Source organism: Deefgea piscis (assembly GCF_019665785.1).
Classification (GTDB): domain Bacteria; phylum Pseudomonadota; class Gammaproteobacteria; order Burkholderiales; family Chitinibacteraceae; genus Deefgea.
The window spans coordinates 1,035,499-1,150,841 of record NZ_CP081149.1 but is presented as its reverse complement, the minus strand read 5'-3'; the positions used below and the strand labels follow the sequence as shown (position 1 = coordinate 1,150,841).

Genomic DNA, 115,343 nt, shown 5'->3' with positions numbered 1-115,343 from the left:
CGGCAACGCCGGAACAGCGTTCCGCCCATTGACTGCGGCGCTGGCCTTTGCTGGTGGCGATTACCGTCTGTCTGGCGTGCCGCGCATGCACGAGCGCCCAATTGGCGACTTGGTAACGGGCTTACAGCAAGCGGGCTGCAATATTGAATACTTGGGCAATGCAGGCTTCCCGCCGCTACAAATTCGCCCAGGCAGCGTGACGAGCGATCGCATTGCAGTCAAGGGTAATGTCTCCAGCCAGTTTCTGACTGGGCTGTTGATGGCGATACCCCTCACCCAGCGCGATATGACGATTGATGTGATCGGCGAATTAATCTCTAAACCGTATATCGAAATCACGCTGAATTTAATGGCCAAATTTGGTCTGAAAGTCGAGCGTAAAAGCTGGAACGAGTTTTTCATCCCCGGCGGCCAAAGCTATACCAGCCCCGGCGAAATCCACGTTGAAGGCGATGCGTCCAGCGCGTCTTATTTCCTCGCTGCCGGTGCCATCGGTGGCGGCGTGGTACGCGTTGAAGGTGTGGGATCTGACAGCATTCAAGGCGACAAACGTTTTGCCGATACATTGGCCGAAATGGGCGCGCTGATTACTTGGGGCCCCAACTGGATTGAAGCGGCACCACCTGCGAGCGGCCAGCTCACCGCGATTGACGTTGATCTCAACCACATCCCCGACGCCGCGATGACCATCGCCATTGCCGCGCTCTACGCCAAAGGCACAACGACCATCCGCAATATCGAAAGCTGGCGCGTCAAAGAAACCGATCGCCTTTCAGCCATGGCGACCGAGCTGCGCAAAGTCGGCGCCACCGTGGTTGAAGGCCAAGATTGGATTTCAGTCACGCCACCTGAAGCGCTTACCGCCAACGCCGAAATCGACACCTACGACGATCACCGCATGGCGATGTGCTTCTCACTCGTTGCGATCAAAGGCGTACCGGTCCGGATTAACGACCCAAAATGCACCGCTAAAACCTTCCCAACGTATTTTGAAGAATTGGCACGGATCGCGGATTAAACACTGAAAGTAAAAATGCAAAAGCCGCACTATTGGTGCGGCTTTTTTGATGACTACATTTAGGTATTGCCATGTAGGCTATAAATTTAAAAGGCCACAATCAAATACATAAGCCCTACTTCGGCTCAAAATCCAGCGCCACCGAATTGATACAATACCGCTCGCCGGTAGGGGCCGGGCCGTCGGGGAAAACGTGGCCTAAGTGCGCATCGCATTGTGTACAGCGCACCTCAACACGCTCCATGCCGTGGCTGCGATCGACAATGCGCGTGACGCCCGATTCGTCGGCCGCCAGCGAAAAACTCGGCCAACCACAACCAGCGTCAAATTGGCTGGCTGAATCAAATAACAGCGCGCCACAGCAGATGCAATGGTATTGCCCTGCGACACGATTTTTTTCGTATTGACCGCTAAATGGGCGCTCGGTGCCACTTTGCCGCGTAACGTAATACGCGGCGGGGCTGAGCTGAGCCTGCCATTCTTCATCAGTTTTGCTGACTTTTTCCATTGATTGCTCCTTAGATTATCTACAGCCTACGGTGAAACTGCTAACATCAAACTTAAATGTTACTTATGAGCCTACCATTATGTTTTATGCCCGTCGAAATGCCCAAGGCGAAATCATTACCCTTTCGGTTGAAGCTTCGGCTGAAAACCAAGAAAGGCTCGATAGCAATCACCCCGATGTGGTCAATTTTTTAGTGAAATCAGACGAGGTTTTTTATTCGCTCGATACCGATTTAATTCGCGTGATTGAAGACTTGGTCGATGTATTAATTGATAAAAACGTCCTTCGGCTCACTGATTTACCATTACCGGCACAATCAAAATTATTGTCGCGCAAAAAGGTGCGTAACACCTTAAAAAATTCGCTGAATATTTTAGTCGACAATGATGAAGGCTTGATTTAATTCTCGATCGGCACAAAACAAAACACGCATCGAGCAGCGATAAAAAATGGGCGCGAATCTCTCGCGCCCAGATTACATCAAAAGCTCAATCGGGTAATTTACGATTTTTTTAACTGCAATGTCGCGCAAGGATCTGAGCGCTGGGCAGGACGAATTACGTGCACTTCATCAAAATAATTTTCTTGTTCTGATTCAACAAAGCCGACCGAATACGCTTGCGGCAGCCATTGGCCTACGCCGATATCGCGGCGGGTATGTCCGTTACCCGCAATCAATACAACGCCTTGCGACAAATACGGCGCCATAACCTGCGCCATTAAGCGATCTCGCGCAATTTGCGCGCGTGCCATGGGTTCTTCCATCGCCTGCGGTAATTGCCCGCAATGCCCCGCTTGCACCGCTTGGCGCTGCCCAGCTAAAACAGCGGGTGCAATATCTGCGTTTAAATCCATTGCCGCCAAACTGGCTAAACTCGCTTGCGGATTTTTCATTAAAGCGGCGGCGTCTTGGCGCGATAAATTGGCCGCCAGCAAGGGCAAATCATATTGCAGTGCCAGCTGAATCACCGGCCGGTATAAAGGCCAATCCCAGCGCGCACCACCGGCTTTTTTAATTAGAAAATCGACGTCTTTTGGGCGCTTGGCGCGCGCTTGATCTATGTCGGCTTGTCGCTCAACGTCAAATTGCTCCATCGCAATCGCTGGCCGCCAGCCAGCTTTAATCTTGGCTTTGAGCCATGCATAGCGCTGCTGATGGCCCAGCGCATTGTCATGCACTTCGCCCAACAGCACTACCGGCTGAGCCGTCGGCGCTGCTGAGGTCAAAGTCGTAGGCGACTGACAGGCAGCCAGTAAGCTCAGTAATAACAAGGGATAGATTCGTTTCATTCGTGAGTTGCGGCCATTGGTGAGAGGCGTCAATTCTAGGGGTAAAGATTACAACTTGCAAATGAGAATAAATATCATTAACATGCACCACACAAATTGATAACGATTCTTATTTACGTTTGGTTTGGTCTCTGCTGATTTGCACACGCTTGATTCGCGCAGCACGGCGGGCCGCTAAAGGACAAAAAATGAAAGCCACGGTTTTGACTTTGACGCTTATTTCTGCCGCGATGCAACACGCGTTTGCCGCCGCAGAGCCGGTATTTCCGGCGCTTGACCCGATCGTGGTGATTGGCACCCGTACCGAAAAAGAGCTCAGCGAGCTGCCACCATCGATTACCACCACCACCAGAACCGTGCTCGATGACGATATGATTGACGATTTTCGTGATTTCTCGCGCGCCGAACCCGGCGTGAATATTCGTCAAAATGGCCGTTATGGTTTATCCAGCGTAAGCATCCGAGGTTTGGATAGTAACCGCGTCTTGATGATGGTCGATGGCATTCGCTTACCGGACGCGTTCTCTTTTGGCTCTTACCTTAATAGCGGCCGCGACCAAGTCGATTTTTCGCAACTGGCGGCGATTGAAGTCTTACGCGGCCCAGCGTCCACCTTGTATGGCTCGGATGCACTCGGCGGCGTGGTCGGTATGCGCACCACCAATCCAGCCGATTTATTACAAGGCCAAGGCGATGTGGGCGGCCAAGTCAAAGCCGATTATGCCAGCGCCGACAAAAGCTTTGGCGCACAAGCGGCAGTCGCATTTTCTGCTGGTGAAAACACCTTGGGTTTAGTGCAAGTGGCGGGCCGCCGTGGTCATGAATTCGAAACCATGGGTACAGTTGATACGCAAAAATATGGCCGCACCACCGCCAATCCACAAGACACCGAGCAACGCAGCGCCTTAGTCAAATTGCAGCATTTTCTCGATGGCGGCCACCAGCTAGGCTTGACCGCCGAGATGAATCAAAAAAGCGTCGACACCACGATGTATACCGATATTGGCGCGCCAATGATGAGCTCGGTGAAATCAAGCCGTGCTGAGGACGAACAAACGCGCCGCCGTATTTCACTGGATTATCAATACACCGCACCCGATCAGAATGGCTGGATCGATGGCGCGCAAGCGATGGTTTACCGCCAAGATATGGCCACCACGCAAAAATCATTTCAGGTTCGCCAACAAGGCAAAGCGCTCACGCCCAATTGGAGCCGAACTTCAACGTATGATCAAGACACCATCGGCATCAATGGCCTGATTGAAAAGCGCATCGCCGGGGATATTGGGCAACATTGGACACTGGGCGCGGAATGGTTTCAAACTGATTTAACTGAATTACGCGACGGCACGCCAAGTTCGAGCACGCTCAATGTGCGCGATGTACCCAAAACCAAAACCACGCAATGGGGCATTTATGCGCAAAACGAGCTGAGCTTTGCTGGCGGCCAATTCACCCTCACGCCGGGTTTGCGTTTTGATCACTACCAACTCAAGCCCGATGTTGATACGCAATTTAGCAATGGTGGTGGGCAAGCGGTAGCGCTGAATGATTCAGCGCTGTCCCCCAAGCTAGCTGCGGCGTGGCAAGTCAGTGACATGAGCACTTTATTTGCCCAATACAGCGCGGGGTTTCGCGCGCCCAATGCAATGGAGCTGAACGGTAGTTATATCTCGCCAATGGGCTATGCCGCCATTGCCAATCCGAATCTCAAACCTGAAACCAGCCATGGCATTGAGCTCGGTGGCCGCTTTGGCAATTCAGCACTCGGCGGCAGCATCGCTGCGTTTAATAATCAGTATGACAATTTTATTGAGCAAGTGAGTTTCACTTGCCCTGGCAGCACGCAATGTGTGCCGGGCACCGACACCACCTATCAAAACCAAAACATCAGCCAAGCGCGGATTTATGGCGCGGAAGTCAGAATGAACTGGCAAATCGGCCAAGGTTGGCATAGCTGGGCCAATGCCGCTTGGGCAGTAGGTTTAAATCAAACCAATGATAGACCGCTTGGCAGTGTCGCCCCGCTGAAAGCCGTTACCGGCTTGGGCTATCAACAAGCGCAATGGGGCGGCCAGCTGTTATTCACCGCAGTAAAAGGGCAAGACAAAGTGGCAGGCGAAAATGATTTTAAAGCGCCCGGTTATGGCTTAGTCGATTTAATCGCGTGGTGGACGCCGCGCAAAGATCTCAAAATCACCGGCGGAATCTTTAACTTAGGCGATCGCAAATATTGGATTGATAGCGATGTGCGTGGCCTCGCTAGCTCAAGCGCCAATATGGATAGGCTCACTCAGCCCGGTCGCAATCTACGCCTGAGCGCCGATTGGAAATTCTAAACCACAATATGCCTCGCTCGCTCAAAAGCCACCGAGCGCCAAGGCTAGGCGGCAAGCTTGCCGCCGACCCTCACCATTTCACAGCCGTAAAATCACAAGGACACCCCATGAACGCGATGACTTATTCCGAACGCACCGCCACATTGCAAACCGCCGATCAAGCTTTACGCCAAGCCGAGCCCAAACTACGCATCCGCGATCGGGCGCTGCGCCTTCAGGTCAGTGAGGCAGAACTCATCGCCGCTGAATGCGGCGTGACAGCGACGCCACTCAAAGGCTCTGCCCAAGCGATCTTTCGTGAGCTAGCGAGCTTGGGTGAAGTGATGGTGCTCAGCCGCAATGAATGGTGCGTGCATGAACGTCATGGCGAATACGAACAAATCGAAGCCGAAAAAGCCATCGGCATGGTGCTGGGCGCGGATTTAGATTTGCGGATGTTTTTTAATGCTTGGCAAAGCCATTTTGCGGTGCAAGAAGGCGAGCGCCTCAGCCTGCAATTTTTTGATGGCGCCGGGGTCGCCGTGCATAAAATCTTTATGACCGCCAACAGCAATATCGCAGCTTACCAAGCTTTGGTCGCAAAATTCACCGATGCCGAGCCAGCTTGGCCCAATATTGCGCCCTATCCTGCTGACGAAATGCCAAGAGATACCGCCGATCCTGCGGCGCTGCGTGCTGCGTGGTTGGCGCTGACCGATACGCATGGATTTTTTCCGATGCTGCGTAAAAACCAAGTCAGCCGTCTAGGCGCTTTGCGCGCTGCGGGCGCGGATTTGGCGCAATCGGTGGCGATTAATGCGGTGGAAACCATGCTGCAGCAAGCGGCTGATTCTGGCTTGGCGATTATGTGTTTTGTGGGCAATCGCGGCATGGTGCAGATTCATTCTGGGCCAGTCAAAAAACTACTACGCACTGGGCCTTGGTTCAATATTTTGGATGAAAAATTTAATCTGCATCTCAATACCGACGCCATTGCTTCGTGCTGGGTCGTCAATAAACCCACTGTCGATGGCTGGGTTACATCGCTTGAAGTGTATAGCCAGAGCGAAGAATTAATCGTGCAGTTCTTTGGCGTGCGCAAACCCGGCGTGCCTGAGCTGGCGGCTTGGCGCACTTTGCTAGAAAACTTATGCAGCACGCCGTTGGCGCAATAAACCGGTCAGCCCGCCAGCGTTTGCATCATCACGCCAAGGCGGGCTAAGCCCATACCTTGTTTTACTGCTGGATACATCATGCGTATTTATTACTCTTTGACGACGATTTTACTGCTGTTTTTTATTACTGTTTTCAGCACGCTCGCGCTGGCAAGTGCGCCGCGCGTGGTCAGCCTTGGCGGCCCGCTGACTGAAATTATTTACGCGCTCAACGCCGAGCAGCATTTGGTCGCCGTCGATCAATCCAGTGTGTATCCAGCGGCGGCCAATCAGCTGCCTAAAGTCGGTTATTACCGGCAGTTTTCGCTCGAAGGCGTATTAGCCAGCAAGGCCGATATCGTGTTGGCAACCGATCAAGCCGGTCCACCACAAGCCTTAGCGCAGCTAAGAAAAATGGGCATCAAAGTCATTATTTTGCCCGGCCAAGCCAATCTGTCGGCCTTATCACAACGCATTCGCGGGGTCGCTGCGGCGCTTAATCTGCCGCAACAAGGCGAGCAAATGGTCAAACAAATCAGTCAAGACGTCAAAGCATTGCAGCCTGCTACCAGCACCAGCGCCGCATTAATGCTGATGAGCCGCAGTGGCGAACCAGAAGGCGCCGGCAAAAACACCAGTGCCGATGCGATGATGCAATTGGCTGGTTTACGCAATGTGTTGGCGCAGCAACAAGGATATAAACCGCTATCGCGCGAAGGCATGGCGGCCTTGCGCCCTGACGTGATTATCACCACCACCAGCACCTTAAGCAGCATGGGCGGGATGGCGGCACTTTTGGCGCGGCCCGGTTTGGCGCAATCGCCAGCGGCCAAAAATAAGCGGGTGATTGTGATGGATGATTTATTACTGCTTGGCTTTGGTCCGCGCCTACCGGAAGCCTTGCGTCAACTGATGAGCGCGGCCAAATAATCATGTGCTGTCGATTGCTGATTCCCAATTGGCTGGCTGGCTTACTTGCCACTGGCGTCTTGCTGATCCTGCTGGTGTTCACCGCCAGCCATGGCGCAGTACAAATTCCCCTGTCGGCCATTCCCGACTTATTGCTAATGAACGCGCCGTTATTGAGCGATGAGCAACAATTTTGGCGTGATGTCTTACTCGAAATCCGCCTGCCCCGCGTGCTGTTCGCCGCTTTAGCCGGTGGCGTATTGGCACTGGCTGGCGCGACGATGCAAGCTTTGTTTCGCAATCCATTAGCCGAGCCGGGCCTGATAGGTATATCGTCCGGCGCGTCTCTGGGTGCGGTATCTGCGATTGTACTGGGAGGGGGTAGTTTTGCGATTTTAGCGCCTGCGGCTTTTTTAGGCAGTATTTTAGCCACCGCTTTGGCGTATCACCTTGGGCGACGTTATGCCGGAATGGCCGGTTTATTACTCGCGGGCATTGCAATTAACGCCATTTGCGGCAGTTTAATGGGCCTCTTTACTTATTTGGCCGATGACAATCAACTGCGCAGCCTGACTTTTTGGAATATGGGTAGTTTAGCGGGCGCCACGTGGCAGCGTTTAGCGCTGCTTGGACCGTTTTTATTGCTGATTTCAATCTGGATTATGCGCTACTGGCGCGCCATGAATGCGCTGCTGCTCGGTGAGCGTGAAGCTTTGCATCTGGGTTTTGCGATTAAAGGCCTGCGCCGCAAACTGATTGTTTTAGTGGCGCTATTAATTGGTCCTTTAGTCGCCGCCACCGGTGGGATTGGCTTTGTCGGTTTGGTGGTGCCGCATTGCGCACGCATGTTGTTGGGCGCCGATCATCGGCGCTTATTGCCGGCCTCATTTTTACTCGGCGCCATCGCTTTAGTGCTGGCCGATTATATTGCGCGCATCGCCGTAGTCCCTGCCGAGCTGCCGATTGGCGTTGTTACCAGCTTAATTGGCGGGCCGTTTTTCCTCTGGCTGTTACTTAGCCGCAAGTCTTAAGTTGATTTATGTTAACTCTCGATCAAGTCTCTTTTTCGCGCTGCCATCGGCCGATTTTAAATCAAGTGTCACTGGCGATTCCTGCTGGAGAATTTACCGCCATTCTGGGGGCCAATGGCGCAGGTAAATCCACGCTATTGTCTTTACTCGCTGGCGAGCTAACGCCCCAGCATGGCCATGTGCGCTGGGCTGGGCAAGATTTGCGTGAATTAGCCAATTCGCAATTGGCGCGCGTTCGCGCCGTGTTGCCGCAAAATCCCGGGCTAGGGTTTAATTTATCGGTCGATGAAGTGATTGCTATGGGTGCGTATCCATTTGCCGAATTGTCGCCCTCGGCCGTTGCCGAGGTGATTCAGGCGGCGCAGCAATGGGCCGATGTTAGCCACCTCACAGGGCGGCGCTACCCGACTTTATCGGGCGGCGAGCAGCAGCGCGTGCAATTTGCCCGCGTTTTAGTACAAGCCTTGGCAGCGCAACAAGCAGGGGAATATCGCTGTGTGTTGCTAGATGAACCCACGTCGAGTTTGGATCCGCTGCATCAACATGGCTTATTGGCTGCGGCGCAAGAACTGGCGCAAGAAGCCGGTATTGCGGTGGTTGCTGTCTTGCATGATGTAAATTTGGCTGCGCGCTATTGCAGCCGTATTGCCATGCTCGCCAAGGGCAGCATTATCGCCAGCGGTATACCCAGCGATGTTTTAACTCCGGATCATTTACAGCAAACGTATCAACTGGCCGCCACCGTGATTGCCCATCCACAAGATCAACGTCGACCATTGGTATTGTTTGACTGCTAATCAAAACAGCAGCAGTACCCACCGACCCCAGTTACACAGCAACCCAGAGCAATTGAGCCAACTTGATGCGCTTTGAATTGATTTACATCAGAAATTTTAACGCAATTCAAATGATAATGAATATCATTAATATTTAGAAAATAACCATGACTCTCGCCCTACACCACCCAAACGACGTACTCCCCGATGCATTTAAAGAGCGCAAAGCACTGATGCCGATGTGGGGTGCTAATCCGATTGCCAGCGAGCAATGGCAGCAAATGCAAGCCACGCTGACACAAGCGACTATTCGCGACGGCGCTTTGGCTTATTTTCATATTCCGTTTTGTGCCAATCACTGCGTTTTTTGCGGTTTTTATCGCAATGCATGGCAAGAAAAACACGGCGCACCCTATGTCGATCGACTCATTGCCGAGCTCGCCCAAGACGCCAGCAGCCGTCCTGCTGGCGGCAGTATTCAAGCTGTGTATTTTGGCGGTGGCACGCCAACGGCATTGGCTGCGACTGATTTAGCCCGCCTATTGGCTGCTGCTCGGCAGTATTTACCGCTAACTGACGATTGCGAAATCACCATTGAAGGGCGAATTTCGCATTTTGACCGCGATAAAGTCAACGCTTGCCTCGCGGCAGGTGCCAATCGGATTTCAATTGGCGTGCAAAGTTTTGATAGCCAACTGCGCCGCCGCCTAGGCCGCCATCATAGCGGTGACGCCGCTGCTGATTATTTGCGTGCTTTATGCCAAGACTGCGATGCCGTCATCGTGGCCGATTTAATGCTCGGCCTACCCGGGCAAGACGATGAAAAATGGGCACACGATCTGGATGTGGCTTTGTCGTTAGGGCTATCAGGGCTAGATATTTATGCGTTTAACGCTTTTCCTTCTTTGCCAATCAATCGAATGATAGAAAAAGGCGCGCTCAAACCCTTGCCTGATTTGGCGACACAAGCGCGTCAATACGCCTACGCCGTGCATAAAATGCAGGCCGCCGGTTGGGTACAAGTGAGTAATAGTCATTTTGCCAATCCGCAAAAAAACGAGCGCAATCGCTATAACAGCGCGATTAAAACCGGCCACGATTGCCTCGCCTTTGGTTCAGGCGCGGGCGGCTGCCACTCTGGCTTGAGCTATCAAGTACAGGGCGAATTAGCGGCTTATTTAGCCAGCACCAATAAGCCCTTGAGCTATATCGCCAGCGTGAGCGATAAAAAGCGTCTTTTTGGCCAAATTCAGGGTGAACTTGATCGTGGCAGCTTGTCACTCGAACGACTCGCCGCCTACCCCGCTGCGCTGGAAAAAATCAATGAGTGGCAAGCCACAGGTTTACTGAGCATCGATGGTCAACACGCGGCACTGAGCATTGCTGGCCGATTCTGGTCACCCACCCTCACCCGCGAACTTGCTGTATTACTTTAATGCTGTCTGGAGCCACCATGAACCCCACTTTAACTGCCGAACAAATTACCGCCCTACAAAGCCGCCTAGCCAAAAATCCAGGCGTAGTGCTCGAGCAATTGGCAACGAGCTTAGATTGCCCATTACAAACCGTGATCGAATGCCTACCCAACACCCTGTGGCAAAAAATCGCTGGCAGCCAGTTTGTCCCGCTTTTAGACCTGATGCATGCTTGGCAAAGCAGCGTTACGGTGATTAGCAATAGCAATGACGCCATTTTAGAATTTACCGGCCCCCTGCCCTACGGTGAAGTCAGCCACGGTTTTTACAATTGGCAAGGCAGTACCGGTCTACACGGCCATTTGCGCTTTAGCCAATGCAGTGCCATTTATTGGATTGAGCGCCCGTTTATGAATAAGCCAACGGCTTGCTTGATTTTTTGCAATTTAAGGGGTGATCCGATGTTTAAAATCTTTGTTGGCCGCGATGAAGCAGGCGAGTTGCGCCAAGATCAACTCGATGCATTACGCCAATTTGCCGCGCAGCAGAGCGAGGCACAATGACGCAACACGATTTATTGATTTTTGGCGGCGCAGCCAATACCGGCTTGCATTTAGTGCACCACGCCCGCAGTCAAGGATTGCGCGTCGCGTGCATGGTACGAGCGGGTCGCGATACCTCGGCACTGACGGCTGCCGGCGTGACCATTTTGCAAGGCGATGCGTTTAATGTGAACGATTGCCAAAACGCCATTGCAGCGGCCGCCGCGCCCCTGTTAATCAGCCTACTTGGCGGCAAAAACGCCGAAGGTCGCCGAGTGGACGACATTGGCAATATCAATGCCATTGATGCCGCTCAGCAAGTCAGTCATCCATGTCGGTTTGTTTTGCTTACGTCTTTGGGCTGCGATGAACAATGGTCTCGTTTATCGCCAGCAGCGCACGCGGCATTAGGCCAAGCGCTGCAAGCAAAAACCCGCGCCGAACAACATTTACGTCACACTCAGTTAGATTGGCTGATTGTTCGCCCAGGCGGGCTCACACATCAAGCGGCCACAGGCCAGTATGTGATTGAGGACGACACCACAGCAGCGCAAGACAGTTGCGATTATTTACCCCGCGCCGATGCCGCGCAGGCCTTGCTAGCGCTGGCTTTATGCTCAGATAACAGCCGAAAAACAATTACCGTTTTAGGCAAAAAATAAACCATCTAACGGATGGCAGATAACAGTAGATTAAGCTCGCAGCTTTGATCTTAGGAATTAAAAAAGGGTGCAGTTCATCAAGAACTGCACCCTTTTTTTCGAGAACTACTGCAGGCACTAAACTTACTGCGCTCGCGTGCTGTATTGATAACGATCATGCACCAAGGGCTCATTCAAATGCGTATCAGTGAGCATAATGCCTTGCTTAGCGGCTCTGGCTTTCACATCGTTGCGACAGGTCTCATCGGTCGGCACTGAAGCGGCATAGAGCACTTTGCCACATTCACCGAGCACCGCGCTAAATTGCGCTGGATCGATGTTTAATAATGGATTTTGATATTTTGGATCAACCGAATTGGCGTCAACTTGCGTCGCAGCAGGCTGATCACCACAAGCGATCAAACCCAAACACAGCAAACTCGCTAGCACTAGATTATTCTTTTTCACTGTCTCATCCTTATTCTTGATTTAATCTCGCGTAATGTACCTGATTTAAACCCAGCTGACAGCGTAGCTAGATTGAATTAGCACGTAGCGTCGCAAAAAATCATCAAATTGTAAGATAGGCTTTGCGAGTACACGGTTTGAGTTGATTGGATCGTATTGATTTGATAGGCAAGGCAGGCAAAAGACATCGATTAACGATGTCTGACAGCAAAATCCTCGCGTGGCCAAAGTGACAGGCAATAAAAAACGACTTAGCTCGCGCTTAAGTCGTTATTCATTCGAATTTTGGCGTCCCCACGGGGAATCGAACCCCGGCCGCCGCCGTGAAAGGGCAGTGTTCTAACCGCTAAACTATAGGGACTGTGTTGCAATTTAAGTTCAATTTAAAAAATTTGATCAAAAATGCATTTAATGCAATAGTAAGAAATTGGTGCGCCCGGAGCGATTCGAACGCCCGACCCTCTGGTTCGTAGCCAGATACTCTATCCAACTGAGCTACGGGCGCACTGTATTTCAAACTTTAAAACTCACCAACTCGACAGTTGGCGTCTCCACGGGGATTCGAACCCCGGTCGCCGCCGTGAAAGGGCAGTGTCCTAGGCCTCTAGACGATGGAGACTCGGTAAAACGCTTTAAGTGTTGGTGCGCCCGGAGCGATTCGAACGCCCGACCCTCTGGTTCGTAGCCAGATACTCTATCCAACTGAGCTACGGGCGCACTGTACAACTTAAAGATCCTGGCGGAGACGGAGGGATTCGAACCCTCGATACAGGTTACCCCGTATGTCGCCTTAGCAGGGCGGTGATTTCAGCCACTCATCCACATCTCCGTTCAGGGAGACCGAATAATATACACACTATCGGCCTCCGTCAACACTTCTAATTGAAAATTTCTGATGAAATGTCGATTAACTACGTAAGCTACTGATTTTACAACAAGTGTATTTTTTAGCCTGAAACGACATTTTTAAATGGCGCAGCGCAAAGCAACACTTTATCAGCGCTTAAATTACACCGTACGGTCTAAACCAAACGCTTTATGCAATACACGAACGGCCAATTCCAAGTATTTCTCGTCTAAAACGACAGAAATTTTGATTTCAGACGTCGAAATCATTTGAATATTGATGCCTTCTTCAGCCAAGGTGCGGAACATGGTTGATGCAACACCAACGTGTGAGCGCATTCCCACGCCAACGATAGACACTTTACAGATTTTGTCGTCGCCCGATACCGATTTACCACCGATATGGCTTTGCACGCCTTCCAGAACCTTAATCGTACGCGCTAGCTCACCTTTAGGAACAGTAAACGAGAAATCCGTTGTGCCGTCTTGACCGACATTTTGGATAATCATGTCGACATCAATATTGGCATCGGCCACTGGGCCCAAGATTTGGTAAGCGATACCGGGCTTATCAGGAACACCAATAACGTTGACACGGGCTTCGTCACGATTAAAGGCGATGCCGGAGATGACTGGTTTTTCCACGGTAGAGTCTTCCTCGAAGGTAATCAGCGTGCCCTCACCTTCTTCTTGGAAGGAAGACAACACGCGCAATTTCACATTATATTTACCAGCAAATTCAACAGAGCGAATTTGCAATACTTTTGAACCTAAGCTGGCCATTTCCAGCATTTCTTCAAAAGTAATCGTTGTTAGCTTTTTGGCTTCTGGCACCACGCGTGGGTCGGTGGTGTAAACCCCATCCACGTCAGTATAGATTTGGCACTCATCAGCTTTTAATGCTGCCGCTAAAGCCACACCGGTGGTGTCTGAACCGCCACGACCCAAAGTCGTGATATTGCCGTCAGGATCAACACCTTGAAAGCCTGCAACCACAACCACTTTACCGGCGCTTAAATCAGCACGCATATTGGCATCATCAATATGCTGAATACGTGCTTTGGTATGCGCGCTATCGGTCAAGATTTTCACTTGGGCGCCAGTATATGAAATCGCATCGATGCCGATGTCTTTCAAAGCCATGACCAACAAGCCAATTGTAACCTGCTCACCGGTCGAGACGATAACATCGAGCTCGCGTGGATCAGGATTGACTTGCATTTCTTTAGCGAGGCCAATCAAACGATTGGTTTCACCAGACATAGCTGACAGCACGACAACAATATCGTGTCCTTGTGCTTTATGTTTGGCGACGCGGCGAGCCACATTTTTAATTCGGTCGGTCGTACCCACCGATGTGCCACCGTATTTCTGGACGATCAATGCCATGATTCAACCTGCAGGGCGGGATTAAAAGAAACAGACTAATTGTAAAGGAAGCCCCCCTGCTTGGGGAGTGGCAATTGAATTGATTTATGAAGAATTTATTTAAATCGAGAAACTACGACAGAAATAAAATAATTTAATAGCTATAATTACAACACTCGCCAAAAATAGAATGCAAAAACATTAAATTCGCGGTAATAGCATATTGGCTTTATAACTTTTTGGAATGAGTTAATACTTTTGAACACAAAACGATAAGCACTCTGTTTTTTCATGCCGATTTATTGCATATCGCAATTCAAAAAACATTTTTTAGCCGTAAAGCCATACGTCATTCAGCGCTGTGTATACACCGGCACCCGCGCAGTAATCGCGCACATTAATTCATAACTTAATGTACCCGCAGCGCTCGCGACCTCATCAATCGGCAAATGCGCTCCCCACAACTCAACGGGGCTACCCACATCGAGCTCGGGCCATGGTGTTAAATCAATACACAGCATATCCATAGAAACGCGTCCGAGTAGACGCGTTTTTTGCCCAGCAACCCATACTGGCGTCCCCGTCGGCGCATGCCGTGGGTAACCATCGGCATAACCGCAGGCCACAATACCGATTTTCATTGGCGCAGGGGCAATAAAACTCGCCCCATAACCCACCGATTCGCCTTCAGCCACTATTTGCGTGCCAATCACTTCCGAGCACAGCGACATCACCGTTTGTAAACCTAAGCTCGCCGCTGTTTGATCACTAAACGGCGATGAACCATACAGAGCCAGACCAGGCCGCACCCACGTGCCATGCGTTTGCGGGTAAGCAAATATCGCCGCCGAATTAGCCGACGATGTCGGCAATGCCAACGATTGTGTTGCGGCAATAAATCGTTGCCATTGGCGATCAATCCCTTTACTTGGCTCATCAGCACACGCAAAGTGCGTCATCACCGTCACGCTGGCGACATTGGGGCAGCGCGCCAAGCGTTCAGCCCAAGCTGGCGCCGATTCGGCAGCAAATCCCAAACGATTCATGCCGGTATTGAGCTTAAGAAAAACCGCAATCGGCCGCGCTAATTGGGCCTGCTCTAACCATTCAATATGCAAAGGCAAATGCAATGCAATGGCTAAATCAAATTCGGCACATGCCGTTAATTCAGCCGCACTAAACACCCCTTCTAACAGCAAAATAGGTTGCTCTACGCCAATGCGTCGCAAATCCATCGCGGCATTGATTTCTAAAATCGCAAAACCGTCGGCATCGGGTAATGCCTCGACCACTCGCTGCACGCCATGCCCGTAGGCATTGGCCTTAATCACCGCAAAAACGCGCGCAGTCGGCGCGCTTTGCTGAATTATTTGATAATTGTGCGCTAAGGCGAGTGAATTAAAGCGAGCTTGGATCGGGCGCGACATATTGGCTTCAAGATTAGAAATTCAGAAATAAGTACTCGTACAAAAGTTTGATGACAAGACAAGGCGGCAAAAAGCTTTTGTTGAACGACTTCGAATTACTTAGGTTTACGACAATGGCGGAAATACCACACAGCAACAATCACCGCAATAATTGCCACAAAAACCATAATCGCCGATTGGCCTCGACCGAGCCATTTAATTAACCATTCATGATTGGACGCACCGTAATACCCCAAGTACACCCAGATCGGTACGCTAATTAAGGCGGCAAAACCATCCAGTAGTAAAAAGCGGAAATAAGAAACACGCCCCGACATCCCCGCAGTGAGATAAATCGGCGTACGTAATCCCGGTAAAAAGCGGGCAACAAACAACACGCGATTGCCATAACGTTCAAATTTATCTTGTACCGCAGCATATCGCTCGGGGGTCATCATGCGCGCAAAATAGCGGTGTTGTAATAAGCGCGCGCCAAAATGACGGCCCGCTAAAAACATACAACTATCACCGATCAATACGCCCAGCATACCCACGGCAAACATCGTGTGCACATTCGCATAACCCAACCCAGAAATCACGCCGCCGGCGACCAAAGACACGTCTTCTGGAATTGGTACGCCAAAACCACAGATTAATAACACTGTAAATACAGCGAGATAGCCGTAATCGGTAAATATCGTAACTAAAAACTGCAGAATATCCATTGCAGCGCCCAAGCTTTTAAATTGTGACGCCTGCGATCATACCACGCAAAACAGCGGACTTTAATCTTACACCGCAGTCAGAGGCGGTAGTTTTGTCATATTTGGCTGATATAAATTCACAATCTCAGCACGGTGCAAGGCGCAAATGATGCAAAGCGGATTTTATAAAATATTGGCAGCACAGTTTTTCTCGGCTTTAGCCGATAACGCGCTGTTTTTTGCCGCCTTGGCCTTACTCAAATCCCAACACGCACCCGAGTGGCATTTATCAATGTTGCTGTGGGGTTTTACGGTTTCTTATGTACTGATTGCGCCTTATGCCGGCGCACTGGCCGACGCCAGACCCAAGAATCAAGTGATGATGCTTTGCAATGGCATCAAACTACTCGGCTGCATACTTATGGGCTTGGGTGCCTCGCCTTTATTGGCCTATGCCTTGGTCGGCTTGGGCGCTGCGGCCTACTCGCCCGCCAAATACGGCTTAATCACTGAGAGCTTAGCGCCAAAGCAGCTGGTTGCCGCCAATGGCTGGCTCGAAAGTTCAACCGTCTTTGCGATTATCTTAGGCACCCTTATTGGTGGGTATTTATCTGGATCAAATATTAACCAATGGTTGTCAGGCAATACCCTTGGTCAATATTTGAACAACAGCCAGTTTACAATTGTCATCATCGGCGGCTTATATAGTATTGCCGCGCTGATTAATGCGACCATTGCCCGCCCAAATATCGCCCTCAAACCACTCCACCTCAGCCCACGGCATCAAATCGCAGAATTTTACGATTGCCTCAAACGACTATGGCGTGATCCGCAAGGCCAAGTTTCGCTAGCCATCACCACTTTATTTTGGGGCGCAGGCGCCACGATGCGCTTGGTGGTTCTGAACTGGGCACTGCTGTGGTTAGGGATCGATTTAGAGTCTGCCACCCATTTAATTGCCATTGTTGCCGTGGGTATTGCCATCGGCGCCTTATTAGCTGGAAGATTCGTGTCATTACCCCATGCTTTTCGCGTTATGCCTGCAGGCCTTTTGATGGGGGCTTTACTTATTTGCATGTTGTGGGTCAACCAAATTGCCCTTGCCGCGTTATTGATGCTGCTGATTGGCATTTTATCGGGATTTTTTGTCGTGCCGTTAAATGCAGTTTTGCAACATCGTGGCCAACTACTGATGGGGGCTGGGCATTCCATTGCGGTACAAAACTTCAATGAAAATCTGGGTATCTTAATCATGGTTGGCTTGCACGCTTTAATGATTAAATACCTCAGCTTGCCACTTGCTCCTAACAGTAGCGCGCTACTGCAAGTACAATACGCCACGCATGGCGTGCCACCGATGCAAATGATACTGATCAGTTTTGGTCTCATGGTCATGCTGGCCATGGCCACGATTATGCTGCATCACCATCGGCAAACATTGATCCATCGTCGTTCACCAACGGCGCTTTAAACTAATTGAATTGAGCGAGTTAAATGAATAGATTCAACCTCGCAGCATTGAGTTGCTGTTGTTTATTAGCATTGAGTGCTTGCGAGAAAGCGCCAGAGAATAAAAATGGCGCAAAACGCCCAGTGAATATTATTAGTACGCAAGTCAAACACGGCGCGCTGCCGCATCTGATTAGCGCCATTGGCCATGCCGAAGCGGTACAAACCGTTGAAGTACGCCCGCAAGTGAATGCACAAATTGCGAAAATTCATTTTAAAGAAGGCGATATTGTCAAAGCCGGTCAATTGCTATTTACGCTCGATTCGCGCAGCGTACAAAGTCAAATAGGCCGCAGCAAAGCCCTCACCGAAAAAAGCAAAGCCGAGTTTGCCGAGGCCGAACGCAATTTAAAACGTAGCGAAGAGCTCGCCCAAGCTGGATTTTTATCACCATCGGCAGTCGACACCGCGCGCGCAAAAATGGGTAGTTTGCAAGCCCAAGTGGCTGCAGCCCAAGCCGACGAGCGCGCCAACGCCGTGGATCTGTCTTACACCCAAATTCATGCGCCAATTACTGGCCGAACTGGCGCCATCGCCTTAAAACAAGGTAGCTTAGCGCAATCAAATGCCGCGCAAGCCTTGGTGACGATTTCGCAAACTGACCCGATTCAAATCAGCTTTAATATTAATCAAAGCGATTTACCCGCCCTACTTGCCGCGCAAAGCCAAGGCAAAGTCCCAGTACAAACACAGCTACCGAACGGCCAAACTCGCCTTGGCGAATTGGTGTTTCTCGACAATACCGTCGACAAAGCCAGTGGCACGCTATTGGCCAAAGCACAATTTGCTAACGCTGATTTGCAATTGTGGCCAGGGCTGAGCAGCAGTGTGACCATCGAATTGCCCGAGCAAAAAGGTTTAATTGTGCCGATTCAAGCGATTCAAACCGGTCCTGAACAGCGCTTTGTGTATGTAATCGACCAAAATAAACAAGCACAAGTCAAACCGATTCAAGTCATCCGCAGTGTTGGCAATCAAGCGCTCATTGAAGGAGTCGCCGCCGAAACCAAAATCATTAAAGAAGGCGGCCAAAATGTGCGCCCTGGCGCTCAAGTGATTGAAGCGAGTCGTCCGCCCTTGGCTGCCAGCAGCGCCTCTTCAGTGCAAGGGTCAAAATAATGAGTCACGGAATTTCTTGGTGGGCGATCCATCGCCCAGTGGCTACGCTGTTGCTGTGGATTGCCGTGATGGTCGCCGGCACGATTGCTTGGTTTCATTTACCCATTGCCGCACTGCCGACTTACGATACGCCTACGATTAGCGTGTCAGCCAGCTTAACAGGCGCTTCGCCCGAAACCATGGCCAATGCAGTGGCTACGCCGCTAGAAAAGCAATTTTCAACCATTCCGGGCTTGGCGATGATGACATCGACCAGCAAGCTGGGCAGCACCAATATTACCTTGGAATTTGCCCCTTCTCGGGACATTGAATCAGCGGCGGTCGACGTACAAGCCGCGCTGTATCGCGCCAATCGCAGCTTGCCTAGCGATATGAAAAGCCCGCCGAGCTATCGCAAAGTCAATCCATCGGACGCACCGATTTTGATGCTGAGTATTAATTCGCCATCACTATCGCTAGCACAATTAAATGATTATTCAGACAACCTGATTGGTCCGGCTTTATCCACCATTGATGGCGTGGCGCAAGTGACCATTTATGGGCAAAAACGCTTTGCGGTACGCGTGGCGGTTGATCCTGATTTATTGGCTGCGCGTGATTTATCTTTGCCTGAATTAGCCAGCGCGCTTAAAACAGCCAATGCCAACTCACCGGTCGGTCAGCTCGAAGGCGAGCGCCAAACCTTAATGCTGGAAGCCAATGCGCAGCTCAAAAATGCCGCCGAATTTAGCCGCCTCGTTGTCGCCACTAAAAATGGCCTACCAATTCGACTCTCTGATGTAGCGACCGTAGAAGACAGCGTTGAAAACATCAAATCAGGTAGCTGGATTGATGGTCAGCGCTCGATTATTCTGGCTATTTTACGCCAGCCTGGTGCCAATACCGTCGCCACCGTGGATGCCATTAACGCCATGTTGCCGCGACTCACGTCGCAAATGCCCGCCTCAGTCGAAGTTAAAAAGCTCAATGATCGCTCAACCTCGATTCGTGAGTCGATTCATGACGTGAGTTTGACCTTGCTACTCACCATGGGCTTGGTGGTGTTGTCGGTGCTGCTATTTTTACGCCGCGCTGCCGCCACGTTAATTCCATCGGTATCGCTCCCGATCTCAATGCTGGCAACGTTTGCATTGATGTACTGGCTGGGGTATAGCCTAGATAATATTTCATTAATGGGCCTGACTGTAGCGCTGGGCTTAGTGGTTGACGACGCGATTGTGGTGCTCGAAAACATCGTCCGACATATTGAAGAAGGCATGGCACCACTTGAGGCGGCCATCACCGGCGCAGGAGAAGTTGGCTTTACCGTGGTCTCGATTTCGATTTCGCTGATTGCGGTGTTTATTCCAATCTTTTTTATGCCCGGCACCATCGGCTTGTTATTTCATGAATTTGCCGTCGTCGTGTCGTTAGCGGTGTTGGTTTCAATGGCCGTATCGCTCACTTTAATTCCACTGTTTGCTGCGCGCTTTTTAACAGCACACGAAGAAGAAAAAGTCGAGCCAGCGTGGAGCCGCTATTTTGAAGCGGCATTTAATCGCTTACTCGCGGCATATCAACGCAGTTTAGCTGTCGCTTTGCGCCATCAACGCTGGATGCTGCTACTGACCTTTGCCACTTTTGCCGCCACCGCCGCGCTGTATATCCAAGCGCCAAAAGGATTTTTCCCGCAAGAAGATATCGGGCAAGTGCAAGCGAGCATGGATGCGTCGCCAGATATTAGTTATCCAGCGCTGTTAGCTTTACAGCAAAAAGCCGCACAAGCTTTACTCGATAATCCCAATGTCGCCACCGTCGCCTCAAGCCTTGGTAGCAGCGGCAGTGGTGGGCGTTTCTTTATCACGCTCAAGCCACGTCAAGAACGACAAAACATGGTTAAAACGCTGGATAGCTTACGCAAATCAACAGGTAAAATTGCGGGTATTAGTATGTTTTATCGCCCGACCCAAAACTTGCAAATTGGTGGGCGTAGCGGCAAAAGTAGTTACCAATACACTTTGCAAGCCGTGAGCTCTGATCAGCTGGAATCGTGGGCCGATCAGCTTAAAAACACGCTGGCCGCCAACCCGACGTTTCGCGATGTGACCTCTGACTCGGAGCAAAAAACGCTGCAAGCCAAAATCAATATCAATCGTGATCGCGCCAGCGAATTAGGCATTGATATGCAAAGCTTGCGCGATACCTTGTATGGCGCATATGGCGAGCGCGAAGTGGCGACGATTTATGCGCCGCAAGACAGCTATTCGGTGCTGATGCAACTGAAAGACAGCGCACGCCAAGATGAAAACGCACTTAATTTACTTAAAGTGCGCAGCAAGTCGGGCGCTTTAGTGCCATTAAGCAGCTTTGCTACCATCGAAAGAACGGCGGTAACAACGGCCATCAATCACCAAGGCCAGCTGCCGGCGATTACGATTTCATTTAACTTAGCCGAAGGCGCGTCGCTCTCAGACGCTGCACGCGAAATTAAAGCCAGCGAAAGCCAAATCGGCCTACCGAGCGCTATTTTTGGGGCATTTGCTGGCGATGCCGCGCTGTATCAACAAACGCAATCGAGCCAGCTGTGGCTGATTTTGATCGCCGTTGCCGTCATTTATGTGGTGCTGGGGGTGTTATACGAAAGCTGGATTCATCCGCTCACCATTTTGGCGGGGATTCCATCGGCGGCCATTGGCGCGCTACTCGCGCTGCAAATCACCGGGCTAGAGCTTACTTTTATTGCGATGATTGGGATTTTACTATTGGTCGGGATTGTCAAAAAGAACGCCATTATGATGATCGACTTTGCGCTTGAAGCGCAACGCAAAAACGCCCTACGCCCGATTGATGCCATTACTGAGGCCAGCGCCAAACGCTTTCGGCCGATTATGATGACCACGCTTGCAGCGCTGATGGGGGCACTACCCCTTGCACTTGGCTTAGGTGCTGGCGCTGAACTACGTCAACCACTCGGAGTGAGTATTGTCGGTGGACTGATTTTCTCGCAACTCATCACGCTCTACATCACGCCAGTTTTATATCTCACCTTGGAAAAACTGGAGAAACCAAGAGGTATATTGCTAGAGAACAAATAAAACATGGCATACAAATCAATACCCAGTCCAGAGTTTGTACGCTGCGCGCCAATACGCCACTACTTTAAATGATCAGATTGCCGATCACGCTTGGCTGTGGCACTCAACGAAATTGAACACTTTAAAGAAAATGCACACTCGCATGACGGACTTGATTGCGGCCCTGATCTTTGGCCGCATACAAGGCCTTATCCGCATTCATCAACAATTGAGCATGTTGAATGCGGCTAGCAGTGCTCGAAGTTGCAATCCCAATACTGACCGTCACACACGTTGTGACGGCACTATTTAAGTGTGGAATTTGCAAAGCCTCAATACTACTGCGAATTCGCTCAGCGATTTGCAGTGCTAATTCCTGATCCGCATTTTCCAGCACACAACAAAATTCTTCGCCACCATACCGAGCCGCGACATCGGTCACTGAACGTAATGAAGATTGAATCACCCCAGCAACTCGCTGCAAACAAACATCGCCTGAAATATGGCCATATAAATCGTTATATTGTTTAAAAGAATCCACATCTATTAATAAAATCGACAATGGCTGAGTCAGCCGCAATGATCGATCTTGCACTTGATCTAGCAATTCAAACAAACGACGGCGATTGGCCATTCCCGTTAATACATCGGTTTGTGATAACACCCGAAGTAAATCTTTAGTCCGCTTTAGCTCTAAATGATTGTGCACCCGAGCACGAACAATTGAAGCATTAAATGGCTTAATAATATAATCAACAGCCCCCGCCTCTAAACCTCGAGTTTCTTGCTCTGGAGATGATAGAGAACTAATAAAAATAATTGGGATATCCCTAGTTTCTAACTTGGATTTGATAATCTCACAAAATTTAAACCCATCGACCTCTGGCATCATGATGTCGAGCAAAATCAGCTCAGGTAGCTTACGCTCGATATGACTTAAAGCTTGCTCAGCACTCAAAGCAAAATGTACATCGTACTCATCGCCCAAGACTTCACCCAGCGTCTCTATCGTATTCATTTGATCATCTACTACTAAAATAAAAGCCTCATCCATTAATAATCACCTCGTCCACTGGCATGGGGATTCTTTGATTTAATGCTGCTAATGCAGCGGGATAATCCAATTTTTCTAAGGCGCTAGTCACATCGACCAACAAATTAAATTTTGATTCGGGCAATTCTGCCAACAAAGCCAATAGTAATTTCCTAGCACGTAAACTGTTATTCTTCAATGCTGTTTGCAATCCTAAAGCTGTGGTTAAACAGCTTTTTGGTAACAGACCCTCAGCTTGAATCAAAGTGCTGGACATTGACTCAAGCTCAATTAGCGGCAATATTTTATTCTTCGCACGGAACCATGCTTGTTCTAGCTCATAAAATTCCGGGAGAGTCTTTATTGTTTGCTTCTGCTGCTGAAATAATGCTTGTTCTAAGTCACTGGCGGTACGATAAAAATCCATTAAACCTAATGTGCCAGAGACACCACGCATTGCATGAATTTTTTCAATATAATCATCCAAATGATCGATATGCTTCAGCTGACTGATTTCATCAAAAAATTGCTGATTTTCAGTAAAAAAATGCAACAACCATCTCTGATAACGCGATAAATTGCCATTCAAGCGATCTAGAGCCTCGTCAACCGCAACACCCAAATCTGTGAGATGCTCTATCCATTGCAAGGCTGGCGCTGATAATGATTTTTTTAAATTAGCAAGATTTTGATCCGCAGTTATTTGCATTAATGGTAATGAAACACCGCGTTGTAATTGATAATGAATAGCTTGGTTTAAAGCCTGATGTAAACCTCGAGAAGAAACAGGTTTGGTTAAGTAATCATTCATACCAATAGCCATGCCTTCATTTTGCTCTTTAGCTGTGGCATTGGCCGTTAAGGCGACGATATAAACATCAGGGTCTTTAACTCGATATTGTAGATTCCCCCCTTCACGAATTAAACGTGTCGCAGTCATCCCATCCATAATTGGCATACGCCAGTCCATCAAAACAACATCAAAATTCATTTCAGACAATGCCCGTAATGCCTCTTCACCATTATCAACTACGGTCAGTGAAAGATTCATTTCTTCAAGCAATGCACGCACAATGAGTTGATTGGTTTCAATGTCTTCAGCATACAATACTTTTATTTTATAATTTAACGGCAGCAATGGGGTTTCATATTTTGATAATTCCATAGGTACATCTGCAATCGGCAATGGAATTTCAATTCTAAAATGACTACCCTCATTCGGTGCACTAGTCACCCCCAGTGAGCCATCCATCAAATCAATTAAACCACGACAAATTGATAACCCTAAGCCTGTACCACCATATTTACGAGTTGTTGACGTATCAGCCTGCTCAAACTTTTGAAATAAACGACCAATCGTCATTTCATCCATGCCAATGCCAGTATCACTAATTAGTATCTTAACTTGCTCGTGATCCCGATATGCCGTAATGGTCACTGAGCCCTGTTCGGTAAATTTAATTGAATTACCAATTAAATTAAATAATATTTGCCGAATCCGAGTCGGATCGCCCAAGCAGCCAGCCGGACTAAATCTAGAAATATTTAAAATAAAAGTAATACCCTTTTCTTCGGCACGCGCAGTAAAAAAATCAACGACTTGATGTAATAATTTAATTAAATCAAATGGGATTGACTCAATCGATAGTTTCCCTGATTCAATTTTTGATGCATCAAGAATATCATTAATTATTTCCAATAATAATTCTGCATTTTCTAAACCCATCCGCACTTGAGTACGAGTCGCAGGACGCAATTCTTTTTGTCCCCCTGCCAAACGTAACATGCCAATCACCCCCGACAATGGCGTTCTAATTTCATGACTAATTAACGCTAGAAAATCACTTTTTGCCTGGTTAATCGCAATTAAAGTATTTTTTTCTGCGAGATGTTCTGCTTGCTGTCGAATACTTTCATTTAAAATATTTTGCTTTTGCTGCTCAGACTTTAATAATTTCAATCGCATTTCCATGCGTGAGATTTTACGCATAGTGCTACTTTCTATTTGGGTAAAGGTTCTCTCTTTGGCTAATTTAATCGCTAACTCGGTATGGCGCTCATACAAAGTCAGAGCCAATTCAAACTGCCCCATATGCTCATAAACCGCAGACTGAATTCGACTCGCTTTCATTTCTTGATGCTGTGAGCCCCCTTGATAAGCTGCATCAAGTGCATGTTGCGATTCAACTAAAGCAACCTGCATATCACCTTGCAATAAGGCCACTTCAGCTATTCCCAGCTGTCCCATTACAGTAGACCAAGCATAATGATGGCGTTGAGACAAAGTAATCGTCTGTAAAAAGCTTTGCTTTGCTTCGTTGTATCGCCCCAAGCCCAATTGTGCAAAACCTGAATGCAGGATTGCTTCACTCATCATCCCTGCATCATTAGTTTGTGGATAAAGTGCTCGGCATGATGCTAAATGCTGCAAGGCTAATTCATGCTGTGCTAATCGTTGATAATCATGACCTAACCATAAATGCAGCATCATTAGTAATTGGTCATCATTTAATTCTTGAACATAGTCATACGCAATTTTATGATGCCGCAAAGATTCTTCAGCCATGTCAAAATACAAATAAACACCACCAATTCCTACATAGGCCTTTATATAATGCACAATAGAATGTTGATCGAGTGCGAGCTCAAGGCACTGCCCCCAAGTACTTAATGCATTATTTAAATCACCCAAAATGTAATAAACTTTACCTAGACATTCATAAATATCTAACAGTAATGAATCTAAATTTAATTTCACTACAATTTTTAAAGCTGATTCTAATGTTTGTCTAGCAGAAATATAATTTCCGGTTTTTTCAAATGCCTCGCCACGTAAAAACAATGCTTGGGCCAATATTGTTTCATTATCTACTTCTTGGGCTTGCTCGATCAATTTCTCTGACAACGCCAAGGCTTGCTGAAAATTATGTTTTCTAAACTGTTTTTGCTGTGATAATAAATTTGCAAGTTGCTCAGACATACTCCAGCTCCTTTTTCAATAAAACATCAACCTGTCTAAGCATGGTTTCATTTGCAAGCTGTAGTTTAAATTTAACTTTAATCTTATCCTTACCATATCGCTCCCAAGGTAAATTTTCTATCGCCATAGCTAAAGACTGAGCAAATTCCATTAAAATATAACTCGATTCTTTTGGGTAAATAATATAACGATAAGGTGGTACAAAAATCCATAAATCACTCAGCGCACAATAATCATTAAGTAATATTGAAATACGCTGTTCAATAACAGAGTCAATCAGCAAATCAAATACAAGTTCAATAACTCGATCACTAAAATCAGCCGACTCACATCGCAATCGAAATTGTCGCAAGTGCTGTAATGACACACCAGGTACAACCCAACCGGCTAATTTTTCAAATTTAATATGGGTTCTAACCAGTAAAGCCCTGGCTTTATCCAAACGATTTAAATTTAATCTAAAACCTTTTTCACCAATTTCATTCGTAATATGACGTATAGCTTGTCTTTCATAAGCACGTAACACACTTAAAGCTGATAAATAATCACCATTTTCACGATAGGCTTGATAAAGTAAATAATTCAACCTAGCATCTAAGTCATTGTGATTAATATCTTTTAATATTTTTTTTGCATTCAATAAAACAGGGGAAATATCAGTTAATTTATTCATACCCCGCAAACACTCGCCATAATTAATGACGGAGATGCAATATCCCCACGTCATTTTGTAATGATTTGCTATAGCCACAGCGCTTTCAAAGTAAAAAATAGCCAACTCATGACTGCAATTATTCCAATATGAAATTGCATATCCATTACAAATTTGCACTAACCATGTCATATCACCATGTGCTAATGCATAAGGTTCTATTCTAGCAAGCAAAACTAAAGCCGCATCATAACGCCCAGCAAGTAACAAACCTTCCATCAAAAAAATACCACTTTTTGCGATTAATTTATTACTATGAATTGATTCAGCCAACTTCAAACCATTACGCATTAAAACGTCTGCGTTTTCATTTTGGCCTAAATGATAATAAACCATTGATGCATTTAAATACGCCTCGACACCATACTCGAGCTGAGTCAATTCCAATGCTAAGTCAATTGTTTTAACCCAAACTTCAATAGCATACGTGTATTTATAATTTCTTTCTAAAGCGACCCCAAGCCACAACATACAAAAAGGTAGGTGCTCGATATCTTTATTTTTTTCAATTAATTTTTTTGCTTTTTGTAGTATCGACAATGCTTTAAAATTCTCATCAAATGCTAATAAAATTCGACCATAAATAGCATATGCATAACCAAGCCAAGGATGCTCTTCATACTTACATCGTTGTATTAAATTCTCACATAAATCACGACTGTCGGATCCAGCACTCCAGTAAGCTTTCTCGACATCAAAAAAATGAGCTTCAATAGACTGAGAGAAGGCTAATTCATCTGTTTTATTAGATAAATAATTCATTTTTTTGACCCCCATCTTCCAAAGGCAAAAGAAATTCAATTGCAGACTGAAGTGGAATCAATTGTATTTTAACTTCAGGTGGATTTAATCCATGCCAGCGCCATGGGAATCCATTGATTATTTTTTCTAATTGATGCAATGCCAGCGATGAATTAATATAGGCTTGATCTGGAATAATTAAATATGCAAAGTTGGGTAGCTTGGTCCAAGTTGATTCAGCAAGGCAAAATTCTCTTAATAAAGCATTCATTTTTTGCAAATACAAACCAGTTACATACAATAAACCGAGTAACTGAACATGAATAACTTCAACTGAATTTGATGCACTTGAACATTTCAGCTTAAACTGCTGATAACGAACTCTTGATTCTCCAGGTGAAATCAAATCAAGCATATGCTCAAAATTTTTTCTGGTTGTAATTATTTTTTTTCTTGACCGATCTAATCTTGATAAATTTAAAGCACTTCCCTTCAAGCCATGCAACAAATGATCAGATAACAATGACTCAGAAAATTGTTTATATTTTTTTATTTCAAACAAAGCCGACTCAAAATCACCAATATGTTTATATGCACAAAGCAATAACTTTGCACTTTTCTGCCTTACATTACCATAATCAAATTGACTAATACCCTCAACAGACACCTCTAAACAATCAATGGCCTCTTCATATCGATTTTGTTGAATAAGAAACTCTCCATATTTCAACAAGGTTAATGATTTCGCCCACAATGCATGATTAAATTTTGAAATGGCCAACATTGATTCGAAATAAACTTCAGCCAATTCATTTTCATTTATCCCCGCATATGCAGTAGCAATATTAACTCCCGCTTCAACAACCCATGTCATATCACCATATTGGAGTGAGCTTGATTCTATTTGATTAAGTATATAAAGTGCACTAGCATGATCGCCAGATTCGATTAAATAATTAGATAAAAAAATACCACTTTTTGTTATTTGTTTATGGTCATTCAACAAAACAGCGAGGCGATAACCAATAATTAAAATTTCTTTTGATGCATCATATTGCTCTGCAAAATAGTATATTTGACTTATATTGACATAAGATTCAATCGCAATACTAATCTGTGAATACTCTAATGCTAATTCTACGGCATAGGTAAAATCTTCAACGGCAATAACATGGCGCTTCAAATTAAGATTGCATTGACCACGCCATAGATAGGCCTCTGCTTTTAATTCAAACAATGAATGACTTTGAATTATTTTTAATGTTTGTGTTATGGCATAAAGAGCTGCATGATATTGCCCTTTGCCCCATAGCATTTTGCTATGCAGTAAGTGCATTTTTGTTAAGTGAAGGGCTGATGGTTCTATTTGCTTACAACGTGCCAATAAGGCACAACTTGCCACATAAGCTTGCTCAAGATCGAATAAAAATAACTCCTCAAGCTGCTGAAAAAAAAATGGCAGCTGGTCATTACTTGCCGATGAAAAATCCTGCAAAGCTCACTCCTTAGCACGCAACCTACATCAATATGTCTACAATCAGATTAGTTGCTTAATTTTAAAATTGCGAGAATTGTCACAATTCAAAGCAAAAAATTAATTGCTTAGAAATATTTAAGAAAGGATTTGATTTGAGCTGATGATTTAATACACCGGCAGCAATGCTTTTGAATGCACTAAATCGCTTGAATAAAAGCTGTCGCTAAATTTAGTTTGATCCTCACCACGACGAGGCCTTATGCCCGTTTTAGTGAGGAAAAAATTAAGGAGGAAGAGGGAAATTACAGATGGACTAAACCGTGTTTAGTCATGAATCAGTGCGCTAGCAATCTACAAGCGACTCGAAAACATAAGAAAATCATCGCCGATAGGCATCAGCAAAACACGATATACAAACTAAGGATTGCTCGGCAAAATGGCAACCTCATCTTTGTTATCCGCTAAAATATTTAAAGTTACACGCCGATTTTTAGCTCGCCCTTGCACTGCATCGTTGGTATCCATTGGCCGAAATTCACCAAAACCAATTGCCGCCATTCTTTGCGGCGCAACGCCTGCTTGCTCAAATAAACGCACTACACTCGAAGCACGGGCAGCCGAAAGTTCCCAATTGCTTGGAAATTGCCCCGCTCGAATCGGTTGGTTATCAGTATGACCTTCCACTTGAATTAAGTTATCGCTGCCCTTTACTAAATCAGCGATCGCCCTTAAAGCGCCTTCCGAACTAGCTTGTAAGTCTGCGCGTCCAGTGTCAAACAAAATAGAGTCACTGATTTCAACGGCAATTCCACGTTTTGACTGAGTCACTTTCACTTTGCCCTGATCGATCAAACTCCCCAATGATTCACGCAAGTCATTGGCCATACCTTTCATTTTTTGAGTTTGTTGCTCAAGCTTAGGATTGCTTGGACTAGTTTGAGGCGCCAACTTAATTTGTTGCGGACTACCCTTGATGGCTTGATTGTCTAGCTGCACGGCGGGGGGATTTTGCTGCGGCTTGAAGGCATCGACCAAGGAATTGGAAAGTACTTTGTACTTGCCTTCGTTCACCGATGAAATCGCATACATCACCACAAAAAAAGCAAACAACAGCGTTATAAAGTCAGCATAAGAAACCAGCCATCTTTCATGATTTTCGTGCTCTTCATGCCGTTGTTTGCGTGCCATAACGCCTACTTATTTAATTTGTAAACCAAGATGACTGCTAAATGTCGTTGCTGCAGCAACCCCGAGTTGACGCGCCAAGCGATCGGCATAGGTCGGCTGTGGCGTAAAATCAACGATGTTATCGACTTTTACAATGTCACGCGCCACACTTTCAACTGAGCCTAAACCATCGACTAAACCAAGTTTTACGCCAGTTTCACCCGACCAAACCAGACCCGAGAATAAATCTGGGTTGTCGGCCAATTTTTTACCGCGCCCAGCTTTAACAACACCTATGAATTGCTGATGGATTTCATCGAGCATGCCAAGGGCGCGCTCTTTTTGCTCAACGCTTTGCGGTGAAAACGGATCTAAAAAGCCTTTATTGGCCCCAGCTGTGAGTAAGCGACGCTCAATCCCGACTTTTTCCATCGCGCCAGTAAAACCAAAACCATCCATCAATACGCCAATCGAACCGACAATCGATGCCTTGTCCGCATAAATTTGTTGCCCTGTTACTGCTGCGTAATAACAACCCGAAGCGCATATATCTTCAATCACCACATAAAAAGGCGTTTGTGGGTGCAGTTTTTTAAGTCGCTGAATTTCATCGTGCATCATGCCCGCTTGAACTGGACTACCACCAGGGCTATTGGCACGCAAAATAACTGCTTTGGTATTTTTGTCTTCAAACGCGGCGCGTAAACCCTCGGTAATCAATGCACTGGTCACCTCGCCACCGGCGGCAATGGTTCCTTGCAAATCAACCACAGCAGTATGGGCTTTCATGGTGGCTTTATCAGCATCTTTGCCTAGCCAGCCCATCAACAAAGCCAAGATGAGGAATAAATAGCTAAAGGTCAGTAACTTAAAGAAAATCCCCCACCGACGCGCACGGCGCTGCTCTTTAATTGAGGCACCGAGCACCTCTTGCAAAACACTACGCTCTTGCGCTTCATTCATTGCTATTTCCTTCCTCTATCAGCCAGATGGCCTCATCTTGTTCATATACCGCAATAGATCGCAATTGCTGACCGACACATGGGCCACCTAAACATAGACCATTGCGGGGGTTGTAATAAGCACCATGCATAGAGCAAATCAAATACTGTCGGCTCAAGTCAAACACATCGCCTAGATTGTAATCGAGTTCAATTGGAATATGCGCACACTCATTCAAATAGCCGTACACCGCCCCCTGAAAACGAATCAATATGGCTTTACGTTCTCGCCCTTGCTGCATCAAAACAAAGCGAAACGCCAAGCCACATTCAAGCACATCCGTCGAAACGCAAATTTTGCGTTTAACCATGCGCCAAAATCCAATCAGTCAATCGACCAAAATCATCAAAATGGGCTAAAGGTTGTAACGGTAATAAATCATGTAATGGATGCGCACCATAACTTAATGCCACACTGGCCGTGCCGGCATTGATTGCCAACTGCAGATCATGCGTTGTATCGCCAATCATTAAAGTACGGTGGCCTTCGATATCGCATGCTTCAAGAATGTATTCCAACATCGCAGGGTGTGGCTTAGAAAAAGCCTCATCTGCAGTGCGGCTCACCTCAAAAAATGGCGCCAAACCCGTTGCGGCTAACACGCGATCTAAACCAGCGCGTGACTTTCCGGTAGCAACAGCCATTCGAAACCCAGCGGCTTGTAAACGTAGCAAGCCTTCTTCAACACCAGAGTAAAGTTGTAACTCATGGTCTTGAGATAAAAAATGACCACGATAGGCATCGACAATACGCTGAATTTGCTCAGCATTTAATTCTGGCCCCAAGTATTGCATCGCTTCATGTAAACCATAACCAATGACAAAGCGTGCATCTTTATCACTCGGTTCTGCCAAACCCACATCGCGAAATGCACGTTGAATCGAGCGTGCAATCATCCCAGTACTATCCATCAAGGTGCCGTCCCAGTCGAACACCAATAAATCAAATTGTCGGCTCATTATTTTCCTTGAGAATTCAATATATCTAAATAAGATTGCAACTCTACGGGCAAAGGCGCTTCAAGCACCATTCGCTCTCCCGTTAATGGGTGATCCAAACTTAAACGCCAAGCATGTAAAAACATCCGTTTTAAGCCATGTCGAGCGACTGTTTTATTGACGGTGGCATCGCCGTATTTATCGTCACCTAAAATCGCATGGCCACTAGCAGACAAATGCACCCGAATTTGATGGGTGCGACCCGTTTTAAGTTCACATTCAAGCAAACTGGCTTGATCTGGCCACACTTGCTTGCGGTTTACTGTTGTCTGAGACGTTAAACCATCGCTATGCACTTTAACTCGGCGCTCACCTTCTGGGGTTTCATACTTGAGTAGCTTAAATTTCACATGACTACGCTCATTCGGCCAAACACCTTCAACCAAGGCGAGGTAACGCTTATCAATCCGGTGGTTTTCACGCAACACTTCATGCATTTTAACTAAAGCACTGCGCTTTTTAGCCACCAACAATAAACCAGAGGTATCTCGATCCAAGCGATGCACCAATTCTAAGAATTTGGCTTGCGGCCTTTGCGCACGCAAAAGTTCAATCACACCAAAGCTAATTCCAGAACCGCCATGCACAGCCATCCCTGACGGTTTATTTAAAACAATCAAGGCATCATCTTCAAAAACAACAGGGATTTGTACTGCCTGTGCAGCACCAGAAACAGTCGCTGGCACCGCTGCTTTCTCGGCAACGCGTACCGGTGGAATGCGAATCACATCATTCGCAGCAATGCGATAAGTCACATCTACCCGCCCCTTATTCACTCGAATTTCACCCGAGCGAACAATGCGGTAAATATGGCTTTTAGGTACTCCTTTCAACATTTTTAATAAAAAATTATCGAGCCGTTGACCGGCATCTTCTGCTTCGATCGTCACGAAAGTGACAGACGCTTTGCTAGTCTCGGACATATTGACATATACTCTGTGACGCGCTGCAATTTGCAGCAAGTTGTGGCCGCTTTAAGTTAAATACTTAAAGACTGGGGTGGCAACGCAATTTAGGTATTAATGAAAAAATACTGCTAAATTGCCCGTGGTGAGGCTTTACCAAAGCGCACCACCGATCTAATTACAAGTTCCGCTCTTTGACCGCAAGCTCAGCCTTATCAGCTGACGAATTCTTTCCCGCCGTAGATAAAAATACTTTATCTGCCAACTCCATATTTGGAGCTGATGCGCGGGGCTCGTCATGCCAGAGAGGTGACGCCGGTTTTCAGAGTCGGAGAACGGTTATAACGCTCACCGTAGCATCAAGCAGCGATGGTAATTGATTTATTACATTAGTGCACTGACCGGATTGATTCACACTAAGTTGTCTAAAACAAAGAAACTTAGGGTATAGCTAGACAGACCTCATAATGATTATTGTGGAGAACGATACCCAGTTCCTAAGCCGCAACATCTAGCCATTTTGTTAGCTCCCGCAGATTTAATTTAAGCTGCGCCAGATAGCATGGCTGCTATTGCGCCGAATTGACGTCTTCATCACCCTGTTGATTTGCACTCAATCTGAGCAGTGTGCGCCGGAGCCTTACATGAAGCGCATGCTATTTAACGCAACACAAGCTGAAGAGCTACGTGTTGCGATTGTCGACGGTCAAAAACTGATCGACCTCGACATCGAAACCGTTGGTAAAGAACAACGTAAATCCAATATCTACAAAGGCGTCATCACTCGCATCGAGCCATCGCTTGAAGCGTGTTTCGTTGACTACGGTTGCGACCGTCACGGCTTTTTGCCATTTAAAGAAATTGCTCGCTCATATATGGGTGATGGCGAAGGTGGCCGTGGCCGCGTCGCCGGCAATCTTTCTGAAGGCCAAGAAGTCATCGTTCAAGTCGAAAAAGACGAACGCGGCAATAAAGGCGCAGCTCTCACTACCTACATAAGCTTGGCAGGTCGTTATTTAGTTTTGATGCCAAATAACCCGCGTGGCGGCGGTGTTTCTCGCCGTATCGAAGGCGAAGAGCGCAATGAATTGCGCGCAGCGATGGATCAACTCGATACACCAGTGGGCACCAGCCTCATTGCGCGTACTGCTGCCATTGGCCGCAATGCCGAAGAATTGCAGTGGGATCTCTCTTACCTATTGCAACTGTGGCGCGCCATCGAAGACGCAGCAACTAAACAAACTGGCGCATTCTTGATCTATCAAGAATCTAGCTTGGTGATTCGCGCCATCCGCGATTACTTCCAACCGGATATTGGTGAATTACTCATCGACAAACGTGACATCTACGAGCAAGCCCAGCAGTTTATGGCGCACGTAATGCCAGGCAGCGCGCACAAAGTAAAATTCTATCAAGATGATGTGCCACTGTTTTCACGCTTTCAAATCGAGCATCAAATTGAAACCGCTTATTCGCGTGAAGTGAGCCTGCCATCAGGCGGCGCCATCGTACTCGATCGCACTGAAGCTTTATGGTCGATCGACGTCAACTCGGCCAAAGCGACTCGCGGTGGCGACATTGAAGAAACTGCGGTGCGCACCAATCTTGAAGCGGCCGATGAAATCGCTCGCCAAATGCGTTTGCGTGACGTAGGTGGTTTGATCGTGATCGACTTTATCGACATGGAAAACCCGAAAAACCAACGCGAAGTAGAAAACCGTGTTCGTGAAGCGCTGCATCACGACCGTGCTCGCGTACAAACTGGCAAAATTAGCCGCTTTGGCTTGCTGGAGTTGTCGCGTCAACGTTTGCAACCATCGCTTGAAGAAACCAGCCACATGGCCTGCCCACGCTGCCACGGCACAGGTTTCATTCGCGGTATTGAATCATCGGCATTGCACATCTTGCGCATCATTCAAGAAGAAGCAATGAAAGAAAACACCGGCGCAATCCACGCGCAAGTGCCAGTTGATGTCGCCACATTCTTGCTCAATGAAAAACGTGCTGAATTGTTCGCGGTCGAAGATCGCCTCAAAGTCGGCGTGATTTTGATTCCAAATACGCACCTAGAAACGCCAAACTACAGCATCACGCGTTTACGCCATGATGATGTCAGTCAACTTGAAGACATCCTGCCTTCTTATCGCATGGTTGAACAACCGACTGATGAAGGCTATCAGCCAGCCAAAGCCAAAGAAGAGCAAGCCAAACGTCAAGAGGCAGCAGTAAAAGGCATCACACCGTCACAACCAGCTCCTGCGACTTCGGAGCGTCCAACTCGCCAACCCGCACCGACAGTGCAAGTCTCGTTATGGCAAAAAATTGTTTCATGGTTTAGTGCTACGCCAGAAGTGGCTAAAGCTGAAGAGGTTAAGCCAGCACCACGTCCACAACGCGGCCGCAATGAGCAACGCCGCAATCGTAACGAAGCACGTCCGGATAATCAGCGCGGTGAAACGCGTGATGCAAATCGTGATCGCACCGATCGTAATGCACGTCCAAGCAACAAGCCGCGCATTGAAGAAGATTTGCAAAAACGTGACAATCAAAACCGCACCGAAAAAGCGGAACGACCTGAGCGCGCCGAGCGCCCAGAACGCCAGCCACGTCCGGAGCGCCAACCTCGTGCAGAACGTACGCCGCGCAATGAGCAACGCAGTGAAACACTTAAAGCCGATTTGGCTGCAGTTACCACGGCACCAGAAAACGCGGCGATAGCGGCCACCGATAGCAACGCAGAAACGCGTAGCCGTCGTCGCCGTGGTCGTCGTGATCGTCGCGACCGCACTGATGTTGAAACTACAGTTGTTGAAAACACTGCAATTGCGACTGAAACACCAGCAACTGAAGTTGAAGTGATTAAGACAAGCACAGCGGAACAAGCTGTTCCGGCACCAATCGCCACCGCACCAGTAGTGGCTGAGGCTGTCACGCCAGCGCCTGTAGCTCCGACTCCTGCTGTTGCTCCAGCTCCAGCTCCTGCTGCTGCTGCTGCTGCTCCAGCACCTGTCGTTACTCCAGCACCTGTTGTGGCTCCGGCTCCTGTCGTTACTCCTGCACCTGTTGTGGCTCCGGCTCCTGTAGCGGCCGCTGCTTCGGTTACAGTAACCTCAACACCAGAAGTCGCTGAAGAACGAGTTGTCGCTAAACCAGCGATGCAACAAGCTGCTGCAAGTGAATCCGTTGCTGCAACGCCAGCTATGCACAAAGAAGTCGTAGCTAGTGTGACGACAAGCAATGCAGCTCCTGCTGTTGAAGCCAACACCGCCCTTCTAGAGACAAGTAATTTAACGCAAGTCGCAACGCGTCAAACTACAGCACCTCAAGCCGAGGCCGTGATCAATACGACTGCGACGCGTCGACGCAATGCCGTAGCTAAACCAGTCATCATCAATGAAGCTATTGAGTTAAAAATGGTTGAAACCGTCACAACAGTGGCCATAACAAGCGCTGTTGATGTTCAACCAGCAAAAACAGTACGTCGCCGCCGCGATGTTGCTGCAGAAACTCAGGCCAAAAACATTAGCGCTGATGGTTTATCTCAAATCGAGACTCATCAAGACTAATCATTCACAGCCACAATCGCCAAAAGCCGTACTCAATCAATGAGTACGGCTTTTTTACGTTTGAAACTGGCATAGTGATTTCTGGTGTTCTAGTATGACTAGGCGTTACCGACAAAAATACACTGGGAGTAAGACCAATGAAATTAGAAGAAGTCTTTGAGCAAACTCACAAGTTACCCACCATCCCTAAAGTCGTTCAGGAACTGATCGACAGCTTTAGTAAAGATGATATCGACATTGACAGTATTGCGAAAAAAATCTCGCAAGATCAGGTTATTACCGCCAAAGTCCTGCGCCTTGCTAACTCAGCACACTTTGGCGCTAGCCGCCAAATTGGCTCGGTTCAAGAAGCGGTCGTCGTTTTAGGTTTTAATACGGTTCGTACTCTGGTGGTGGCCTCTGGTATTACCGGTGCATTTGTCGCAACACCAGGCTTTGATCGTAAATTATTCTGGAAAAACAGCCTCTCAGTCGCCACGATTTGCAAATGGTTAGCCAAGCAAGCCAAAATTAATGCTGAGGTCGCCTTTACGTGCGGCATGATTCACAATATTGGTGAAATGCTCATCCATATTATTGCGCCAGAAATCGCCGTTAAAATCGATAAATTTGTTGAAAGCGGTGGTGATCGTGTCTCACTGGAGGCCAATAATATTGGATTTGACTATGTCATGGTCGGAGAAGAGCTGGCTAGACGCTGGAACTTCCCTGTCGAAATCCAATTAGCAATTCGCGGTCAAAATTCACCACTCAGCCAAGAACCAATCAGTAAACTCACTGCAGTACTGTTTTTAGCCAAATTAATTACCGTTTTAACCACAGAAAAAACCAGCATCGAAGAGCTCGCCGAACAAATTCCAGATTCAGTTTTAGTTGAGACTGGCATCAATAAAGACGAGCTATTCTTTAAGCTTTCTGAATTGTCTGAACTATCAAGTGGCATGGATGAGATCATTGGTTAAAACCGTGCGATCGTCATAAACCTAGGGATAATCCTGATTATATTGAACTTTAAAGCTTACTAGCATCTGGGCAGCGTGAGAATTTTGTGTATTTCATATACAATTCTCGTCCTGCCCTTTTTCTTGTTGTACCTGGAGATAATAATGAATACAAAAAAACTAGGTTTTCTTGCTAGTGTTCTGTTTGCCAGTCTGATGTTCAGTACACATGCCAATGCAGCAAAAGTATATCAAGTTGCCACTGATGCAGCTTATGCACCCTTTGAGTCACTCAACAGCAAAAAAGAAGTGGTTGGATTTAGTGTTGACATTCTTGAGGCCATTGCCCAAAAAACAGGAATGAAAATCAAATTCATTAATACACCATGGGAAGGTATTTTTGCCACACTGCCCAATGGTGATCGTGACATGGTCATTTCATCAGTCACCATTACGCCTGAACGCAAACAATCAATGGACTTCTCAGAGCCTTACTTTGAAGCCAAACAATTGATTGCAGTAAATAAAAAAAGCAAAGTAAGTAAATTTACTGATTTAAAAACCATCAAAGTCGGTGTACAAACGGGTACAACAGGCGATGAAGTGATTCAAAAATTGCAGGGCAAAACCAGCCCAAATATCAAGCGATTTGAATCAACGCCCCTGGCCATCAAAGAATTGGAAAACGGCGGTGTAGATGCCGTTGTTGCAGATAATGGTGTCGTTGTAAACTTTGTTTCAAACAATCCAAAATCGAATTTAAAAATCATCGATGATGCCACTTTTGCCAAAGAGTATTATGGTATTGCGGTGAAAAAGGGTAACAAAGCCTTGATCGAACAAATCAATAAAGGCTTGGCCGCGATCAAGGCCGACGGCACCTACGACAAAATCTACGCCAAGTACTTTGGTAAATAAGCGAATCAGCAGCAGTCACTTAGCATTCGTTTAAGTTTGATCCGTTGAACTCGCATTAAGCATCAACCCTAGAAGCGCACCGCTGAACGGTCGCGCTTCTTTTTCTTCTGTATCAAATAGGTATGACCATGGATTTCATCACGATTTGGCAACAAATCCAACAAACAGCACCGCTCCTTGAGAATTTCCAACTACAAATTGTTTGGGAATATCGAGATCTATTTATTGACGGCGCCAAAATGACGCTCGGTATCACCTTAGTTGCGGTGACCGTGGGCACCTTAATTGGTCTATTTGCCGGCATGGCTCGATTGGCTGAAGTGAAGCATGGTGTCTGGAAATATCCAGTCAAACTCTTATTACGCTGGCCAGCGACTGCTTACGTGACTTTTTTTCGTGGCACGCCGCTATTCGTACAAATTTTATTGACTCACTTTGCCGTGATGCCGTTATTGGTTCATCCCGATACTGGTATTTTGCTCAGCGGTGATATGGCGGCCACATTACGCCAAGAATATGGTGCATTTTTATCCGGCCTCGTCGCACTCACATTAAATGCTGGCGCTTATATTACCGAGATTTTCCGTGCGGGGATTCAATCGATTGCCAAGGGGCAGTTTGAAGCTTCTCGCTCACTGGGTATGTCCTACGGGCAGACCATGCGCTTTGTCATTATTCCACAAGCCTTCCGCCGCATGTTGCCACCACTAGGCAATGAAGCCATTATGCTCGTAAAAGACAGCTCCTTAGTTTCTGCGATTGGTTTGGCGGAATTGGCCTATGCCGCACGTACCGTTGCGGGCGCTTATTCTCGCTACTGGGAGCCGTATCTCACCATCTCATTTATCTACTTAATCATGACCTTGGTGCTCGCCGCCGGTGTTAGCCACTTAGAAAAACGCTACCAGCAAAGCGGTGGTATGTAAGAGCTCAACTGCGGTTGATCGTTGCCTGCGCCACGATCAACCGCGATTGAATCAAGCCATATTCAATGCGTCATATTCAGATGGCTGCGCCATCAATGCGCGGGCAATCGATGCCGGATAAATTTGTTCCCGTCCAATCGGATAATACTCAAACCCTTGCTTTGCCAAATACTGTGGCTCGTACAGATTTCGCCCATCAAAAATAATCGCCTGCGACAATAGCGCCTTCATTTCAGCAAAATCTGGACTACGAAACGCTTTCCACTCGGTCATCACCACTAAAGCGTCGGCTTGCTTGAGCACGGCCAGAGGGCCTTCACCATAATGCAGCCCAATTGCATTAGGCATTACTCGCTGCGCCTCGCTCATCGCTACGGGATCATACGCAGCAATCGTCGCGCCTTGCGCCAATAGATACTCAATCAATACACGGCTGGGTGCATCGCGCATATCATCGGTATTGGGCTTAAAGGCCAACCCCCATAATGCAAAATGCATCCCGGTTAAATTGCCGGCAAAACGCTGATTGATTTTATGAATAATGACTGATTTTTGCGCTAAATTGGCATGCTCAACCGCGGCCAACACGCGCAACTGAATGCCGTTTTCATTGGCGGTACGCTGCAAAGCTTGTACGTCTTTGGGAAAGCACGAGCCGCCATAACCCACGCCGGCGTATAAAAAATGGTAGCCAATGCGAGGATCAGCACCGATCCCTTTACGCACCAACTCAATATCGGCACCTAAAATTTCAGCTAAATTGGCCAATTCATTCATCAATGAGATGCGCGTCGCCAACATGGCATTGGCCGCATATTTGGTCATTTCAGCCGAACGAAGATCCATCAATAAAATTCGATCATGATTGCGCACAAACGGCGCGTATAAAGCATGCAATAAATCGCTCGCGGTCTCATCATTACAGCCAATCACAATCCGATCTGGCCGCATAAAATCATCAATCGCCGCCCCTTCTTTTAAAAATTCGGGGTTGGCAACGACCGCAAAACTTGAATTTAAACCACGGAGCGCCAACTGAGCCGCAATCACTGCTCGAACTTCATCGCCAGTCCCGACGGGCACCGTTGATTTATTCACAATCACTTTATAGGTATTCATATGGCGGCCAATATGGTTGGCGGCCGCAATGACGTATTGCATATCGGCCGAACCATCTTCATTGGGTGGCGTGCCCACCGCAATAAATTGAATCGTGCCATGCGCGACGGATTCAGCAATATTAGTTGTAAAGCGTAATCGAGAGGCGGCACGATTGCGCTTAATCATTTCCTCTAAGCCCGGCTCGTAAATAGGTACACCGCCTTGATTGAGCAACTCAATTTTGCTCGTATCCACGTCCAAACACAGCACATCATTGCCGTACTCAGCCAAACACGTTGCCGTCACCAAGCCAACATAACCCGAGCCAATAACCGTCACTTTCATTTTATTTCCCCAATCAGGGTGAAAATCGGATGACTTACAAGAAATATTTTGTGGGTATGAAGACCTAAGGCATACACATATTGAACTACAAACAGATACCTAATCAAAAACCAAACAACAATCCGCGATAGCAATCACCCCACGCAATGAAAGTAACAGATAGATCTTACCAATTAATGACAATTGAATTAGCTATGCAAAACCAAGGCCAGGACACGGCGATCTTCTGCTGTCAGCACATTAAAAGTGCGGCACAGTGCGCCGGTATCCATCATATCAATCCCAATCCGTCGACTAGAGAGCGCGGCATACAGCTGTGGATGAGGAAATTGAATCTTGCTCCCCGTGCCTAGCAGCACCAGCTCAGGCTCGTATCCCAGCAACTCAGCAAAATCTTCTGCAGTTAAATCGGCAAACGACGTCGGACGCCATGTATGAATCTCATTGGGCAGCACCAATACGCTGCCTTCAAAACGCTCATCGTTCACCTTGACACCCGTGGTGTCATACGCAGTAAATTGATTCACATTTTTTACTTTGGATTGATGCAGCTTCATGCGCAAATGCCTATTTAAGTGATTTTGCTCGATTCTACCAAAGCCGCCTGCGTCTAAAGCGCAAAAATACGTGCGAACTGTGCATTTAATACACGTAGATGACCATTTCCCTCATTCTTTCGTTAGAATACGGGGTTTCCCTGAAAAACCTTTGCGCAGGCCATACGATGGAAGCCATCCTCAAGTCCAACAAATTATTGAACATCTGCTACGAAATCCGTGGACCGATTCCAGAGCGAGCGCGGCAGATGGAAGAAGAAGGCCATCGCATTATCAAACTCAATATTGGCAACTTGGCCAACTTTGGTTTTGATGCGCCCGAAGAAGTCGTGCAAGATGTGATTCGCAATTTGGCCAATGCCGCCGGCTATGTGGATTCCAAAGGTTTATTCCAAGCCCGCAAAGCCATCATGCATTACACCCAACAAAAAAATATCGCCGACGTGACCGTTGACGATATTTATATTGGTAATGGCGCGTCTGAACTCATCGTGATGAGTATGCAAGGCTTACTCAATACCGGTGATGAAGTATTGGTGCCGATGCCAGACTATCCGCTGTGGACCGCAGCAGTCAGCCTCGCAGGCGGTACGCCACGGCATTACCTCTGCGACGAGGCCGATGGTTGGATGCCATCGATCAGCGATATGCGCGCCAAAATTACGCCAAAAACGCGGGCGATTGTGGTGATCAACCCGAATAATCCAACCGGCGCGCTGTATCCAAACTCGGTACTGCTCGACATCATTGCGCTGGCGCGTGAGTTTGGCCTGATTATTTATGCCGATGAAATTTACGATAAAGTGCTTTACGACGGTGTCAGCCACACCTCAATCGCTTCGCTGGCCGATGATGTGCTGTTTGTCACGTTTAATGGTTTGTCGAAAAACTACCGCGCTTGTGGCTATCGCTCCGGTTGGATGATTGTTTCTGGCGAAAAACATCGTGCCAAAGACTATATCGAAGGCCTGAATATGCTGGCAACGATGCGTTTGTGTGCCAATGTGCCATCGCAATACGCCATCCAAACCGCGCTCGGCGGCTATCAAAGCATTGATGATTTAGTGTGCGAAGGCGGCCGTTTAGCCAAACAACGCGATTTGGCTTATAACATGCTCAGTGCCATGCCCGGCGTTTCGGTCGTTAAGCCGCAAGCCGCGCTGTATATGTTCCCCAAGCTCGATCCGGTAATTTACCCGGTGAGCGACGATCAGCAATTTATGCTCGAATTGCTACAAGATGAAAAAGTACTCCTAGTCCAAGGCACAGGCTTTAACTGGCCACAACACGATCACTTTCGCGTAGTTTTTCTGCCTAATTTGGACGACCTCACCGATGCTCTCAATCGCGTCGCCCGCTTTTTAACGCAATGGCGTAAACGCCATGGCACGGGTGAGTTTGCTGCAAAATAATCGTAGGGTGGGTCTGCCACCCGCTAATAAACCGTCGGGTTTCGCTAACCCGAGCGACAAGGGAAGTAAAATGAAAGCAATCAACGTTGGCCTGTGTGGCGTAGGAACAGTCGGTGGCGGTACCGCCACCGTTTTAAAACGTAACGGTAATGAAATTGCCCGCCGCGCTGGCCGCCCTATCGTCATTACGATGGCCGCCAATCGCGACTTAGATCGCGCACGCGAATTAGTGGGTGACGATGTACTACTCACCGACAATGCGATGGATGTAGTAAACAATCCCGATATCGACATTGTCGTAGAACTCATCGGCGGCACCACCGTTGCCAAAGATCTAGTTCTAGCTGCGATTGCCAATGGCAAACACGTGGTGACAGCCAATAAAAAACTCATCGCCGAATACGGCAATGAAATTTTTGCCCTCGCCCAAGAAAAAGGCGTCATGGTCGCCTTTGAAGCCGCCGTCGCCGGTGGTATTCCAGTGATTAAAGCACTGCGCGAAGGCTTAACCGCCAACCAAATCGAATGGGTGGCCGGCATTATCAACGGTACATCCAACTTTATCCTGACTGAAATGCGCGATAAAGGCTCGGCCTTTGCTGATGTCTTAGCCGAAGCGCAGCGCCTCGGTTACGCCGAAGCCGACCCGACCTTCGACATCGAAGGCCACGACGCCGCGCACAAGCTCACCATCATGAGCGCGATTGCTTTTGGCATTCCAGTTCAGTTCGACAAAGCGTATTTAGAAGGCATCAGCAAACTCGACGCCGCTGATATTAAATACGCCGCAGAACTCGGCTATCGCATCAAATTACTTGGCATGACTCGCCGTCGCCCGAACGGCATTGAATTGCGCGTGTCACCAACGTTAATTCCGGCTGGCCGCTTGATCGCCAATGTCGACGGCGTAATGAATGCCGTATTGGTCAAAGGCGACGCAGTGGGCGCAACCATGTATTACGGCCCAGGCGCTGGCGCAGAACCAACCGCCTCATCGGTGATTGCCGACTTGGTCGACATCACTCGCCTGCATACAGCCGATCCAGAACATCGTGTACCCCATCTGGCGTTCCAACCGTCGCAAATCGCCAATCTGCCGATTTTGCCGATCGACGAAGTAGAAACTTGCTATTACCTGCGCTTAACCGCCAAAGACTTACCCGGCGTGTTGGCCGATGTCACTGGTATTTTGGCTGAAGGGCAAATCTCGGTCGATGCCATGCTGCAAAAACCCGCAGCGGCTGCTGGCGGAACTGCTGAGATCATTATCGTGACGCACGTCGCGATCGAAAAAAATATCAACATCGCCATCGCCAAAATCGAAAGCCTCGCCAGTACGCATGGCAAGGTAGTGAAATTGCGTTTGGAGCATTTGAACGGTTAATTGCATCGTAGGGCGTATTCGACGCGAAGCGGCAATACGCCGAATGAAGTGGATTTTTAATGCATGGTGGCGTAATGCCTTCAGCGATTACGCCCTACGAACTGTATCAAATTCGGGGTTCATGAAATGCAAGCTGAAACGGGCACGATGAATATCGCAGAAGCATTAAGCGCAATCCAAATTGGCAAAGCCAACATCGCCTACACCGAAGCGATAGCGACGCTCAGTGAGCCGGCAAAAAAGCCAAGACAGCACCTTTTGCTCGCCACCCTAGGATTTGCACTCAGTATGACCGTCCTAACTGGACTAAGCGATTGGATAATTAGCGGCATATTTACAATTAAACCCACGGTCTATTTCTTAGGATTTTTCTGCGCTATTTTTGCTGCATTCTTAATCATCAATCTCTATGACGAGATACGCCAAATGCGCAAACGACTTGATGCTGCGATTGTACTGTTGAATTTAACAAGCCAAAAAGAAATAGATTTAAGCAAAAACAATCTTTGAAATACGAGCACGTATATTAACCTAAGCCTTAAGAATACTAACCTACAAGCAGATACCCATGAAATACATCTCGACTCGTGGCGGTATGAACGCCCAAGCATTCAGCGATATTCTTCTTGGTGGCCTCGCGCCCGATGGTGGCCTGTCGATTCCAGAGCAATATCCGCAACTGTCTCAAGCCGATTTAGAAAGCATGGCAACGCTCAATTACCGCGATTTAGCCTTTGCGGTCATTAGCCGTTTTGTCGACGATATTCCTAGCGACGATCTAAAAGCCTTGATCGACAAAACCTACACCGCCGAAGTGTATTGCAATGGCCGCTCAAAAAATCAAGCCGATCACATCACGCCGCTGATTAAGCTCGATGCTTCGCTGTATATCCAAGAACTCTCCAACGGCCCAACGCTGGCGTTCAAAGATATGGCGATGCAATTGCTCGGCAATCTGTTTGAATACGTGCTCGACAAAAAAGGCCAGCAAATCAATATTGTCGGCGCTACGTCAGGCGACACGGGCTCGGCTGCCGAATACGCGATGCGCGGCAAACGCGGTGTGAATGTATTTATGCTGTCGCCGTTTGGCAAAATGAGTCCGTTCCAACGCGCCCAAATGTTTAGTCTACAAGACGCAAACATTTTCAATTTATCAGTGCATGGTTTTTTCGACGCTTGCCAAGACATCGTTAAAAACATCAATAAAGACGCTGAATTTAAAGCTCAATACAAAATTGGCGCGGTCAATTCAATCAACTGGGGCCGTATTGTTGCCCAAGTGGTGTATTACTTCAAAGGCTACTTTGCCACCATCTTAGCCACCGGCAAAAAAGTCGGCGACAAAGTTGATTTCTGCGTACCGTCAGGTAATTTTGGCAATATCTGCGCCGGCCATATTGCACGTCAAATGGGCTTGCCAATTGGCCAATTGGTCGTCGCGACCAATGAAAACGACGTGCTTGACGAGTTTTTCAAAACTGGCGGCTACCATCCACGCGATGTAGCCAACACCTTTGAAACCACCAGCCCATCGATGGACATTAGCAAAGCCTCTAATTTAGAGCGCTTTGTGTTTGATTTAATCGGCCGTGATAGCACGCGTTTAGCGGCATTATGGGCCGAAGTTGAATCTGGTGGTGGCTTTGATCTATCCCCCGCTGAATTGGCACTGATGCAAGACAGCTATGGCTTTAAATCATCAGCCAGCAATCACAGCGATCGGATTGCGCATATTCGCGAAGTGTTTGAAAAATACGGCGTACAAATTGACCCGCATACGGCTGACGGCTTTAAAGCGGCCAAAGCCCATCGCAATCTTGCCGTACCGATGGTGATTATGGAAACCGCCTTGCCTGCCAAGTTTGAAGACACCATGCTAGAAGCCCTCAAACAAGCACCGTTCCGCCCCAAAGGTTTGGCTGGCCTAGAAGCCTTGCCACAGCGCTTTGATGCGATTGATGCTGATGCAAATTTGGTCAAACAATACATCGTTGACCACCTCGCTTAAATGCTGAAATGCGAATACAAAAAGCCCGCTGCGAATGGAGCGGGCTTTTTGTTTACTAGGGTCTGTTGACGTATGGTTTTCGGTCACGCTGGAGCGATTTTCGCGGCAGATCAAGGCATTTTATGCGACCAATAACCCGTTATTCGAGCATGAAATAACGCAGAGATGCCGCGAAAAGCGCCCAGCCCTTAGGGTTTGGCTGCTTTTGGCCTGACACTGCGTTGAAAAACGCTTGCATAGAATAACTATGCCACGCGTCTTTCGCCTTGTTTCAGGCCAAAATCAGCACAAACGCGATCCGCAAACCAAACGTCAACAGACCCTAAGGTATATTCATCTAGACTAGGTTTTACGTAGTACTCGTACTAATACCTCGTTACCTTTGCCCTGATATTCCAAACTATCAAACGACATCATTCTGGCCATGGAAATCCCACGACCATGCGGATCAAACGCACGCTCAGGCGAAAACTCTAAAAAAGGCTGCCAATCAAAGCCCTGCCCTTCATCCATAATATAAATCTGAATTTCATCTTCATTGGCGCTGTATTTTACTGCGACTTTTCTTTGCGCGTATTCGGGACTCGCCAAACGAGACTCCACTTCATCTTGCCAACGACCCGCTTGCAGTAGCCGTGATTTATCGGCGTAGCTAATGCCCAAATTGCCATGCTCGATAGCATTAACCAGCAACTCAGACAAACCCATCGCCACCCGCTGAGGTTCTGGGCAAGCGCGTGACAGCATTAAGGTCAATTGCCTGGCTGAATCGCACCGGGTTTCGCGGAGGCTGTTTGGTTTGAGTCAGACCAACATGGCCTGCTCGCTTTGATTACGATAATAATTTGCTTCTGCTTCCGCAGGTGGAATGTGGCCAATCGACCCAAGCAAACGATGCTGATTGAACCACGAAACCCATTCTAATGTCGCTATCTCCACAGATTCTAAACTTTTCCAAGGACCCAAACGATGAATCACTTCAGTTTTGTAGAGTCCGTTAATCGTCTCGGCCAGCGCATTGTCGTAGCTATCACCAGTCGTGCCCACTGATGGCTCGATACCCGCTTCGGTTAATCGCTCGGTATAGCGAATCGAAACGTATTGCGAGCCACGGTCGCTGTGATGAATCAATGCTTCGCGCTCTGGCTGGCGCGCCCAAAGGGCTTGCTCCAATGCATCCAGCACAAACTCGGTTTGCATGTTGCGACTAACTCGCCAGCCCACGATATAACGAGCGAAGACATCAATCACAAACGCCACATACACAAAGCCCTGCCAAGTCGACACATAGGTAAAATCCGACACCCAGAGCTGGTTTGGTCGTTCAGCCACGAATTGTCGGTTTACATGGTCAAGCGGGCACGCAACAGCAGGGTCTGGACGTGTGGTGCGCACCGTTTTACCACGCGATATGCCGCGCAAACCGAGGCTGCGCATCAAACGCTCAACGGTACACCGCGCGACAAGATGCCCATCGCGCTTGAGTTGCCGCCAGGCTTTGACGGCACCATACACCTGGTGATTCTCTTGCCAGACGCGCGTAACTTCACCGCTCAGTTGCTCGTCACGAATGGCGCGCTGGCAACGCAATGCGGGATTACGCAACCGAGCGGCATACCGTCGATAAGCAGACGGAGCGACCTGTAATAGCTTGCAGATCGGCTCGACCCCGTGCTGCTCACGGTGGGTATCGATGAATCCTCTTACGATTTCAAGCGGCGGTCGAGCTCCGCCTGTGCGAAATACGCGCTGGCCAGGCGCAGAATTTCATTGGCCTTTTTAAGCTCGCGCACTTCGCGCTCTAAGGCTTTGATGCGTTCGCTCTCTGCGGAGTTTTTGTTGGCTTGAACGCTATCGCCACCTTGTCGACGACACCAGGTGCGCAGCGTTTCGGGTGTGCAGCCTATTTTGCTGGCGATGGAAACGAGGGTTGCCCATTCAGATGGATATTCGGCAAGGTGCTCAATGACCATGCGAACGGCCCGCTCGCGGACTTCAGGGGAAAATGGGGTAGATTTTTTCATGGCACTATTCTCTCAAGAGTTAGTGCCTCCGCGAAACCCGGTGCGATTCAGGCCTCTTCTAAAGTTCGAAAATGAAATTCACCATTCACCAGTAAACGATAGGATTCGGCGTGTTCGGTGATCTGATCTTCTAGCTGCTTGCGCTCTTTGTGAAAGCCTACTGCCGCCGCCACAATCGCCAACAACATTTCACGCTGAAACGGTTTAATCAAATAATAGTAAGCACCTGCAGCCAAACCTTCACGCACATTTTCTGCCGCGCCGACTGCGGTTTGCATAATGACCGGAATATGCAAGAAATCAGGATGCTGCTTGAGCTTGGCCAAAACCTGCATGCCATCCATGCGTGGCATCATTCGATCGAGCAAGATGGTCGAAAAACCGTCCTTATCGTGCTGCAGGATTTCCCAAGCCGCCTCGCCATCTTCAGCGGTCACCGTTTCATAGCCTGCATCGGCTAAATGCTCGGAGAGAATTTCTAAATTAAATGGTTCATCGTCAACAATCAGAATTCGATTGAGCGGTTTCGTTGCCATATTTACCCCAACTATTTAACTTGTGCTGACAAGCACATCACCGGACAGCTCGGCGTATAAATGACAAAATTCTTGTGATAGCTTATGTTTGGCATCCAATGCAATCAAAGGCATAGCCTGATCATGTGACTCACGCACCTTCACCGAACTCGATAGCCGTGCTTGCAATACTGGCAAGCCCTGCGCCTCTAAATCTTGGACCAAGCGCTGTGGCAAACTAGCGCGAGATTGATATTGATTGACAATAATGCCTTCAATTTTCAGCTCACTATTATGATCTTGCCGAATTTCTTCAACGCGGGCGATTAAACCCAGTAAGGCATCGCGCGAGAATGTATCACAATCAAAAGGAATCAAGCAGCCAGAGGCGGCAATCAAGGCCGAAAGTGTGAAAAAGTTAAGCGCTGGCGGGGTATCAATATATACCTCATCAAATTGCCCGGTGAGCTCGGCCAATGTTTCGCGTAATTTATAAATTTTGTAGCGCGACTCTAATTTAACTTGCTGTTCGGCAATACTGGGATGCGAAGGCATGATAAATAGATTTTTAAACGGCGTGGGATGGATAAACTCAGCCGCACCTTTGGCATATAAAGAGAAATTAAGCACTTGGTCAAAAAAATCGGCCAATGTGGGCTTACACTCGTAAGCTGCAGCGCCTAAAACATAATGACTACTATTGCCCTGTGGGTCTAAATCAACAATCAGAACACGTTTGCCTTGTGCCGCAGCCACGGCGGCCAAATTCACCGTAATCGTTGATTTACCAACACCGCCTTTTTGATTAAACACCACCCGTCGTAACATGCTCACGCCTCGCCAAGTTTGCCTCATCACACTATAACACTGTGCGCCATGCGGCTAGGGGAATGCCTTATTGCACGAGATAAGCTGCGTCATTTATGACAAACAACAAAAGAAATAAACAATACCAGCGTCAACTATTATCGAACATTAAGCAAGCTATTGATAATAAACCCGCCGCATCACTTGAAGCCCTCACCTCTGCCCCCATTTGCTAAGCATGTTGTTATGTTCAACCCACAGGAAGCAATAAAGACTATGTCTAAAGAAACATTAGGCTTTCAAGCCGAAGTCAAACAACTCTTGCAACTGATGATTCATTCTTTGTATTCCAACAAAGAAATTTTCTTGCGCGAACTGGTGTCTAATGCCTCTGATGCATGCGACAAATTGCGTTTTGAAGCCATCAATAATGACAGCCTGTTTGGCAATGATCCCGAACTCAAAATTCACGTTAGCTTTGATGCCGATGCCAAAACCATCACCATCAGCGACAGTGGTATCGGTATGAGCCGCGATGAAGTGATCCAAAATATTGGCACCATCGCTCGCTCTGGCACCAAAGAATTCTTTAGCCAACTCTCTGGCGACGCACAAAAAGATGCGCATTTAATCGGTCAATTTGGCGTGGGTTTTTACTCGGCCTTTATCATTGCCGATAAAGTTACCCTAACGACCCGCCGTGCAGGCGAAGAAACCGCTACGCAGTGGGAATCCAAAGGCGATGGCGAATTCACGCTAGAAACCGTTGAAAAAGCCAGCCGTGGTACGACGATCGTTCTACACCTCAAAGAAGGCGAAGAAGAGTTTCTCAACGATTGGCGTTTACGCAGCATCATCCGCAAATACTCAGACCACATCACTTTGCCGATCATGATGCCAGCGCAAGCAGGCTACAACGAAGACGGTTCAATTAAACCCGCTGAAGGCGAGGAAACCGTCAACCAAGCCAATGCTTTGTGGACGCGTAGCAAATCAGACATCACGCCTGAGCAATACACCGAATTCTATAAACACGTTGCGCACGACTACGAAGAGCCGCTCGCTTGGAGTCACGCCAAAGTCGAAGGCCGCCAAGAATACACCGAGCTACTGTATGTGCCAAAACGGGCGCCATTTGATCTCTACGACCGCGAACGTCGCCATGGGGTGAAGCTGTATGTACGCCGTGTATTTATCATGGAAGACAGCGAAAAATTGCTACCGCAATACCTGCGCTTTATCCGTGGTGTGATTGACTCGGCCGATTTGCCGCTTAACGTGTCGCGCGAAATTTTGCAACACAGCAAAGACATCGAACAAATCAAATCTGGTTGCGTTAAAAAAGTACTGGGGCTATTAGAAAGCATGGCCAACTCGGACGATGGCGCAGAACAAGCTAAATACGCTGCGTTTTGGACTGAGTTTGGCAAAGTACTTAAAGAAGGCGTTGGTGAAGATATGGGCAACAAAGAGCGCATCGCCGCGCTCTGCCGTTTTGCCTCAACGCACAATGACAATGCCGAACAAACAGTATCACTGAAAGACTATCTAGGCCGCATGAAAGAAGGTCAAGACCAGATCTACTTCATCACCGCCGACTCGTATGCCGCAGCAAAAAACAGCCCGCATCTGGAAGTTTTCCGCAAAAAAGGCATCGAAGTCTTGCTCTTGTCGGATCGCGTGGATGAATGGGCATTTAGCGGCTTAACCGAATTTGAAGGTAAAAAACTCCAATCGGTCGCCAAAGGCGAGCTCGATTTAGAGCAATTTACCGATGAAGCCGAAAAGCAAGAGCAAGAAGCCGCTGCGACCGAGCTTAAAGACGTCATTGAACAAATGAAAACGGTACTCGGCGACTCAGTCAAAGATATCCGCGTGACGCATCGCTTGACCGACAGCCCTGCTTGCTTAGTGGTTGAAAATCAAGATATGAGCGCGAACTTGGAACGTTTACTCAAATCAGCTGGGCAAGATGTGAAAGGCAGCAAGCCTATTTTGGAAGTTAACCCAACGCATCCATTGGTAAATAAGCTCAAAGCCGAAACGGGTAGCAATCAATTTGGTGATTGGACACAGCTGATTTTTGATCAAGCTTTATTGGCCGAAGGCGGTCAGCTCGAAGACCCAGCTTCATTCGTCAAACGCTTAAATGGCTTGATGCTGACGATGCAAAACTAAACGCGATAACTTGCTACACCCCTAAAACCGGCGAAATTCGCCGGTTTTTTTTTGACTAATCAGCCGAAAACCAACTTCGCGCTCTCTCTTCTTCTCAAAAAATTACAATTAAATTACAAATTCATTTCGTTACTAAAAAAATATCTTACCCATTCCTTTGACTTTATGGGATTATGCGACTAGCATTGCATTTCAAATAAATACTGTTAATAATCAATTGGTTAGAATATTAACATGTACTAACTTTAAAACCCTGAATGAGACTTGAATATGAAATTAATCCATATTGCAGCCGCCATCGCCTTAAGCTCGCTCGTTAGCTTAAGCCAAGCCGCCACACTGAATTTAACGCCAGAGGAAAAAACCGTTAGCTCGCAACTGGTGACGCTATTTAGCGCCACTCAAGATGCAAGCAACGTCACCAGCTATGGCTTTTTTAATATTGCAAATACTGGGGACTATAAGCTGACGTTTAAAATTGACGCCGCGCCAAACTCAGGCAACCTAATCAGTGCGCTTTCATTTATCACCCAAGTTAATTGGACCGGCACAAATCCAAACTACACTTCTGCACCACATATCCTTTCAACATTTCAAGATGCAGTGGTTGGCACTTCCTCTTGGGCTCGCACCTATACCTTTAGTGCGATTAAAGACGCCAAATTTGCTTACAACACACAATTTACATTCGCTAATCCTGGCTTTAAGGGCGGTACGTTTACTGCAACAGTAACACCTGTAACACCCGTGCCTGAACCAGAAACTTATGCCTTAATGGGTTTAGGTTTGATGGGCTTACTAGCGGCACGCCGTCGTAAACAAGCCAAATAATTAGCACCACGCCAAAACAGCGCTAGCAATATGCTAGCGCTGTTTTTTATGGCAAAACTATGCCCCCAAATAAATCAGTGTGTAATCAATCTATTGTGACTACAAAAGATAAAAACCACACTGAGTTGAAATCAATTCATTAATACACCGCTGATCATTCAATTGTGAAAAGTAATAAAAATGAAATCAATTGTGCCGAAAATACAGGTATAAAAATAAATCACACAATAATGAACTAAATGCTTTGAGCTAAAGGCAGTAGCAGTTAGAATGCCAACTATTAACATACTTTCAATTTAAGTAATCTATTATATAGGTATATCTATGAAAAAGATTAACCACTTTATAGGTGCTGCAATCATTGGCCTGGCTGCTGTATCTAGCCAAGCAGCGGTAACTAAAGTGACATTAAGTCATGGCAGTGAGTTTAGTGCTGAGCAAAAAATCAACAAGAATTCTGGCAATGAATGGATCTATAACTCAGTTACTTTTAAAGTCACTGATAAATCGCCGATTTTGTTTAGCTTTTTTACTGAACAAAAAACTAACAATATTGGCAGAGGCACATTTGACGTGTTGTCGGTAAAATTGCTAGAAGGCAGCAAAGTAATCAGCACTCAAGTCTTTGGTAGCACAGGGCAGTTTTTATTTAGTAATACATTTGCTGCCAATAAAAACTATAAATTCCAATTTAATGGCTTTAGCACCAACTACGTCGGTAACTTAAACTACACCGTTGCTGCCGTACCAGAGCCAGAAACCTATGCCTTAATGGGTTTAGGTTTGATTGGTTTACTCGCGGCTCGCCGCCGTAGAATCAAAACTGCATAACTTAAATTGTAAAAGCCCTGTTCAAATTGAGCAGGGCTTTTTTTTATCACTCAGCAACAGCATCAATCGAAAATCACCAAGTTGATTTTACCTGCTTGCGTGCGCTCTAGCTTTTCCTTTACGACAATTTCAACATCAAACCACTCACCCCAAATTGCTTTCTGCCTGTTCGTAATAAATTCGATTGCGTCATCAATATGTACATCAATTTTTAATACAACATACAGTATAATGCAGCCCGATTTGGGTTGCTTAATCTGAATTTGGCTAATATATTGCCAAGGAACATCGTCAACAATAAGACTTGGTATTTTTGATCCATCTTTAGCAATTAAATAATGCTGCTGTCTACCATCTATACGTATTTTATTGTCTGAAGTTATTTTTACATAATCCTGAGTTTGATAACGAATTAAGGGCATAACCTCATTCCACAATGACGTACCAATAATTTGAGTACCTAACTCATCATCAATAAATTCATTCACGCTATACAACTCATCAAATATATAACTCATACCCTCATTTTCTTTATACGTTGAAAATGCCAAATTAGTTCTTTCTGACAAACCATAGTTTGCAGATATTTCACCGATAAAAACATCTTTCATCATCTTCAATTGAGAATTGAACACGGGCTCTGATGCCAACAAAACAGCTTTGACTTTAATCTTTACGTTAATTGAGTCGAGTAAACAAGCAAGTTGATATATACAACTTGGATAACCATGAATAAAGTCAGGTTTAAACTTTAAAATACTCATGGCAATCTCATCTATATTATTTTCAGAAATATGCGTTGGTGATAGCATTAACCGACTGCCTTGCCTGAACGTTGGTCTTTGACTGCTTGCTCTTAAAGCATCTTGACCAATACGAATGGTCCTAGACGACTCGACATTAAACCCAAACTTACCCCAGTGGTGCGAAAAGAAAGCTTTTTCAATGTCCGCCGATTTTTTATTGCGATAAACTTCAACACCAAAACCAGACGAACCACTTGACGATGATTTAGATAAAAATGATTTCCTATATTGTCTATTCAAAAAATCATTTTTATGCGTAATCAAATCACTTTTTGAAATGATTGGAAATGATTTTAGCATCACAAAAGGATCGTTGTGTTCAATATCCGCCAACGAAATAGCGACATTGTTTTTGTAGAAATTGACATCTCTTAAACAAACTAACAAAACATGCTTCAACTGAGCCTCTACCAAGGCGCTTATCTGAATTTTATTATGACTGGCCAAAATAGACTTAATCGAAAAATATTCTTTTGCATAAAGTAGGCGTTCTGGAATATAGCACCGAGCTTCGTTATAAATACTTTTAAACACTTTGACCGACATGTCATGTCTCGCAAATTTGTCTCGTTATGTATTTATTTACTATAGAGCAATCCAACTGAAAATCAGCTGGATTGCTTGTATCAATTATTTATTCGACCAAAATCCACGGGTATCAATCACGACGCAACGTTGTAATTTCTCGGCACGAATGCGGCCAAAATGCTTATGATCAACCAACAGAATAATAATATCGGCTTGATCAATTGCAGTTTGTGTATCGACCAATTCAACCTTGCCTTGTAATTTTTTCGGCAAGGTATCAACGTGTGGCTCAACCGCCAAAATACGACCTACGCCTTTTGCTGCCAATTCAGCCACAATGCCTACCGAAGGGCTTTCACGTAAATCGTCAATATTAGCTTTAAATGCCAAGCCCAAGCACGCAATCACGGGCGCTTTAAACTTGCTCGCCGCCTCTACTACCTGTGCCACCACATAATGCGGTTTAAAATCATTCACTTCGCGTGCCGTGCGAATAATACGTGCTTCTTCTGGTGCTGAATCCACAATAAACCAAGGATCAACGGCGATGCAATGTCCACCAACGCCTGGTCCCGGTTGCAAGATGTTCACACGTGGATGACGGTTAGCTAGCTTAATCAATTCCCAAGGATTAATCGCCAATTTATCGCAAATAATTGACAGCTCATTCGCAAATGCAATATTGACATCGCGGAATGCGTTTTCAGTTAGCTTCGCCATTTCTGCGGTACGGCAATCGGTCAGTAAGCATTCGCCTTTCACAAAAATATGGTACAAATCAGCCGCCATTTCTGCGGCACGCTGGGTCATACCACCCACAATACGATCATTCTCAACCAGCTCACGCAGTACATGACCAGGCAAAACACGCTCTGGGCAATACGCCACTTGCACATCCGCTTCTTCGCCAGCTTGTTGCGGAAAACTTAAATCTTGACGTGCTTCGGCCAACCAACCAGCCAGCATCTCAGTTGCGCCAACGGGCGACGTCGACTCAAGAATCACCAAATTGCCCTTTTTTAAGAAAGGTGCAATGGCTTTACCAGCGGCCTCGATGTAGCTTAAATCTGGCTTAGTCCCTTCGGTAAAAGGCGTAGGCACCGCAATCATAAAGGCATCCGCTTCTGATGGCGTAGTTTGCGCGACCAACAAGCCTTCATTCACCACGTGATGTACCAAACCATCTAAATCGGGCTCAACAATATGGATTTGCCCACGATTGATGGTATCAACCGCGTGTTGATTCACATCGACACCAATTACTTTTACGCCACGGCTGGCAATCACAGTCGCCGTCGGCAAACCGATATAACCCAAGCCTATCATTGAAACAGTTTGATACTTAGCCATGCTTAAAACTCCCAGTTGCAAGAATATCGTTAATTCGTTTTGCTGCTAAACCATCACCATATGGATTATGTGCGCGTGACATTTGCTCATACGCGGCAGGATTGTCGAGTAACTCGCTCGCCTCTTTCACGATCAGCGCTTGATTTGTACCCACTAACTTCACCGTACCGGCATCGACCGCCTCTGGGCGCTCGGTGGTATCGCGCATAACTAATACCGGTTTACCGAGAGATGGCGCTTCTTCTTGTACCCCACCACTATCGGTCAAAATTAAGTAAGCACGCGTCATCAAATACACAAATGGCAAGTAATCTTGCGGCTCAATCAAATGCACATTACTCAAGCCTGATAAAATACGGCGCACCGGCTCTTGTACATTTGGGTTCAAATGCATTGGATAAAGAATCTCTACATCCGGGCGTTGCGCCAACTCGGCCAGTGCCGCGCAAATATTCTCAAACCCTTGACCAAAATTCTCACGGCGATGACCGGTCACCAAGATCAGGCGTTTGCTCGCATCCAAAAATGGGAATCGAGCGGCTAATTCAGCATTTAATTGTGTATCGTTTTTAATCCGCGCCGCCACATCCAGCAAAGCATCAATCACCGTATTGCCCGTTACATGCACATGAGCGGGATTGACCGCTTCGCGCAGTAGATTATTTTGCGACGCTTCAGTCGGTGAAAAATGCACCGCACTAATTGCCCCGGCAATTTTGCGATTCATTTCCTCTGGCCAAGGCGAGTAAATGTTGCCAGTACGTAGGCCAGCTTCTACATGACCAACAGGTATACGTTGGTAGAAGGCAGCCAGACTAGCCGCCATCGTGGTACTGGTATCGCCATGCACCAAGACAATGTCCGGCTGCCACTCAGCAAACACTCCGCGCATCCCTAATAGAACCCGACTTGTAATGTCAGTAAGATCTTGGCCTTGCTGCATTAAATCCAAATCAAAGTCAGGCTTAATTGCAAACAGCGCCAGTACTTGATCCAACATTTGCCGATGTTGTGCAGTCACGCACACCTTGGCATCAAAACGCGCATCAGCCTGCAAAGCAGCCACCACGGGCGCCATCTTGATCGCCTCGGGGCGAGTGCCAAATACCACTAGAACTTTCATCATGATTTACCCATCACTTTTGCAAAAACAGCCTTGCCCAATAAGACAAAGAAATACATATCTTCAATAAAATAACGTTTAAACATCCGACGAGGCTCTTGCAAAAAGCGATAAAACCATTCGAACCCCGTTTTTTGCATCCAAACCGGCGCACGCTGAGTTTTACCCACCATCACATCAAACGTACCGCCCACGCCCATTGCAAACGGCACTTTCATTTGCGATTGATACTTACCTAAAAATTGCTCTTTCTTTGGCGAGCTAATCGCCACAAACAGCAAATCAGTTTTACTTAGGGTAATGGCATCCACAACAGATTGCTCCTCGCCTGCAGACCAATACCCATTGCGATAGCCAGCAATCTGTAGGTTCGGGTACTGAGCACTAAATTTATCCACTACGCCCTTCACCACTTCTTCTTTGGCACCCAAAAAATAAACCCGCCAGCCCTGCTCAGCCGAATAGCGCATCAGCTCAACAAACAAGTCAACGCCAGCCACCCGCTCTTTTAAAGGAATGCCCAATAATTTAGACGCCCAAACCACCGGCATACCATCGGCATTAATTAATGCACAATCATTAATAATTTGGCGTAATTCTGGATCTTTATCGGCCTTTACGACTTTATCTGCATTAATAACAACATGCTGATTCGGCATTCCTGACTCAATTAACTCACCAATTCGTACTAATGTTTCTTGCATATTTAAGTTATCAACAGAACAACCTAAAATTTCTAAACGAGCATTTTTCATATAATAATTAACCAATTTCTAAAAATTCAATTTTAAATTCGGTAATCCAAATTGATTTACCTACATGGTTTGCAATACGACAATCTAAACGAGTTGCAGGTAGCTTTTCGCCATAACGCTCAGAAACCCATCCCGCAATTGGACTCAATGCACCACATTGAGAAATCAAAGAAAAATCAGCACCAGATATCGTGGCCACAATCTTAAATTTTGGCGAACAAATCACCCATCCCGCATCAGCGCAAACCACTTCAAGATCTGCTGCATGCTGCCAATGGATAGCAATCGAACACGGCAAAGCGGCATCAATTTCATCAAACACCCGCACAATCCGCTCCGCGTGTGAATATTCAACACGTCGCTTATGTGCCACTTTGCTATCTAATCGCTGATAACCATCGTGAGAGGCGCACCAAGTCGTCAAGCCATCACCAAATGTAAAATCATGCAGTACCGATTTAGCCTGTTTCACCCACATAAATTTACCGCCGCTGACGGACTGATCTTGCCCATTAATGCAGACCGTATTGTGGGCAGCAGTGCCACGAAAATAATCACGCCACCCGCCTTCAGCGTGATAACTGTACGTACCTGAATCAACCAGCACCGGCATGCCACCAACAGAAAGCAACACGGCCAAGGCATCAGCATGACCGTGAGCCGCTATACCCAGATAGCCTAATGGGCCTGAATCCAGTATTAGCTTAATCTCTGATGGCATACCCCAGTCAGAGCCAATCACGGCATACCCGCCCTCAGGAAACAGCCTCGGCGCGACGAGAACGCCAGTACTACGTTTAGATTTTGATAAAGGAAAAGACAACCACCATTTTGCCGCAGCTGAATGACACCCTAATGTCTGCCACTGCTCGCATCCAAAAATTTCGCCACAAACTTGCAGTAGATGATCAAACGGTGATGTCGCTGAATCGCGAGCTAACTGAGTGACATAGCCATCATCTGCATCACCAATACCAGGGACATTGCCAGCCACATCCCGAACAGCGGCAACCCACTCGCCCATTGCATACAAGCGCTCCCAATAGTCCGCAGAGAATGCATACGGCGTACTCTCAACTGAGCGCCCAGCCCAGAACAAAAATTCAAACACAAATTGCTGGTAAGACATGGCCTGTTCGCGATTGACACCATCAGCACCGTTTTGCAACAGTGCTTGTTTTAGCAAGTTTTCCTTCGCGAAATCTCGCCATTCGCTGCATTCAGTCCAAAAAGGCCAAGTCATGCAAGCCACCAGCAAGCCAGACAACTCACCAATTAAATGATTATTGGCAGAAGAATGTTTAGATAAATGATGCCGAATAAAAAATAAGGACTGATATATATGCACCAACCAATCCGATTTGAGTTTTTGACCGACTTCACCCGCCCACAAAGCAGAATCATCTTGCCCGGCTAATTGCCAAATAATCGACCAATTAATCAAGCGAATTGCAGTTTCAAGGCTACTCGACCAATGTGGCCCATTCGGATATGGCGCATCTTTTAGCCAAGATGTGAAGCAGTCCTGCAGCGCCGAAATGTAGCGTAAATCTTGTGTTAAAGCCCAAGCCTGCGCCAAAGTCACTAATTCAAGATGACGGGCTGGCTCCCATAGATATTTGATATCACCAACGACGTTACGTTGACTAATCGGTAAGCGCAAACCGAAGCTTAATGGGGCACGAATACCCGTTAAAGGATCAACTTGCCAATCAGGTGGCATGCCCAATGGCAATCTTTGACCAAAGACATCCCAACGCCCAGCCAACAATTGCTCTGCAGAATTTAAAATTGCAGCACATTCATCAGCACTCAAATGCTCAGGCTTTTGAATCCAAGGCGCTGTCGCCACAATCCGTTCGGGCGTTTTAGAAGACGCTAATAGACATCCCTTTTCTTGCAATACTTTACGTGAATGCTCTGCAAAACGATGCGCAACCTCTGGCAAACTCATACAGCGCAAACGATTAATATACCAATCTAAAGTAGCCATCACTTCACTTCCAACAAACGGTTGTAAAGTTGTGTCAATTCATTGGCAACGACTTCAACATCAAATTTCTCCACCACGGTTTGCTGCAATTTGCGTGCAATGTCCTCACGCAAAGCATCGTCGCTCAATAAATGATTAATCTTGTTTGCCAAATCAAGCACATCGCCTGGCTGCACAATGCATTCGGTAACGCAGCAAGCAAGTGCCTCGGGAATCCCGCCCACATCACTAGCAATCACCGGCAAGCCATGTGCCATCGCCTCTAAAATAGACATCGGCAAACCTTCGTTATACGAAGGTAGTAGTAATAAGGTCGCCGAATTGAGCAGCCGCTCTTTATCCTCACCCACCACCCAACCCAAGAACTCAACGTGCGCCTCGACTTTTAATTCAACCGCCAATTGGCGAGCCGCTTCAATTTGACCCGTGCCACCAATTTTTAATTGAACGGCAGGATTTAATTTAATTACATCAGGCATGGCACGAATCAAATCAAAAGTGCCTTTTCTGTCACCGACATGTCCGAGAAACAACAAAACATTTTTCTCACGAACAGCAAAAGATACGGCCGGACTAGCTATCGGATTATAAATCGTAATCACATTCGATTTATTACAAATACCGCGCAACTGCTCATTCCATTTGTTTGATAACGCAATCACGACATCTGCATTAGATAAAACATACTGCACCATTTTTTTCTGAAATTCACGACTTTTTTCTCGATAAAAAAGCTCAAATTCAGCACCATGAATATGCACAATTGTTTTAATGCGAAATATTCTAGCAATAAGAAAAAAAACAAACTTTCTCATAAAACTACCGTACGAAGCCATTTGCAAATGCACAATATTAACTCGACCCATACAGCAATAAAATAAAAATTGTATTAATCCATAAATAAAAACCATACACTTTTTATATGAACTACCAGCAACGTGAGAATTAATATAATAAATATGATGTTTTGCAAATAATCCAGCATCACTATAAGTCCGAACCACCGAAGCGATTCCTCCTTGTCCCTTAGGATCAGTACCAATCATGGCAATGGCTTTACTCATGCTACCCCTTAATCTCATTTACAATCCATTTAAATTTTCCAGCTTTAGTTCTTGCTATTTCTTCAACACATATCACATCAACTTCTAAGTTTTTATCAATATGTTTAGCTACGTTAGATTTTAGATGTTCGATCACTGCTTGATCAAAACCTGGATAAGGAACGATTCGTAGCTGCCAAAATCCACAATCAATTTGTGCGACTTGTGCTTCTCTTATGAATTTTGGATCTTTAAATATAAAAGTCAGTAATGAAGTACTAACTGCATTACCATGACTATCAAATATCTGGTCGCTAATACGGCCCTGCACAGGTTCAATCCGGCGGGAAGTACGACCACAAAGACAGCTACCAGAAATCCACCGAGTTATATCTGTTAATTTATACCGCACCAATGGCATCGCTAAATTATTTAATGCCGTGCCAACAACAGCACCATAATCATTGGTAGCAACACCATCTTTATCCACAATTTCAACATAGCTATAATCTGGATCAACATGTAAATAGCCGTGTTCGCATTCACTAGCAAAAGCAATACGTTCCGCCATACCATACAAATCAATTACAGTAGAACCAAGATATTCTTGGATTAAGTCTCTTTGAAAAGAATACAATACTTCAGAACTAGTAAATACAAATGGAATTTTAATTTCCATTCCTAAATCACGAACATATTGCGCTAATATATAAGCACTAGAGGGGTAAGCCTGCAGCATATATGGTGAAAAATTTTTTAATTGCTCAATCATTGATGGAGCAAAATTTGGTTTCAAATGACGTGAAGATAATATCAATTGATTATTAAGACGGTTATGACGCCAAAAAGGTGGTTTAGATTGCTCTAATGGAACCACAATATCGCCACGTAATACGGCTCTAGGCATGCCATCCTTGAATCCAAACCATCGCCAATGACGTTTTACAAAGGCGTTTTCCCATACAATTGAATCAAGACTACGATATACATCGAGAGGGCTCCCTGTCGAACCGCTCGTAACTCCTGAGGCATACCATATACGTTTCATAGGATAATAATCTTGCCTTTTTTCTACTAAATCGGCTTTAGAGACTATTGGAATCTCAGCCAAAACTTCAATCACGTTATCTTCGGTTAACTTAAATTTTGACAAATACTCGTATGCAGGTAATTTTTGCGCCGCAACTAAAGTTGCAAGTAATTTACTCCGAATTATTCGATGATGTTCTTCAAAATCCAAAGATTCTCGTTGCAATAATTTCGAAACACGAGCCTCAGTAATAAAATTGTCTCTTAAAATGTACTTCGCTGTTTCTTTAATCAAAAATGACATACGCGCCCCAAAACCACAAAACAAACACACACAATAAAAACAATTAAAAAAATTCAAATACAATACAAGAAACTACAAAAACTGAAGCCACCTTAAAACCAATCACAACCATTTAAAACACTACGAAAAAATTAAAATTTAATTAATCTTGATACAAATAGTCCCATCAAAAGAACTTAGCATCATCAACAGATGCAGCGGCTATGGTGATCATAAATCCATTATCAACAGCTAACTTTTATTACTCTTTTATTAACCAGAAAGAAAAAAATTAATTACTCACAACCATCACTGAACGATCAACAAGGATACTTTCCATCCCATGAAAAATATCAACAACCTAAAAAAAAAGCTTAATCGTACGCAACTAAATAGCCATTCTGGTATTAATAGAAATCCTGCATTCCTCTATAAAATTTACACATCAATTTATTTTTATACTTTTAGCATTCTACATAACCTACTAAGTCCCACCCAATAAAATTACAACAACTGTAACAAAACACTTTGTTAATAAAATCAAAAACTAATCGCTTTATCAGCAATAAGCAATTGTGACCGACCAAAATCAAATGTATAACTAGGCTTACTTGATAAACAATCTAAATTAATTACATGCACGAATTGTTGTTCAAGCGCTAAGCCATAAGATACCCGCAGATGCCAAACAGGAGGAATTGAGTTCACTTCAGGCAGAACATCGTAGCCACTCGTTTGAACCGCATTAGTCAATTCTGGCCAAACCGTATTAATACAAATTGGCTTATCTTTATTTGGCAAAATATATTGCTGTGGCATCGAGAGATCAAATGCTTCATTCGCATGTAGATTCCACTCAAATTTTCGCGCCACCGGTGATTTGAGCTTGTCCCATACCACAATTAAATTTTGATCCCGCAAAAACCAAATCCGGCGTAATGCTTGGCTTAATTGACCGCCATAAGCTTGCTTGGCATCGCCCTCGACCATATCGATATTATCTGCAAATTGATATTGAGTAATTTGGCCTTTGGCGGCCATGCCCCCCATATCATCATCAACGATCTGACCTTTACCACCATCAAATGTAATGCCATTGTGCGCTTTGGTTTGCCGATACCATTGATAAAAATGCTTTGAGCCATACCAATCATAAACACCACTATCAACAAAGATAGGGCGGCCTTTATCTACTAAAGTAAACGTATTTTGATCGCCATGGCTGTGATTAAAGCTGCCATAAGGGCTGGATTTGAAATACAGCGAAGTCCTGCTGCGATCGGCCAATTCACTGTGCATCGCAGCCCAGCCTGTCGTCGGCAAATACAGCGAATTCACATCCGGTAAGGTATTGGCCAAGCTATCGATTGGCAAAGGCATTGGGGCTGAAAGCAAGGTACTTGGTGACTCATCACCAACTAAATTTCGATAATACCAAGCCGCTAATGGCGATTTAAATCGACTAGCATAGGCTTTTAATAATTGATTGACGGGCTTAGTCTCAGCGGCATCGCCAAACTGATGGCTTGGTGTGCCAGGCGGAACAAAATAAGCAAAAAAATCTAACATCCCTTTTGACCAAGGTTTGTCATAAAAACTCACCCCAGTCGCGATAGAAATCGGATCCCACAGCTGCAAATACACATCAGCTGAATACTCTCCGTAAGCACTACCTCCGGCATATCCGCCGTCTTCACCACCCAGCGGGTTGATATATTGCGCATAAGCTCGAAAGGTATCGCGAAACCAAATATCAGCTTCAGGCACATCGCCAACCAACAACGCAGAAATCGCGGCCACATAGCCATACTGCGTCGAGCCATGCGAATCAAATGGCCGCTGATCTAAACGCCAATAGTTATTGGCTAAATCTCGATACATATCTAATGTTCTTGATTTGGCATTGTTTAACCAAGCCGTGCGGGTAACCGAAGGCAAATCAAGTGCCAATAAATCATTCGCCTGCACTAGCCCCCATGCAATGGCACGAGTTGCTTGGTCTTGATTTTTAAAGTGGGTAGACCCCTTTAAATTCAACGCTATCAGTCCATTACCACGCCGTACTGCTTCGGAAAAATAGCGCGGGTCACGAGTAATTTGCCAAAGTAAGGCACTATTACGTAATTGAGCTGTTTCTGCATTCACCCGCTGACGAATATTGGTTAAAGAAGCAGCCCAAGCGGACTCATTCACACTTGCGGCAACCAATGGCATATCTGCATCAGTCAAAATGGCTTGCTGCATATAGCGATCAACATCATTACGCAGGCCAAGTACTGCATTAGCCCGAGTTGAATTAACTTGCTGCCGCCAAACCTCTATCCCTGCGCTACTAATCGGCAGAGACTTTGGTCTAGATTTGGCTTTTAAACGGCTTAATAACACATTGTATTCTGGGACAAGAAAAACATCCGCATTGACGCCGATGGTAAATTTGCGCCAATCACTCCAAGCGGCCCCCGCCGTAGTCGTTCGCACTCGCCAAGAATACGTATCTGCAGCAAAAATTTGGCTCGGCAGCAGCCAGTTTCGCGCCACCGTATAGCTAGAACTTTTGCCTTGACTACTCAATAATTGAACTTCATACCCTGATGGAATTCGATCCGGCTGCGGCCAGCGAAATTGCGGTGGATTTTGTTTAATTTCAGCCTGCTGGCTAGGAAATGCTTTTACAGTGAGGGGATCAGTAGTATCGATCCAATCAGCAAAGGAATAACTCGCAATTAAATAAAAAAATACCAAATAAAATAAGCGCATAAATATTCCTGTGTTTAATACTGGTCTAACGGTGCCCGATTATAAACATCAGGAATACAATTTGATTTAGTGAGCCCCCCCGGATTACCAGATACCACAGAATAAGCGGGCACATCAAAATTAATGAAAGTACCACCCGCGATACGACTACCTCGCCCAATACGAATTCCACCCACAATAATTGCATGTGGGCCAATCCAAACTTCATCTTCAACAATTGGGTAACCGGTTATACGTTCACCATCGGCATTAATTTTATCCAATCGACCAATCGTAACACCATGAAAAATAGTCACATTCTGCCCAATAATGGCTTTTTCATTAATGACTGCCCCCCATGCGTGGGTGAAAATGAAACCACCTCCGATTTGAGTTCGCCATGAAAAATCAATTCCCGCAAAACCAGTCGCAATACGATGTAGTAAATTAAATAAAGGTTGCACTAACCGACCTAATGTATTGCGAGTATTAACATACTGACAAAGTCGCATCGTTACTACCGGCCTAAATGTGCGATAAAAAACAAAACCCTTAATTATTTTTAAAATACTAAAACAGCCAAAAACTCGAAACGCATCGTATTTTAAGTTACTCATCGGTGAAGACATTTTTTAATAAACCTATTCAATGTTTTTTATTCTTATAATTTTAGCGGGTATACCAACTACAACCGCATAATCTGGAACATCATTTACAACTACAGCATTTGCTCCAATATCTACGTAGCGGCCTATTTTTATAGGGCCTAATATCTTTGCACCAGAACCGATTATTGTATTTTCGCCAATCGTTGGTACTGCATAGATTTTGCTACGACCACCAATCGTGACATTTGTACCAACAACAACACCATCGCCAATAATAACTCTAGGATGAATTACAATTCCTAAACCTTGATATCCAAATATTACATTCTTACCAACCTGTGTTGAGGCGGGAAGCACAACAGAAAAAACTATTCTATTAACGTAATAAATTAATTTAGGAAAAAAAGGAATACGATATCGACTTAGTAAATTAGCCAACCTAAATAACTTTAACATAAACACACCATTAAATTAATTCACGATACCTAGAATAAACTTGCTCAGATAATACGGCGTAATTTCTATTAGTTAATACATAGGATCTAGCTTTAACTGACATTACTTCTCGAACATCAGGCATATGCCATAAATCAACAATAGCATTTACAAATGAATCAACATTCATTTCAACACACACACCTGCCCCACTCTCTTCCAATACTAATTTTTGATCAGGAATATCGTTGCCAACACATGGAATGCCACACGCTAGGTATTCGACAGCCTTTGTTGGAGAGGACACATCAAACAACTTCCCTCTAGGTATAGGTGACAAGCCTATGTCAGCATTGGATAGTAACGATATACCTTCATTTTGAGGCAACCAACCAGTCAGCTCTACACACCCTGCGATACCCCTCGTCTCAATTTCAGAACGAAACCAAGATTGCTCACTCGATGTAAGCCCACTCCCCACGATAAGTAATTGAGCATCTGGTATATATTTCCGAACTCCTACTATCACGTCCAACAAAAAGTCTGATTGCCGTGATTTAGCAATCGTCCCTAAATAACAAAGTCTTAGTGGCTGATTTTTTTTATCTGCCAAATCAGGATTCAATGCAGAAAACATTTCTAAATCTACGCCCATAGGAACAGCCATTATTTTTTTTTCAGGCATACCAATCAAACAAAATGCTTTTTTCATTGCATTACTTTGCACAAAAATACCATCACAGCAAAAAGGCATTAATTTGTAAAAAATAATTTTTGAAGAAAAATATCGCAAAAAAAGTATAGATCTCCTCAAAAAATAATTTATTTTGCATTCTAAATACACTTGTCGATGCCCTTCGACAATTGGAAATGATACCCAATAGACTAAAGGTTTATTCCATAAAAAAGACGACAGCCATGCAGCCGGCAACAATCGAATTCGATCACGAACCTGAATAATGTCGGCTGTACGTCCAAACTTTAAAAGAAAAAAAGATTCTAATAGCAAGCAATAAAATGTCTTAATCTTCCCTTCGCCGTCTGTGGAAGAAACTGATACTTCGCCAGCATTCCACTCAACGGGACTGAAATTTCCAGACTTCGATCTGCCAACCAAATGCGTAGAGACTCCTTTATTAAATAAATACTTACCAAAAAGAATTTTTACATCGACACGAAATGGTGGTAAAGCATCTCGCATCGCGAACAATATTTTCATTTTTCTAGTCAATTAAGTCGTCGTTGAATTGTTTAAGAAGATTTCATTCTGTTTTTTTCGAAATATACAATTATTTTCTTGCTGCAGCATAAAGCGAGTACCCAAGTCACCCACCATCTTTTATCCCGATAACCACGATACACTCTCAATAATTGTTGAATGCATTTGAGTCTTGAATGATTCAGCAAATTTTTTCGTGCCTCAATAATTCGAGCATAAGCTACAAATCTAAAAGCTGAATCAAGCAGTTCAGTCGAAATTTGCCCCGTTAAAGCACGCTGCTCTAAGCGTAAAAATGCGGGCCAGAGCGCCGTTTGCGTATTATTTGCACATAGGCTATTGGATATTCCGACGCGATAGGCAGATAGCTCCGCCGAGCAATGGCGTAATGAAAACCGCTCGGCTAAGCGAAACCACAAATCCAAATCTTCCGCCATCGATTCACCAATCGGAAAACAAGGCTGCATAGTGCTTAAGTGGCATCGCCAAATTGCCACTGTATTGGTGCAAAAAAAAGCACCATATTTTATTTTTTGATTATAAAAGTCAGTAACTTCTACCGAGGTATCAATTCCAGAGGTATTAAGTTGTTCAACACTCATCTGTTGAACTGCCAATCGTCGATAGGCTGTGCTATACCAGCCGTGATCTGGAAATTGCTCCGCCATACTAACAATGGTCTGTAAATACAATGGATGATATAAATCATCGGCATCTAAAAAACACACTAAATCACCGTTTGCTTTCTCAATACCAATATTTCTTGCCCTAGCCACCCCACCATTAGGTACTTGAATTAATTGAATTCGAGAATCTTGTACTTGCTTAACTTTTATAGCCCCATCATCTGTAGAGCCATCGTCGACAATCAAAATTTCAAAATTAGAATATGTTTGTTTTAAAATTGATTCTAATGTTGCAAGGATATAATCAGACTTATTAAACAAAGGAACAACGATTGAAATCAACATTCTATACACCAATAAAATTAAATCGTAGAAGTTGCTTGAATATGCCGAAGCGACCCTGCGATCACCATCAACAATAATAATTGCACCACCTGCTCCAAGCCCAACCCATGTAACGCCAATGGAACTTCACTCACACTTCGAAAAGAAATCACAATAAGCAACGCAATTGACAATCCCATACTTGAATTATTTACTTTAATTCCGAGTATTAATAACGTCGCCATATAAAAAATAAGACCAAATACACCAATAACGCCTGCACTCGCCAAAACTTGGTAAAATTGGCTATGTGCATGAACAGCGGCAGGTAAGGCATATTGCATTCGGTGAAAATCATCAAATAGACTTAAACCATATCCAAATAATGGGTGTAGTTGCCATTCACGCAGCGCAATTTGCCAAATATCAGTCCGACCCGTCATTGTGAGTAAATCACTACCTTCCCTAGTTAGCAAAAACTGATCAACAAATGAAAATTTGCCAAACATAATAAATGCACTTGCAACAAGTAGAATAAGCATTAATGCCGATAATATGCTGGCAGCAAGCGCGGGACGGCGAAAATCAAAAAAACGTTCAACTACTTGCTGGCGGTAATTGGTATAGGTCAAATAAGTTAATGCGGCCAACGTAGCTAACCAAGCTGTTTTTGATTGCGCAAGCAGTAAGCCCGCTAACCCTAAGACCCAAACAATTCGATTTATCCATGAATTACTAAAGGGCTTAACAAATAGCAGTAGTAATAAAATCACCATTAACGGCCCCATCACATTGGGATGATTTGAAAGACCAGAAAAGCGTAATGACAGCCCCGGGATCAAACCCTGATAATTGCTCCAAGTCACCATGCTCGGGTTAACTACCAAAACAATAAAACTGAAAAATACAAATAGCGCCAGAGCATTGCGCTGATGCCGTATCATATTCCACATATCATCGGATGTAGCCAATATGACGGCCACACCGACAAACAACATATACAGTTGATCGTTAGCAAAAAACGAGCGATAACCAAACAACAATGGTGAGATTAAATTTGTTGCATAAAAAACTAAATATGCAATCAGCAGCCAATACGAGCCTACTCGCTCCGAGCGTGGATTAAATACGTAGCGAACAATCCGCTCCAACGAAAATAACAAAATAAATAAATTAGTAAGGCGAGAAAACCAAATTACAATCGGATGCTTTATTTGTAACACTGGAATAATATCGGCAGATATACTTAAATCTCGACCACCAAAAATAGTAGTTAAAGCAACCACAATTAAAATAGGATAAGTCAAAAGTAGTGGCAAAGCACTATTTTCACGGCTACTACCAAAATGTAATGCGCCTTTAATTAATATTCCAACCGCAGAAACCAAAACCAGCAGCGCAACGAAATAGCCAAAATAGATTACATATTCCATTTTAATCAATCCCTAGACTTGATAGTGTTGCCACTTTGGCTTTTAAATAGTTACTTAGTCTTCCTGGACTAAACCGGATTAATAAATTTAATGCAGAAACGCCGATCAATCGAGGAAAAAGCAGCGCCATGCATATCAAAATTGCAAAGCCAACCAGTACACTAACAATTAACTTAACTAAACTGATCACCATTATGGCGATCATTACCTGCTGAACTAAATAGATGGAAATATAAACCAATAATGAAATCAACATGCCACGCGCCCATATAGGGACAAGTTGCCCAATGCCTAATCCGATCAAATGGCACGCTGTATAGCCAATCACTAACGCACGTAGGACGAGAATAAACGCGGCAACCATAGCGAATGCAGCGATACCAAAATCAGCAAAATAAATCATCAGCAGCAAGCCAATCATCACAATGGGTAATTGCAAAATAGATTCTAAATGTTTCTTTCCCGTGTTCCACAAAATAGGCGTAGACATACCCCACATAACATAAAAAGGCATCGCCAACGCGAGGATAGATAAAACCACGCCAGCGCCTACCCATTTCTCTCCATACATAACATGAATTAAATCATTAGCAATCGCAGAAAAAATAACAAAGCAAGGTAAAATCAATACCCAAATTACCGCCACAATTTGTAAGTAGGCAGTGCGCATTTTTTCTTTTTCATCTTGCAAGCGCGCACCGATCGATAAAAATGCTGGCTGTAATGCACTCAGCAATAAACCATTGGGCATAACCGCCAAATTATACGAAACCGTATACAAGCCTACGGCATGCGTATTGAGCAAGCGCCCTAGAACAATTCGATCAATATTATTGAGGAACCAATTGACTATATTAGTGAAAAACACTGTCGAGCCGATGTTCATCATGGATTTTGCATCGGAATACCAAAATAGCGGTTTAAGTGAATGTGACTTCCGAATGAACTGCAGTACCATGCCAGCAAACGATTGCATAAGCCAAGCCGTTACTAAGGCCCACACACCGTAGCCAAAAAATGCCATAGGCAAACCAATCAACACATAACCAATCACATAACTCGCTATTTGTAGTAAATTGAGTGTTTTGAAATCCAAATCTCTACGCAATAAATTAGCGGATGGCGCACTCAAAGCATTAAAAACGCACGCCAAACTAAGCCAAGAAATTATCACCGTGAGCTGCGGCTCTTTAAAAAATAAAGCAATATATTCAGAAAATATTAATAACAAACCAGCTACAACAGTCCCAAGGACAAACTGCCATGTCATGGCAAAACGAATATCCTCTTCGGTGACTTCTTTTTTCTGTACTAAGCCCCATGCCAAGCCAAAATCAGCGAGAAAATTGCTGAACAGCATGACCAACATACCAAGCGCAAATAATCCATAGACTTGAGGCCCTAAAAATCGCGCCAGAATAATTTGAACTATTAGTTGGATGAAATATTTTGATAACGTCCCCAATAGTGCCCAATGTACAGCTGATTTTGATCTTTCTCCTAAACTCACAAATCACCCGCAAGGCGCACTGCCATACCTTTATCTAGTGACTTTATTAATTCGCGAATAAATGAATCTTGAATTGCAAATGCCGATTTTTGATTTTTATCAATTGTGGAAACGCGAATCAAATAGCCATCAAGAACATTACCGTTCCATTTATTTATTATTTCTTTGGTTTTCTTTTCCACATTGCCACGGACTACCTCACCTGATAATGTGGTCCAATACGTCACAGGTTCAAATCTTTCTTGTGAATGATTCGTCATTACACGGCGTACGCGTAGGTCTTTATTAGCAATAAAAATCGAATCATCTTTACTTGAATCAATAACAAAACCTTGAGCCGGATAACAAACCTCAGGGTAATGTAACGCATTCCCCTCGCGTTGATCTTCACCATAGGCAATCACCAACATAATTCGATCGCCTTTATTATTGACATATGTACGACTTAAAACATCTGAATATAATTTATTAACACTAGCCTCTAATTCTGGGTTGATAACTACATTCGTATTTTGTACCTCTTCAGTCCATTCCCCAATTTTTGTTGGTATTGTCACCACCAATTTTTCTGGTGCAGAAAAATAAATCTTTGAGTCTTTAGATGTCAGATACCATGTAAACAAAGCAGAAAATAGCATTAAAAAGCAAAGGATTGTATGAGTAATGAGCTTATTGTTCATTTTTCTTATCCTTTAGAAACAAACCCAGCATCATATCCAACGCAAACATTCCAATTAATGCAATCGCAAATAAAGCCATGCCAGCAAAATCATGAATAAAGCCCTGCCCTGCTGCATCACCAAAATGATAAGTCACTAAAATCAAAGTCATTACACGAATAATATTGGCAGCAAAAGCAATTGGAATAATTGCAAGGATCAATAGTGTATTGCGAATTTTGCTGCTGTGATTGGTGATGTAAACATACAAAGACCCCACCGCTAATAGGCTAAACATTGAATGCATGCCCGAGCAGGCATCGGCCACCAATAATTGATATTGCCCAACCGTAATCAATACGCCACTGCGCGCCACTGGGTAGCCGGCAGCATAAAGTAATACTTCGGCAATGTGTGAGACTTGGCCTTTTAATGCCCCAGTTAATGCATCGACAATTGATCCTGGTAGCGGAATCAAAAACAGCATAAAGATAATGGCAAACCATGCTATTGAGATCGCTCGCCAGCCTTTGCTAATCAGTAATAAACCGCAAACCAAGGGGATAAAAGCGCCAATTTCAAATATCAATATCTCTTGCGATCGGCCTAATATATAAAACAATAAGGCGATAATAACCAGCGCAAAACCTATTATTGGATTTGATTTTGCATCAATTGCAGCAATTTGGCTTTTTAATTGCCAAAATAACCAAATCACAATCGCTAAAATAATTGGCCCGTGTGCTTGATCATCATTTTGCCAAATTCCTTTGCTTAGGGTAATGATAGTTGGAATTGCTAGCGCAAGAAATCCAATCAATATTAGAATATTCTGTTTAAAAAAAACGGCCAAATTAAATTGGCCATTTTTAATTGCAATATTTTCATATTCCATCATCACTCTTCCTGTGATAAGACACAACCGAGCAAAGTCGCACTTGCTGATTGCAATTGTGATTTAGCGGATTCTAGCCCTTTCACTGGTGTTTTATTACGGCTGGCCACCAAGATCGTGCCTTTAACACGTGAAGCAACTAATTGCGCATCCGCGGCATCTTTTAATGCGCTAGTGCTATAGATCACTACGTCATAAGCTTGTGCTAACTCAGCAACGATATTACTGAATACGTCTCTTGAGAGTAGTTCTTGTGGATTTGGCGCTGTCGTACCAGCCGTTAAGATTGATAAATCCCTAAACTCACTAATGCGCTGTACTGCCTCTATACCACTACGGCCGACTAAAATATCACTTAGGCCTTTACGGTTTTCTACCGCAAAAAGTTGGTGTTGCACGGCATTGCGTAAATTAGCGTCAACCAACAAAGTGTGTTCACCCAATTGCGAAAATACAATCGCTAAATTGGCGGCCAAGATATCGCAGGTGTTATTGCCGTCGTAGGAGGCTAATGCCACCGATTTATTTCCACCTTCTACCCAACGTAATAAAATTTGGCTGCGTAAGCTACGTAATGCTTCAACCCGCGAATCAAATGGTGAATAAGCCGCGACCAACTTTTGGTCGACGGCACTTTGCCCTGCGACGAGGTAGGCGTATTCAAATTGCTGCGCCAATACATCTTGGATGTCATTTTCGGTGACAAATCCCAATTTGATGGCGGCTTCACCAAAACGGCCACCAGTTTCTTTCTGTAGTCTTAAAATCTTTTCAGCTTGTTGCGCATTAATTTTGCCATTAACTAATAATTGCTGGCCGATATTGCCTTTGATCACTTCACTGGCGATTGGATCAGGAATTGCATTCATGCTGGGGCTCCTACTTTAAAGCCAAATCGGCGTTTCTTTTTGGGAGGCAATAAATCAGCTAAGACTGTCAGCCCTAGCATGGCTTCAATATCATCTTTGGACCGAATACGCCGATCAGCTAATTCAGCCAACATTGCAAATCCAATCGCCAATAATCCGCCAACAAACATCGCCAAAACGAGGTTCAGCAACGTTTTGGGACTGGAATATTTCATCGGCTCAGGCGCTGATTTAATGATCGAAATATTACTTTGATCAGAGCGACTCTCTAGCATGGTTTGGCTAAAGCGTTGCAATGCTTGGTCGTAGCTGCGCTGAGCACTATCCACATTGCGCAGCAACACATCGATTGCTGCACGCTGTGACTTTAAATCTAATACTTTTTCTTTTTGTGTTTGTAATGCGGCATTGAGTGAGGCTTGGCGTGATGCCGAATTGCCTGCTGCACTATTGAGGCCACCGGCGTATTGCGCCATCAGTTCATTCAACTGGCTGCGCGTTGCATTCAGCTCAGCCATTGCCTGTTGGTTATGGGGATGATTGGCACCATTTTTTTCCGACAGTTGATTGTATTTGGCCTCTTGCACTGCGAGCTGGCCTTTCAACTGCTGAATCAATGGATTGTTTAATACATCCGGTGCAATATTTCCGCCACGAGCACGTGATTGTGCGTCATAGGTTTGCGATTGCGCGCCGACCACTTGGCTAGATAATTCATTAAGGCGTTGAGTTTCAACATCTAAACGCTCGTCTGAACCAACAATGCCATGGGTTTGCTGATATTCAGAAAGTTTATTCTGAGCTTTTTCTAAATTACTTTGTAATGATTTAAGCTGCTCTTGGAAAAACACATTATTTTGCTGCGCGGCGGCGGTTTTAATATCAATCGTGGTGCGGATATACGCTTGTGCAAAATTATTTGCCAATGCAGCAGCAAATTTTGGATCTGTTGCGGTGTATTCCAAATTAATGATATTACTTTCTCGGCTTGGCTTTACGTCCAAACCTTTTAGCAATGATTCGGCGAACCAATTGCGAATATCACCCTTGCCTTGTGTTGCCTCTTGAAACTGCGCTTGCGCCTCCGGCAACCGGGCAAAACCTAAAGTATCCACCACTTTTAGTGCCGTATTCTGGCTAGAAATCATCTCAACTTGGGTCGCCATATAGCTAGGCGCCATATATCCAGCGATCTGTTGCCCACTCACAGGATCTGCTGCTTTCACATCTATTGCTAATGTAGCTTCTGCGGTGTATTGCTTAGGGAGCAATACACTGACAAGCAATGTTGTCAGTATTACGACAAAGAACACCGAGATTGCGATCCATTTTCTAGCGCGCAGGATGTTTAATAATTGTTCAAAAGTCATCAAATTTACTCAGCAATAATTAAGGGCGCGATTAAAACCAGCTTTCTTGCACATAAACGGTATCGCCTTCACGAATGAAGTCGGACAGTTTTGCCGAAAGTTTTTCTATTTGTCCTTCTGCTGTAGCACGATGAATTTGCATGCTGCGCTGCGATGCACGTGGATTAAATCCACCAGCGAGTGAGATCGCTTGCATTAAGGTCATTTTCGGTTCTAAGCGAAAAGCGCCGGGGCGATTCACCTCGCCATACACATAAAATTGCTGGGCTCTTGGTATATACACCGTATCGCCATTCATAATTTGAATGTGGCGTTTTTCAGGATTGGCTAATTGCGTCAGTTTGCTCAGTTCATACTCAATGCGTTGCTCACCACGCAAGATCACCACCTTGTCACCGCCATTCGGACTTATCCCCCCGCGATAGCCAGTAAATCAATGATATTAGTGGCACTATCGAGCGCATATCTGCCCGGTTTATTCACTTCACCCAATACCGCCACCCTTTGGCTGCGGTATTGCACAATTAGAACATTGACATTTGGCTTTTTAATGAAATTACCTTCAATTAATTTTTTAGCAATTAATGCCTCAGCTTGCGTGTAATCTAAACCCTCGAGTTTCACCACACCAATTAAAGGAAAAGCCAAAGCCCCTTCATTATTGAGCTGAACCTCGGTGGTCAAATCAGGGTGGTCATAAACTTGGATTTTCACCACATCGCCTGAGCCCAAAACATAGTCACCTTTCGGCTGGGCCCAAGAAATGGCAGTTAGCAGACTTAGCAAGCTAAAACACAGCAGCATGCCTAATTTTTTAATCATTATTTCAATCCTTTTAATCCAGCTTTAAGGCTTTCATCAACTGCCGAGGCATTCAATGCACCGGTAGCAGGAGCCGCCACAGGAGCTGAAGCAAATTTTTGTAAGTACTCAATTTTTGCCGTAGCTCGTAAAGCTTTAAGTTTGGTTTTTGCGTTTTCTTGTGCGTCATTAGTGCTCAAATAACGCTTAATTAAAGGCTCAGCCTCAACCGGCGTTACAGGCGCAGGTTGGCTATTCTTTAATTGTAAAAGCATCGTTTTGTTACCTTCATTCATCGACAAAATATCGCCCTGCTTCATTGCGACAAATTTAGGTAGCATTTGCATTGGTAATTGCTCTGCTGCGCGGCTGCCTTCATTGGTTTCAAATGGAATCTTAGCGGCATCTAGGATGGCTTTGACTTGCATCGGCGTTACAGCACTATCTAGCTGAGCAATGATTTCATCATTGAATTTATCCTTATCCAACAAAAACATTACAAATTCATAGTTTTTTCTATCTGCAAATAAACCTGAATTTTTTGCATAAAAATCATCAATTGCCGTTTTGCTTGGTTCCGCTGGTTTACCAATCACACGCTCTGCGGCAGCTTGCGCTAAAATTTGGCGTTTAGCCGCTTCAATCGCTTGAACAATATTTGGTTCACGGTCGAGCTTTAACTCGGTTGCTTTATTTACCAATAATTCTTGATCAATAAGTTGATCTAATACTTGCTGTTTTTGCTCAGCTGTCGCTTGTGGCATTTGGCCCAAGACAAAATTCAGCTGATGTACGGTAATCTCAGCATCGTTAACTTTGGCGAGGACTTGGCTAGGTGATTTTTTTTCATCTTTATCATTACATGCAGTGAGTAAAAATAAAGTTGAAAGAGCAAGTGCTACTATGCTTAATTTTTTCATATTTATTCCTCAAAGTTTAACGTGTTATTTTCAAAAAGCATTTTTGTCTCGGAACATACCCGTTGCCGTCCGCCAAATAATCTTTAAATCAAGCCAGACCGACCAATTTCTTAAATACTCTAAATCGTATAAAATTCGACCTTGCATTTTTTCTAAAGTATCAGTTTCCCCACGAAAACCATTTACTTGCGCCCAGCCAGTAATACCTGGCTTCACCTTATGGCGAATCATGTAACCTTTAATTAACTTTCTGTATTGCTCGTTATGTGCATTCGCATGCGGCCGTGGACCAACAATACTCATTTTCCCTTGTAATACATTAATAAATTGTGGCAATTCATCAAGTGATGTTCTACGAATAAAGCCACCAATTGGTGTAAGTCGCACGTCGTTCTTTTTGGCTTGAATCACTTGATCGCCATTTTCCATCACCGTCATCGAGCGAAACTTATAGACCAAGACACTTTGCCCATCTTCACCATAACGCTTTTGTTTAAAAAAGATAGGGCCAGCCGAGGTCAATTTCACAGCAATGGCGATGATCAGCAGAACGGGCCAAATCATGAGCAAAATCAGCAACGACAGAACGATGTCTGTAATCCTCTTCACCAAACCGTTAAGCCCTAAAAAAGGACTTTCACAAATAGCAACCACCGGCATACCGGCTACATTATCAAATCTGGCATTAATCAAATCAAAAACAAATAAATCCGGAATAAAATAAATCGAAGCCGTACTATCTTTTAAATAATCTAGCAAATCCATCACCCGAGGTTGTGACGTCATTGGTAATGTAATATAAATTTGATGTACCGTATTTTCACAAAGAAATTTAGGAAATACACTCAGATCACCAAGAATTTCTTCCGAATTAATTCCATCTAACCTTGAAGCATCTCTATCTTCAAAAAATCCTAAAAAATCCATCTTTAGAAAAGTATGCTGTTGAATATTTTTTGCCAGAATTTGGCCTGGCTTATTCGCACCAATAATCAATACTTTTCTAACATTATTTTGCCGTGGATGCAGCACAAATAGTCTAAATAGCAAATGAGTTAATATCAAAACTAGAGGAGCTACAACTGCCCATGTTAGATAATAAGGTGGGTACATATAAGAGCTAAATCCTGATACTTGCCCTATCAAAAATAAGCTTAATAATACACACCCCCATTCAAGCGCAAAACGCCCCAAGCCTAACAATGGCCTAGAATAACCAGGAACAAATAAAAATATGCCATCTAGCAAAATTGCCGTAAGCAAAAAAGCTAAAACGCCAAATACAAACTCAACACCATCAATTGCAACTTCAAAAGGAATGGCTAGTGCATACAGCGTAGCTACAACTATAAATGGATCTAAGCAGAGTTTAAAAAAACCAATAACTGGGGACGAATTACTAAATTCGCGAAAACGGTCCCCCAACAAGCTTGGCGGCTGCAAAGTTTGATCGACACTATTAACTGGCTGTAAAAGAATTTTATCCGGAACATCTTGATGCAAGGTAGTTACATCCTATTTATGATATAAATCAGAAATTATATTTTAACGACACACCAACTTGCTCGTCGTTGTAATCAAACTGGTTAATTTTTTCATTTCTTAATTCAAATTGAACATAAGATTGAACCATCATGCTGCGTAATATTTGGTAATCGTAGGACACTCGAAAAGTGTCATAAACAGAATTTTGCGTCACAATACCAAGAGATGTTTCTGTTTCTAACTGCCGATAGTTATATCGAGCTCCCAATTTTGATTTATCTGTAACTGCCCAATTCGCAGCTAAATATGCCGTTCGTTCCAAATCTCGGCCAATAATATTGCTTCCAAATGAATCAAATTTTTGCCCGGCACCTGTGCTTAACGTTGTTTTTGCTGTTACAGCCCACATTAAATCAATATTTGCGGTTGGCTTGGTTTGTTTAGTGCCATTAAATTGTGATTTCCATTGGCTATAACCGGCGGTTAAATTGGCATTAAATTTATCAGATACCGGCCAATTCAACCCCAAACTCGTATTTTGATCTGAATAGCCTCGCAAATTAGCAGGGATAAAAAACAAAGGCTCTGTATAATTATATTTAGACCAGTTATGTAGCAAGGTCAGGGCGAATCCTCGATCTGACATATACCGCAAGCCACCGCCGAATTGTCGATCATTCGCATTTTGATTCTTTCTTACATCATGGTTTTCTTCGGTATACGATGCGTTCGCAACTAAAGCCCAATTACTCAATAGCCGCCAGTTGCCATTCCAATTGGCTCGATTGGTTTTGACGGTATCAACGACGGCGACACGTACGTCGTCAAACGAGGACAATTGACGGCTAGATGACACAGATAGATTGCCATTCCATTGATTGCCCACGACCCAATCCCAGCCTAAGCCCACATTCCAAGCGGGGTTATTTAGCTCATCAAAAACCAAGTAATGCGCCTGTGAAAAATCAGCCATTGCATAGAATTTTTGCCGGCTCACAGGCAGATCAACCCGTCCCCCGACGCCTACGGTAAAGCTTGAGTCACCTTTTTGCTGGTGTTTACGTGTTGAGTTATTTTGTTGCGTGTCCGATAAGCGAAACACGTTCGAGTCATAAACATAAGCAATATTTGTAAATAATTTGACCGTATCTTCAGGATCAGAAGCAGCTTGTGTATTACCGATGGCCAGTACACTCAATAGCAACAAATTCTTTTTCATCATTACCGGTTTATTCCAAAAATAGAGTGCCAGACACATTATCAATACAAAGTTTTAAGATTTAATTACTTATTTACAAACCAACTGCGAACTATACCACTGTCATTGATTACTGTGAATTAAATACAACTATGGCTATTTAGTAATTTATCATAATCTAATATCTATCAAAGCTTGTTAATAGTCAGTTGCAAACTTACCAAATACCTAGTTAAACGTTGAATTTTACGTAAACTTGCGCCATGCTGATCGCATAAGCCACATTTTGGATTGTATAAATCTTGCTTTTTTTTAGGCTAAATCCATCGTTTTCAGTCGCATGAACACGAAGTGCTCGGCACGAAAAGCGGTTAGCAATGTTTGCTAACTTATTGACCTATAACTGATATTGTCTATTTGATAGCTTTTCTCTATCAACAAAACGACTATCATCAAAATATAATACTCGTACTCAATGAAATTTAATTTTATAGCCTTACTTTGCCTAGTTTGCTTGAATTCGCACGCATCAATAATTCAGCACCATGCGGTTATTGACTCGCCGTCGATCTCAGTCCTATCGGGTGAACAGCAAAATGGTTATGCGGCGATTGAGTCGCTATTTACCAACAATACAATGTCGGCACAGGATGCTTTGTCGGGGAGTTTGGTTTCTTTTGTCGATTCACCCGCTTTTGCAGGTGCGCCCGAGCGAAGAGCAACACCTAGCGATTTTTCTGTACTGAACGACTCAGCCCCAACTCCACCGATTCCAGAGCCTGAAACCTATGCGCTAATGGGTATTGGGCTATGTGCTTTACTGATGGCACGCCGCAGACGTAATCAGTAATCAAAATACTCAGACGAAAAAAAAGAAGGGATATCCCTTCTTTTTTTCGCTCTAATCACGATAACTGAGTAAGTATCAGCGCCGTGCCATACAGGTTTCGTAGCGCCATAAAACGCGTTTGGCAAACCATTCAGTGGTTAGTTTTCGCGTGATTTTGGGGCTTTTTAAATCGATTTGCGGTAATGCAGCACGCGGGAAAGTCTGGCCATTTTTTTCTGCAAGTGCATAGGTTTTTTTATACAGCTCGGTTTGACCAAAGCCAGATAATTTTTCTAGTTTCAGATCACGTAAAATCGCTTCATTACTCATGCCCAATTGTTTAGCTAGTCGATAAAGGGCCGTTTGCGTGCTACTTGTGCCTGTCGGGGTGCCATTGCTATAGCGGAGTAAATCGCCGTCTTGCTCTAGAGCTTGTCCGGTGAGTTTAGAAACCAGCTGTTGAAATGCGGTATTGCGACTGGCGTAGCGTCCGGCATTGTAATCAGCAAAGCGATACACCATATCGGTATAGGGCGCTGGGTATTGCAGCAAAATGGCTAGACCGAAATACGTCCCACCTCGACGCGTAAACACTTCACTGCGTACGCTACCCTTCATTGCATAAGGATAAGGCCATGCCTTAACGTGGCCCTGCGCAAATTCAACGCTCACTTGCATTGGACCGCCGGTACGAATCGGATTTTTCATATTGAGTGGCAAATTAAGATTTTCAGCTTCATCGGCCAAATCCTCAAATAAGGCATTCATTTCACGCTCGGTGCGTAGCGAATCAATTCGAGCTTTGTAACTTTGTCCAGTTGGTGATTTTTTAAGTAATGCCGTTTGCACTGCAATCAATGGAATATGGTATTTCGCTGCTCGATCGCCAATCGCGCTCCAGACAATTTTCGGCAATCCCGGTACCGTTGGATCGCCCTGCCAGCTTGATTCTTGCTCAATCGTTGCTGCTGCCGCGCAGAAATAAGCGGCGGTGTACGGCAATTTTAATGCTGTAAAGGCATCCAAAATATCGGCCGACCACCCTGCTCGCTCGGGCATTTTGGCTGGCAATAATTGATTTAATAAAGCGCGAGCTTCTTGCACACTCAATGGTTTTGCGGTCGCAACCGGCGCAGGAGTCAATATCGGCTCGATGACGACAGCAGGGATTGGTGTTGCAGTGGGTGTGGGCGTTGGCAAGGCCACTGGCGTCGTTGACGCAGTCGGCGTGACGACCGGCAAAGGCGCCGCAGTTTGCTGCGGTGAAGGTGTCGCACAGGCGGCCAAGGTCATGCTGATGGCTAATGCCCCCAGACTACGTAAATTCATGTTCTAACTCATTTTATTTTCTTAATCGCGCAGCTTAAAAAATCCGCCTCAGAACAGCAAGCAAAAATACAAATGGTTACCCATATTTAAGCTTGCAATCACGCTGAAACACTCAAAAATGCTCGCTTTGATATGCAATTTTTTCAGCATCTTTATTGCCCAGATTTGGCTTCTTTTTTTTATTTTCCACCCCTTTATTAGCAATCTACAGGCTTACCGCACTAGGGATGTAGTGTATTTATTTTCACTACATTAGTTTGATATAAATCAATTTTGCGTTGCTGATTACGGTTTAGCATACCAAATCGATGAGAAATTCATCACCTAATCCGATTAGCATCGTTGCGGAGGCATCATGAGTCAGGTTTTGGTTGTTGGTAGTATTAATATGGATTTAGTCGTTCATGTCGCGCAGTTTCCCCGCCTAGGAGAAACGCTGTTTGGGCAGTCTTTTGCCACCTATCACGGTGGTAAAGGCGCGAATCAAGCGGTTGCCGCAGCGCGATTGGGGGCTCAAGTGACAATGATTGGCCGCGTCGGTGACGATGCTTTTGGTCAAGAACTCATCACAGCCCTCGCCGATGAAGGCATCAATACTGAATGGCTTAGTCAAAGCAAAAACCAAGCAACCGGCATTGCCGCCATCACCCTTGCCGGTAGCGAAAACGCCATTATTGTTGTTCCAGGGGCCAATGCCGATCTAAGTCCTGCCGACTTACTCGCTGCTGAAGCGGCATTTATCAATGCCGATGTGGTGCTGGCCCAACTTGAATCACCGATGGCCACGATCGAGATGGCTGCACAGCTCGCCGCACGTCACAACAAACCCTTTATTCTCAATCCAGCACCAGCAATGCCTTTATCCAAAGCCTTGCTAGAACAAGTGAGCTTACTCACGCCCAATGAATACGAGCTAGCTGCAGCATTAGGTCTTCCCGAGGCCGATTGGCAGGCCAGCCTAGCGGCTCATCCGGGTAAAGTTTTAATGACCGCCGGCCAAGACGGCGCTTATTACACCAATGCCAACGGCGAACTACAACAGCAAGCCAGCTTTAAAGTAACGGCAGTCGATACCACTGGCGCAGGTGACACATTCAATGGCGCATTGGCCGCGTTCTGGCATTTGGGCTTAGCCGAGGCCAGTAAAATGGCGTGTGCGGCAGGCGCTTTATCGGTGACTCAAGCTGGCGCACAAGGCGGTATGCCCACTTTAGCGCAATTACAGGCTTTTTTAGCCGCCAATGATGCTAAGGAGTTGCTATGAAAAAACATGGACATCTCAACCGAGATATCAGTCGGGTGCTGGCCAGTATGGGCCATACCGATTGCATCGTGATTGCCGATTGTGGCTTACCGATTCCACCACATGTTGAATGTATCGATTTATCGATTGAACTGGGCAATCCGGCTTATTTCACCGTATTGGATAGCATTTTGGCCGACTTTCAAGTCGAACGGGCGGTACTTGCCAGTGAATGTCAAAGCCTTAATCCTGCAGTCGCCAGCCAAGCTGAAACCATGCGCCAACAAGGCGTAAAGATTGACTTTGTAGCGCATGAACAATTCAAACAGTTAAGCCACCATGCACGCGCCATTATTCGTACCGGTGAAGCCAGCCCTTACGCCAATATTGTGCTGTATTCCGGCGTTATTTTTTAGGGGGCGGCATGTTGATTAAAATGAGTGGCATCAGCAAAGCCTTTGGCCCGGTCAAAGTACTTGAGAACGTTGAGTTTTCGCTCGAACGTGGTCAAGTCCATGCCTTAATGGGTGAGAACGGCGCTGGCAAATCAACACTGATGAAAATCTTATGCGGCGTGCACCAAGCCGATCAAGGTCAAATCGCAGTGGATGGTAAAACGGTCAAAATCCACAGCACCAATGATGCAGAGCAGTACGGCATTGCGATTATTCACCAAGAGCTCAATCTCATCCCGCAATTATCGGTGATGGAGAATATGTTTTTAGGGCGCGAGCCGCAACGCTTTGGTGTGATCAATAGCATCAAAATGCGCGAGCAATGCTTGGAATATCTGCAATTGCTTGGCATTGAAAATCTCGATCCCGATATTGAAGCTGGGCAATTATCGATCGGTCAGCAGCAAATGGTCGAAATCGCTAAAGCCCTATCGCTCAATGCCCAAACGCTGATTATGGATGAGCCGACTGCGGCCCTTTCTGAGCGCGAAACTGAAAAACTATTTGCCATTATTGCCGATTTGAAATCCCGCGGTGTGGGCATCGTTTACGTCTCACATCGAATGGAAGAAATCTTTAAAGTCTGCGACAAAATTTCAGTACTACGCGACGGGCAGTTTGTTGGCGAGCGCGAGATTGTAAAAACCAATTTTGATGAAATTGTACGCATGATGGTCGGTCGTGAGATCGGCGATCGCTTTCCAGTGCGCAACGCCCAATTGGGTGAAATTCGACTTAAAGTCAGTGATTTAGCCGACGCCAGCATTAGCGGTATTAATTTTGAAGTGCGGGCCGGAGAAGTGCTCGGTATTGCTGGCCTGATGGGTGCTGGGCGCAGTGAGATTCTGAAAACCATTTTTGGGATTAACCGAAAAGTAGCCGGCCGCATCGAGCTTGATGGCCAAGCGCTCATTTGTAATCAACCCAGTGACGCCATCGCCGCCGGTATTGGCTTTGTCACCGAAGATCGCAAAAACCAAGGTTTAGTGCTGGGTATGTCAGTCCGTGAAAATGCCACCTTAGCCAATTTATCGGCCCATGCCAGCTACGGCGTTATCCACCATGCGCGGCAAATGCAAGTGGTGCAGCGAGAAATCGACCGTATGCATATTCGAACTCGCGACGCCGAGCTTGAAGTGCAATCGCTCTCAGGTGGCAATCAACAAAAAGTCGTGTTTGCCAAATGGTTGGGGATTGCGCCAAAAGTATTACTGCTGGACGAACCCACTCGCGGTGTCGACGTGGGTGGCAAAGCCGAGATTTACCAAATTATTAATGAATTAGCCCAATCAGGTGTTGCGATTGTCATGGTCTCGTCTGAGCTACCCGAAGTCTTGGCCTTAAGTGATCGAATTTTAGTGATGCACCAAGGTCGTCAGGCTGGCATTTTTAGCCAAGCATCCGCCGAAACCATTATGACTGCCGCAACAGGAGGTTTGAAATGAACGTACAACAAAAAGCCACACTCCAAAAATTAGGTCCTTTTTTGGCACTCTTAGTCTTAGTCGCTGGCTTGGCCATCACTAGCCCCGATTTTCTGACTGTTGGCAACTTACTCAATGTATTTCGCCAAGTGTCTATCAATGCTTTGATCGCCTTTGGGATGACGCTGGTCATTTTACTCGGTGGGATTGATCTATCGGTCGGTTCGATCCTCGCGCTGTCATCGGTCCTTACCGCGCTAATGCTCAGTCATGGGATTGACCCCGTGGTCGCAACCAGCGTAGGGGTTTTGGCCGGCGCCGGTATGGGGATGCTCAATGGGCTGGTGATTAGTAAAGGCAAGGTTGCGCCGTTTATTGCCACTCTTGGCATGATGACTATTTTACGTGGACTCTCTTTGGTCTTTTCTGATGGCCGCCCGATTTCGGGTTTACACAGCGACTTTTTTGCCATGCTCGGCGGTGGCTATGTTGCCGGCTTGATTCCGGTGCCGGTGATTATCATGTTGGTGATGTTTGCGGTGTTTTGGTTTGTCCTCAAAAAGACTGTATTTGGTCGCCACGTCTATGCCGTTGGTGGCAATGAAGAAGCCGCGCGTCTTTCTGGGATCAATACCGATCGCATCAAAATCTGGGTTTACACCCTATCAGGTGCAATGGCGGCAACAGCAGGGATGATTTTGACCTCTCGACTCAGCTCGGCGCAACCGACAGCCGGTACTGGCTATGAATTGGATGCGATTGCGGCGGTGGTCTTGGGCGGCACCAGTCTCACTGGTGGTCGTGGTTGGATCTTCGGCACTTTAGTTGGCGCCCTATTAATCGGGATTTTGAATAACGGTTTGAACTTGCTTGGCGTTTCATCATTTTACCAGCAGGTCATCAAAGGCGTGGTGATTTTGCTCGCCGTCTTACTGGATCGCGCAAATAAAAAATAATCGACCTAAAACACAGCAGTAGCGAGACCGATTACCTTGCATATGAATGTAATCGGTTACTACAAATAACAGCAGTATTGCCCTACAACGAATAACAAGCAGTGCATAAGAAGCAATACCCCGTAGTTTTTCTATATTTGATTGGAGTCAAACATGAAACGCATTCTTTCCCCGCTTTTAGTTGGTTTATTGGCTGCAGGTTTAATGGCCTGTTCCAAACAAGGTCCTGACACACAAGCTGCAAGTGCGCCTGCCGCGACAGCCTCGGGAGCGGTCACCATCGGCCTGGCGATTTCAACCCAAAACAATCCATTTTTTGTTGCGCTACGTGATGGGGCAGATACCGAAGCTAAAGCCCAAGGCGTCACTTTAATTACGGTGGATGCACAAGACGATTCGGCAAAACAAATCTCGAATATCGAAGATTTGATTCAGAAAAAAGTCCAAATCATTATGATTAACCCAACGGATTCAGATGCTGTTGCCGGTGTCGTTAAAGAAGCGATGAATGCCGGTATTAAAGTGATTTCTCTAGATCGTAATGTTAACGGTGCCGACGTTAGCGCCCATATTGCCTCCGACAATAAAGCTGGCGGTAAAATGGCGGCCGAGTACATCCTGGAAAAAATCGGCAATAAAGGCAATCTGGTTGAACTGGAAGGCATTCCGGGTTCTTCAGCGGCACGCGAGCGCGGTCAAGGCTTCCATTCAGTGGTAGATGGCCATGCCGATGTCAAACTTGTTGCCAAACAAACCGCAGATTTTGACCGTGCTAAGGGTTTATCGGTGATGGAAAACATCTTGCAAGGCAATAAAAACGTTACCGCCGTTTTTGCTCACAACGATGAAATGGCCTTAGGTGCATTTAAAGCCATTGAAGCGGCAGGCTTAAAAAATGTGGTCGTCGTTGGTTTTGATGCCACCCCTGATGCCGTAAAAGCAGTGAAAGCCGGGCAATTAAGTGCAACTGTGCAACAAAAACCCGAACTTATCGGTAAAATGGGCGTCGATACAGCAATCAAATTAAGTAAAGGCGAAGCTGTTGAAAAATCGATTCCAGTGCCACTGGCATTAGTGACTCAATAAAGCGCCACCGCAACAAGATCAGCCGATACCATGGTGTCGGCTTTTTTATGGGATTAGCATGACCGCTTTTCAACGCCTGACGATGGCGGATATTGCCCAACTGGCCGGGGTTTCTAAAACAACGGCCAGTATGGTACTCAATGGCCAAGCAGAACAATACCGAATCGCTGCCAGTACCGTAGCACGAGTGCGGGAAGTCGCCGCTGAGCATCATTTTCAACCTTCGGCTTCGGCACGCTTATTGCGCTCACGCCGCAGCGGCACTTTAGGTTTAGTCGTGCCGGAGCTCACCAATTTTGCCCACGCCCTGCTCGCTCAAGCCCTCGAGCCCTTATGCCGTGATGCTGGATTTCAACTGTTTGTAGTCAGCAGTAACGATCAAGCCGATATGGAAACCAAAGCGGTTGAGCAATTATTAGCGCGCCAAGTGGATGGACTCATGCTGGTGCCGTGCACCAACAATGCCAAGCTCTACGCCAAATGGGCCAAGCGTTTACCGCTAGTTTTGGTCGATCGTCGCGTGATCGATAGCAATTTGCCTTTTGTAGTGAGCAATGCCGAAGAACAAGTGTTTACTTTAATCGAGCATACGCTCGCGCAAGGCGTGACTGAGATCGCCTATTTTGGTGGGCAAATGCTGCTATCACCCAGTATTGACCGGCTTGCCGGCTACCAACGTGCTTGGCAAACTCGGCAATTAGCACTCAATCCGGCGCTTATTTGGCAGCGTGATTATCAAAATCAAAGTGGCTACGCCATGATGAGTGAGTGTTACACCCTTTTAGGGCGTTACCCTGAGGCGATTTTTACCGCCTCGATTTCATTACTCGAAGGCGTTTTAGCCTTTATGAATGAACACAATCACTTTAACAATGCACCGCAACATTTACTTAGCTTTGATGATCATCGTTTGCTAGACTGCATGCCACTACCGATCAATACCGTAGTGCAAGATAGCGCCCAGCTGGCCGCCCAAAGTTTACAACGCATACAGGCTTTACTCGCGGGCGAAACGGTGGAATCAAGTTGGGTCGCCGCCCATATCAACTGGCGGCAAAAAGTATAGTCGGCTGTTGCAGCAGGCAAAATACCTGTATAGTGTAGGGCTGTTCGTGAACCGCCCTTCTGTAGATTGGCCGTAACACGCAGGCAAATAAGTTGCTAACGCCTTTATTTGCTACAAATTAGCCTATGTCCGGCATCTGATCGTTCGCAAGTTCGGCTATTCCCGCATAGATCACACTCCCGCATTGCGGGAGACTGCCGACAGCGACCTTTGATAGGTATTGCAGCGGCAGGCTCCGTATTCAATTGCTTATGTGCAAGAACTGGAAAAGTAAATGTCAAAAGAAGACGTTGTAGAAATGGAAGGTGTAGTGGCCGAGGTTTACCCGGACACTCGCTTTCGTGTCACCCTGACAAATGGTATCGAAATCACGGCCTATGCCTCAGGCAAAATCCGTAAAAACCACATCCGCATTATCGCGGGTGACCGTGTAACGGTTGAAATGTCGCCTTATGATTTAACCAAAGGCCGCGTGAGCTTCCGCCATAAAGATGATCGCCCTGCTCCTGCACGCAATAACCAATTCCGCCGTCGTTAATTAATCGGCGAGGTATATTGCTCCAGCACTTATCAAACAAGTGCTGCAGGATAATACGTCATTAAAAAAAACGAACCTATGGGTTCGTTTTTTTTATGCCTGCGATGTGGATCTTTATAATGACCCTCGCCAAAACAACAGATCATTCAGAACAAAAAAAAGCCCGATGACTCCACAGAGCATCGGGCTTTCCAGCTAAAACACTTAAGTCGCTAAGCCGCGGCTTTCTAAGTATTCTTCATAGCCACCCAAGAAGTGATTGAAGGTGCCATCACCATTGAGTTCCAAAATTTGCGTTGCCAGTGACGATACAAATACACGGTCATGCGAAACGAAAATCAAGGTGCCTTTATACAAGTCCAAAGCCATATTGAGCGATTCAATTGATTCCATATCCATATGATTGGTTGGTTCGTCCATTACCAATACATTCGGCGTTTGTAAAATCAGTTTGCCGTACAACATGCGGCCTTTTTCACCACCCGATAAAACTTTGACTGATTTTTTCACATCGTCGCCACTAAATAACAAGCGACCCAAAATCCCGCGAATCACTTGCTCTTCAACGCCGGTTTCAGCCCATTGGCGCATCCAGTCAAACAACGTCATGTCTTCAGCGAAGTCTTCTTCGTGATCCTGAGCAAAATAGCCAACGTCCGCTTTTTCGGCCCATTTCACTGAACCGGCATCAGGCTTCAATGCGCCAACCAACATTTTCATCAACGTTGATTTACCCACACCGTTACCACCAATGACAGCGAGTTTATTGCCCGCCTCAAAGATCAAATTCAAACTTTGGATTAGCGGTTTGTCGAATGACTTCGACAAATTAGTCAACTCAAATGCTTGGCGGTGCAGCTTTTGCTTGTCGTCAACGTCAAAACGAATATACGGATTTTGACGGCTCGACGGCTTCACTTCCACCATACCGTCTTTAATTTTGTCAGCCAGTTTCAAACGACTCGTCGCTTGACGGCTTTTTGATTTATTCGCAGCAAAACGCTGTGCAAACGCTTGCAACTCAGCAACGCGCTCTTTGGCCTTGCTGTTATCCGTCAACGTGCGTTCACGCGCTTGGGTAGACGCCAACATGTAATCGTCGTACGTACCCGGATAAATACGGATTTCACCATAATCAACGTCGGCAATATGCGTACACACTTGGTTCAAGAAGTGACGATCATGGGAAATAATAATCATCGTTGAATCACGCTGATTGAGCGTGTCTTCCAACCATTGAATGGTGTGAATATCCAAGTTATTGGTCGGCTCATCGAGCAGCAACACATCCGGATTTGAGAACAAAGCTTGCGCCAGCAAGACGCGCAATTTCCAACCCGGCGCCACGTCCGACATCGGGCCGTTGTGCAATTCAATTGGAATCCCTGCTCCCATCAACAACGCACCTGCGCGCGCTTCAGCAGTGTAGCCGTCGTACTCAGCTACTTTGCCTTCCAGCTCAGCCGCGAGCATATAGTCATCTTCAGTCGCTTCAAGATTGGCGTAAATTGCGTCACGCTGATGGATCGCCGCCCACAACTCGCCATGGCCTTGCATCACCACGTCGATAACGCGCTGATCTTCAAAAGCAAACTGATCTTGCTTTAACTTACCTAAACGAACACCCGGATCGAGCGCCACATTACCTGCGGTCGGCTCTAAGTCGCCACCGAGGATTTTCATAAAGGTCGATTTACCGCAGCCATTGGCGCCAATCAGACCGTAGCGATTTCCATCGCCAAATTTAACAGATACCTTTTCAAACAGTGGCTTAGCGCCAAACTGCATGGTGATGCCATTCGAACTAATCATTGTCTTTTACGCTTTCTCGCCAACATAACTATGCCAGCAAGGTGTAAGATGTGAGAGTCGCGCTTGAGTAAGAAAACCGCCCAAGGCTCTAAACAGTATATTTTAGCACAATGCTAAAAACTAAGATGACCGTCGAATCGACCCAGCAAAAAGGGACGCTTTTTACTGCCGTCCCCACAAAATAGTTACAAATACAAGCACTTGTATTTCACTGTGCTTGCGTAAATCGATCAAAAAAGTTTACCTTTACTGACGTAAAAAATCAAAAATAGCTAAATTAGCCCGGAAGCCTATCATGTTCGATTTTAAAAGCCTCATTAACGCCTTGCTCGGAAAAAATAAAAACGAAGGGGTTTATGACCTAAAGTCTGCTACCGTTATGATGAATGAATTGCCCGAAAGTGACATATTGCAAGCTCAAATTGAAATCATCAAAGCATTACAACAAATTAATAGCAATCCACGCACCAATATCAAAGAACGTTTTAAAACCATTCCATATTTAGATGAAAAAGCGCGTACGCTACAAAATCATTTAGTCGCCATTTACCAAGGCAAACTCCTCGACGACGATGCTAGCCCTAGTCAGGTATTGCCAAGTTTGCTCGCTTTTTGGAATGAAATGGGCGACGGTTATCGCCTCTGTATTAAACAAGCCAGCGCCAGCCTTCCACGCGGCCTCGAAAAAGATCTACCGTTGTTTACCTTGCGTGGCTTAATGTATTTTGCCGAGCAAGCGCGCTGGTCTTATTTGCGTTATCTAGAATTAGATAGTCGAACTTGGCGCAATTTGAATCGCCTCTACTTATTTGCTGAGCAAAAAGGCTTTGCAACTCAACCATTGCAACCCTACCCCAATGCAGAAATTACCGATATTCGTCGAGAGTTCATTCAACTCTTAATGCTATCGCTTGCCGTGCCCGAAAAACTACAATCGGCACAGATTGAATTGATCATTCAGTGGCTCAAGCGTTGGGCGAGTCGTGTCGATCTGGAAGTACAAATCAAACCCAATCGTCAGCTATTTGCCATTAACATTGCTGGCTCAACGCCTCCAAAACGACTGCGCCGCGATATGGTCGGTGAAAATTGGCGCTATTGGTTTACAGAAACCCTCACACTGCACATTAAAGATACCATTGAAAAATTACAGCAAGGCATCGATCCAATTGAGTTAGGTTTACCCATTGAATCAGTACAAGTGGCTAATTTAGATTTAATGCAGAATTTAATCAATTTATGGTCACGCGACACCCCCACCCCTGTACGCAAAGCTGAGCGCCATATAAGCCAAAAATCAATTCAAGTAACTCGTGGCTTAGATGATGTGATTGCTCGCTTAAGCGGTGAAGCCAATCCATCAGAAACCGCCAGCTGGACATTAGACAATGAAAGTAGCACCGGCATCGGCATCAACTATCAAACCAGCCGTGATGATCAATTGCAGGTGGGTGAAATTGTCGGACTCGATGGCATCGGCCGAAATGCAGTATCCATCGGCATCGTTAGACGCCTCACCAAAAAACGCGACGGACAAGTCAATGCTGGAATTGAAACCATTTCGCAAACCCCCATTGTGGTGGAACTGACACCACTACTGGGTAATCGCAGCTTTTTAGGGATTTACTCACCAGAAAACGCCGCTCTCCAGCAGGCTCGGTTTTTAGTGATACCCCAAGCATTTTTTGCCGATAACCGTGAGTTTCGTTTAGCCGCACAAGGCAAAAGCTATCGCATTCGACTCACGCCAGTGATTGAACACACCGCCAGCGCATCCTTGGCAAATTTCGCTGTTTTAGAAAAATTATAAAAAATTTTAAAAAAAAGCGAGACAAACAGCCAAATGCTTGCTATGATGCGCACCTGTTCAAGAACGGAAGCGTGGCTGAGTGGTTTAAGGCAGCGGTCTTGAAAACCGTCGAGGATGTGAGTCCTCCCAGAGTTCGAATCTCTGCGCTTCCGCCAAATGAACACAATAATTAAGCTCTGACGCTGTCGGGGCTTTTTTATTCAGATACAAAATAAAGTACGGAAGCGTGGCTGAGTGGTTTAAGGCAGCGGTCTTGAAAACCGTCGAGGATGTGAGTCCTCCCAGAGTTCGAATCTCTGCGCTTCCGCCAAAAATTTAAAACCCACTGACTTGTCAGTGGGTTTTGTTTTTTCTAGCGCGGATTTTATTTCCCCCGCGTAATGACGCGCAACATTGCGCTTAAGTTCACACATTTACCTTGCCGTATTGAATCGACGGATTAAATACTACGCCAGTCAGTTCAGCGGCCAATAGGTTAGCCATGATCCAGTTAAAAAACTTAAGTAAATCTTATCGTGTCGACGGCAAAGACATTCCTGCCCTCAAGCGCATTGATCTCAATATTGAGGCTGGCGAAATTTTTGGGGTGATTGGTCACTCTGGTGCCGGTAAATCCACACTGATTCGTTTGATCAATTTACTCGAGCGTCCTAGCGGTGGCACTGTTTTGCTCGATGACATCGACCTCACCACGCTCTCAACAGCAGAACTGCGTTTAGAGCGACAGAAAATTGGCATGATTTTCCAGCATTTCAATTTGCTGTCAGCCAAAACCGTTGCCAACAATATTGCCTTTCCATTGCAAGTGGCTGGTCGGCTCAATAAAACCCAAATCGGGCAGCGCGTTGCCGAATTACTCGATTTAGTTGGCTTAAGTGAACACGCCGACAAATATCCAGCCCAGCTCTCTGGTGGCCAAAAACAACGCGTCGGTATTGCCCGCGCGCTGGCTAATAATCCTAAGTTATTGCTTTGTGACGAAGCCACCAGTGCACTGGATCCGCAAACCACGCAATCGGTGTTGCAGCTCTTATTAGAAATCAATCAAAAGCTCAATCTGACGATTGTATTAATCACGCATGAAATGGACGTGATTCGCACCGTTTGCGATCGTGTTGCCGTGATTGATGGCGGTGAAATTGTCGAAATGGGACCAGTAACGCAAGTCTTTTTACACCCCAAACACCCAACCACTCGCCGCTTTGTATTTGAAAGCGAGCACATTGATGAAAACAAACAGTTTGAAGACTTTGCCCATGTGCCTGGCAAGATCGTTCGACTGACTTTCATTGGTGAATCAACGTATAAATCGCTACTTGGCGATATGGCACGCGATTTTGGTATTGATTTTTCAATTTTGGCCGGCCGCATCGAGCGCATCAAAGGTACTGCGTGTGGTCAACTGACCCTCGCATTTACCGGCGCTGAGAGTGGCGTTGCCGCCGCCTTAGCGCGCTTTACCGCCGAAGGCATTGATTTTGAGGAGTTACGAGCATGCTAAATGAATTGATGAGCAATATCGATTGGAGCGAAATTGGCTACGCCACGCTAGATACCTTATCCATGCTCGGTGGCTCGCTGTTGTTTACGCTCATTTTGGGTTTACCACTGGGTGTATTGTTGTTTTTAACCGCTAAGCGCCAGCTATTAGAGCAGCCTTATGTCTACGGCGTATTGTCCTTTTTGGTCAATATTCTACGCTCAGTCCCATTTGTGATCTTATTGATCATTATGATTCCATTTACCGTGCTTCTAACTGGCACTTCACTTGGGGTTGCTGGCGCAATTCCACCCTTGGTGGTGGGTGCAACGCCATTTTTTGCGCGCTTGGTCGAAACCGCTTTACGTGAAGTGGATCGCGGCATTATTGAAGCCACGCAAGCCATGGGCGCCAATACGCGACAAATCGTGTTTAAAGCCTTACTACCTGAAGCGATGCCCGGCATGATGGCCGCCGTGACCGTCACTGCGATTACCTTGGTGTCGTATGCCGCAATGTCAGGTGTGATTGGTGGCGGTGGCTTAGGTGATTTGGCGATTCGCTTTGGTTATCAACGCTTTCAAACCGATGTGATGGTCGTCACCGTGGTCTTGCTTCTGGTCTTGGTGCAAGTTTTACAAATGATCGGCGATCGCCTAGTGATTCATTTTAGTCGGAAATAAGCTGCGCTTGAATTAGTAAAGAACAAACCATTCTATAAAGTTCATCGCAAATAACTTACAATGATTTTCATCTTGTGCCGCAGCGGAAAACCCTTATCCCACGGCACAACTAAACACTGCACAATCTATCTTGTAAGTTTAATTATTTTGCTTGGATGCTAAAGATGAAAAAAACACTCACTGCTATTGCCCTTGCTACGCTGGCTTTTTCTGCGCACGCTGCTGACAAACTCTCGATTGGTGCGACTGCAGTACCGCACGCTGAAATTCTCGAGTTTGTTAAACCAACGCTAGCCAAACAAGGCGTTGACTTAGAAATTAAAGTCTTCACTGACTATGTACAGCCTAATGTGCAAGTGGCCGAGAAACGCCTTGATGGTAATTTCTTTCAACATCAGCCGTACTTGAATGAATTTAACAAAGGCAAAGGCACTAATCTGGTGAGTGTGGTCGGAGAACACGTTGAGCCATTTGGCGCTTATTCAAGCAAAGTTAAAAAATTGGCTGACCTTAAAAATGGCGCGACCATCGCTATTCCTAATGATGCTACCAACGGCGGCCGTGCTTTACTCTTGCTCGACAAAGCCGGTGTGATCAAGCTCAAAGACAATAAAAACATTTTGGCAACCAGCAAAGACATCGTTCAAAACCCGAAAAAACTTAAAATCCGTGAGTTAGAAGCAGCTACCTTGCCACGTATTTTGGGCCAAGTTGATGTTGCTTTGATCAACACCAACTACGCACTTGAAGCAAAATTGAACCCACTCAAAGACGCTTTGATTATCGAAGGTAACGACTCACCGTATGTCAATATCTTGGTGGCGCGTCCAGACAATAAAGACAGTGCGGCAATGAAAAAACTCGGTGCAGCTTTGCATAGCCCAGAAACCAAGAAATTCATTTTAGAAAAATACCAAGGCGCCGTGATTCCAGCGTTTTAATTGGCCCTAAGCCATCGGGCAAAGTGCCTAGATATCAATGGCGGTATTGTTTAAAATAAACCACAAAGAGGTAAAGCCACGCTTTACCTCTTTTTCCATTATTTAAACCCAAGGCTTACTGTGATATCGCAACCTTATGCTGCGTAAACATCCGTATTTCGCACTCTGGGCCTTGTTGGCCAGTCTCATTGTGCTCGATTTTGTTGGCGTGCAATTTGGCCAAATCGCCGATCAACGTTTTGGCGATGTGTTACAACGCCAATTAGCCAACGCGCGCCCTGCGCATTCCGATATTGTCGTGGTCAATATCGATCAAAAAAGTCTCGAAGATCTCGCCGCCGATGCCGGCCGCTGGCCTTGGCCACGCTCGATTCATGCTGAACTGATTCATTACATCGCAGCCCAAAAACCGCAAGCCATCGTTTTCGATTTATTGTTTAATGAGCGCGATGTATTTCGTCCGGAACATGACCAAGCATTACGCGCAGCCGCCCAAGCAGAAAACAAAGTCTATTTTCCCTACCTCACTTTAAGTGATGGCCAAGCCTCACCCATCAAAGATCTACCAAAAAAACTGGGTATATTACCGCAACCCATATTTGATAAAGACGCTAAAGCAATACTACTACTGCCATGGGTACTTAATCCCGAGCAATGGCAAGGTGGCACCATTAATTTTAATGCCGATAGCGATGGCATTGGCCGTCACTATTCGATGTATCAAAACATTGCCGGCTGGCACATCCCATCACTCCCTGCGCGCTTAGCGCGAGATTTTAATTGGCCAATGCCCCAAGCTGAGCGCATGCGAATTCATTGGCAAACGCAGCGTCAGCATATCTCGTATTCCGATCTTTATCAGGCCGCCAATCGCGAGCATTCCGGCCGCTCGATGAATGAATTTACTGACAAAATCGTGATCATCGGCACCGCAGCGCCAGGCCTACAAGATTTACGCCCAACCACGATGGGGCCGCTCTATCCTGGGGTGGATATTTTGGCAACGGCCATCGACAACCTGAAATACCAAGATTGGCTGATCGAATCGCCGCGCGCGCCGTATGGCTTACTCGCACTCTTACTTTGCAGCTTACTCGCGTGGGGTTTTGCTCGCGGCATCAACACCATGCGCTTAGCGCTCGGCTTGATCTTGACTAGCGGTTTAACGCTCGGCTTGATGTGGTTGGGATTGACCCACAATTACTATTTACCGCTGTTCTCATCTTTATTGTGGGCTTGGGCTTATTTTTGGCTGGCGGCGCTGATCGCGTATTGGGCCGAAAAAAACTCGCGTGAACATGCAGTAGCGCTGTTTTCTCGATTTTTGGACGCGCGCGTCGTTAAGCAACTGATTGCCAGTGGCGATATTGATTTAGGCCAAGTAGCTCAATCAAAAGAAATCACCGTGTTATTTTCCGATATTCGCGGCTTTACTTCGCTATCAGAAAAACACGATCCAGCGGCGATAGTGCAACTACTCAATCAATACTTTACCTTGCAAGTGGACATTATTTTTAAGCATGGCGGCACGCTAGATAAATTTATTGGTGACGCCATCATGGCCTTTTGGGGCGCGCCGGCCAACGATACCGAGCATGCACAGCATGCCGTTGCCGCAGCGCTGGAAATGTCGGCGGCGCTGGACGCGTTTAAACAGCAATTAAGCGATATTGAACATTTTGAGATTGGCATTGGCCTACACACCGGCCCCGCCGTGGTTGGCCTGATTGGCTCGGCATCACGCTTGGATTACACGGCGATTGGCGATACAGTGAATCTAGCATCCAGAATCGAAGGGCTCACCAAAGGCTGTGCGCGAATTTTAGTCTCAGACGCCACCCGCGCCGCGTGCGAAGCGAGCTTTGCACCCTTTGAATTTATTGCCCACGGCCAGCATCCGGTCAAAGGCCGTGAGCAAAACGTTTTATTATTTGAACCCAAGGAGAAAGCACTTTGAAGCCTATCGTTTGCGCCCTGCTCTTACTGATCGCTCAGTCTGCCCTCGCCGATAGCGGTACCGTCATTCGCAATAGTGATTTACGCGAAAAACCTTTTTCCGACTCACGCAGCATTGCCACTTTAAGCAGCAATAGCAAAATTGAGATCCAAAAAAATCAAGGCGCGTGGATGCAAGTTAAAACCCCTCAAGGGCAAGTGGGCTGGATTAAACTGCTTAACGTTCGCACCCAATCAGGTACGCGCAATAATGGCCTCTCCACACTTGGCAATGTAATCAAAACCGGCTCGTCAGGACAAACCGTGACCACCGGCGTGAAAGGCCTGTCTGCCGAACAAATCCAAACCGCCGAGCCGAATATGGCTGAAGTCAATAAAATGGAAAGCTATTCAAGCTCGAATGCAGAAGCCAGCCGACTCGCCAGACAAGCCCAGCTCAGCCCGAAAAAAGTAGCACCGCTCAGCAATAGCAACACCAGCGTCAATACGCCAAATACCGGGAGACGTCCATGATCCGCCGCCTATGTCTTAGCCTCGTCGCCGCTGGTGCGCTCAGCGCCCCAGCACACGCTTTTGATTTAAACGAGCTGAGTAAATACCTCACGCCAGAAAACATCGAATCGGCGACCAAAATCATTAATAACACGGTTCAAGCCAACCAAGTGGTCGGTCCGCGCCAAGAAGTCATCATGGGCCAAAATGTAATGGCCACCTTGCTTGGCGCTGCGCCTTTAGTCAAAGATGCCGCGCTGCAACGCTACGTCAATCAAGTGGGTACTTGGATTGCTTCGCAGTCGGCGCAACCGCAGCTCAATTGGCATTTTGGCGTGATTGATAGCCCCAATATCAATGCCTTTGCTGCGCCCGGCGGTTATGTGTTGATTACCCGGGGTTTATTAAATCAATTGCGTAGCGAAGCTGAGCTGGCGGCGATTTTGGCGCATGAAATCAGTCATGTGATCAATAAAGACCAAATCGAAGCGATGAAAAGCAGCAATCGCGGTGCGATTACCGAAGAGCTCATCACTGCCGTACTCAATTACAAAGTCCAAGGCGAGCGGCTGGATCTGGCTAAAAAAGCCACCAAAGCCGCCACCGAGGGTCTGTATATCAAAGGGCTGTCTAAAGACACCGAATATGCGGCTGATCTCAACGGCATGCTGCTGGCGGCACGCGCCGGCTACAACCCTTATGCCATGGTGAGCATGCTGCAAACCTTAGGCAATGTCAGCCCGAGCGATAGTGCGGTAGCGCTGTTTTTTAGCACCCATCCTAGTCCGCAAGATCGAATCGATCAGATCGACAGTAAAATTGGTGATCAACTCGAAGCCTACGCCAATGGTGTTGATAACACCGCTCGATTTAGCAAAATTGCTCGCTAAGTTTCAAGGGTCTGTTGACGTTTGGTTTGCCAGCCGCGTTTGTACGGATTTTGGCCTGAGGCAAGGCACGAAGCGCACAACTTAGTCATTCTAAGTCAGCGCTTTGTAACGCAGCATCAGGCCAAAAGCCGCTTGCTTTCCAGCATCTGTCTTTACTTGGTAAAAATTGACGGCCGTGCCCCGTGGCGCGGCCGTATAATTACCCTCTGCCTTGAGGGCTTCACTCGGAGTTTGTATGTCTGCATTGATTAACGCTTGCACTACCCGCCGCGCCAACCTCGCCGCTCGTTTAGAGCCCGGCATTGTCATCGTACCGAGCAGCCAAGAGATTCTTCGCAATGCCGACAGTCATTACCCATTTCGCTTTGATTCTGGCTTTTACTATTTAACTGGCTTTACTGAGCCCGATGCCGTTTTGGTGCAAGTCATCAGTAAAGATCAAGTGCAAAATATTCTGTTCTGCCGCGCCAAAGATATTGAGCGCGAAATCTGGGATGGTTACCGCTTTGGCCCGGCCGCAGCAGCCGAACAGTTCGGTTTTGATGCCGCCTACCCCATTGAAGAGCTCGATATGCGGATGGCAAAACTCATCCAAAATCAGCCGCGTATCTATTACCCACTGGCCAAAGAAATGCGCTGGGATCGCCGTATCAATCGCTGGTTGAGCGATGTGCGTGGCCTTGCGCGCACTGGTGTGAGTGCACCGACAACAATCCTTGACGTACGCGCTACGCTCGATGAAATGCGCCTGATTAAAGACGCCTACGAAGTGGGTATCTTGCGCCAAGCAGCGCAAATAAACACTCAGGCGCATATACGTGCTATGCAATTTGCCAAAGCTGGGCAAATGGAATATCAAGTCGAAGCCGAAATCTTGCACGACTATTATCGCCAAGGCAGCCGCTCTCCGGCTTATAACAGCATCGTCGCCAGCGGCGCCAATAGCTGCGTGCTGCATTACGGCGAAAACAATGCCCGCATGAATGACGGTGATTTATTGCTGATCGACGCCGGTTGCGAAGTGGCTGGCTACGCCAGCGACATCACCCGCACTTTCCCAGTTAACGGAAAATTCAGCCCAGCACAACGCGCCGTGTACGAAATCACCCTTGCCGCGCAAGAAGCTGCCTTGGCGAGCATTTATGCTGGCAGCACTTGGAATGCCCCGCATGACGCCGCCACTCGCGTGCTGGCGCAAGGCATGATCGACTTGAAATTGCTCAAGGGCACGCTCGATGAAGTCATCGAAAAAGAAAGCTATAAGCAGTTTTATATGCACCGCACCGGCCACTGGATGGGCTTGGACGTGCACGATTGCGGCGCGTATAAAATCGATGGTGAATGGCGCAAACTAGCAGCCGGTATGGTGATGACGGTTGAACCGGGCTTTTATATTCGCCCCGCCGCCAATGTACCCAAAGAGTTCGAAAACATCGGCATTCGTATCGAAGACGATGTACTGGTGACTGCTGACGGTTATGAAAATCTCACCGCAGCCTGCCCAAAAACCATCGCCGACATTGAAGCGATCATGGCAAAATAAGCCAGCCAACCCAAGACCGCCGCCTTGTGCGGCGCGCTTGGGCAAGCATCAATGCACTGCTTATATCATCCATGCACTGCTTATTATTTATTGTTTTCTGTTGGTACTTTAAAACACCAGACCAAACCGCTTTAGGAATCTCATGCTGATCAGCAAACTTCCACCGCATGTTGACATTGTGATCGTTGGCGGCGGCCCAGTTGGCGCCTTACTCGCTCAGCGCCTTTACGCCAGCGGGCACGATGCGCTATTGGTCGAAGCCAAATCATCGATCGGCAATGATCCGCGCGCCTTAGCGATTGCGTATGCCAGCCAACAAAGCCTGGCCGCCAGCCAGCTGTGGGCCGATTCACTCGCAGCAACGCCGATTACCCAAGTGCACGTTTCGCAAGCGGGGACTTTAGGGCGCACTGTGCTCAATGCCGATGAGCTGAACTTACCCATGCTCGGCAGCGTGGTGAAATACCAAAATCTGGCGCAATACGCGCTCGATCAACTCAGCTCTGGCCCCGCACGTTTGGCGCTCGCCAGTAAAGTCACCCGCATCCAGCGCTTGGCGCGCTTTGCGCAACTGACTTTAGCCACACCTAGCGGTGAGCAAAAAATATCCTGCCGCTTGGTGATCTTGGCCGATGGTGGGCAGTTACTCAATCAACTGCCAGAAATTCGCCAAACGATTAAATCTTACGAACAGCACGCGGTGCTTGCCACGCTGACACCTAAGCAGCCACACAAGGGTATTGCCTTTGAGCGCTTTGCCGATGATGGCCCGCTGGCATTACTCCCTACCGGTAATGACTACACCTTGGTGTGGACGCAAACACCGGAACAAGCGGCAGCGCGTTTAACGCTATCTGATACCGATTTTATTGCCGAAGTCGAACAACGCTTTGCCGATCGTGTCGCTGGATTTGCTGCGGTGACTGGCCGTGCTAGCTGGCCGCTGGCGTTAAAAACCGTCAATTCTGTGGTCGGCCAGCGCGTGGTACTGATTGGTAATGCCGCGCAAACACTGCATCCTGTTGCTGGGCAAGGCTTAAATTTAGGCTTACGCGATGCCAGCACGCTTGCCGATGTATTGGCCGCCACGCCAGCGCGTGAACTGGGCGAAGCGGCGAGTTTGGCGCGCTACGCCAAATTGCGCTCGCGCGATGCAGGTCTGGTAACCGTCGTGACCGATCAATTGATTACGCTGTTTGATTCTTCATCGTTGCCGCTCAAACATGCGCGCAGCTTGGGCTTATTGGCCATGGACCAATGCGCTTGGCTGCGCCGAGGATTTGCCGAACGCATGGTATACGGCGCGCGCTAAGCAAAAATCCACCGCGCAAACGGTACTGAAACAAGCCGACGCAGAGACGCAGAGACGCAGAGCAAACCAAAGAAAAGAAAAGAAAAGAAAAGAAAATCGCAGTTTTAATCGCCGTATTTTCGGCCGATTTAAATTCTGAATTAGCCTTTCTCTGCGCCTCTGCGTCTCTGCGTCTCTGCGTCAAAAAGATTTTCTAAGACCGCCCAAACGATAGATTTTTTGCTCGCAACCTCAGCATCAGGCCAATGAGACTGGATCAATCTCTGCCGCGCCATGACAAGCGCAAGCGCCCTGCGCGCTGGTACTGATTGGTGACGAATCAAACACCAAGGTTTTACCCGCAGCAATCGCCGCTCGCGCTTGCTGCGTCGCCAGCAGCATATGCTGTAATGCCGCCTCAGTCTCTGGCCAGCCGCGCGTTTTTAGACCGCAATCGGGGTTAATCCATAAACGCTCCGCCGGCACCACTTCTAGCGCTTTGGCGATTAAACGCAGCATTTCATTAACGGACGCCACGCGTGGGCTGTGAATATCGTAAACGCCCGGGCCAATTTCATTCGGATACTGAAAGCTGCCAAACGCCTCGAGTAGCTTCATATCGGAGCGGCTGGTTTCGATGGTAATCACATCGGCATCCATCGCGGCAATCTCGGGCAAAATATCGTTAAATTCCGAATAGCACATATGAGTGTGAATTTGCGTGGCATTGCCAACGCCCGACGCCGAAACGCGAAACGCCTGTCCAGCCCAAGCCAAATAATTCGCCCATTGGGATTTTTTTAGCGGCAAGCCTTCGCGAAACGCTGGCTCGTCAATTTGGATCATCCCAATGCCAGCCGCTTCAAGGTCTTGCACCTCATCGCGAATCGCCAAGGCAATTTGTTGGCAAGTTAAGGCACGCGGCTGATCATCGCGCACAAACGACCATTGCAAAATCGTCACCGGCCCGGTCAACATACCCTTAATCGGTTTCGTAGTCAGGCTTTGCGCGTAAGTCGACCAAGCCACGGTCATTGCTTGCGGGCGGCTCACGTCGCCAAACAAAATCGGCGGCTTCACGCAGCGGCTACCGTAGCTTTGCACCCACGCCAATTGCGTAAAGGCAAAACCGGCCAATTGTTCACCAAAATATTCGACCATATCATTGCGCTCGGCCTCGCCATGCACCAAAACATCAATGCCCAGCGCGTCTTGCTTTTGCACTGCCAAAGCAATTTCGGCCTGCATCGCCAATTCATAATCGGCTGCGCTTAACTTACCTTGTTTAAACGCAGCGCGGGCAGCACGAATCTGGCTAGTTTGTGGGAAAGAACCAATAGTGGTCGTGGGTAGCGGTGGTAAATGAAAACGCTGTTGCTGCGCGGTTTGGCGCTCAGCAAATGGCGCGTGGCGTTGATCAAATTGCGGCGGTAAATTGGCCAAACGCCCAGCAACGGCTGGATTATGAATTCGCGTCGAGGCGCGGCGCGCGGCTTGTGAATACGCATTGAGCGCCAAAATATCGCCAACATCGCTGCCAGTAATGGCTTTTTTAAGCACGCTCAGTTCAGCCAACTTTTGCTTAGCAAACGCCAACCAAGACTTTAATTCAGTGTCGAGCTGGGTTTCTTGTTCTAAATCGACTGGGCAATGCAGCAAGGAGCATGATGGCGCCAACCAAAGGTATCCACCTAGCGCCTTTGCTGGCTCAGCAATAGCGGCCAATACCTTATTTAAATCGCTAGCCCAAATATTGCGGCCATCAATCACGCCCAAAGAGAGCACTTTATTTTTTGGCCAAATCGCCGTAAACGCCGCCAATTGCGCCGGTGCGCGCACCAAATCCAAATGCACCCCAGCCACCGGCAAATCCGCCAATAATTGTGCGTGCGACTCAACCGAATCGAAATACGTCGCCAATAAAATTTGCGTGCCTTTGCCAGCCAGCGCTTGATACGTTGGCGCAAATGCCGCCAGCCATTGCTGCGGCAGCTCTAAAGCTAAAATCGGCTCATCGAGTTGTAATAAGCGCACGCCTTTGGCCGATAGCTTTTCAATAATGGCGGTATAGCGCGCTAGCACTTTAGGCAAAAGGTCTAGCTTGTTATACCCGTCTTTAGCTTTGGCTAACCACAAAAAAGTCAATGGGCCGGGCAACACCGCTTTCACTGCGTGGCCTTGGGTTTGCGCGTCTTCAATTTCATGAAAAAACCATTCAACACCGCCATCAAACGTGCTCTCGCTTGACAGCTCAGGCACCAAATAATGGTAATTGGTATCAAAATATTTGGTCATTTCCAGCGCTGGTTGCTCGGCATTGCCGCGAGCCAAGGCAAAATACTGGCTTAAACTCAGGCGTTTAGGATCAAAACCAAAGCGCTCTGGCAAGCAGCCCAATAAAGCGGCGGTATTTAAAATCTGATCGTACCAAGCAAAATCGCCCACGCTGACCCAATCGAGATCGGCTTCGCTTTGCCAAGCCCAGTGGCGACGGCGCAAGGTCTGGCCGACGTTGACTAATTCGGCCTCAGAGATTTCGTCACGCCAAAATTTTTCTAAGGCAAATTTCAATTCGCGCTGCGCGCCAATGCGGGGAAAACCTAAAATATGCGCCTTAGCAGTATGAGTCGTAGTCATCACAAACACCTCTTTCTATGAATAGTATTTGCATCATACGGCGCTGTTGATTATGATTACAGTTCATTATTTTCACACCAGCCATGAGAATTACTAATGCAGTCACTCCTCGAATTGCGTCACCTAAAAACCATTCTTGCAATTCAAGACAGCGGCAGCTTAACGCGCGCTGCTGAGCGGCTGCATTTAACCCAATCGGCTTTATCGCACCAAGTGCGTTTGCTCGAAGACCATTACGGCCTGCCGCTGTTTGCGCGTAAATCAACGCCACTCAAACTCACCGCCGCCGGTGAAAAGCTGGCTTTATTAGCGCAAACGGTATTGCCAACGATTGCCAGCACCGAGCGCGACATTGCGCGTTTACGCGAAGGCCAAGCCGGGCAATTACGCATCGCGGTCGAATGCCACACGTGTTTTGATTGGTTAATGCCAGCGATGGATCAATTTCGCCAACATTGGCCCGAGGTCGAGCTCGATATCGTATCGGGCTTTCATGCCGATCCGGTGCAGCTGTTATTTGAAGATCGCGCCGATTTGGCGATTGTGTCTGAAGTTGAGCCCCACGCCGGTTTAAGCCATTTACCGCTCTTTAGCTACGATATGGTTGCGCTACTAGCGAGCGATCATGCGCTGGCGAATAAGCCGTATTTAGACGCCGAAGATTTTGCCAATGAAACGCTGATTACTTATCCCGTACCTGATGAAATGCTCGATTTATTGCGCAAGGTACTCAAACCAGCCGGCATCAACCCCAAACGCCGCCCAACTGAGCTCACCGTGGCAATGCTGCAATTAGTCGCTAGCCGCCGAGGGATTGCAGCCTTACCACGCTGGAGCGTGCAGCATTATTTAGAGCGCGGTTATGTCGTCGCCAAACCGATTACCCAGCAAGGCTTGACGTCAGAACTCTACGCCGCCATGCCCATCGAGCGCAGTCATAGCGTGTATTTAGCTGATTTTGTTGAGATTATGCGCAGCGTGAGTGTGCAAACCTTGCCCGGCGTGAGTCTGCTTTAAGGTGCGACAAGCTGCGGAAGTACACCGAGTTAAATCTGCAGTCGAGCGACAATGAGCGCAGCGGATTGCGCCTAATTAGCCGTAAATAAACATCACAACTCACGAATTGATTCAGTGGGTTGAGAGGCGGCAGCCGAACCAAAGCAAATGCACAATGATAATGGGTAGGTACGATTAGCGTAGCGTAATCGTACGCATGCCATTCCTCCGATTACGCTGCGCTAATCGGAGCTACAATGCTGCATATTATTCAGCGGTTGCAATAAAAGGTGGCGATCCATATAAAAACGCTCAGAAGGAGTCTTGCGATAAATGCAATCAAAAATGAAATGGTGGGCTTTTTTTGCGGTGACGTTGACAATTGTATTCGGTGCTTGGCTTGCAATTAAACCAAGCAAAGAATATGAGTTATTAATCGCAATTCAATCAAAAAATAAAATCGCAGCAAAAAAGATGCTTCTTAGTGGTGATATTGATATGAATGCTAAATTGGGCGGGGATAAGCGTACATTTTTGCACGCAGCAGTAGAACAACATGACTTTGAAACATTAAAACTATTGCTGAAATTAGGGGCTGTGGTTGACGCAACAAATTCGCATAATGAGACACCACTATATATCGCGGCATACCAACAAGATACAAATATGGTTTCATTGCTTTTGAATAATGGAGCAAACCCTAATTTTGCAGATTCAGAGTATGGCTATTATCCTTTGTTTTTTACTGTAAAAAATCAAAATACAGCAGCATCTTCCATCTTATTACGGCACGGGGCATCCCCATGCATACAAACTAAGAGTGGTCTTACGGCATATAGTCTAGCGGTTCAAAAAAACCTGAATGAGCTTGCTGCTGAAATGCCTACTTGTAAATAAACACGGTAAATTGAATTTGTATGGCGCTGCGCCTGCGCATCTCGTATGTTGGGGTGTTGCAGTTATGGCTGACGGCCAACATTTACCGCGATTGTTGGGCTGCGCAAGCTCAGCACCAACCTACAAAAACCTTCTACCCTGAGCCTACAGCGGCTTATTCCCCAGTCGTTCCAACCGAGCATTAGCCCTAGTTTGCTGGTGGTGAAATTGGTCAGCGTACTAGCGACAGTCGATCAGTTTGAGTGGATCAATCGAGTCAGATTTTGCACCAACTCGCTATGCCTAAGGCAAACGCAATTGGCAGACTCGGGTAACAAACTCGGTTATCAAACCCAACGTCAACAGCCCCTAAGCAATCTCAAGCAATCTCAAGCAATAACTGCCAGTCATCCGTTGGATTTAACTGCTGCCAAACTTGCGGCGTATCGCTGGCTAAGGCCAATAAAACATTGGGTTTCACCTCCCAAACCTGCAACAACCACGGATGCGCATCCGGGCTATGGCAAGTCCATTGGCCTTGCTCGAGCAACAAGACAAAGCGCGCTAAACCGCCAACAAGGCCCAGCCCCAAGGCTTTGAGCAAGGCTTCTTTGGCCACCCAAAGGGTATAAAAAGCGCGCAACTGCGCCGCACCCTTCAACGCGCCCAGCCACGCGGTCTCGCGTGGGTCAAAATATTGCTCGGCAATCGCCAAGCATTGCCGACGGGCGCGTATCGTTTCTAAATCAACGCCAACCCGCCCCTGCCCTAAGGCCGCCGCGCAAAAATTTTGCCCATGACTCCAAGACAATCCGCCCGAAAATGGCCAATCTACCGCCACAGGGCGGCCTTTATCGTCTTGGCTTAGCGCCAATTGGCGGTGATTTTTTTGCAATAATTGCTGGGCCAAAGCCCGTGCGGCCAAAAACTGACCACGGCGAGCCTGATTTTGAATTTGCGATAAACGCGCCAATTGCAGCGCATTCAATTGATCAATAGTGCTGGAAAAATCAGCCTCTGGATCAATAGACTGAAATTGAAAATATGAACTTAACACAGCTTAAATCCCAAACTTAAATAGAGCCCTGCCATCAAGCAAAACGGATATAAAAGCGCAATCGACGACACAAAATCGGCACCAAGCTCACGCGTCCTTGGATTGGCTCTTTCATACAACGACAACGCCTTGGCCAACAAGATTAACGTAAGAAATCCATTGATTCATCAAGCAAAAAGCGGATTTGCCAGCAGCTGAGTTGCTGGCAAATCCGCTTCAACACCAGTAATTAATATTTATTTAAGTTTAAATTGCACTCGAGATAATGAGCCCTGATCGGCCGCCAAATCGCTTTGCGTGACATTGATTTTAGCCTGAGCAATAAACAATCGCGCATTATCCACCCCTGCCGCTTGTAATGCCGTTTTAACCTGCTGCGCACGGCGCATGGCTAAAGCTTGCAATTGCTCATTGCTAATCAGCGTATGGGCCAAAATGAGTTTTTCCATTTCAGCGGCAGGCAGTGATTTATTTAAACCAAGCACATTGGTCGGTTTATCGAATTTTTCATTTTTATACACTTGCGTTAACAACGCATCGCGCTCAGTGGAGCTAATCACTAAATCGGTATCTGAATCGATCGATTCGGATTTTTCACCCAATTGAGCGGCTTTGATCTTCAGCATTTTTTTATTTAAATCTTGCATCCGCAAACCGGCAGTATCACTCTCTAGGCTCGCCCAACCCACAATGTCTAAATTCAAATTCGGCCTATCGATTAAGGCTTGTGACAAATTACGAATCACCACCTGCGCCTGATCATTTAATTGCGCGCTGCCCGAAGCAAAATCAATATGCGATAAACGCGGACCATCACTAAATGCATCAGATAGCGCATCAAAAGGCGAGGTCACTACTTTTTCCAGCACATTTACCAGCGCCTCCCAGATAATGCCACCCAAACTAAACTGCGGATCATTGAGTGAACCTTGAATCGGCAGGTTCAAATTAATTTGCCCTTTACGATTGGTCAGCAAAGACAAAACGAATTTAACCGGCAATTTAGTCGCCGTCGCGCTTTCAACGGCGGGTCCTAGCGTCAATTGATCTAAAAATATTTTATTACTAGCGGTTAATTTTTGGTTTTCAATCAAATACGATACATCCATCGACATCTTGCCTTTTTCGATGCCATAGCCGGCGTATTTAATGGCAAAAGCCGATGCATTGGTTAATTCATAACCTTTAACGCCACCTTTTAAATCAATAAATAAGTTTTTAGACAGCGGATTTAAACTACCTTGTATCTCAACCGGTGCGACATAATCCATACTACCGCGTAAATTTAATGTGGCTCTATCGTTTTCATTACTCGATAAACCACCAATAACGCCGCCCATTTCGGTTAAATTGGCAGAAAAATTCGGTTTAATAAATAAATCGGTATATTGAATTTGTCCGTTTTTAAGCGTGACTTTATTAATCTTAATCGGCACATCCAAGCCGCTACTTTGGGCTAAGGTTTTTTCGGCCTCGATGGGTGCACTGGCGGTCGCGGAGCTGCGCTCAGCGGTGCGCTCGGTGGTCACAGAGACTTGGCCAGCATCTTTCACCATCACGTCTTGTAAATTTAAGCGACCATCGGCAGATAAAATCAAGCGGGAATAAAAATCACTCAAAGCGATTTCGTTGATATCAATATTGATCGGGGCCAATTGCGCTTTGATGCCGCCAATATAAAAGCTTTTCCATTTTAAAAAGTCATTGCCAGTGATTTTATCCAAGGCGTAGACATTATTTGCACTTAAATTACCGGTATAAGACGCCGATAGCTTTGGCTCTAAAGCCAAACGCAAATTGCCTTTAGCATTTAAAAAACCGCGCGCTAAAGAAATATTAACGTATTGATTAAAATACGGCTGGCCATAAGCTGCATCAAAATTGGCTAAATCTAAATCTAAATTCGCAGAAAAAGGTTGTGGCACCCATGAACCTGCCACTTTGATTTTGGCGCTACGCCCACCTTGGCCCTGCAAACTCATGGTGGCGCGTGAATTGGGGCGGCTATCTACATTGTTTAAATTCAACGCGATATTTTTCCAAATCAGCGGTTTGCTATTGGCAATGCGCTGGTCAATATATTCAACTTGCCAACCCTGCCATTGAGCCGATTGCAATAAAACAGACCATTCAAGGTTTGATTTGGATGCTGCTGGTTTTTTACCTTTGGACTCTGGCAGCAATTGCAAAAGGTTAAGTTCACCATCTTTTTGCTGCAATACGTTTAAAGAGCCATTTTTGCTGAGTAGATTGCCCACTTTAATGGCTTTACTGGCGGAATCGATACTCGCTTCAGTCAACTGCAATTGCGCAATGGCTAAAGCGGGTTTTTTGGCTTTCGCGCCGGTTAAAGTCAAGCGATCAATATCCAGCTGCAGATTTTTTAATGCATATTGCATCGGTTCTGCTTGTAGTTCGAGCTCGGTGGCAAAGCCAACCGTAGCCGCTAATTGGCTTGGCAATTGGGCTTGGTAATAGCCGGCATAATCAGCAATATGAATCTGTGAAGCGTTTATTTTTCCGGATAATTTAAGCGGCGAGGCAGTCACTTGCAATTCTGCAGCTAAACTCGCCGCTTGCTGCGTTTTCGCGCTCAATTGCACAGGGAATGGGGCCTGGTTTTGATTTGAATAATTTTTAATATTTAAATCAATCGCTTGCAATGCCGTCTCTACTTTGGGGTTGACCGCTTGATCAAGCCAATGGAGCTGACTATCTGTCACTTTCAACTCATTAAACGCCAATAAAGTTGATTTTTTTTCAGCTGGCTGTGCCGTTGCTTTTGCATTGGCGCTCGTTTGAGGAACTAAATTTTGCCAATTAAAAACAGCAGCCTGATTGCGCGACAATTGCACATCCAAACCACGGACATCAATCAAACCAAAACGATATTCGGCGAGCAAGGGTTTAACATTTTTCAGTTCGACTTTGAGCTGGTCGAGCCCAATAAAAGACTGGGAATTTTGGGTGATCGCGGTTTGATTAAGTTGTAAATGACCATTAAATAATAAATCGGCGCGATCTTTTTGCTGGCGAAATACCATCTCGACATCGGCACTTAATACCGCCGATGGCACTGCAATCCCTTGAGGAAATGGCGCGTAAGCCAAAAATGGCGTGAGGTCTTGCTGATTGATTTTAAATTTTAGTAAGGTATCTAAACTGTCTTCAAACGGCTTACTTTCTCCTTTTAATTCAAAGGGTCGACCATTAAATCGAGCAGAAAGTTGCGGCTGAATATATTCGTTAATTCTTTGTGGTAAGGTCGATAAAAATGGTAATGAAAAATTGAGCTGATCGAGTGTTTGGTTGGCGCCAACCACACGATCATCTAAATGAATATCGCCACCAATAATACGAATATTATTCAGCGAGAATCGCGGCAGCGGTTCATCGGCTTTAGTCGTTTGGGATTTTTTGGGGATTAAATCAGAAAAATTATAACGATCAGCAGCCAGACGAATCAGTGTTACCTTAGGCGTATCCAAAGTAATACTGCGCACCACGGGTGCCATTCGCCAGATTGAGCGCCATTCGGCATTCACTTGCAAGGATTTAAAGCTCACAAATGGGCCGTATTGATCACGCACGGCGACATCACTTAAATCAAATTGCAGTGAATAAGGATTAATCGCCAATTCACCAATTTTAACTTGCCGGTGTAATATTTGGCTGGCGTGGTTTTCTAGCCACGGTCGCAGCAGTGGAGGCAATGCCCAATGCACCAATGCGCTCAGCAATAAAATACTGGTCAGCACATAAATTGCAACACGAAACCAGCGCTGGCGCTGAAAAAATGATTTAAGCATATATAGATTTAAATGAGATAGTCACAAAGAATTAGCGAATATTTTGCTTGTAAATAAGACCCTAGGCTGCGCATCATTCGTTCACCTATACTTAATCAATATTAGCAGTAAAATCTAAGCGCTTTGAGTGATTTCACCAACAGGATATCAGCAGTGTTTTCGTTTTTTCGTAAAAAAGATCAATACGGTAATGAAGTTTTAACGCAGACTGCCCCCATCACGGTAGCGGCAAGCCGAGAAGGCATTGCAACACAATCTCGCCCATTTGGTCCGGAAACCATCATTCCCCTCGCTACAGAGCCTACTGAACCGCAACAAAATGAGTCTCAGCAATACGATTTATCGCTATTAAAAATAGAAGTTCAAACAAATCACGATAGTTTATCGGCAGCCGAAGAACAGGCTGCCATGCTACACGCTAACAGTCAACTTTCAGCAGCAATCAGTATTTTAGAGGCAGATCGGCCTGAATTTATCGGCCAACGCCGGCTTGAGCCTTGGTTAATGCTATTTGAGTTGTACCAACAACAAGACAATCGCGAAGCCTTTGACGCTCTAGCACTTGAATTTGTGATGACTTTTGAAAAAACCCCGCCAATTTGGCGTCAGCATAGTCAGCATCAAGCTCAGCCAGCAAGTACTTCGGCCTATTATGCTTTCCCTGCCAAATTAGGCATCGAGACGATAGAGAAAGAAGCCAAACAATTTTTGGCATTACGTAAAAAAAACCCAAATATTCGAGTCGATTTTAGTAAGGTGCAAAAAATCGACGCATTGGGTGCGGCTGAATTAGTGGCGGTTTTACCACGGCGCAATAAAGAGCAAGGTCAATTGCAGTTAATTGGTGCACAAAATTTAATCACGCTGATTAGTAATAAAATTGAAGTAGGTCGACGTATTCCTGCCGAAGCCCCATTTTGGCTGCTGTTGATCGAAATACATCAGATTTTAGGCCAGCAAGAAGCGTTTGAAAATTTAGCGGTTGATTATGCAATTACTTATGAGGTGTCTCCGCCTTCTTGGGATATTGCTCAAGCGCCGAAAGATAGCCAACAAATTGCCTTAGATGAAGCCAAAGCGCGCGCTGAACTGGCCAATGAAGCCGATCAAGAAGCCCAACTCATCGGCATTATTACCGCCGAACAACCGCAGTTGATCCAAAAAATGGCCGATCTAGTCAGTGATCAAGAAGTAACGACGCTGGATTTTTCGCGGATTGATCGGATTGATTTTGAATCTGCCGGACAAATCCTCAATTTGGCCATGACATGGCTACAGCAAGGAAAGCAAATTCGCATTATCAATATTAATGAATTGGTACTGGGTTTACTGCGGGTGATGGGCATTGCTGACATGTTGCAAATGGAAAGACGCAAATAATCCCAAGCTGGCTTGCTTTTCAAGCAACTGATGCCATCTAGAACCCAAATTTATTTAAAAACAGGAGTTCAGCATGGAACAATTTGACGGCACAACAATCGTCTCAGTACGTCGTGGCAAACACGTGGCGGTTGGCGGCGATGGGCAAGTCACTTTGGGCAATGTCGTCATCAAGGGCACGGCCAGAAAGGTGCGCAAGCTGTATCACGACCAAGTGATTGTCGGTTTTGCTGGTGGTACGGCCGATGCCTTTACTTTGTTTGAACGCTTTGAAGCCAAATTAGAAAAACACCAAGGCCATTTAACTCGTGCTGCGGTTGAATTGGCCAAAGACTGGCGTACCGACCGCATGCTGCGTCGGCTCGAAGCCATGCTGATTGTGGCTGACCCAACGGCAACCTTGGTCATTACCGGTAATGGCGATGTGCTTGAGCCCGAAGAAGGCATTGCTGCCATAGGCTCAGGCGGCGCATTTGCGCAAGCTGCGGCGACTGCATTATTACAAAACACCGATTTATCACCGGAAGTGGTGGTGAAAAAAGCGCTCGAGATTGCCGGTAATATCTGTATCTATACCAATCAAAACCACACCATTGAAACCATGGGTGGTAGTGAACCGGCGAAGATTGCGGCACCAAGCAACTAAGCTTGACTCACGTTGGGTTTGCCGATGCTGGCAAATCCAACACCATCGCCGTAATGTTGCACTCCATCGCGCAACTTGCGCGCCTACCGCGCTGATCTGCGCGCACGCTAACGCTAATCTGCAGTAAAATCGCCCCATGCACGATACCATCAGCCTTCTGCGCGAGCTTAATGCGCACGACTTCACCTCGGGTGCCGAGATTGCCCAACGCCTCGCCATTTCCCGCGCGAGTGTCTCACTGGGGCTCGCTAAAGCCGAAGCCTACGGCGTTCACCTCGTGCGTCGCCACGGGGTTGGCTACCGCCTTGAGCAGCCGATTGATTGGCTAGAGCAAGCCCTAATCCAAGGGTATTTACAGCCCAGTAGTATCGCCAATATTGTTGTGAGCAATACGCTAGGCTCAACCAATCGACAATTATTGCTTGATCCACAGCATGGCAAATTACTCGTTACCGAATGGCAAGACGGTGGCCGAGGGCGTTTAGGTCGTCCGTGGATGGGGGTGCTCGGTGGCAGTTTGTTATTTTCTTTAGCGTGGCGCTTTGATGGCGGCTCAGCGCAATTGGCGGGCTTACCGCTGGCCGTTGGCGTTGCGGTGGCCAGCGTGCTGCGCCAAGCGGGCGTGGCGGCAATCGGGCTGAAATGGCCGAATGACTTATTACTGCAACTGGACGGCCAACAGTGGGCCAAAGTGGGCGGGATTTTAATTGAAATGCAAGGCGATGCCCTTGGCCCTTCGCACGTGGTGATCGGGATCGGGCTCAATATTGCCCTTCCCGCTCAAGCGCAAAACCAACTCGATCAAGTGGCCGCTAGCTTAGTGCCGGCAGGCTTAAATTGCGGGCGTAATGAATTACTGGCTAGATTAATGAATCAATTAGAAACCACACTCAGCCAATTTGCCCAAAGCGGTTTTTCGTCGATACGTCCGCAATGGGAAGCACTGCATGCTTGGCCCACTGAATTACTCAATGCCATTGCCCCTAATGGGCAAATAAAAACGGGGTATTTTGCTGGACTAAGCGTTGATGGTTCTCTGCGGCTTAATACCCCCGATGGTGAATGCTTGATTCATACCGGCGATGTGAGCTTAAGGCGGGCGATATGATGCGCCAAGCCGCTTATTTATTACTTGATTTAGGCAATAGCCGCATCAAATGGCGACATAGCCCATCGGGCTGCAGCGGCGTTGCCCATACCAGCAGCGAGCTGTGGCAACAATGCGCCAATTTACCCGCTGGCGCGCAAATTTTAGGTTGCGCGGTGGGTGCTGCTGATTTACAACAGCAAATCGATCAACTCTTTAGCCAGCACTGGCAAGTGCGGCCGCAATGGCTGCAAGTCACTCGCCATGCGCTAGGGATTGTAAATCACTATCCACAGCTTCACGAGCAAGGCCCTGATCGCTGGGCGGCAATTTTAGGCGCTCGCCAGCACTTTCCACAGCAAAACCTCTTGGTTGTTTCGGCGGGCACCGCCATTGTCATCGATACCCTACTGGCCAATGGCGATTATTTAGGCGGCAGCATCGCCCCGGGCCTTGGGCTGATGAAATCGGCGCTGCATCAAGCCACAGCCCGCTTGCCGCACGCCAGCGGCACGCTGCAAGCGTTTCCTCAATCAACACTCGACGCCATCGAAACCGGCTGTGTGCGGGCCATCATCGGCTCAATCGAGCAAGCACTGAGCGCCGCCATTGCCCATGGTCATCCCATCGAGCAAGTGCTGGTATTCGGTGGCGATGCCGCCTATTTACAACCTTTACTTAACGCCAAGGCGATTGCGGTGGATAATCTGGTACTCGACGGTTTAGCCGCTTTACTCACTGCAGACGCAGGAACATTAAACCCATGAAATGGCTGTTTATTACACTCGTTATTGCCAATTTAGCGGTCTATGGTTTTTCTCAACTCGAAACGCCAGCGTCTTCTATTGAACTCAGTCAGCGCGAAAAAAACGCCAGTGCGGTGAAAGTCGTCACTGGACAATTAGGCCAAGCCACGGCAGTCAACGTGGCCAGTGAACCTGTAATAGCGAGCGCACCGCTGGCGACTGCAACTGCAACTGCAACTGCAACTGCAACGGCGACGGCGAAGCCAACCCCGACCAGCAAACCAACGGCAACGCCGCTTGCCGAAATTGGTCGTTGCTGGCGCTGGGCTGGCATTACTGGCGATCAAATCGACAATGCGCGCACTAAAATTCAAAACTTAAGCTTAATCGCCAGCGAAACCGCCAGTGGTGAATCCAGCAAGGTGTGGGTGTATATGCCACCGCTGGCCACATTAGAAATCGCCAAACAAAAAGCCGCGCAATTGGCCGAAATGGGCATCACTGATTATTTTGTCGTCAACAATGGTGGCCGTTGGCAAAATTCAATTTCACTTGGCGTATTTAGCAATCGTGAAGCGGGCGAGCGCCATTTGGCTGAGCTCAAAGCGCTTGGCGTCAAATCAGCAGTCGTGCGAGAAAAAGACGATACCTTAAAACAAGCGAGCTTTAGTTTTAAAAACCTCAACTCGCAGCAAAGCGATAAATTGGCTAAACTCAGCGCGCAATTTAGTGGCTCAGTATTACGCGAAAGCAAATGTAAATAAAGATAAACAACAAGGCATAAATCTTTCGATTTATGCCTTGTTATAAATAGCGTAAAAACAATTCAATTTTGATCTTTCCGACTAAA

The 115,343-nt window shown here is 46.2% G+C and carries 95 protein-coding genes, 7 tRNA genes, 2 pseudogenes and 1 other annotated feature (1 of these 105 running past the window's edge); of the genes and pseudogenes, 50 read left to right on the top strand and 54 right to left on the bottom strand.

Annotated elements, in window-relative coordinates:
• Positions 1-1,018: the 3' portion of a 3-phosphoshikimate 1-carboxyvinyltransferase gene (gene aroA, locus K4H25_RS05395; RefSeq protein ID WP_221022877.1), read on the top strand. It extends 272 nt beyond the left edge of the window; 1,018 of the gene's 1,290 nt are visible here — the last part of the coding sequence; the start codon falls outside the window, past its left edge; the stop codon is at positions 1,016-1,018.
• Positions 1,019-1,133: 115 nt separating this feature from the next.
• Here the strand turns inward: aroA and msrB are convergent, their stop codons facing one another.
• Complete coding sequence (gene msrB, locus K4H25_RS05390; protein ID WP_221022343.1) at positions 1,134-1,526, bottom strand: peptide-methionine (R)-S-oxide reductase MsrB; 393 nt, start codon at positions 1,524-1,526, stop codon at positions 1,134-1,136.
• A 79-nt stretch (positions 1,527-1,605) separates the two neighbouring features.
• On the opposite strand from msrB, the gene K4H25_RS05385 reads away from it, so the two are divergent.
• Positions 1,606-1,929, top strand: coding sequence for a tryptophan synthase subunit beta like protein (locus tag K4H25_RS05385; protein WP_173533401.1), 324 nt, complete (start codon positions 1,606-1,608; stop codon positions 1,927-1,929).
• Between the two features lie 98 nt (positions 1,930-2,027).
• Here K4H25_RS05385 and K4H25_RS05380 read toward each other — a convergent pair whose 3' ends face one another.
• On the bottom strand, positions 2,028-2,816 hold the full coding sequence (locus tag K4H25_RS05380) for a ChaN family lipoprotein (RefSeq protein WP_221022342.1): 789 nt from the start codon (positions 2,814-2,816) through the stop codon (positions 2,028-2,030).
• A gap of 188 nt (positions 2,817-3,004) precedes the next feature.
• Here K4H25_RS05380 and K4H25_RS05375 point away from each other — a divergent pair, with 188 nt between their 5' ends.
• The 8 genes from K4H25_RS05375 to K4H25_RS05345 all read left to right on the top strand — a co-directional run bounded on the left by K4H25_RS05375 (position 3,005) and on the right by K4H25_RS05345 (position 11,623).
• Positions 3,005-5,155, top strand: a complete 2,151-nt coding sequence (locus tag K4H25_RS05375; RefSeq protein WP_221022341.1) for a TonB-dependent hemoglobin/transferrin/lactoferrin family receptor — start codon at positions 3,005-3,007, stop codon at positions 5,153-5,155.
• Positions 5,156-5,262: 107 nt separating this feature from the next.
• On the top strand, positions 5,263-6,309 hold the full coding sequence (locus K4H25_RS05370) for a hemin-degrading factor (protein WP_221022340.1): 1,047 nt from the start codon (positions 5,263-5,265) through the stop codon (positions 6,307-6,309).
• 78 nt (positions 6,310-6,387) lie between these two features.
• A complete protein-coding gene (locus K4H25_RS05365; protein ID WP_221022339.1) occupies positions 6,388-7,218 on the top strand; it encodes a heme/hemin ABC transporter substrate-binding protein in 831 nt (276 codons plus the stop codon).
• Between the two features lie 14 nt (positions 7,219-7,232).
• On the top strand, positions 7,233-8,228 hold the full coding sequence (locus tag K4H25_RS05360) for a FecCD family ABC transporter permease (protein WP_255588070.1): 996 nt from the start codon (positions 7,233-7,235) through the stop codon (positions 8,226-8,228).
• Positions 8,229-8,236: 8 nt separating this feature from the next.
• The gene (locus tag K4H25_RS05355; RefSeq protein WP_221022337.1) at positions 8,237-9,025 is read left to right on the top strand and encodes a heme ABC transporter ATP-binding protein; all 789 of its coding nucleotides are present in this window, start codon (positions 8,237-8,239) and stop codon (positions 9,023-9,025) included.
• Between the two features lie 146 nt (positions 9,026-9,171).
• Complete coding sequence (gene hutW, locus K4H25_RS05350; protein WP_308443242.1) at positions 9,172-10,440, top strand: heme anaerobic degradation radical SAM methyltransferase ChuW/HutW; 1,269 nt, start codon at positions 9,172-9,174, stop codon at positions 10,438-10,440.
• Positions 10,441-10,457: 17 nt separating this feature from the next.
• On the top strand, positions 10,458-10,982 hold the full coding sequence (gene hutX / locus K4H25_RS17060; RefSeq protein ID WP_308443241.1) for a heme utilization cystosolic carrier protein HutX: 525 nt from the start codon (positions 10,458-10,460) through the stop codon (positions 10,980-10,982).
• Complete coding sequence (locus K4H25_RS05345) at positions 10,979-11,623, top strand: NAD(P)H-binding protein (RefSeq protein WP_221022336.1); 645 nt, start codon at positions 10,979-10,981, stop codon at positions 11,621-11,623. Before hutX ends, K4H25_RS05345 begins: the two co-directional genes overlap by 4 nt.
• Before the next feature lie 123 nt (positions 11,624-11,746).
• Here the strand turns inward: K4H25_RS05345 and K4H25_RS05340 are convergent, their stop codons facing one another.
• From K4H25_RS05340 to K4H25_RS05300, 9 genes are all read right to left on the bottom strand, one after another.
• On the bottom strand, positions 11,747-12,070 hold the full coding sequence (locus tag K4H25_RS05340; RefSeq protein ID WP_221022335.1) for a hypothetical protein: 324 nt from the start codon (positions 12,068-12,070) through the stop codon (positions 11,747-11,749).
• A gap of 286 nt (positions 12,071-12,356) precedes the next feature.
• Positions 12,357-12,431: transfer RNA gene (locus K4H25_RS05335), tRNA-Glu, on the bottom strand.
• 67 nt (positions 12,432-12,498) lie between these two features.
• Positions 12,499-12,575, bottom strand: a tRNA-Arg gene (locus tag K4H25_RS05330).
• A 38-nt stretch (positions 12,576-12,613) separates the two neighbouring features.
• Positions 12,614-12,689: transfer RNA gene (locus K4H25_RS05325), tRNA-Glu, on the bottom strand.
• 21 nt (positions 12,690-12,710) lie between these two features.
• Positions 12,711-12,787 (bottom strand) — tRNA-Arg (locus K4H25_RS05320).
• Between the two features lie 20 nt (positions 12,788-12,807).
• Positions 12,808-12,899: transfer RNA gene (locus K4H25_RS05315), tRNA-Ser, on the bottom strand.
• 179 nt (positions 12,900-13,078) lie between these two features.
• On the bottom strand, positions 13,079-14,305 hold the full coding sequence (locus K4H25_RS05310) for an aspartate kinase (protein WP_173533392.1): 1,227 nt from the start codon (positions 14,303-14,305) through the stop codon (positions 13,079-13,081).
• 332 nt (positions 14,306-14,637) lie between these two features.
• On the bottom strand, positions 14,638-15,711 hold the full coding sequence (gene alr, locus K4H25_RS05305; protein WP_221022334.1) for an alanine racemase: 1,074 nt from the start codon (positions 15,709-15,711) through the stop codon (positions 14,638-14,640).
• Positions 15,712-15,806: 95 nt separating this feature from the next.
• On the bottom strand, positions 15,807-16,415 hold the full coding sequence (locus tag K4H25_RS05300) for a DedA family protein (RefSeq protein WP_221022333.1): 609 nt from the start codon (positions 16,413-16,415) through the stop codon (positions 15,807-15,809).
• A gap of 145 nt (positions 16,416-16,560) precedes the next feature.
• Between K4H25_RS05300 and lplT the strand changes: the two genes are divergently transcribed.
• From lplT to K4H25_RS05285, 3 genes are read left to right on the top strand one after another with little or no spacing between them, the layout of a single operon-like run.
• Positions 16,561-17,865 (top strand): lysophospholipid transporter LplT, encoded by a 1,305-nt coding sequence (gene lplT, locus K4H25_RS05295; RefSeq protein WP_255588068.1) that lies wholly within the window; start codon positions 16,561-16,563, stop codon positions 17,863-17,865.
• Positions 17,866-17,888: 23 nt separating this feature from the next.
• A complete protein-coding gene (locus K4H25_RS05290; protein WP_221022332.1) occupies positions 17,889-19,022 on the top strand; it encodes an efflux RND transporter periplasmic adaptor subunit in 1,134 nt (377 codons plus the stop codon).
• The gene (locus K4H25_RS05285) at positions 19,022-22,096 is read left to right on the top strand and encodes an efflux RND transporter permease subunit (RefSeq protein WP_221022331.1); all 3,075 of its coding nucleotides are present in this window, start codon (positions 19,022-19,024) and stop codon (positions 22,094-22,096) included. Before K4H25_RS05290 ends, K4H25_RS05285 begins: the two co-directional genes overlap by 1 nt.
• Before the next feature lie 121 nt (positions 22,097-22,217).
• On the opposite strand, the gene K4H25_RS05280 is transcribed toward K4H25_RS05285, so the two are convergent.
• The 9 genes from K4H25_RS05280 to rluC all read right to left on the bottom strand — a co-directional run bounded on the left by K4H25_RS05280 (position 22,218) and on the right by rluC (position 33,108).
• Positions 22,218-23,129, bottom strand: coding sequence for a diguanylate cyclase (locus K4H25_RS05280; RefSeq protein ID WP_255588065.1), 912 nt, complete (start codon positions 23,127-23,129; stop codon positions 22,218-22,220).
• Positions 23,122-26,088: a tetratricopeptide repeat-containing hybrid sensor histidine kinase/response regulator gene (locus K4H25_RS05275; protein ID WP_221022329.1), complete on the bottom strand. Its 2,967-nt coding sequence runs from the start codon at positions 26,086-26,088 to the stop codon at positions 23,122-23,124. The genes K4H25_RS05280 and K4H25_RS05275 overlap by 8 nt, the downstream gene beginning before the upstream one ends.
• A complete protein-coding gene (locus K4H25_RS05270; RefSeq protein ID WP_221022328.1) occupies positions 26,081-27,562 on the bottom strand; it encodes a hypothetical protein in 1,482 nt (493 codons plus the stop codon). The genes K4H25_RS05275 and K4H25_RS05270 overlap by 8 nt, the downstream gene beginning before the upstream one ends.
• The gene (locus K4H25_RS05265) at positions 27,546-29,036 is read right to left on the bottom strand and encodes a tetratricopeptide repeat protein (RefSeq protein WP_221022327.1); all 1,491 of its coding nucleotides are present in this window, start codon (positions 29,034-29,036) and stop codon (positions 27,546-27,548) included. The genes K4H25_RS05270 and K4H25_RS05265 overlap by 17 nt, the downstream gene beginning before the upstream one ends.
• Positions 29,037-29,435: 399 nt before the next feature.
• On the bottom strand, positions 29,436-30,206 hold the full coding sequence (gene motD, locus K4H25_RS05260; RefSeq protein WP_221022326.1) for a flagellar motor protein MotD: 771 nt from the start codon (positions 30,204-30,206) through the stop codon (positions 29,436-29,438).
• Between the two features lie 9 nt (positions 30,207-30,215).
• Positions 30,216-31,148: a S49 family peptidase gene (locus K4H25_RS05255; protein ID WP_221022325.1), complete on the bottom strand. Its 933-nt coding sequence runs from the start codon at positions 31,146-31,148 to the stop codon at positions 30,216-30,218.
• Entirely contained in the window at positions 31,141-31,497 is a 357-nt protein-coding gene (locus K4H25_RS05250) for a Rieske (2Fe-2S) protein (RefSeq protein ID WP_221022324.1), read from the bottom strand. The genes K4H25_RS05255 and K4H25_RS05250 overlap by 8 nt, the downstream gene beginning before the upstream one ends.
• Positions 31,490-32,146, bottom strand: a complete 657-nt coding sequence (locus K4H25_RS05245; protein WP_221022323.1) for an HAD-IA family hydrolase — start codon at positions 32,144-32,146, stop codon at positions 31,490-31,492. Before K4H25_RS05245 ends, K4H25_RS05250 begins: the two co-directional genes overlap by 8 nt.
• On the bottom strand, positions 32,146-33,108 hold the full coding sequence (gene rluC, locus K4H25_RS05240) for a 23S rRNA pseudouridine(955/2504/2580) synthase RluC (RefSeq protein ID WP_221022322.1): 963 nt from the start codon (positions 33,106-33,108) through the stop codon (positions 32,146-32,148). Before rluC ends, K4H25_RS05245 begins: the two co-directional genes overlap by 1 nt.
• 626 nt (positions 33,109-33,734) lie before the next feature.
• On the opposite strand from rluC, the gene K4H25_RS05235 reads away from it, so the two are divergent.
• The 4 genes from K4H25_RS05235 to K4H25_RS05220 all read left to right on the top strand — a co-directional run bounded on the left by K4H25_RS05235 (position 33,735) and on the right by K4H25_RS05220 (position 39,441).
• Entirely contained in the window at positions 33,735-36,656 is a 2,922-nt protein-coding gene (locus K4H25_RS05235; RefSeq protein ID WP_221022321.1) for an Rne/Rng family ribonuclease, read from the top strand.
• A 137-nt stretch (positions 36,657-36,793) separates the two neighbouring features.
• Complete coding sequence (locus K4H25_RS05230) at positions 36,794-37,618, top strand: HDOD domain-containing protein (protein ID WP_221022320.1); 825 nt, start codon at positions 36,794-36,796, stop codon at positions 37,616-37,618.
• A gap of 144 nt (positions 37,619-37,762) precedes the next feature.
• Positions 37,763-38,515: a basic amino acid ABC transporter substrate-binding protein gene (locus K4H25_RS05225; RefSeq protein ID WP_221022319.1), complete on the top strand. Its 753-nt coding sequence runs from the start codon at positions 37,763-37,765 to the stop codon at positions 38,513-38,515.
• Between the two features lie 128 nt (positions 38,516-38,643).
• Positions 38,644-39,441, top strand: coding sequence for an amino acid ABC transporter permease (locus K4H25_RS05220; RefSeq protein ID WP_182076492.1), 798 nt, complete (start codon positions 38,644-38,646; stop codon positions 39,439-39,441).
• Positions 39,442-39,492: 51 nt separating this feature from the next.
• Here K4H25_RS05220 and K4H25_RS05215 read toward each other — a convergent pair whose 3' ends face one another.
• Together K4H25_RS05215 and K4H25_RS05210 are read right to left on the bottom strand one after the other, a co-directional pair.
• Positions 39,493-40,887: a UDP-glucose dehydrogenase family protein gene (locus K4H25_RS05215; protein WP_221022318.1), complete on the bottom strand. Its 1,395-nt coding sequence runs from the start codon at positions 40,885-40,887 to the stop codon at positions 39,493-39,495.
• Positions 40,888-41,075: 188 nt separating this feature from the next.
• Entirely contained in the window at positions 41,076-41,444 is a 369-nt protein-coding gene (locus K4H25_RS05210; RefSeq protein ID WP_221022317.1) for an Mth938-like domain-containing protein, read from the bottom strand.
• Positions 41,445-41,611: 167 nt separating this feature from the next.
• On the opposite strand from K4H25_RS05210, the gene K4H25_RS05205 reads away from it, so the two are divergent.
• From K4H25_RS05205 to thrC, 4 genes are all read left to right on the top strand, one after another.
• Entirely contained in the window at positions 41,612-42,856 is a 1,245-nt protein-coding gene (locus tag K4H25_RS05205) for a pyridoxal phosphate-dependent aminotransferase (RefSeq protein WP_221022316.1), read from the top strand.
• 70 nt (positions 42,857-42,926) lie between these two features.
• Complete coding sequence (locus K4H25_RS05200) at positions 42,927-44,240, top strand: homoserine dehydrogenase (protein ID WP_221022315.1); 1,314 nt, start codon at positions 42,927-42,929, stop codon at positions 44,238-44,240.
• A 126-nt stretch (positions 44,241-44,366) separates the two neighbouring features.
• The gene (locus K4H25_RS05195; RefSeq protein ID WP_221022314.1) at positions 44,367-44,750 is read left to right on the top strand and encodes a hypothetical protein; all 384 of its coding nucleotides are present in this window, start codon (positions 44,367-44,369) and stop codon (positions 44,748-44,750) included.
• A gap of 58 nt (positions 44,751-44,808) precedes the next feature.
• Complete coding sequence (gene thrC / locus K4H25_RS05190) at positions 44,809-46,251, top strand: threonine synthase (protein ID WP_221022313.1); 1,443 nt, start codon at positions 44,809-44,811, stop codon at positions 46,249-46,251.
• A 342-nt stretch (positions 46,252-46,593) separates the two neighbouring features.
• Here thrC and K4H25_RS05185 read toward each other — a convergent pair whose 3' ends face one another.
• The 4 genes from K4H25_RS05185 to K4H25_RS05170 form a co-directional block, all read right to left on the bottom strand.
• A complete protein-coding gene (locus K4H25_RS05185; protein WP_221022312.1) occupies positions 46,594-46,998 on the bottom strand; it encodes an ATP-binding protein in 405 nt (134 codons plus the stop codon).
• Between the two features lie 57 nt (positions 46,999-47,055).
• Positions 47,056-48,275 (bottom strand): IS3 family transposase gene (locus K4H25_RS05180; RefSeq protein ID WP_374706346.1). Its coding sequence is split into 2 segments (ribosomal slippage): positions 47,056-47,996 and positions 47,996-48,275, totalling 1,221 coding nucleotides; the frame shifts between segments, so codons are not numbered across the junction.
• Positions 47,884-48,000 (bottom strand) — a sequence feature (AL1L pseudoknot). It overlaps the preceding gene by 117 nt.
• A gap of 47 nt (positions 48,276-48,322) precedes the next feature.
• Entirely contained in the window at positions 48,323-48,811 is a 489-nt protein-coding gene (locus K4H25_RS05175) for a response regulator (RefSeq protein WP_221022311.1), read from the bottom strand.
• A 15-nt stretch (positions 48,812-48,826) separates the two neighbouring features.
• Positions 48,827-49,618, bottom strand: coding sequence for a ParA family protein (locus K4H25_RS05170; protein ID WP_221022875.1), 792 nt, complete (start codon positions 49,616-49,618; stop codon positions 48,827-48,829).
• Positions 49,619-49,873: 255 nt separating this feature from the next.
• Between K4H25_RS05170 and htpG the strand changes: the two genes are divergently transcribed.
• The 3 genes and pseudogenes from htpG to K4H25_RS05155 all read left to right on the top strand — a co-directional run.
• Positions 49,874-51,775 carry a molecular chaperone HtpG gene (htpG, locus tag K4H25_RS05165; protein ID WP_221022310.1) on the top strand — a complete coding sequence of 634 codons (1,902 nt, stop codon included), beginning with the start codon at positions 49,874-49,876 and terminating at the stop codon, positions 51,773-51,775.
• Between the two features lie 738 nt (positions 51,776-52,513).
• Positions 52,514-52,606: pseudogene (locus K4H25_RS17110) on the top strand (PEP-CTERM sorting domain-containing protein); the annotation flags it as partial.
• 366 nt (positions 52,607-52,972) lie between these two features.
• Positions 52,973-53,437 (top strand): annotated as a pseudogene (locus tag K4H25_RS05155) (FxDxF family PEP-CTERM protein); the annotation flags it as partial.
• Positions 53,438-53,499: 62 nt separating this feature from the next.
• Here K4H25_RS05155 and K4H25_RS05150 read toward each other — a convergent pair.
• The 23 genes from K4H25_RS05150 to K4H25_RS05040 all read right to left on the bottom strand — a co-directional run bounded on the left by K4H25_RS05150 (position 53,500) and on the right by K4H25_RS05040 (position 79,459).
• Positions 53,500-54,789: a phenylacetate--CoA ligase family protein gene (locus K4H25_RS05150; protein ID WP_221022307.1), complete on the bottom strand. Its 1,290-nt coding sequence runs from the start codon at positions 54,787-54,789 to the stop codon at positions 53,500-53,502.
• Between the two features lie 84 nt (positions 54,790-54,873).
• Entirely contained in the window at positions 54,874-56,121 is a 1,248-nt protein-coding gene (wecC, locus tag K4H25_RS05145) for a UDP-N-acetyl-D-mannosamine dehydrogenase (RefSeq protein ID WP_221022306.1), read from the bottom strand.
• Entirely contained in the window at positions 56,114-57,247 is a 1,134-nt protein-coding gene (gene wecB / locus K4H25_RS05140; protein ID WP_221022305.1) for a non-hydrolyzing UDP-N-acetylglucosamine 2-epimerase, read from the bottom strand. Before wecB ends, wecC begins: the two co-directional genes overlap by 8 nt.
• Positions 57,244-57,999: a WecB/TagA/CpsF family glycosyltransferase gene (locus K4H25_RS05135; protein ID WP_221022304.1), complete on the bottom strand. Its 756-nt coding sequence runs from the start codon at positions 57,997-57,999 to the stop codon at positions 57,244-57,246. The genes wecB and K4H25_RS05135 overlap by 4 nt, the downstream gene beginning before the upstream one ends.
• Before the next feature lie 7 nt (positions 58,000-58,006).
• Complete coding sequence (locus K4H25_RS05130; protein ID WP_221022303.1) at positions 58,007-59,992, bottom strand: heparinase II/III family protein; 1,986 nt, start codon at positions 59,990-59,992, stop codon at positions 58,007-58,009.
• Positions 59,992-61,056, bottom strand: a complete 1,065-nt coding sequence (locus K4H25_RS05125) for a glycosyltransferase family 4 protein (protein ID WP_221022302.1) — start codon at positions 61,054-61,056, stop codon at positions 59,992-59,994. The genes K4H25_RS05130 and K4H25_RS05125 overlap by 1 nt, the downstream gene beginning before the upstream one ends.
• 1 nt (position 61,057) lies before the next feature.
• Positions 61,058-62,368, bottom strand: coding sequence for a phenylacetate--CoA ligase family protein (locus tag K4H25_RS05120; protein WP_221022301.1), 1,311 nt, complete (start codon positions 62,366-62,368; stop codon positions 61,058-61,060).
• A gap of 519 nt (positions 62,369-62,887) precedes the next feature.
• Positions 62,888-65,104, bottom strand: coding sequence for a heparinase II/III domain-containing protein (locus K4H25_RS05115; RefSeq protein WP_221022300.1), 2,217 nt, complete (start codon positions 65,102-65,104; stop codon positions 62,888-62,890).
• A gap of 14 nt (positions 65,105-65,118) precedes the next feature.
• Complete coding sequence (locus K4H25_RS05110; protein ID WP_221022299.1) at positions 65,119-65,712, bottom strand: serine acetyltransferase; 594 nt, start codon at positions 65,710-65,712, stop codon at positions 65,119-65,121.
• A 12-nt stretch (positions 65,713-65,724) separates the two neighbouring features.
• The gene (locus tag K4H25_RS05105; RefSeq protein ID WP_221022298.1) at positions 65,725-66,147 is read right to left on the bottom strand and encodes a serine O-acetyltransferase; all 423 of its coding nucleotides are present in this window, start codon (positions 66,145-66,147) and stop codon (positions 65,725-65,727) included.
• Positions 66,148-66,157: 10 nt separating this feature from the next.
• Positions 66,158-67,345 (bottom strand): glycosyltransferase family 4 protein, encoded by a 1,188-nt coding sequence (locus tag K4H25_RS05100; protein ID WP_221022297.1) that lies wholly within the window; start codon positions 67,343-67,345, stop codon positions 66,158-66,160.
• 32 nt (positions 67,346-67,377) lie between these two features.
• Positions 67,378-68,316: a glycosyltransferase family 2 protein gene (locus tag K4H25_RS05095; protein ID WP_221022296.1), complete on the bottom strand. Its 939-nt coding sequence runs from the start codon at positions 68,314-68,316 to the stop codon at positions 67,378-67,380.
• A gap of 17 nt (positions 68,317-68,333) precedes the next feature.
• Entirely contained in the window at positions 68,334-69,728 is a 1,395-nt protein-coding gene (locus K4H25_RS05090) for an O-antigen ligase family protein (RefSeq protein ID WP_255588192.1), read from the bottom strand.
• A gap of 1 nt (position 69,729) precedes the next feature.
• Positions 69,730-71,238, bottom strand: coding sequence for a lipopolysaccharide biosynthesis protein (locus K4H25_RS05085; RefSeq protein ID WP_221022294.1), 1,509 nt, complete (start codon positions 71,236-71,238; stop codon positions 69,730-69,732).
• Positions 71,235-71,918: an exosortase-associated protein EpsI, B-type gene (epsI, locus tag K4H25_RS05080; RefSeq protein WP_221022293.1), complete on the bottom strand. Its 684-nt coding sequence runs from the start codon at positions 71,916-71,918 to the stop codon at positions 71,235-71,237. Before epsI ends, K4H25_RS05085 begins: the two co-directional genes overlap by 4 nt.
• Positions 71,908-72,795, bottom strand: a complete 888-nt coding sequence (xrtB, locus tag K4H25_RS05075; RefSeq protein ID WP_221022292.1) for an exosortase B — start codon at positions 72,793-72,795, stop codon at positions 71,908-71,910. The genes epsI and xrtB overlap by 11 nt, the downstream gene beginning before the upstream one ends.
• Positions 72,795-73,661, bottom strand: a complete 867-nt coding sequence (gene epsG, locus K4H25_RS05070) for a chain length determinant protein tyrosine kinase EpsG (protein ID WP_221022291.1) — start codon at positions 73,659-73,661, stop codon at positions 72,795-72,797. The genes xrtB and epsG overlap by 1 nt, the downstream gene beginning before the upstream one ends.
• Positions 73,658-75,031 carry a chain length determinant protein EpsF gene (gene epsF, locus K4H25_RS05065; RefSeq protein ID WP_221022290.1) on the bottom strand — a complete coding sequence of 458 codons (1,374 nt, stop codon included), beginning with the start codon at positions 75,029-75,031 and terminating at the stop codon, positions 73,658-73,660. The genes epsG and epsF overlap by 4 nt, the downstream gene beginning before the upstream one ends.
• A gap of 31 nt (positions 75,032-75,062) precedes the next feature.
• Positions 75,063-75,419 (bottom strand): SLBB domain-containing protein, encoded by a 357-nt coding sequence (locus K4H25_RS05060; protein WP_221022289.1) that lies wholly within the window; start codon positions 75,417-75,419, stop codon positions 75,063-75,065.
• A gap of 20 nt (positions 75,420-75,439) precedes the next feature.
• A complete protein-coding gene (locus K4H25_RS05055; protein WP_221022288.1) occupies positions 75,440-75,853 on the bottom strand; it encodes a polysaccharide biosynthesis/export family protein in 414 nt (137 codons plus the stop codon).
• Complete coding sequence (locus K4H25_RS05050) at positions 75,853-76,752, bottom strand: EpsD family peptidyl-prolyl cis-trans isomerase (protein WP_221022287.1); 900 nt, start codon at positions 76,750-76,752, stop codon at positions 75,853-75,855. Before K4H25_RS05050 ends, K4H25_RS05055 begins: the two co-directional genes overlap by 1 nt.
• 30 nt (positions 76,753-76,782) lie before the next feature.
• On the bottom strand, positions 76,783-78,255 hold the full coding sequence (locus K4H25_RS05045; RefSeq protein WP_255588050.1) for an undecaprenyl-phosphate glucose phosphotransferase: 1,473 nt from the start codon (positions 78,253-78,255) through the stop codon (positions 76,783-76,785).
• Positions 78,256-78,283: 28 nt separating this feature from the next.
• On the bottom strand, positions 78,284-79,459 hold the full coding sequence (locus K4H25_RS05040) for an outer membrane beta-barrel protein (protein ID WP_221022286.1): 1,176 nt from the start codon (positions 79,457-79,459) through the stop codon (positions 78,284-78,286).
• 490 nt (positions 79,460-79,949) lie between these two features.
• Between K4H25_RS05040 and K4H25_RS05035 the strand changes: the two genes are divergently transcribed.
• Positions 79,950-80,285, top strand: coding sequence for a PEP-CTERM sorting domain-containing protein (locus tag K4H25_RS05035; RefSeq protein WP_221022285.1), 336 nt, complete (start codon positions 79,950-79,952; stop codon positions 80,283-80,285).
• A 75-nt stretch (positions 80,286-80,360) separates the two neighbouring features.
• Here the strand turns inward: K4H25_RS05035 and K4H25_RS05030 are convergent, their stop codons facing one another.
• Positions 80,361-81,593: a DUF1615 domain-containing protein gene (locus K4H25_RS05030; RefSeq protein ID WP_221022284.1), complete on the bottom strand. Its 1,233-nt coding sequence runs from the start codon at positions 81,591-81,593 to the stop codon at positions 80,361-80,363.
• Positions 81,594-81,948: 355 nt separating this feature from the next.
• On the opposite strand from K4H25_RS05030, the gene rbsK reads away from it, so the two are divergent.
• The 7 genes from rbsK (at position 81,949) to infA (ending at position 88,361) form a co-directional block, all read left to right on the top strand.
• The gene (gene rbsK, locus K4H25_RS05025; RefSeq protein WP_221022283.1) at positions 81,949-82,857 is read left to right on the top strand and encodes a ribokinase; all 909 of its coding nucleotides are present in this window, start codon (positions 81,949-81,951) and stop codon (positions 82,855-82,857) included.
• Positions 82,854-83,252 carry a D-ribose pyranase gene (gene rbsD, locus K4H25_RS05020; protein WP_221022282.1) on the top strand — a complete coding sequence of 133 codons (399 nt, stop codon included), beginning with the start codon at positions 82,854-82,856 and terminating at the stop codon, positions 83,250-83,252. The genes rbsK and rbsD overlap by 4 nt, the downstream gene beginning before the upstream one ends.
• Positions 83,253-83,260: 8 nt before the next feature.
• The gene (locus K4H25_RS05015; protein WP_221022281.1) at positions 83,261-84,736 is read left to right on the top strand and encodes a sugar ABC transporter ATP-binding protein; all 1,476 of its coding nucleotides are present in this window, start codon (positions 83,261-83,263) and stop codon (positions 84,734-84,736) included.
• Positions 84,733-85,671, top strand: a complete 939-nt coding sequence (locus K4H25_RS05010) for an ABC transporter permease (RefSeq protein ID WP_173533342.1) — start codon at positions 84,733-84,735, stop codon at positions 85,669-85,671. The genes K4H25_RS05015 and K4H25_RS05010 overlap by 4 nt, the downstream gene beginning before the upstream one ends.
• A gap of 153 nt (positions 85,672-85,824) precedes the next feature.
• Entirely contained in the window at positions 85,825-86,757 is a 933-nt protein-coding gene (gene rbsB / locus K4H25_RS05005) for a ribose ABC transporter substrate-binding protein RbsB (protein WP_221022280.1), read from the top strand.
• Positions 86,758-86,815: 58 nt separating this feature from the next.
• Complete coding sequence (locus tag K4H25_RS05000; protein WP_221022279.1) at positions 86,816-87,823, top strand: LacI family DNA-binding transcriptional regulator; 1,008 nt, start codon at positions 86,816-86,818, stop codon at positions 87,821-87,823.
• Between the two features lie 274 nt (positions 87,824-88,097).
• Positions 88,098-88,361 carry a translation initiation factor IF-1 gene (gene infA / locus K4H25_RS04995; RefSeq protein WP_027469097.1) on the top strand — a complete coding sequence of 88 codons (264 nt, stop codon included), beginning with the start codon at positions 88,098-88,100 and terminating at the stop codon, positions 88,359-88,361.
• A 204-nt stretch (positions 88,362-88,565) separates the two neighbouring features.
• Here infA and K4H25_RS04990 read toward each other — a convergent pair whose 3' ends face one another.
• The gene (locus tag K4H25_RS04990) at positions 88,566-90,173 is read right to left on the bottom strand and encodes an ABC-F family ATPase (protein ID WP_221022278.1); all 1,608 of its coding nucleotides are present in this window, start codon (positions 90,171-90,173) and stop codon (positions 88,566-88,568) included.
• 295 nt (positions 90,174-90,468) lie between these two features.
• Here K4H25_RS04990 and K4H25_RS04985 point away from each other — a divergent pair, with 295 nt between their 5' ends.
• From K4H25_RS04985 to K4H25_RS04935, 11 genes are all read left to right on the top strand, one after another.
• Complete coding sequence (locus tag K4H25_RS04985) at positions 90,469-91,983, top strand: hypothetical protein (protein ID WP_221022277.1); 1,515 nt, start codon at positions 90,469-90,471, stop codon at positions 91,981-91,983.
• A 65-nt stretch (positions 91,984-92,048) separates the two neighbouring features.
• Positions 92,049-92,138 (top strand) — tRNA-Ser (locus K4H25_RS04980).
• Between the two features lie 65 nt (positions 92,139-92,203).
• Positions 92,204-92,293, top strand: a tRNA-Ser gene (locus K4H25_RS04975).
• Between the two features lie 171 nt (positions 92,294-92,464).
• Positions 92,465-93,484, top strand: coding sequence for a methionine ABC transporter ATP-binding protein (locus K4H25_RS04970; protein ID WP_221022276.1), 1,020 nt, complete (start codon positions 92,465-92,467; stop codon positions 93,482-93,484).
• Positions 93,478-94,146 (top strand): methionine ABC transporter permease, encoded by a 669-nt coding sequence (locus K4H25_RS04965; protein ID WP_173533324.1) that lies wholly within the window; start codon positions 93,478-93,480, stop codon positions 94,144-94,146. Before K4H25_RS04970 ends, K4H25_RS04965 begins: the two co-directional genes overlap by 7 nt.
• 164 nt (positions 94,147-94,310) lie before the next feature.
• Positions 94,311-95,087 carry a MetQ/NlpA family ABC transporter substrate-binding protein gene (locus K4H25_RS04960; RefSeq protein WP_221022275.1) on the top strand — a complete coding sequence of 259 codons (777 nt, stop codon included), beginning with the start codon at positions 94,311-94,313 and terminating at the stop codon, positions 95,085-95,087.
• Positions 95,088-95,223: 136 nt separating this feature from the next.
• A complete protein-coding gene (locus K4H25_RS04955) occupies positions 95,224-97,044 on the top strand; it encodes an adenylate/guanylate cyclase domain-containing protein (protein WP_221022274.1) in 1,821 nt (606 codons plus the stop codon).
• Entirely contained in the window at positions 97,041-97,556 is a 516-nt protein-coding gene (locus K4H25_RS04950; RefSeq protein WP_221022273.1) for an SH3 domain-containing protein, read from the top strand. The genes K4H25_RS04955 and K4H25_RS04950 overlap by 4 nt, the downstream gene beginning before the upstream one ends.
• Positions 97,553-98,425: a M48 family metalloprotease gene (locus tag K4H25_RS04945; protein ID WP_221022272.1), complete on the top strand. Its 873-nt coding sequence runs from the start codon at positions 97,553-97,555 to the stop codon at positions 98,423-98,425. Before K4H25_RS04950 ends, K4H25_RS04945 begins: the two co-directional genes overlap by 4 nt.
• Before the next feature lie 235 nt (positions 98,426-98,660).
• Positions 98,661-99,968 carry a Xaa-Pro aminopeptidase gene (pepP, locus tag K4H25_RS04940; protein WP_221022271.1) on the top strand — a complete coding sequence of 436 codons (1,308 nt, stop codon included), beginning with the start codon at positions 98,661-98,663 and terminating at the stop codon, positions 99,966-99,968.
• A 142-nt stretch (positions 99,969-100,110) separates the two neighbouring features.
• Positions 100,111-101,280, top strand: a complete 1,170-nt coding sequence (locus K4H25_RS04935) for an FAD-dependent monooxygenase (RefSeq protein ID WP_221022270.1) — start codon at positions 100,111-100,113, stop codon at positions 101,278-101,280.
• A 237-nt stretch (positions 101,281-101,517) separates the two neighbouring features.
• On the opposite strand, the gene metE is transcribed toward K4H25_RS04935, so the two are convergent.
• Positions 101,518-103,896, bottom strand: coding sequence for a 5-methyltetrahydropteroyltriglutamate--homocysteine S-methyltransferase (gene metE, locus K4H25_RS04930; RefSeq protein ID WP_221022269.1), 2,379 nt, complete (start codon positions 103,894-103,896; stop codon positions 101,518-101,520).
• A gap of 96 nt (positions 103,897-103,992) precedes the next feature.
• Here metE and K4H25_RS04925 point away from each other — a divergent pair, with 96 nt between their 5' ends.
• Both K4H25_RS04925 and K4H25_RS04920 read left to right on the top strand, forming a co-directional pair.
• Entirely contained in the window at positions 103,993-104,913 is a 921-nt protein-coding gene (locus K4H25_RS04925) for a LysR family transcriptional regulator (RefSeq protein ID WP_221022268.1), read from the top strand.
• Between the two features lie 312 nt (positions 104,914-105,225).
• Positions 105,226-105,789, top strand: coding sequence for an ankyrin repeat domain-containing protein (locus K4H25_RS04920; RefSeq protein WP_221022267.1), 564 nt, complete (start codon positions 105,226-105,228; stop codon positions 105,787-105,789).
• A 358-nt stretch (positions 105,790-106,147) separates the two neighbouring features.
• On the opposite strand, the gene K4H25_RS04915 is transcribed toward K4H25_RS04920, so the two are convergent.
• A complete protein-coding gene (locus K4H25_RS04915; protein ID WP_221022266.1) occupies positions 106,148-106,825 on the bottom strand; it encodes a 4'-phosphopantetheinyl transferase family protein in 678 nt (225 codons plus the stop codon).
• A 236-nt stretch (positions 106,826-107,061) separates the two neighbouring features.
• Positions 107,062-110,634 carry a DUF748 domain-containing protein gene (locus K4H25_RS04910; protein WP_221022265.1) on the bottom strand — a complete coding sequence of 1,191 codons (3,573 nt, stop codon included), beginning with the start codon at positions 110,632-110,634 and terminating at the stop codon, positions 107,062-107,064.
• Positions 110,635-110,787: 153 nt separating this feature from the next.
• On the opposite strand from K4H25_RS04910, the gene K4H25_RS04905 reads away from it, so the two are divergent.
• The 5 genes from K4H25_RS04905 (at position 110,788) to K4H25_RS04885 (ending at position 115,257) form a co-directional block, all read left to right on the top strand.
• On the top strand, positions 110,788-112,014 hold the full coding sequence (locus K4H25_RS04905; RefSeq protein WP_221022264.1) for an STAS domain-containing protein: 1,227 nt from the start codon (positions 110,788-110,790) through the stop codon (positions 112,012-112,014).
• 73 nt (positions 112,015-112,087) lie between these two features.
• Complete coding sequence (gene hslV, locus K4H25_RS04900) at positions 112,088-112,660, top strand: ATP-dependent protease subunit HslV (protein ID WP_221022263.1); 573 nt, start codon at positions 112,088-112,090, stop codon at positions 112,658-112,660.
• 136 nt (positions 112,661-112,796) lie between these two features.
• Positions 112,797-113,768 carry a biotin--[acetyl-CoA-carboxylase] ligase gene (locus K4H25_RS04895; protein ID WP_221022262.1) on the top strand — a complete coding sequence of 324 codons (972 nt, stop codon included), beginning with the start codon at positions 112,797-112,799 and terminating at the stop codon, positions 113,766-113,768.
• Entirely contained in the window at positions 113,765-114,514 is a 750-nt protein-coding gene (locus tag K4H25_RS04890; protein WP_221022261.1) for a type III pantothenate kinase, read from the top strand. The genes K4H25_RS04895 and K4H25_RS04890 overlap by 4 nt, the downstream gene beginning before the upstream one ends.
• Positions 114,511-115,257 carry an SPOR domain-containing protein gene (locus K4H25_RS04885; protein ID WP_221022260.1) on the top strand — a complete coding sequence of 249 codons (747 nt, stop codon included), beginning with the start codon at positions 114,511-114,513 and terminating at the stop codon, positions 115,255-115,257. Before K4H25_RS04890 ends, K4H25_RS04885 begins: the two co-directional genes overlap by 4 nt.
• Positions 115,258-115,343: the final 86 nt, after the last annotated feature.

What these genes read in the sequence shown, in the direction of transcription:
- K4H25_RS04990 (WP_221022278.1), bottom strand. Translation starts at nt 90,173, where the DNA reads ATGATTAGTTCGAATGGCATCACCATGCAGTTTGGCGCTAAGCCACTG.
- K4H25_RS05235 (WP_221022321.1), top strand. Translation starts at nt 33,735, where the DNA reads ATGAAGCGCATGCTATTTAACGCAACACAAGCTGAAGAGCTACGTGTT.
- rbsB (WP_221022280.1), top strand. Translation starts at nt 85,825, where the DNA reads ATGAAACGCATTCTTTCCCCGCTTTTAGTTGGTTTATTGGCTGCAGGT.
- K4H25_RS05225 (WP_221022319.1), top strand. Translation starts at nt 37,763, where the DNA reads ATGAATACAAAAAAACTAGGTTTTCTTGCTAGTGTTCTGTTTGCCAGT.
- K4H25_RS05245 (WP_221022323.1), bottom strand. Translation starts at nt 32,146, where the DNA reads ATGAGCCGACAATTTGATTTATTGGTGTTCGACTGGGACGGCACCTTG.
- K4H25_RS05000 (WP_221022279.1), top strand. Translation starts at nt 86,816, where the DNA reads ATGACCGCTTTTCAACGCCTGACGATGGCGGATATTGCCCAACTGGCC.
- thrC (WP_221022313.1), top strand. Translation starts at nt 44,809, where the DNA reads ATGAAATACATCTCGACTCGTGGCGGTATGAACGCCCAAGCATTCAGC.
- K4H25_RS05135 (WP_221022304.1), bottom strand. Translation starts at nt 57,999, where the DNA reads ATGAAAAATGCTCGTTTAGAAATTTTAGGTTGTTCTGTTGATAACTTA.
- K4H25_RS05055 (WP_221022288.1), bottom strand. Translation starts at nt 75,853, where the DNA reads ATGATTAAAAAATTAGGCATGCTGCTGTGTTTTAGCTTGCTAAGTCTG.
- hslV (WP_221022263.1), top strand. Translation starts at nt 112,088, where the DNA reads ATGGAACAATTTGACGGCACAACAATCGTCTCAGTACGTCGTGGCAAA.
- K4H25_RS05150 (WP_221022307.1), bottom strand. Translation starts at nt 54,789, where the DNA reads ATGTCGGTCAAAGTGTTTAAAAGTATTTATAACGAAGCTCGGTGCTAT.
- K4H25_RS05250 (WP_221022324.1), bottom strand. Translation starts at nt 31,497, where the DNA reads ATGGTTAAACGCAAAATTTGCGTTTCGACGGATGTGCTTGAATGTGGC.
- rbsK (WP_221022283.1), top strand. Translation starts at nt 81,949, where the DNA reads ATGAGTCAGGTTTTGGTTGTTGGTAGTATTAATATGGATTTAGTCGTT.
- K4H25_RS05110 (WP_221022299.1), bottom strand. Translation starts at nt 65,712, where the DNA reads ATGTCTTCACCGATGAGTAACTTAAAATACGATGCGTTTCGAGTTTTT.
- K4H25_RS05120 (WP_221022301.1), bottom strand. Translation starts at nt 62,368, where the DNA reads ATGTCATTTTTGATTAAAGAAACAGCGAAGTACATTTTAAGAGACAAT.
- wecC (WP_221022306.1), bottom strand. Translation starts at nt 56,121, where the DNA reads ATGGCTAAGTATCAAACTGTTTCAATGATAGGCTTGGGTTATATCGGT.
- K4H25_RS05385 (WP_173533401.1), top strand. Translation starts at nt 1,606, where the DNA reads ATGTTTTATGCCCGTCGAAATGCCCAAGGCGAAATCATTACCCTTTCG.
- K4H25_RS05270 (WP_221022328.1), bottom strand. Translation starts at nt 27,562, where the DNA reads ATGAATTATTTATCTAATAAAACAGATGAATTAGCCTTCTCTCAGTCT.
- K4H25_RS04965 (WP_173533324.1), top strand. Translation starts at nt 93,478, where the DNA reads ATGCTAAATGAATTGATGAGCAATATCGATTGGAGCGAAATTGGCTAC.
- K4H25_RS04925 (WP_221022268.1), top strand. Translation starts at nt 103,993, where the DNA reads ATGCAGTCACTCCTCGAATTGCGTCACCTAAAAACCATTCTTGCAATT.
- K4H25_RS05010 (WP_173533342.1), top strand. Translation starts at nt 84,733, where the DNA reads ATGAACGTACAACAAAAAGCCACACTCCAAAAATTAGGTCCTTTTTTG.
- K4H25_RS05365 (WP_221022339.1), top strand. Translation starts at nt 6,388, where the DNA reads ATGCGTATTTATTACTCTTTGACGACGATTTTACTGCTGTTTTTTATT.
- K4H25_RS04895 (WP_221022262.1), top strand. Translation starts at nt 112,797, where the DNA reads ATGCACGATACCATCAGCCTTCTGCGCGAGCTTAATGCGCACGACTTC.
- K4H25_RS05215 (WP_221022318.1), bottom strand. Translation starts at nt 40,887, where the DNA reads ATGAAAGTGACGGTTATTGGCTCGGGTTATGTTGGCTTGGTGACGGCA.
- K4H25_RS04955 (WP_221022274.1), top strand. Translation starts at nt 95,224, where the DNA reads ATGCTGCGTAAACATCCGTATTTCGCACTCTGGGCCTTGTTGGCCAGT.
- K4H25_RS04985 (WP_221022277.1), top strand. Translation starts at nt 90,469, where the DNA reads ATGTTCGATTTTAAAAGCCTCATTAACGCCTTGCTCGGAAAAAATAAA.
- K4H25_RS05105 (WP_221022298.1), bottom strand. Translation starts at nt 66,147, where the DNA reads ATGTTAAAGTTATTTAGGTTGGCTAATTTACTAAGTCGATATCGTATT.
- K4H25_RS05205 (WP_221022316.1), top strand. Translation starts at nt 41,612, where the DNA reads ATGGAAGCCATCCTCAAGTCCAACAAATTATTGAACATCTGCTACGAA.
- htpG (WP_221022310.1), top strand. Translation starts at nt 49,874, where the DNA reads ATGTCTAAAGAAACATTAGGCTTTCAAGCCGAAGTCAAACAACTCTTG.
- K4H25_RS05185 (WP_221022312.1), bottom strand. Translation starts at nt 46,998, where the DNA reads ATGCTGTCACGCGCTTGCCCAGAACCTCAGCGGGTGGCGATGGGTTTG.
- K4H25_RS05345 (WP_221022336.1), top strand. Translation starts at nt 10,979, where the DNA reads ATGACGCAACACGATTTATTGATTTTTGGCGGCGCAGCCAATACCGGC.
- K4H25_RS04890 (WP_221022261.1), top strand. Translation starts at nt 113,765, where the DNA reads ATGATGCGCCAAGCCGCTTATTTATTACTTGATTTAGGCAATAGCCGC.
- K4H25_RS05095 (WP_221022296.1), bottom strand. Translation starts at nt 68,316, where the DNA reads ATGTTGATTTCAATCGTTGTTCCTTTGTTTAATAAGTCTGATTATATC.
- lplT (WP_255588068.1), top strand. Translation starts at nt 16,561, where the DNA reads ATGATGCAAAGCGGATTTTATAAAATATTGGCAGCACAGTTTTTCTCG.
- K4H25_RS04910 (WP_221022265.1), bottom strand. Translation starts at nt 110,634, where the DNA reads ATGCTTAAATCATTTTTTCAGCGCCAGCGCTGGTTTCGTGTTGCAATT.
- K4H25_RS05030 (WP_221022284.1), bottom strand. Translation starts at nt 81,593, where the DNA reads ATGAATTTACGTAGTCTGGGGGCATTAGCCATCAGCATGACCTTGGCC.
- K4H25_RS05040 (WP_221022286.1), bottom strand. Translation starts at nt 79,459, where the DNA reads ATGATGAAAAAGAATTTGTTGCTATTGAGTGTACTGGCCATCGGTAAT.
- motD (WP_221022326.1), bottom strand. Translation starts at nt 30,206, where the DNA reads ATGGCACGCAAACAACGGCATGAAGAGCACGAAAATCATGAAAGATGG.
- K4H25_RS05200 (WP_221022315.1), top strand. Translation starts at nt 42,927, where the DNA reads ATGAAAGCAATCAACGTTGGCCTGTGTGGCGTAGGAACAGTCGGTGGC.
- wecB (WP_221022305.1), bottom strand. Translation starts at nt 57,247, where the DNA reads ATGATGAAAGTTCTAGTGGTATTTGGCACTCGCCCCGAGGCGATCAAG.
- K4H25_RS05380 (WP_221022342.1), bottom strand. Translation starts at nt 2,816, where the DNA reads ATGAAACGAATCTATCCCTTGTTATTACTGAGCTTACTGGCTGCCTGT.
- K4H25_RS05355 (WP_221022337.1), top strand. Translation starts at nt 8,237, where the DNA reads ATGTTAACTCTCGATCAAGTCTCTTTTTCGCGCTGCCATCGGCCGATT.
- K4H25_RS04960 (WP_221022275.1), top strand. Translation starts at nt 94,311, where the DNA reads ATGAAAAAAACACTCACTGCTATTGCCCTTGCTACGCTGGCTTTTTCT.
- K4H25_RS05090 (WP_255588192.1), bottom strand. Translation starts at nt 69,728, where the DNA reads ATGGAATATGTAATCTATTTTGGCTATTTCGTTGCGCTGCTGGTTTTG.
- K4H25_RS04935 (WP_221022270.1), top strand. Translation starts at nt 100,111, where the DNA reads ATGCTGATCAGCAAACTTCCACCGCATGTTGACATTGTGATCGTTGGC.
- K4H25_RS04970 (WP_221022276.1), top strand. Translation starts at nt 92,465, where the DNA reads ATGATCCAGTTAAAAAACTTAAGTAAATCTTATCGTGTCGACGGCAAA.
- K4H25_RS05220 (WP_182076492.1), top strand. Translation starts at nt 38,644, where the DNA reads ATGGATTTCATCACGATTTGGCAACAAATCCAACAAACAGCACCGCTC.
- xrtB (WP_221022292.1), bottom strand. Translation starts at nt 72,795, where the DNA reads ATGATGGAATATGAAAATATTGCAATTAAAAATGGCCAATTTAATTTG.
- K4H25_RS05100 (WP_221022297.1), bottom strand. Translation starts at nt 67,345, where the DNA reads ATGAAAATATTGTTCGCGATGCGAGATGCTTTACCACCATTTCGTGTC.
- epsI (WP_221022293.1), bottom strand. Translation starts at nt 71,918, where the DNA reads ATGAACAATAAGCTCATTACTCATACAATCCTTTGCTTTTTAATGCTA.
- K4H25_RS05170 (WP_221022875.1), bottom strand. Translation starts at nt 49,618, where the DNA reads ATGTTACGACGGGTGGTGTTTAATCAAAAAGGCGGTGTTGGTAAATCA.
- K4H25_RS05015 (WP_221022281.1), top strand. Translation starts at nt 83,261, where the DNA reads ATGTTGATTAAAATGAGTGGCATCAGCAAAGCCTTTGGCCCGGTCAAA.
- pepP (WP_221022271.1), top strand. Translation starts at nt 98,661, where the DNA reads ATGTCTGCATTGATTAACGCTTGCACTACCCGCCGCGCCAACCTCGCC.
- K4H25_RS04885 (WP_221022260.1), top strand. Translation starts at nt 114,511, where the DNA reads ATGAAATGGCTGTTTATTACACTCGTTATTGCCAATTTAGCGGTCTAT.
- K4H25_RS05290 (WP_221022332.1), top strand. Translation starts at nt 17,889, where the DNA reads ATGAATAGATTCAACCTCGCAGCATTGAGTTGCTGTTGTTTATTAGCA.
- K4H25_RS05255 (WP_221022325.1), bottom strand. Translation starts at nt 31,148, where the DNA reads ATGAATGAAGCGCAAGAGCGTAGTGTTTTGCAAGAGGTGCTCGGTGCC.
- K4H25_RS05195 (WP_221022314.1), top strand. Translation starts at nt 44,367, where the DNA reads ATGCAAGCTGAAACGGGCACGATGAATATCGCAGAAGCATTAAGCGCA.
- rluC (WP_221022322.1), bottom strand. Translation starts at nt 33,108, where the DNA reads ATGTCCGAGACTAGCAAAGCGTCTGTCACTTTCGTGACGATCGAAGCA.
- K4H25_RS05375 (WP_221022341.1), top strand. Translation starts at nt 3,005, where the DNA reads ATGAAAGCCACGGTTTTGACTTTGACGCTTATTTCTGCCGCGATGCAA.
- epsG (WP_221022291.1), bottom strand. Translation starts at nt 73,661, where the DNA reads ATGAATGCAATTCCTGATCCAATCGCCAGTGAAGTGATCAAAGGCAAT.
- hutX (WP_308443241.1), top strand. Translation starts at nt 10,458, where the DNA reads ATGAACCCCACTTTAACTGCCGAACAAATTACCGCCCTACAAAGCCGC.
- K4H25_RS05125 (WP_221022302.1), bottom strand. Translation starts at nt 61,056, where the DNA reads ATGAGTAAAGCCATTGCCATGATTGGTACTGATCCTAAGGGACAAGGA.
- K4H25_RS05280 (WP_255588065.1), bottom strand. Translation starts at nt 23,129, where the DNA reads ATGGATGAGGCTTTTATTTTAGTAGTAGATGATCAAATGAATACGATA.
- K4H25_RS05115 (WP_221022300.1), bottom strand. Translation starts at nt 65,104, where the DNA reads ATGCGCTTATTTTATTTGGTATTTTTTTATTTAATTGCGAGTTATTCC.
- K4H25_RS05175 (WP_221022311.1), bottom strand. Translation starts at nt 48,811, where the DNA reads ATGGCAACGAAACCGCTCAATCGAATTCTGATTGTTGACGATGAACCA.
- K4H25_RS05130 (WP_221022303.1), bottom strand. Translation starts at nt 59,992, where the DNA reads ATGGCTACTTTAGATTGGTATATTAATCGTTTGCGCTGTATGAGTTTG.
- K4H25_RS04920 (WP_221022267.1), top strand. Translation starts at nt 105,226, where the DNA reads ATGCAATCAAAAATGAAATGGTGGGCTTTTTTTGCGGTGACGTTGACA.
- K4H25_RS05275 (WP_221022329.1), bottom strand. Translation starts at nt 26,088, where the DNA reads ATGTCTGAGCAACTTGCAAATTTATTATCACAGCAAAAACAGTTTAGA.
- epsF (WP_221022290.1), bottom strand. Translation starts at nt 75,031, where the DNA reads ATGACTTTTGAACAATTATTAAACATCCTGCGCGCTAGAAAATGGATC.
- rbsD (WP_221022282.1), top strand. Translation starts at nt 82,854, where the DNA reads ATGAAAAAACATGGACATCTCAACCGAGATATCAGTCGGGTGCTGGCC.
- infA (WP_027469097.1), top strand. Translation starts at nt 88,098, where the DNA reads ATGTCAAAAGAAGACGTTGTAGAAATGGAAGGTGTAGTGGCCGAGGTT.
- metE (WP_221022269.1), bottom strand. Translation starts at nt 103,896, where the DNA reads ATGACTACGACTCATACTGCTAAGGCGCATATTTTAGGTTTTCCCCGC.
- K4H25_RS05230 (WP_221022320.1), top strand. Translation starts at nt 36,794, where the DNA reads ATGAAATTAGAAGAAGTCTTTGAGCAAACTCACAAGTTACCCACCATC.
- K4H25_RS05300 (WP_221022333.1), bottom strand. Translation starts at nt 16,415, where the DNA reads ATGGATATTCTGCAGTTTTTAGTTACGATATTTACCGATTACGGCTAT.
- K4H25_RS05210 (WP_221022317.1), bottom strand. Translation starts at nt 41,444, where the DNA reads ATGAAGCTGCATCAATCCAAAGTAAAAAATGTGAATCAATTTACTGCG.
- hutW (WP_308443242.1), top strand. Translation starts at nt 9,172, where the DNA reads ATGACTCTCGCCCTACACCACCCAAACGACGTACTCCCCGATGCATTT.
- K4H25_RS05285 (WP_221022331.1), top strand. Translation starts at nt 19,022, where the DNA reads ATGAGTCACGGAATTTCTTGGTGGGCGATCCATCGCCCAGTGGCTACG.
- K4H25_RS05310 (WP_173533392.1), bottom strand. Translation starts at nt 14,305, where the DNA reads ATGGCATTGATCGTCCAGAAATACGGTGGCACATCGGTGGGTACGACC.
- msrB (WP_221022343.1), bottom strand. Translation starts at nt 1,526, where the DNA reads ATGGAAAAAGTCAGCAAAACTGATGAAGAATGGCAGGCTCAGCTCAGC.
- K4H25_RS05370 (WP_221022340.1), top strand. Translation starts at nt 5,263, where the DNA reads ATGAACGCGATGACTTATTCCGAACGCACCGCCACATTGCAAACCGCC.
- K4H25_RS04945 (WP_221022272.1), top strand. Translation starts at nt 97,553, where the DNA reads ATGATCCGCCGCCTATGTCTTAGCCTCGTCGCCGCTGGTGCGCTCAGC.
- K4H25_RS05050 (WP_221022287.1), bottom strand. Translation starts at nt 76,752, where the DNA reads ATGAAAAAATTAAGCATAGTAGCACTTGCTCTTTCAACTTTATTTTTA.
- alr (WP_221022334.1), bottom strand. Translation starts at nt 15,711, where the DNA reads ATGTCGCGCCCGATCCAAGCTCGCTTTAATTCACTCGCCTTAGCGCAC.